The following is a 115,343-nucleotide window of genomic DNA, read 5'->3' as shown; positions in this document are numbered from 1 at the left end:
GAAGGAGACCACATCCTTATATTCGGTACTGAAATAACCCGCGGTAATCGCCTCGGTGATACCCAGCAGCAAGCCACCAAGCACGGCCCCGGGGATTGAGCCAATCCCGCCCAATACCGCTGCGGTAAAGGCCTTCAGGCCAGCCATAAAGCCGATGTAAGGATTAATCACGCCGTAGTACATGCCCAGTAGTACACCGGCCACTGCAGCCAGCGCGGCACCGATGATGAAGGTCAGTGAGATCACCCGGTTGGTGTCGATGCCCAGCAGGTTGGCCATCGAGATATCTTCGCTACAGGCGCGACAAGCGCGGCCCATCCGAGAGCGGGAGATAAACAGGGTCAGCGCGGTCATCGCCGCGAAGGTGACCACGAAGATCACCAGCTGCATATAGGAGATGCTCCACTGGAAACCGGCTTCCGAGCCGAAGGTCCAGCCACCTTTAATCATGCGCGGCATGGCAATATCACGACTGCCCTGTGCCAAGCGCACTAAATTCTGTAGAAAGATCGACATACCGATTGCCGAGATAAGGGCAATCAGACGGTTACCGCCACGCACCGGGCGGTAGGCGATCTTTTCGATGCTCCAGCCATACACGCTGGTGACAATCATACTAATAATAAAGGCGCCTGCGATTAGCACCGGTAAGGCGTCAATCCCCAGCATCGCCAGACCGGCCAATACGATAAACGAGACGTAGGAGCCAATCATGTAGACCTCGCCGTGGGCGAAGTTAATCATGCCGATAATCCCGTAGACCATGGTATAGCCAATCGCGATCAAGGCGTAGGTGCTACCAATGGTCAGGCCATTAGTTAGCTGCTGTAGAAAATAAAAAAGTTGCTCAGACATGGTTCATCCAAACTGCAAGGTAGCCGTACGGTAGCGGATACTGTTGCATATAGAACAGGACAGCGCCCGCGTTAAGCGGGCGCTGCTTGGAGGTTACTCAGCCACCGAAGAGGTGCCATCGGCGTGCCAGCTGAACACGCCAAAGTCGAACCCTTTCAGGTCGCCTTTATCGTCCCACTGCAGAGGGCCCATGACGGTATCCACAGTGTTAGCGCGTAGGTATTCAGCCACGGCTTCTGGGTCATCCCCCGCCGCAGTTACACCCGCTTGAATCGCCTGCATTGCGGCATAGGCGGTCCATACGAATGGGCCAGTTGGGTCTTCGCCTTTAGTTTTCAGCGCATCGACGATTGGGGCGTTCGCTGGAACCAAGTCGTATTTCTTAGGCAGGGTAACCAGCAGGCCTTCAGAGGCTTCTTGGGCAATCGCCGAGATATCTTTGTTACCTACGCCTTCGGGGCCCATGTAACGCGCTTCCAAACCTTGCTCATAAGACTGACGCAACAGCAGGCCCAGCTCAGGGTGGTAGCCACCGTAGTAAACGAAATCAACGTTCAAGCGCTTAAGCTTGGCGATAAGGGCTGAAAAGTCTTTGTCACCGGCAGTCACACCTTCAAAGGCCACAACCTCGGTGCCAGCCGCTTCCAGCTCTTGCTTCACAGAGGTGGCGATACCTTCACCGTATTGTTGCTTATCGTGGATAACCGCTACTTTTGATGGCTTAACGCTGGTCAGAATGTAGCGTGCTGCGGTTGGGCCTTGGTCACTATCCAGGCCGATGGTGCGGAACACCAGCTCGTGGCCACGGGCAGTAATGTCAGGGCTGGTTGCTGCTGGAGTAATCATCAGCACACCTTCGTCTTCGTATACGTCAGAAGCTGGCTGGGTGGCACCTGAACACAGGTGGCCGATTACATATTGAATGCCGTCATTGATGATCTTGTTGGCTACCGCGACCGCTTGCTTAGGCTCACAGGCATCATCGTAAACCACGACTTCCAGCTTGGTTTCGCCATCAAGTAAGTCTTGAGCGATGCCAGCACCGGCGAATTGCATATCACCATACTGAGCAACAGGGCCGGTTACCGGGCCTGCAACCGCCACTTTAACGGTAGCGGCGTTCGCAGCGCCCGCTCCAAGTAAAGCAGCCGATACCGCCGAGGCTAAGACACAGGTCTTCCATTTATTCATCGTTCGCTCCATGTAACGTAGATTGTGTTTGCGATACGGCGAGTCGCTGGCTATCAAAAGGGCACAGCGCTAGCCATTGTGTCGTTGTTATTACAGCTCTGTTTTACCTCAATAGCGGATAACGACACAAGCTGGCGGGGCCGGGCAGGCAGTGGATGTGACTATTCACGCCCGGTTAATCACTGTGATTTGAAGGATATTCAGAGGGGTTTTAGAACGATGTCATGCTTTAGCAGCACATTACACTGCGATTTGCGCAGCATTGAAAAATCTTGTCGTTATTTTATACATTCATCCAATTTGCTGGGTTTAGTCCCCCGAATTTAAGGGATTCTCATCCAAACCCAGCATAATGCTCTTACATGGCCAAAGAATCGCCAGAACATTCACTAATGCATCATAAACATACGCAAGTAAAACGAATAGTTATTCACCTACACTGCTTAGTGGCGAGTTAAGGCTTTGTTCTGCACCCTCCGCTACCACATGCAAGGTGCGCGTTGGGAAGGCAAACTCAGCGCCATGGCCTTCAACGATTGCGACAATTTTATTCAGCACGTCCTGTTTCACCTGATGGTACTTCACCCAGTTGGTGGTTTTGGTGAAGGTATAGATAAAGAAATCCAGCGAGGACGGACCGAAGGCATCGAAGTTGACCATCAGGGTTTGCGTAGTGTCTATCTCCGGATGCTGCTCCAGCATCTGTTTGACCTGCTCAACAATCACCTGCATCTTGGCGGCATCGCCGTAGCGGATACCGATGGTCTCTTTGATTCGGCGGTGGCTCATCCGGCTCGGATTCTCCACCACAATGCTGGAGAAGATCGCATTGGGGATATACAGCGGACGCTTGTCGAAGGTACGAATGCGAGTGACCCGCCAACCGATATTCTCGACGGTGCCTTCGATGCTGCGATCCGGCGAGCGTACCCAGTCGCCCACCTTGAAGGGTTTGTCCAGATAGATGATCAGCGCGCCAAAGAAGTTCGACAGCAGATCTTTTGCCGCCATACCGACAATCAGACCGCCCATACCACCGAAGGCCAGCACCCCTGAGATGCTAAAGCCAAGGATCTGCATCACCGCCAGCAGCATCAGTATGACCACCGATGCCCGCAACAGCTTGCCTACGGCCAATACCGTGGTTTGGTCACGATGCTGCTCTTTTACCAGTACCTGTTCTGCCTTGCGAATAAAGCGCAACGCGGCCCAAGTTAGCATCATCACCACCGCAATCTTGCGGCTAATCGGTATTAACTGGGCGACGTCTGGGTCTAACTGCTTGGCGAACACCGTCGCCACCAGCGACAGGCCCACCACTGCAATCAACCAGTTGATCGGCTTCCACAAGGCGAACCATACTGCTTCATCCCATCGGTAGCGGGTGCCTGCAGCCAAACGCTCCAAGCGTGACGCAAGCATACGCCAAGCCACAAACGCCACCACGGTAATGGTTAGCACCACTGAGACATCAAACAGCCAATTACTGGTTTCCAGTTGTGAGGTTTGTTGCTCCAACCACTGATAGAGCTCTTCCATTATGCGGGTCCTTCTTCCCTGTAATACATCCGCTGCACAGAGCCTGCGCAGCGGCAAAGCTGTTACCTAGGCGCTAATTCCGCTGTGACGCAGCAACGCATCAACCTCGGGTTCACGACCACGGAAGGCCTTAAACAAGGCCATCGGCTTCTCTGAGCCACCTTTCTCCAAGATATTCTGCATAAACGAGCGGCCGGTGTCTGGGTTGAAGATCCCTTCTTCCTCAAAGAGTGAGAAGGCATCCGCCGACAGCACTTCAGCCCACTTGTAGCTGTAGTAACCCGCGCTATAGCCACCGGCAAAGATGTGGCTAAAGCTGTTCTGGAAGCGGTTAAAGGCCGGTGGGATGATTACCGCAACGCGCTCACGCACCTTGTCCAGATACTCCTGCACCGAGCCTTGCAGCGCGCTCTGAGCATGCAGCTCGAAATCGAAAATAGCGAACTCTAGCTGGCGCACCATCATCATCGCCGACTGGAAGTTCTTGGCTGCCAGCATCTTCTCTAGCAGCTCGTGAGGCAGTGGCTCGCCGCTTTGATAGTGGCCAGAGATAAACGCCAGCGCTTGCTCCTCCCAGCACCAGTTCTCGAGGAACTGGCTTGGCAGCTCAACTGCATCCCAGGCCACACCATTGATGCCCGACACGGCAGCCACATCGACTTGGGTGAGCATATGGTGGATGCCATGGCCAAACTCGTGGAACAAGGTGACCACTTCATCGTGGGTAAACAGCGCAGGCTTATCGCCCACTGGCTTATTGAAGTTACAAGTCAGGTAGGCCACTGGCAGGATCACTTGCCCTTGTGCGTCGACCCGACGGCCAATGCACTCATCCATCCAAGCGCCGCCGCGCTTATGCTCGCGGGCATACAGGTCAAGGTAAAAGCTGCCGCGCAGTGCACCAGACTCGTCAAACAGCTCGAAGAAGCGCACATCGTCATGCCAGCTATCCACGCCTTGACGCTCTTTCACTTCAACCTTGAACAGGCGCTTAACTACTTCGAACAGACCGCTTAGCACCCGATCTTCTGGGAAGTAAGGGCGTAGCAGCTCATCGGAGATTGAGTAGGTATGCTGCTTAAGCTTCTCGCCGTAGTAAGCGATATCCCAGGCGGCCAACTCCTCCACACCATGTTCTTGTTTGGCAAAGGCCTGCAGCTCGCCCAGCTCTCGCTCGGCTTGAGGCTTGGAGCGTTTGCCAAGATCTTCTAGAAAGCCCAGTACTTGCTCGGGGGACTCTGCCATTTTGGTGGCCAGAGATTTGTGCGCGTAGCTTTCAAAGCCAAGTAGCGCAGCCAGCTCTTGGCGCAGGGCCAGCTCTTCTTCAATGATGGCGGTGTTGTCGTACTGACCTTGATGCGGGCCGTTTTCCGATGCGCGGGTACAAAAGGCGCGGTACACCTCTTCGCGCAGCTCGCGTTTATCGGCGTAGGTCATCACCGCCAGATAGCTGGGGAACTCCAGCGTCAGCAGGTAACCGTCGAGCTCTTTAAGCTCTGCGGCTTGCTTGGCGGCCGCCAGCGCTGATTCTGGCAGCCCTGCTAACTCGGCTTCATCAGTAACCTGCTTTTGCCAGGCAACGGTAGCATCGAGCACATTGTTAGAGAAACTGGAGCTGAGCTCCGATAGACGCGCCACAATCTCGCCATAGCGCTGCTGCTTGTCGCTCTCTAACGCAATCCCCGACAGTTTAAAGTCGCGTAGGGCATCATCGATGGATTTCTGCTGGGCTGGCGAGTAAGCGGCAAAGGCTTCACTGGCCGCCAGCTTCTCGTATGCCTGATACAGGCCGCTATGCTGGCCGACAAAGGTGGAGTACTCGGACAGCATGCCCAAGCAAGACTCATAGGCCTCACGTAGCTCCTTGCTGTTGACCACCGCATTCATATGGCTGACCGGCGACCACAAGCGACTTAGCTTGTCGTTCACTTCGTCCAGCGGCAGGATCAGATTCTCCCAGCTAGGCTCAGCCTCTGCCACTACCTGCTCGATCACCTCACGGCAGTCTGCAATCGCTTGCTCTACAGCAGGTTTAACATGCTCAGGTTTAATCTCGCTAAAAGGCGGTAATCCGGTAATACAGAGTAATGGGTTGCTCATTTGAATTCCTTGGGCTGGCCAACTTGGCGGACAAACTAAAAAGATGCGGGTTTACACCAAGAAATTCAAGTCGGCTAATCACTTAGCCAGTTTACATAGTGAGCGTTTGGACTATGATTGCGATAAGCATAACTACAACTCCACAGCACGAAGCAAGGACGGGTGAATGGAGCACACCGAGCATGATCTGGTTCCGGAAGACCAAACCAGCCTCATCAAAAAACTGGCCCTGAACAAGGGAACCAACAGCCTCTCACTACGGATGCTTTCCTATATCTTGATCTGCTCCACCCTGCTGGCGCTGGTCATTACCCTTATCCAGCTCCGCTATGATTACCGCCAAGATGTAAAAGTGATTAAGGACAGCATCGCCCAGATCGAGGTGAGCTTTCTGCAACCCATCGCCGCCAGCTTGTGGAACCTCGATGAAGAGCAGGTACAGGTGCAGATTGAAGGGATTATGAATCTGCCGAATATGCAGTACGTGCTGGTTAAAGAGATCCTCGGTAGCTCGGAAGTACCTTTATTAGCGCGCGGCCGCTCCTCCGAGCGCTACGACCTGCAGCAGGAGTTTGAGCTGAGTTATCAAGGCGAGTTGGTTGGTAAGCTGTTTGTGGCTGCCTCCTTGGATCAGGTTTATAAGCGGCTGTGGGAAAAGGCCATGCTGATCCTGATCAGCCAGACCATCAAGACCCTGGTGGTCTCGATTGTGATCCTGTTTATCATCTACTACGTGATTGTGCGCCATCTCAACACCATCGTGGAATACACCCGCAACCTAGACCTAGATAATTTGGGCGCGCCACTGGAACTCGGTCACGGCCGTACCCGCAACGATGAGCTCAGTGAACTGGTTAATACCCTCAACCAGATGACCTTTAAGATCAATCACGAGTTCGAACAACGACTCAAGGCCACCGAGCAGCTAGAAAAAGAGCGTGACTTCTCTGCCACCATTATTAATGCCAGTAACGCGATTATCGTGACGCTGGACAACCACCTCGACATCATCAACGTCAACCCAGCCGGGGTGATGCTTACTGGCTTCCATCAGGCCGAGCTGGTCGGCCAGAGCTGGCTGAGCGTGTTTGTCGATGCCAATAAGCGCGACTTTATCGAGGACGAGCTGCGCCAGCTGAGGGTGATTGAAGACCAAGAGCTAACCCTTAGCGATCAAAACGATACCCAATACACCCTGATCTGGACCTTTGTGCCCTTCTACGAGGGTAACGAAGTCGCCCGGATGATCGCCTTTGGCTACGACGTCACGCCGCTCAAACAGGTGGAGAACGAGATCAAGCAGCTCAATGACGAGCTGGAGCACAAGGTAGAAGTGCGCACCGAAAAACTGGAAGAGAGTAACCGCCAGCTAGCCAGCGCCTTCGACAAGCTCAAGAACGCCCAGCAAAGCCTGGTGGAGGCAGAGAAGATGGCCTCGCTGGGTAGCCTAGTGGCGGGGGTGGCCCATGAGATCAACACCCCTATCGGTATCAGCGTAACCGCCGCTTCCTACCTGCAAGAGCAGAGCAAGCAGCTGGAAGAGAATGTCAGCAGCGGTAAACTCAGTCGCAGCTTTATGGAGGATCTCATCGAGAACCTTAACCAAAGCTCTGAGCTGCTGCTAAGCAACCTGCGACGCGCCTCTGATTTAATCAGCAGCTTTAAGCAGGTGGCGGTCGATCAAAGCTCAGAGGCCTGCTACACCTTTAATCTCAGCGAGAATGTTCATCAGGTTATCACCTCGCTAGGTCATAAGCTCAAACGTGCCAATACCGAGGTGGTGGTAGATTGCGACCGCCAACTCGAGCTCTATAGCTACCCCGGCAGCTTTACCCAGATATACTCCAACCTGATCATCAACTCGGTCACCCATGCCTTTAACAACTGGGAGGGTGAGCGCAAGATCTCCATCTCCATCGTGCGCGAGAATGAGCAGCTACTGATCGACTACCGCGATAGCGGCTGCGGAGTGCCACCCGAGCTGGCTAACCGGATCTTCGACCCCTTCGTGACGACCAAGCGTGGCCAAGGCGGCAGTGGGCTGGGTACCCATATCGTCTACAACTTGGTGGTGCAGCTACTCAAAGGCTATATCGCCTTCGAAAGTGAACCCGACAAAGGGGTGCACTTCTCCATCCGCCTGCCTTATCAGGCAGAAAAACCCGAGCCTGAACCAAAGTCGGATATCGACCCCGAGGAGTTTCGCATCTAAGCGGCTCAATTCGGGCCGCTGTTGATGCCGAAATCATCATCAAGGATTGATGGGGATCAATTCCTCGCGCATCTCGCCACGACTTGCGTTTATACTAGTGCCACAAATTAAGGAGCAGCTAGATGACTGAATTCGATTATCTCTGTATTGGTGCTGGAAGCGGCGGTATTGCCTCTGCAAACCGCGCTGCGATGCACGGCCAAAAAGTCGGCCTGATTGAGGCTCGCCACGTGGGCGGCACCTGCGTTAACGTCGGTTGTGTGCCGAAAAAAGCCATGTGGTTTGGCGCCCAAGTGGCCGAGGCCATCCACCTCTATGCCGAAGACTATGGCTTCGATGTGTCGGTAAACAAGTTTGACTGGGCCACCTTGGTGAAAAGCCGTGAAGCCTACATCGAACGGATTCATGGCTCTTACGACCGCGTGTTGACCAACAACGGCATCACTCTGATCAACGGCTTTGCCCGCTTTGTGGACAGCAACACCGTGGAAGTGGATGGCGAGCTCTACCGCGCCAAACATATCCTGATTGCCACCGGCGGCCGCCCGAGCATTCCCTCCATTCCAGGCGCTGAGCTGGGTATCGACTCAGATGGCTTCTTTGCCCTTCAACAGCAACCCAAGAGCGCCTTGGTTATCGGCGCGGGTTACATCGCCGTAGAACTGGCTGGGGTGCTACACGCACTCGGCACAGATACCCATCTGGCGGTACGCAAACACAGCCCGCTACGCAACTTCGACCCGATGCTCAGCGAGACCTTAGTGGAGCTAATGGCCGAACACGGCCCTACGCTGCACACCAACCATGTACCCAAGTCTGTAGAGCAACTATCCGATGGCGACCTACTTGTCACCTTCGAAAACGGCAACAGCCTGACCGTGGACTGCTTGATCTGGGCGATTGGCCGCGAGCCCGCCACCGATGCGATCAACTTAGACAACGCAGGGGTGAAAACCAATCAATGGGGCTATATCGAAGTCGACGAGTACTCCAACACCAGCGCCCCAGGCGTGTATGCGGTGGGCGACAACATCGGCAAGATTGAGCTGACCCCGGTGGCAGTTAAAGCCGGCCGCTTGCTCTCCGAGCGCCTGTTCAACGGCCAGAGCAACGCCAAGATGGACTACTCGCTAGTACCCACCGTGGTATTCAGCCACCCCGCCATCGGCACCATCGGCCTGACCGAGCCAGAAGCGATTGCCGAGTACGGTGAGCAGAACGTGAAAGTATACAACTCTAGCTTCGGCGCCATGTACACCGCGGTGACCCGTCACCGCCAAGTCACCAAGATGAAGCTGATCTGCGCCGGACCAAACGAGAAAGTCGTGGGCCTACATGGTATTGGCTTGGGAATGGATGAGATCCTGCAAGGCTTCGGCGTAGCCATGAAGATGGGCGCCACCAAGGCCGACTTCGACGCCTGTGTGGCAATCCACCCAACCAGTGCTGAAGAGTTTGTGACGCTTCGCTAGATTCGAACTTATCACAACATACTCGAGTGGCCCTTTGTCCAAAGGGCCACCCTCAAAAGAAACAAAAAGCCACCCAACTCAATATCACCAGTATAATATGCTGCATAATTAATTTACAACAAAATTACAAACCACCATTTATTGCATAACCCAGTTACATACATTAGTCTCACGCCCAAATTTCAGCTAGGGGTAAAAAATGAGCTTTGTTAACAAAACGGCAGTAGCATTAGTTGGCGTATTAGGTTTAATTGGTTGTAGCAGTGACGACGACGTTCAAGAGCAGACCAGCTATTACTTGGGGAGTAACAGCAAGCATGTGTCTCCAGCAGCTTGCCCAAGCGCTAGTCAAGAGATTCACCTGTTCGATCAAAATGGTATGAGAGTACACCTCGACCTGCGCTTCTCCTTGGTTGAAGCACCTGAAGGGTCAAACTCGTACGTTGATGAAGGGACTCAACGACTGATGTTAGATATGCCAGGTAACTATGTCGTTGATGCGTGGATCATCGAAGACCATGAGTTGGTTTTTGACGAGCGTGTAGCATTTGAAGCCTTGCCGGGCCTTGAGTATTCCCTAGCGCAATCCGATAAAGTTGAAGACCAAACGATCTCTTTGGTCTGCCAAGAAAGAATCGCAGCTAGCCCTGACGCCTTTGAGATTACCGAAACTGTCAACTTCGAGAATCTTACCCCATTCCAACCTACCGCTGACTACGGTTCTTTTCGGACCAGCCGCAGCTTAAAACTGGCGAGAGGTCCCGAGAATCACGCAGAGGTACCATGGATTAGCAGCTTCGAGGAAGATGGAATTGTTGATCTAGAGTTGGTAAAAGCTCGAGGCCTGATTTCTGCTCGCAGCTTCAACCAGGTAACGCTGAACAATGTAATTCTTGATCCACATTACTTTAACAACATTAAAGCTGACACCATTGTAGTTAAGAACAGTCACCTTGAAGGTAATGAGAATCCTACACTCGTAGCTGACTTTGTAGAAATCACTAACTCTGTTCTAACAAATGTGGAAATTGAAGCTGAGTATGTGTCGATCGAAACCACCGATCTGTACAACCCGCGCCTGACGTTGTCAGGTTACGAAGTCTCTCAGCTGAGCAACAACTACTGGGGCACCGATGACGGCCGTATCGTTGAGAGCTATATCAACGCCGAAGTAACGCCAGATCTATACCCTCTAGCTGAAGAAGCCTTCTACCCTCTGGGACAATAGGCCTTCCAATCGGCATCTAAGTTGGGCAAGTGATAACACGGCCCAACTTACTGCTCTTCCGATTCGCTATGAAAGCGAAAATAGCGAACCGTCTCCCCCTCAGTACTCAAACGCAACTTCCCCTGCAACAACATAGGATTGTCTTCGTCGTGCTTGCTTACATCGATGGCAAAACGTTGGATCACCTGCACATCATCACCTAACAGCACCAGGTTGAGATTCCCCTCAAGCGGCTCTTCAAGTAACAGTTGGTAATTCAAGTAGATGGAGCTTAGCCCACTGTTTTCATTGCTAAACATCACCGAGGTGATCCCGGCGTAATCGACCGCTAATAGTTGATTGTGCTCGAGCAAGCGCAGCTGCGGATAACGCTCCTTGGTCAGCAGATAGTTTTGCACCCGCGACTCACTGAGCTGCTGGGATAACAGCGCCATTTGTTGGTCGGTCTTCTCCAAGTTTCTCAGCACCGCCTGTAGCTGCTGTTGTTCAGCTTTGACTTTGCTGTAGAGGATCGCCACCGACACTAGCATCACCAACAGTAGAATCAGTGCCCCGATAAAGTACCAGAAGAAGCGCCGCGCATGACGGTAGCGCTTTTTATAGTGGAAGTGTCGAGATTTGTGATATTCCTTGCGATGCTTGAGATCGAGGTCTTCTCTTTCCAGGTCTTCGGCCACACTATTTGACATGTCCTTGTCCATAAGTCCTTGAGCCACTGGGTTATTCATCTATAACTCTAATCAGGGATTGGGGATGTGGCAATAAACTCTGCAGATTGTTCGCCCTTCAAGTACAATGGCGCGTTTTCAAACACACTCGCACTCAGTCGGCACGCAGGCCAGATGCCGAGATTTTTCACTGCCGCCTATGATAGCTGCAGTGAGTCGGCGCTTAATTAGGGTGATATCTCCTTGCTATTGTCTTTAGCTGTCACCCGTGGTTATCTGCAGGCAATACCACATACTGAGATGATGAGTCTTACTCGAATCGGGGGAACAGATGGCAATTCAATGGTATCCGGGCCATATGCACAAGGCTCAGAAACAGATCAAAGAGGTGATGCCCAAGATCGATCTGGTTATCGAAGTGCTGGATGCGCGTATCCCCTTCAGCAGTGAGAACCCGCTGATCCACAAGCTGCGGGGCGATACCCCTTGTATCAAGGTGCTGAACAAGAGCGATCTAGCGGACCCTGAGCTCACCGAGCGCTGGCGCCAGCACTTGGAGCAAGAGAAAGGCGTGCGCGCCATTCCGCTCTGCACCATCAAAGGTAACCAGACTCAACAACTGTTAGATCTGTGCCGCAGCATGCTGCCTAACAAGGGCACCGTGGATAAGCCGATCCACACCATGATTTGCGGCATCCCCAATGTCGGCAAGTCGACCCTGATCAACACCTTGGCGGGACGCATCATCGCAAAAACCGGTAATGAGCCCGCGGTCACCAAAGCGCAGCAGCGCATCAAGCTGGAAGGTAATATCATCCTGTCGGACACCCCCGGGATCCTTTGGCCCAAGTTCGACAATGAATCCAGTGGCTACCGTCTGGCTACCACCGGAGCGGTGAAAGACACCGCCATGGACTACGACGACGTGGCAGCCTTCGCCTGTGAGTACCTGATTGGGGCCTACCCGGAGCTACTTAAAGCCCGCTACCAGCTCGATGAGCTGCCTGAATATGAAGTGGAGCTGATGGAAGTGATCGGCGCGAAACGCGGCTGTTTAGTACGCGGTGGCCATGTCGACTTTGTTAAGGTTGCAACCATTATCCTCAACGAGTTGCGCGACGGCACTATCGGCGAGATCACCTTGGAGACCCCAGAGATGGCGGTGACCGAGCAAGCTGCGGTGGATGAAATGCTGGCCCGCAAAGCCGAGGAAGAAGAGCAAAACGGTAAGAAAAAAAAGAAAAGGCGCCGCCGTTAGGCTGCGCCCTCGTATCTACTACGCCCTAAAGCGCGCAGAGAACTAGCGGCTCAGTTGCTGCAGCACAAAGCCTTGCTCGCTCACTTCGATCGCCGCAAGCTCAAGGGATGACAGATAAGCATCCGCCTCAGGCAGTTCTTGCTGGCTGCTGTACGCGGTGAGTGCAGCAACCTTAGCCCCCGCCGCCTTACCGGCGGTCACGCCCGCTGCAGAATCTTCAAACACCAGGCAATCTTGCGCTGCCAAACCCAGCTTTTCTGCACCAAGCAAGAACGGCTCGGGCTCAGGTTTGCCTTTCTCCACCTGATTGGCGGTGACCAATACGCTAGGCTCTGGCAAGCCCGCCGCCTTAATTCGCGCTCGTGCCACCTTGTCAGTGCCAGAGGTTACGATCGCCCATGGCAGGCCCAGCTCAGCTAGCTTGTCCAGCAATGCTAACGCGCCCGGTTCAGCCACCACATCGTCGGTGTCAGTGGCTTCCATCATCTCCAGCCACATTGCCTCGCCCTTCACTTCCATCTCATGGGAGTCTTTGAGCAGCATCGCTACCGATTCACACGCAGGGCGGCCATGAATGTTCTCCATTACAAAGTCGGCTTCCAGGCCATTACGTCCGGCCCAGGCACGCCACGCGCGCTCAACAGAGGCCATGGAGTTGACCAAGGTGCCATCTAAATCAAACAAGATGCCTTTGAACTTCATTTCTTACTCACTCGGGTTCTAGTTACTACGAAGATTATACCTTGCACGGCCTTGAGTAACAGCAATCAAGCTATTGCTAAAGCGTCTCAGTCGGCGCTAGAAACAACAAAGGCTCCGAAAGGAGCCTTTAACAGATTCGCGGTATCAGCGACTACTGAGTCAGGTAGGCAATCGCTGCCTTAATTTCATCTTCGCTACAATCACCGCAGGTACCTTTGGCGGGCATCGCGTTGATACCATTCCAGGCGTTCGCAAATACCGTATCTTCGCCTTTGCCCACACGCGCCGCCCACTCATCAGCATCGCCGCGCTTAGGCGCGCCTGCGACACCAGTGCTATGACACGCAGTACAGAAGGTGTTGTAGATGGTTGCGCCATCGCGGGGACCCGCACTGGCTTCTGGGGCTTTGGCAATATCCAGCTCGCCATCGAGATAGACGTTACCCACGGGTTTGATACGCTCGCTAATGGCTTCGTCAGACATATCGACAGCCATTGCATTTAGGCTGATTGCTGCGCCAGCCAATACGCTCAGTACAAATTGAAGTGGCCTGAACAACTGCGTCACCTTGTCTCTCCTTATACATCCACGGCTAGGCCGTGCGTCCCTGTTATTTGGGGCCAAGTATAACACCAACCCTCATGGTTAAACCATTGTATTTGCATATGTTAAACCCAGGTAGCAAAAACCCGCACTAATGATTGCGCTTAAGGATCTCGTGCCACGGCAGTGAGGCATCACCCAAGGAGATAAAGTTGGGGTTCTCCAAGGACTCACGCTGGTTATAGCTAAGGGCTTGTAGCTGCAAGTCAAACAAGTCGCCGCCGGCTTCTTGCAAGATAATCTGCGGCGCGCCGGTATCCCATTCACCGGTTGGACCGATACGAATGTAGCAATCAGCCAGCCCTTCCGCCACCAAACAGCTCTTTAAACTGGCACTGCCCAAGGGCTGGAGATGATAACGAAAATCACCACTGAGGATGGCTTGCAGCAAGGCCGGATTCTGTACCCGGCTAGTCGCTACTCGAATACGCTCAGGCGGTGTGGCGTAATGCGTACTGTGAATCGACTGCTCTTTGCCTTGAAAACGCAAGCTAGCGCCATGGCCCTTGACTGCGCTGTAGCGCTTGCCCACCACCGGTCCGTAGACCACGCCCAGCACTGGCTGGTTGTTCTCGACCAAGGCCAGCTCAGTGGCAAAATCACCGCTGCCCGAAACAAACTCTTGGGTACCATCGAGCGGGTCAACCAGCCAATAACGCGACCAATGAGCGCGCTTTTCTAAGGGGATCGCGGCGTGTTCTTCTGACAGAATCGGAATGTCGGGAGTAAGCTTTTCTAGTTGCTCAAGAAGGAAATGATGCGCTGCATAGTCGGCGCTGGTTACCGGGGTCGAGTCGGACTTCCACTCGCTCTGGTAATCACCTTGCTGATAGATGCTGTTAATCAGGTCTCCGGCCTGCTCGGCTATCTCACAGGCGCTGCTCAGCAGCGACTGAGCCAAATCATGTTGCTGGTTGTTCAAGACTATTCTCTGTGCCATTGCTCGTATAAAAACAGCGCGGCTACACTGCGCGCCTCGTTAAAATCATCTCGCTGCAGCAGGCTAAACGCCTGATCTAACGGAACCCGCACCAGCTCTAGCGGCTCGGGTTCATCGCCTTTTAACCGGCTGGCCGTTAGGCCACTGGCGGCAAATACCTTCATCTGCGCCGACATAAAGCCGGGCGCTACCGATAGTTCACTGAGCTCGACCAGCTGCTCAGCCGAAAAGCCTATCTCTTCTTGTAGCTCACGATTAGCCGCATCGATGGGCAACTCGCCCGGGTCGACCAAGCCTTTGGGAAAGCCTAGCTCATAACGCTCGGTTGCAGCAGCATATTCTTTCACCAGTAATAAATATCCGTCATCGGTGACCGGCACTACCATTACTGCGCCACGCCCGGAGCCCGCAAGGCGCTCGTAAACACGCTGTTCGCCATTAGCAAACTCCAGATGCAGCTCTTCTACTTGAAAGTATCGGCTGCGAGCGGTGATCGCTGAGTGTAAAAGTTTCGGCCCAACTCGCTTTGTCATTGTTATCCTTTTCTGATCCCGACAGTCAGGGTGGCGGTATTCATTTTCATTGTTACACTGCTGTGGCAAAGCCTCAAGGAGAAGCCGGTTTTATGCTCGATTGGACCACTATCGACACAGTGCTATTGGATATGGATGGCACCCTGCTCGATCTACATTACGACGATTACTTCTGGCAGAAACACCTGCCACGCCGCTATGCCGAGCTCAACCAAATCAACGAGCAACAGGCGCAACAAGCGCTGTATGCCGATTACCAGCAAAACCTTGGAAAACTGACCTGGTACTGCCTTGATCACTGGCGTGAACACACCGGCTTAGACATCATGCAGCTAAAACGCGAAGTACAAGAGAAGATAGCCTGGCGCGAGCATGCCGAGGCGTTTTTAGTGGCCTTGAAACAAGCCGGAAAACAGCGAGTGCTGGTGACCAACTGCCACCCTGATGGGCTAGCCCTTAAGCTGGAGCGCACCAACCTTGGCGAGCATCTCGACGCCATCTACAGCACCCATCAGTTCCAGCAGCCCAAAGAGGAACTGGAGCTGTGGCAGCAGTTGCAGCACCACCATCACTTCGAGCCAGCGCGCAGCCTGTTTATCGATGACAACCAAGCACTGCTCGACGTGGCCGCCCAGTTCGGCATTGCCCATCGGGTGGCCATCCTCAACCCCGATTCCAAACGCCCAGCGCTCCCGGCAAACACCGCGAGCCGCCACATCGGGATCGACGATTATCGCGAGTTGATGGTGGGGCTATACCAATCCGGATAAGTAAGTGGCCAGGTATGGCGAAGGAAAAATCATTGAGGACGAGGAAGCGCTTGCCGTAACTAGTGGGCTAATTACAAAAGCGTTGACGCTGTCATCAATGATTTGAACCAGCAAGGGCGGTCAGTTACTCATGTGGATTGGTATTACAACCGTCCTCGTTGGTTGAAGCGGTAGTAACCTTGCGAGTCACTGTTACCGATGAAGTGCATATTGCCGGCTAGCATCTCCGGCAGCTCAGCTCCTGCTTTGAGCTTGCCTGAGCTGCGCCAGTTACCCGCTCCCACCAATACCTCGGATTCAAGATCGATCATCGGGTCTTGATGGTTGAGCGCCAGACGCAATTGCCCCTCAACACAGTCGAGGCGAGCAAACATATCGTCAAAGCCGAGTTCGGCGATAGGCGTTTGCAGCACCGGCTCAACCCACTCTAAGGTGCCTTGTAAGGCGTCGCAGCGCAGGCTGTCTGGCTGCACTAAGGCTTCACTTAGCTCAAGATACAAACGCCCTTCGGCCGAGGCTGGCACTGGCAGAGCGATCTGTGAGATCAGCCATTCAGCATCCACATTGGCTTGCCAGCCCTTGGCCGCAAGCCCGGCGCTGCCATACTCCACCACACCGTTGGCGCGTAACGAAGGGTGCTCCGCCTCCAGTTCAAGCGCAAGCTTACCGGTAAGCAGGGCAAACGGCCTGAAATCCCATTTGAGCTTATCAAGCTCAATCCCCTCAACGCGCACCTGTTTGGCGCTGCCTTGCCAGATGCGGCCATCTACCTGGCCGATGGTCAGCCCCTTCGGTAGGGGCACAAACTGCATCACTACATGGGCCGGCAAGGTATAGAGCAGGCTACCCAGATACACCAGTATCAGTAGCAGCGCACTCAGGAAAAACTTTTTCATTGGCGTTTACTCAACTTCAAACGACGTACATTCACCACGCCCGGGGTTTGCTGGGCTTCGATATCCAAGGTATCGATGACGATGCCATAACGGCTATCGAGCAGGCGCAGCCAGTTCACCAGCCGATCAAATACCACGTCCTCGATCCACACCTCCACCTCATCGCCACGCGGCTGAATACGCGCCAGCTTAATCGCTTGTTGACGTGCACTTGAGCTCACCGCTTGGTTCACATTCACCGAACCCGGGCGGGCTTGGCGATTTCCTTGAGACAACAGCAACTCACCTTGTTGGCGCACCCAGCTCAGAGTCTGCTGTTGGCTAGTGACGCGCTGTTGCTGCTGCTCTTTGGCCTCCACCACTGGGCGCCATACGCCCCAGAATAAGACGGCAATCAGCACTAGCACGGCCATTATGCCGACCAGTTGCTGTTCACGTAGATTCAGACCTTGCCACCACTGCTTCATGGCTGCCTCCTAATTACCAGCGAACCGTTAACGCCCTGATCGGTACTGTTCAAGGTGCCCTGCTCGGTCTCTAGCGGCGCCAGCGCCTGTCGCAGCTGCTCAAAATGTTGGAACTCTTTGGCTTGAGCCTGTAGGCGGATCTCTTGCTTGTTTTGCTCAAAACGCATACTGCGCGGCGAGAAATCATCGATCTTAGCGATCTCGCTACCCACTTGATTCATCATGGCGAAGAAGGCCTGCTCATCGCCCTGCTCCAGCTGCGCCAAGGCGCGGCGGAAATCGCCTCGAATACGGCCATCGCGCACCCGTTGTACATCTGGGAATACCCGCTGATAGACCTCGCGGATTTGCTCCTGCAGCTGATCCGCCTGTTGCTTGGCGACATACCACTGGGCGCCTTGCTGGCCCAAAGCCATCACAAAGCAAACACCGGCAGCCACCGTGACCTTGCGCCATTGACGCCACAGTTTGGTCAGCGCGCCTTCGCTGCGATAGATGCCTTGCAGCAGGTTGTGGCTATAGGCTCTCGCGCCCTCAGCCAGTAACTGCATCGCTAGCTCGGGGGTTTCTGCCTGCCACTGCACGCCAGCGGGTTTGCTTGCGGGTGCGCTGCTGTAATGGCGCACCACCAGCGTGTCGCTGCCCGCATCGGCTTGCTGTTGGTCAGATTCGTCTTCTTCGCCTTCTAATGGCTCGGACTCTGCAACCGGTTGTTGGGTCTGCTCTTCTGCCAGCGCGGTAATGGCGCTATCTAGCCAGCTCTGATCGACGGCGAGTGCGCGCCCGCGGGCATCTCGCAGTAGCCATTGCTGACCTAGCTGCAGAGCGCTCAACTGTCCGGAGTCAGGCTGTGGCAAACACAGCGCATCCACCTGCCAGCTGCTGCTTTCCAGCCCAGCATCCTCTAGCCAGCCTTGCCAGCGGGTCATCAGTTGATGGTCAAGTACTGCAAACATCATCTGATTGCCAGTCTTACCGAGCAGTGCAACATGCAGATCTTCCGGCGCTTGGGCCAGCTGCTCTTCCAGCATAAACACCGCCACTTGCTGCCAAGAGCGTTGGGCGGAGCGTGGCAGCTCAAGCGGAGTAATCAGCAGATCGGCGGCACTGACCAAGATCTGCAACGGTCGCTGCTGTTGCTTGTCTTGCAAGCTCACCAACTGGCTGGCATCACTTAACTCACCGGAGGCGATGACCTCTTTCTCGCTCGAGGACCACACTAGCCACGGAATGGCGGCTAACGGGTCGGCGCTTAGGCGAACGAATAACTGCTCACTCACAGACCACCCCCTGTTTTCCGGCGCAGTACCACAAACTGGTCGTTCCCGCTGCGCTTGATCAAGCTTCTCATGTGCGCTTGTCCTTGTTCATTTTCTACTTTCACGTCGGCTTCAAAATAACTGGAGCTCAGTGACATGGCATTGGAAAGATTACTCTGAGTCAGTGAGATACCGGTCAGCATCGGATGAGTCATATACTCCTCCACGCTGTTGTAACCCTCGCGTGGCCGATCGGCCAACACCTGTTGTGCGCCATACAGATCCAACTGCGGCTGAAACAAGGCCACCAACAACTCCGGCTGCTCCTCACTGATAGTGTTCACATTAAAAACTTGGGTGCCTTCTGGCAAGGCACAAACATAGGGCTCGACCTTTTGATACACCGCAGCAGTCACCCCATTAATCGCCCGCAACTCAGAGCGGTCGGCCAGCGGCCCATTGGCTGGCAAATACGGCGGGGTCATCGCTTCATAGGTGCTATCTTCTGCGCCCAGCGGATGGGGAATGGTATCGGCATCGATCCAGTCCCGCAGCGAGTCGGCAATCTGCTCAGCCAGATAGCCCTCGACCTCCAGCGCCACCAGCAAGGCGATAAACTGATCGACCACCCGCGGCGGTTGACCATCGGCCCTGTTTGGCTGGCCCAGCGCATTCAGGTTAAAGCAGGCCTGCATATCGCGAATGCGGCCGCTTAGCATCGAATCCTCTACTGGCAGCACCAGCCCCTCGGTAGCCCAGTACTGCTCGAGGTGAACATTGTCGTCGTCCTTCACATCCTGCTTAAGCACCGACACAGCGAAGGCTTCTCCACCGGATGCCAGCCACTGCAAGTGGGTGTATTGCTGTAAGTTGGTGGCGCGAGCAATGTCTAGCTGCAAGCGCTGGCTAAACTGGGAGGCGATCAGCACCATCACCGCCAGTATCAACATGATGGTGAGCAGTGCGACCCCACGCTGGCGCTTCAGTCCACTCACTGCTGACCTCCACCTTGATTATTCCCGCCTTGGTTGTTCCCACCTTGGCTGTTACCACCCTGATTATTGTTGCCTTGGTTGCTGTTGGTCGGCTGATCCTGTGCCTGTTGCAACACTACGCCGCGCTCACCTTGCGGTACCAAAAACACCCGGCGCAGCTCACCGTAGTCGGCGGTTAGGATGGTGACTTCCACCCCTTCTGGCAAAGCGTCGGTCTCGCCGAAATTTTCGCGCCAGCTACCGTTTTGATAAACCCGAAAGTTGAGGTCTTCAACCTGGTCCAGCAGCACCTGTTCGCGTGGCTCTTGCCCCACCACCGCATCGGGATAGTTGTAAAAGGCCTTAATCAACTGCTGGTCTCTAAGCAGGTAACTACTACGCTGCAGCTCCGAGCGTGGCAACATCGCCTGTGGGTTTCGCCAACCGAGGCTGACCATCTCCACCGCACCGGCATCGCTGCCATGGAGAAACTTTTCCATCTTAAACAGTGGGCGCTGTTCTTGGCTCTCATCGCGAAACGGCCGCGCGGCCATCTGACTAAAATCGCGCTGCATCACCGTCATGGCCCGTTGTACTTGGCGCAAGCGAGCACCATGGCGCTCGGAGAGCTCATCCGATTGCTGTACGCCCGCCAAAAGCTGATACGCGGCTATAGCCAAAAAGGCAAAGATGGCGATGGCCATCAGCATCTCTAGAAAGGTAAAGCCGCGTTGCTGGCGCTTGGTGTTCGCCCTCATCAGCGACTCACATAGGAGGTCAGCTCAGCCATCACCTGCTTGCCCTCCTTGTCCTTACTCACGGTCACGCGCACCGCTAGAAAATCATTGCTGGCGGTCTCAACGCCCTGGCTTTGCCAATACCAGGTGCGATCGGCGAACTCTTCCTCGCCTTTTCGCAGGGCGGTTCCCGGCCATGCACCGGAGAGTTTAATCTCCGACAAGCGGTTATCTGCCACCCATAGGGCAAAGCTCTTTTCGCGTAAAAAGCTGATACTATTGAGGTTTTCTGCAGCAGCCTTGACCACCGCCGCACCGGCTGTGGCCAGAATCGCCATCGCCACCATTACCTCTAGCAGGGTCATCCCGCGCTGGCGCTTCATTGCTCAGGCTCCCCGGGATAGACCTCAATCTGACCCAAGTCATCGCTACGTACGCTCCAGATAAGGTCCAGATCTTCGTGTTCAACGGTCAAACTAAAGGGCGTCACTTCGCCGCTACTGAGGATCATCACCTGTGGCTGAATCTTCTTCTCGTCATCAGCGGTAATAAAGTCTTGCTCCAACAGGCCGCCTTCGAACAGGCCCAAACTTTGGCTAACGTAGCCATCGCTATCTTGTTGCCAGTCGCCGAGCGATAGCTCCAAGGTATAGGGCTCTTGTAGCTCACGGCGGCGGAACATCTCATCGGTGGCGGGTTGCCAGTTATCGCCTTCCAGCTCCAGAAACTGGTAGCTGATCTCATCGCTAATCAGGCCGTAGTCACGGCCGGTCATCAACGCCTGCTCTTGCGCAAACTGCAGCAATGCGGCCAGGCGCTTAACCTGGATCTCCATGTCTTTGCTGTCATTGGAAGTGGAGATGTTCATCACGGCGACGCTTACCGCCACCGCCATCATCACACACACCAAAATGATCTCCAGCAGGGTGAAGCCCTGCTGGCGTTTGGGCAGGCGAGTTCGCATGGTTACTGGTCTAGATTCCAGTTACCGATATCGTCGTTGGTGCCTTCCTCGCCATCAGGGCCGGCAGTGAATACATCAACGCGACCGCGCTCTCCCGGGCTAATCAGGATGTAGTCGTTGCCCCATGGGTCTTTTGGCAAACGGCGCAGGTAGCCACCATCGGGGTAGTTACGCGGCTCAGGGCCAGAGGTTGGTTGGCTTACCAACGCTTCCAGACCTTGGTCGGTGGTTGGGTAGCGGCTGTGGTTGAGACGGTACATATCGAGGGCGTTTTCTAATGCCACGATATCGGCGATCGCTTTCTGGCGATCCGCTTGTTCTTTGTTACCCATCAAGTTGGGCACCACCAGGCTGGCCAAGATCCCCAGAATCACGATGACCACCATTACTTCCAACAAGGTAAAACCCTGCTGACCCTGGCGCTTTTGCTTGTTCATAGTTACTCCCCCTGAACTGTCGGCCTTAGCCGACCATATTGTTTAATTCTAATAAGGGCAGCATGATGGCCATTACGATAAATAGCACCACACCTGCCATAGTGATGATTAGCGCTGGCTCAAATATCCCTAAGGCCAGGGTAACCTGATTGGCAAATTGCCGTTCTTGGTTATCAGCTGCCCGCTCCAGCATCGAGTCCAACTCGCCAGAGCGCTCACCGGAGGCGATCATATGCAGCATCATGGGCGGGAACAAGCCGGTTGCATCCAAGGATTGATGCAGGCTGGTCCCTTCACGAACCTTGCCGGCGGCTTCTAGTACCTGCCCCCGCGCGTAGTCGTTGGTCAGTACGTCACCGGCGATGTTCATCCCTTCGAGTAGCGGTACCGCCGATGAGTTCAAAATACTTAGGGTACGGGCAAAGCGGGCAGTGTTCAGGCCTTTGGCCACCTTGCCCAGCACCGGCAATTTAAGATACTGGCGATGCCAACCAAGGCGCAGACTATCGCGCATCAACAAGCGTTGGCCCAGCACCATCAGCAGCAAGATCGTTACCAGCACATAGAGACCGTAGGCGGCCACAAAATCACTCATGGCAATCAATGCCACGGTCATACCGGGCAAGTCCTGTCCCATATGCTCAAACTGCTGCACCACCTTCGGCACCACCGCTACTAGCAAGATGGCGATAATGCCGATGGAGACTAAGGTCAGCACGGTAGGGTAAATCAGTGCCTGCATGGTCTTCATGCGCATCGCTTGGCGCTGTTCGGTGTAGTCGGCCAAGCGCTCGAGCACTTCGTCTAAGTGGCCCGATTTCTCACCCGCCGCCACCATCGAGCAATAGAGTTTTTCAAAGGCTTGCGGATAATCCGCCAGACTTTCGGCCAAGGAGTAACCCTCAACGACCTTGCCGCGCACCCCCAGCATAATGCTTTTGATGCGCGATTTTTCGCTCTGCTGGGCCACCGCTCTTAGCGCTTCTTCCACCGGCATGGCCGCTGCTACCAGCGTCGCCAGCTGGCGAGTGACCAAGGCCAAATCGGAGGCACTGATGCCTCTGCGGAAGCTGGTTTTACCCTTGCTTGCTTGTTGCTTGTCGGCAATCGGCTCGATAGATAAGGGGGTCAGACGCTGCTCACGCAGGTTGCTGCGCACTTGGCGGGCGTTGTCCGCCTCCATCACGCCTTTGCGTTTTTTGCCCTTACCATCAAAGGCCTGATACTCAAATGCTGGCACGCTATCCTTCCCTCGTTACCCGCAATACTTCTTCAAGGCTGGTAATGCCGGCCAATACTTTGTTCAAGCCATCCTGACGAATACTTGGGCAGTGGTCGCGCACGGCAGCTTCGATCTCTTGCTCGCTGCCACCACCGTGGATCATCTCGCGTACTTCATCGGTCACCAGCAGCAGCTCGTGGATACCGGTACGACCACGGTAGCCGGTGTGGTTACAGCTCTCACAGCCCACAGGTCGATACACTTGAGCATCGATCTCAATGCCCAGCATCTTCTGCTCACGGGCGGTAGCGTGGTGGGGTTCGCGGCAATCCGGGCATAGGGTACGCACCAAGCGTTGGGCCAGCACCGCCAGCAAGCTAGACGACAGCAGGAAGGGCTCAACCCCCATATCCCGCAGACGGGTCACCGAGCCAATCGCGGTGTTGGTGTGTAGGGTCGACAGTACAAGGTGACCGGTCAAACTGGCTTGTACCGCAATCTGGGCGGTTTCCAAATCCCGGATCTCACCGATCATCACCACATCCGGGTCTTGACGCAAAATCGCGCGCAGGCCACGGGCAAAGGTCATATCTACCTTGGTGTTCACCTGGGTTTGGCCGATCCCCTCGATGTTGTACTCGATGGGGTCTTCAACGGTCAGGATATTGCGGTCTTTGCTGTTGATTTCATTGAGGCCAGCATACAGCGTGGTGGACTTACCGGAACCAGTCGGGCCGGTAACCAGGATAATCCCGTGCGGCTTACGCAGCAGCTCACTGATATGCTCTTGGTACTCTTTCGCCAGGCCTAGGTTGGCCAGCATCAGACGGGCGTTATTCTTATCGAGAAGACGCAGCACCACCCGTTCGCCATGGCTCGATGGCATGGTTGATACCCGTACATCCACCGCACGGCCGGCCACTCGCAGTGAGATACGGCCATCTTGCGGTACCCGCTTCTCGGCGATGTCGAGACGCGCCATTACCTTGATCCGCGATACCAGCAGCGCCGCCAGTTTACGGTTGGGGCGTAGGATCTCGCGTAGCACCCCATCGATACGGAAGCGGATCACCAAGGTGGCTTCGAAGGTCTCGATATGGATATCACTGGCGCCTTCTTTGATCGCCTCGCCCAGCATGGCGTTGATCAGCTTAATAATCGGCGCATCATCTTCCGATTCGAGCAGGTCTTCGTTCTCGGGTAGTTCTTCAGCCAAGGTGTAGAAGTCCATATCGTTACCGATATCTTCCATCAACTGGCGAGCCTCTGAGGAGTCGCGCTGATAGGCCTCGGCCATACGCGCTTCAAAGGCTTCATCATCCAGCGGCTGGCAGCTAAAGGCCTTTCCGACAACCCGGCGTACTTCACACAGCACCGCCAAGCTTGGCTGAGCTTTGTGCTGCAACACCAAGCCTTGCTCGGCGGCTTCGAGCAGCACACCGTGCTGCTTGGCGAACATGTAAGGCAGTTGCAGGCTTCCCTCTTCGCTTAGATGAGGGGTGTCGCTAACCAGTGCCTTTTCATCTTCAAACTTGGCTAAATCGCTCACCGCTTACTCCCCAGCAGCTTCGGCGGCGGCTTTTTCTTTCAGGTAGTCCAGATAGGCTTGCTCTTCCGGCGAGATCTCCTGATCGATGCCGTACTCAGGCAGCACCGGCATTTGCAGGTCTGGCATCAGGTTGACGCCCTCTTCCTGACGCAGTAGCTGTTGAGCCCGGATCTGGCTGTACTTGCGCGAACTCACGTTACGCATGGTGGCCGAGTCACGGATAATGGTTGGACGGATAAACACCATGAGATTGCGCTTGGACTGAGAGGTACCGGTGGAGCGGAACAGATGGCCCAGTACCGGGATATCGCCCAGCAGCGGCACCTTGGAGTTACTCTCTTCCACTTGATCATCCAACAGGCCGCCCAAGATGATCATATCGCCGCTGTCCACCAGCACCGTGGTCGTCAGCTGACGAGTCGCGAACACCACATCGATATTGGTTTGGCCCTGAACGCTGGAGACTTCCTGCTCGATGGTGAGCTGTACCGCATCGCCTTCGTTGATCTGAGGGGTTACTTTTAGCTTGATACCCACTTCACGGCGATCCACCGTGGTAAATGGGTTTTCGTTGTTCGAACCCGCTGAAGAGCCGGTCACAACCGGGACTTCCTGACCGACGATAAAGAAGGCTTCTTGGTTATCCAGAGTGGTAATCGAAGGGGTTGCCAGCAGGTTTGAACGGGTGTCGTTGGCAGCCGCTTGAATCAAGGCCGCCCAGTTAGAGCCATAGAAACCAAAGGCTGCACCGCTAATCCGGCTCAGGGTGTTAGCCAGCGGTACGATGTTGCCAAGCTGATCAGGGTTACTGGTACAGTTTTGGTTGTCTCCTGCACCAGAACAGGTAGTGGTACCTTCGGTGGGCTGAGCTTGCCATACGCCCGCGCCAATCTCGGTAATCGGCACCGTCAGGCCATCGTTAAACTGGGTACCACCAGCTTCGGTGGCCCACTGCACGCCTAGGCTGATACCATCGCCATCAGAGACTTCCACGATCATCGCTTCCACGTGTACTTGAGCGCGGCGGATATCCAGCTGCTTAATCACGGTTTCAAGGGTACGCATGGTGTCAGGCTGGGCGGTGATCACCAAGGCATTGGTCTCTTCGTGGGCCTCGATGGAGAACTGGCCACGGGAAGAACTACGGCTTGAGCGGTTGCCACCTGTATTGCTGCTGCCACCGGCGGCTTCTGCCGCGACGGTTTCGCTTACGCCTTTAAGTACGTCTACCAGATCGCCGGCTTTGGCGTAACGGATATAGAAAACACGGGTATTACCAAAGGTTTCCAGCTCACTATCCAGTTTCTCGACCAAGCGAACAATCCGCTCACGGGCGCTTGGCTCACCTGAAATTACGATGCTGTTGGTGCGCTCATCGGCGACCACCTTCGGGGTTAGCAGATTGGTTGCCGCTGCACCACCGCCACCGCCGCCTTTGGCTGCAGTTGCGGTTAGCGAGGAGATAATCCGCACCATTTCGTCGGCCGATGCATACTTCAGCTTCACGATGTCTACTTCTTGGTCGCCGGCCTTGTCCACCCGGCGGATGATCTCCACCAAACGGTTCACCACAGCGGCGCGGCCAGTCAGCATGATCACATTCGAGGGGTCGTAGTGCACCACGTTACCGCCACCGGCGTTGTCGTTGAGCTGGCGCAGCAGCGGGGCCAGTTCACGTACCGATACGTTCTTTACCGGCACCACACGGGTGACCATCTCATCGCCGATCGCATCGCTATCGGAGTCAACCACCGGGATGGCGGCACCTTTGGCATCTTTGGCGCGAATAACCTTCACAAAGCCGTTGGGCATATCCACAACCGCAAAGCCATAGACATCGAGGATGCTCAAGAAGAATTGGTAGTATTGCTCTTCAGTCAGCTCATCGTAGCTACGTACGTTAACCTTACCGCGCACTGAGGGGTCGACAATGATGGTCTTGTCTAAATTGCGGCCCACCGTGGTAATCATCTCACTGATGTCGGTATCAGTGAAATCAGGTGTAAAGCTCAGTTCGTCGCCAACCGCAGACAAGCTTAAACTAAAACCACACAGCGCAAGACATGCAGCCCGAGCCAGTTTCCCCAATTGAAATTTCATTTACTTCCCAATCTCCAATTCTACTTATTCTGGCAGGCTCAGGTAGAGCTCTTCTAGCTGCCCTTCACGCTCAACCGTCAAACTAACTTCGGTGAGCTCGCTGAGTTCCTGCATTATCTGCATGGCTTGTGCATTGTCGGTCAAATCGTAACCATTGATGGCCACCGCCAAATCATTTGGCCGTAGCCCAAATTCGTTAAAAATCTGTGGACTCTTGCCCGGGTTGACCCGATAGCCGCGCAACTGCCCGTCCTCGCGGTGCGGGTTGATGCGGACAAAGTCGGTAATCTTTGAGGGATCACGCAGCGCTTCGCGTACCTCTGCAGCACTTGATCCCGCGTTTGACGCAGTATTCTGCGCAGCTGGTCGGGTGGTACGTTGTGGACGCGAGGCCGCACCCCGCGGTGATGACTTACCATCAGGGTCTAACAGCAGGCTTTCCAGCTTGCCTTGGTTATCCAAAATCACCCGGTCGGCGTAGATCTCAACCACCGTCGCCTTAGTGCCATCGATCTGTTCTTCCAAGGCATAGGTTTGCTGTTTATTACGATGTTCAATAATTGCGATAGAACGGCTTGGATCGCTACTGGCGACCAGCCCGGCTAGTTTGACCCGCAGTTGGGTCTTCGGCGCATCGGCACTGGAAGGCGCTTCCTCCACCGGCTTCTGCTGACTGGCCAACTCGGGCGAAACATATTTACCAAAAAGATTGGCACTAAGCAGCGGCGCCAAGTCGATGCCACGGCTGCTCGATTGGTTGGCACGAATGTTCGGCTGCCAAGCGCTGGCGCTCTGCTGCTGAGGAAATGCTAGCCACGTCAATGCCGCCAGTTGATAGGCAACAACGCAGAGTAGTGCAGCGAAGCAGATGCGTGCGGTGGCAGGGGCTAAAGCGAGGCGCTCACCGGCTTTAGTAACAGATAGAAATGCGTTCATCCTTTGGTCTTTTAGGGCTGAGTATTCATGCTTTGTATTCGCGGCCCAAGTGCTGTCCTAATGAGCTATTTGTTTGCCCATTCTAAAGAGACTGCTATTAAGGACAAGGGCTCATAAGAGAAAAAGTGCGGGCTGTAACAATATACCTTTTATAAGGATTGCCTATAGATCTGACGCAAATTAGTTAACCTTTTGTAGTAGGTCGACCAAAACCATAGCGCTGTGCTGGTTTTCAGCGCGTCTGCAGAGCGTTACACCAGAGTATCGTGGTCAACCAACGCTCACTCATGCACCATGTGGCGGTTTGGGTATATAATCGCGTGCCAATATGAAACAAACATGACGATGTAACTAAATGAGCGATAATTCTCAGCAGATCCGTCTCGATAAATGGCTTTGGGCGGCGCGTTTTTACAAGACTCGCAGCCTGGCCCGGGAGATGATTCAAGGCGGAAAAGTGCATTACAACCAACAGCGCTGCAAACCCAGCCGATCTGTTGAGATTGGCGCTACTATTAACCTTTGGCAGGGTCACCAGCCTTTGGAAGTGGTAGTGCAAGCCTTGAGTGATAAGCGCGGCCCGGCGCCCCAGGCCCAGCAGCTCTATCAGGAGACAGCGGACAGCATCGCTAAGCGCGAACAGCAAGCCAGCCAACGCAAGCTACTCGCGCAAAATCAAGCGCCTGAACGTCGCCCGGACAAAAAGCAACGCCGTCAAATCATCCAGTTTAAACAACAGTAGGTATATAAGATGAAGCAAGATTTGCTCACCCGTTTCACCTTCGACAACTACCACCTGCGTGGCGAGCTGGTACAGCTTCAGCAAAGCTATCAGTCGATCCTCGAACAACGCAGCTACCCAGCTTCGGTTCAGAAGCTGCTCGGTGAACTGCTCAGCGCCACCAGCCTGCTAACCGCCACCTTAAAGTTTGAAGGCGACATTACCGTGCAGCTGCAAGGCGATGGCCCGCTTAACTTCGTGGCAATCAGCGGTAACCACCGCCAAGAGCTACGCGGTATTGCCCGCTGGGAAGGCGAACAGGTACAAGATCTGCCATTTGCCGAGCTAGTCGGCAAAGGCCACATTGTTATCACCATCACCCCAGAGAAAGGCGAGCGCTATCAGGGCATCGTCGAGTTGGATAGCGCTGGCGTTGCCAAGAGCCTGGAAAACTACTTCGCCCAAAGCGAACAGTTGCCGACTCGTTTATGGCTGCACACCGGACAAGTAGACGGCCAGTTCCACTGCGCTGGTTTGTTCCTGCAGGCACTGCCGGGCAATGATGAAAAAAATGAGGAAAATTTCAGCCACGTTTCTCAGCTCAACGAAACCATGACCGCCGACGAGTTGTTCACCCTAGACGCCGAGCAAGTACTGTTCCGCCTCTATCATCAGGAAGACGTTCGCACGTATGAACCACAAAACGTGCAATTCAAATGCACCTGCTCCCAAGAGCGTTGCGAGTCAGCACTATTAACTATGGATCTGCAAGAGCTTAGAGATATCTGCGAGGAGCGAGGCGAAATCGCCATGCATTGTGACTACTGTGGGCACAATTATCGATTTAATGCGGCTGACGTAGAAAACATTTTCAGCAATCAAACCGCGACAAAGCAGGATCAAGTTCACTAATATATCCGGGGAAGTGGGAGCTGCTTCTCACTTCCCAATTAGATCAAACAATAACCATATTAAAATTACGGTAATTTGAACTAACTCTATCTTTTGCTTAAGTCTTAAGCGATAGAATGTGAACAAACTTAATAAATAAAATAATGAAAATATTAGATAACAAAACTACCTCTCTACATTACAAATCAGGAGACTGCCATGCTAGACGTTGCAGAAAAAAGCCAGACCGTAGACTTAGAACAATACGGCATTAAAGGTGTAACTGAAATTGTACGAAACCCCTCCTATGAGCAACTCTTCCAAGAAGAGACCCGCGATGACCTTGAAGGATATGAACGCGGGGTAGTCACCGAAAGTGGTGCTGTTGCCGTAGACACCGGTATCTTCACCGGCCGCTCTCCCAAAGATAAATACATCGTCCTCGACGATACCACCGCGAAAGACTTCTGGTGGACCAGCGAATTCGCTCCCAACGATAACAAACCCATCACCACTGAAGTGTGGAACGATCTTAAACAAACCGTTGTTGAACAGTTATCTGGCAAACGCTTGTTCGTGGTTGATACCTTCTGTGGTGCTAACCCAGATACCCGTCTTAAAGTGCGCTTTATCGTAGAAGTTGCATGGCAAGCCCACTTCGTAACTAACATGTTCATTCGCCCCACCGAAGAAGAGCTGAAAGACTACGAGCCAGACTTCGTGGTAATGAATGGCTCGAAAACCACTAATAAGAAGTGGGAAGAGCACGGTTTAAACTCCGAGAACTTCACCGTGTTCAACATGAGCGAAAAGATGCAGGTCATCGGTGGTACCTGGTATGGCGGCGAGATGAAGAAAGGTATGTTCGCGATGATGAACTACTACCTGCCGCTGCAAGGCATCGCGTCCATGCACTGCTCGGCCAACGTCGGCGAAAAAGACGATGTGGCCATCTTCTTCGGCCTGTCAGGCACCGGTAAGACGACTCTATCTACCGATCCAAAACGTCGCCTGATTGGTGATGACGAGCATGGCTGGGATGACGACGGCGTATTCAACTACGAAGGTGGCTGTTATGCCAAGACCATTAAGTTGAGTAAAGAAGCCGAGCCTGATATCTACAACGCGATCAAACGCGACGCACTACTGGAAAACGTCACCGTGTTTAACGATGGCAGCGTCGATTACGATGATGGATCAAAAACCGAAAACACTCGTGTTACCTATCCTATCGGTCACATCGAGAACATCGTTAAGCCGGTGTCTAAAGCAGGCCACGCTAAGAAGGTTATCTTCCTAACCGCTGACGCCTTCGGCGTACTACCACCGGTTGCCAAGCTCACTCCAGAGCAAACCAAGTATCACTTCCTGTCTGGCTTCACCGCCAAGCTGGCTGGTACTGAGCGTGGTATCACCGAGCCGACTCCAACCTTCTCCGCGTGTTTCGGCGCAGCCTTCTTGACCCTGCACCCAACCAAGTATGCAGAAGTACTGGTTAAGCGTATGGAAGCGGCTGGCGCAGAAGCCTACTTGGTGAACACCGGTTGGAACGGCACTGGCAAACGTATCTCGATTCAGGATACCCGCGCGATTATCGATGCGATCCTCGACGGCTCGATTGAGAAGCAGGAAACTAAGCAACTGCCTATCTTTAACTTGGAAGTGCCTACCTCACTACCAGGTGCCGACCCAGAGATCCTCGACCCACGCGATACCTATCAGGATCCACTGCAGTGGCAAAGCAAGGCAGAAGACTTGGGCCAACGCTTTATCAATAACTTCAAACGTTATACCGATAATGCAGAAGGTCAGGCTCTGGTTGCAGCAGGACCGCAACTGGAAGACTAATACTCTGCCAATACCGACACCGCCAGCCCCGCTGGCGGCATAAAAAAAGCCACTCGACTGAGTGGCTTTTTACGTTTAGCGCGAACTAGCGGCCAGACTTGAAACGGGTCCAGGCGCGGGTGCGGGCACGCTCGGCGCGCGGCGGAATACTCTCAAAGCTGTACAAGCTCTCACGCACTTCATCGCTTGGGTATAGGCCTGGGTGTTCCAGGATCTCTGGGTCAATCAGCTCATCGGCCTTCGGATTCGGATTGGCGTACCACACGTAGTCGGTGATATCGGCAATCACTTCTGGACGCAGAATGTAGTTGATGAACTTATGCGCCGCATCGGGGTTTGGCGCATCCGCTGGGATGGCAAACATATCAAACCACAGGCCAGCCCCCTCTTTCGGGATGATGTAATCAATCTCGATACCGTTGTCGGCTTCGTCGGCGCGATCAGCAGCAATCAGGGCATCGCCAGACCAAGAGATCGCCACACAGATATCGCCACTAGCCAGGTCATTGATGTACTGAGAGCTGTGGAAGTAGCGAATGTGTGGGCGCAGTGCGTCCAGGCGCTCTTCCAGCTCGCCTTGGTAATCGGCAGGCTTGGCGGTATGCGGGTCTTTACCCATGTAATCCAGTAGCGAGGGGATAACCTCGGCCGGGGTGTCTAGGTAGGTCACGCCACAGTCAGCCAGCTTGGCCACCACTTCTGGGTCGAATACCAGATCCCAGCTATCGATAGGAAAATCTTCGCCCAAGCGCGCTTTCACCGCTTCAACGTTATAGCCAATACCGGTGGTACCCCACATGTAAGGAATGCCGTATAGGTTGCCCGGATCGTAGGTTTCCAGTGCCTCCATCAGGCCTTCATCCAGATTTTCCCAGTTGCTTAGCTTGCTGCGATCCAGCGGCTGGTAAACACCGGCCAGGATCTGGCGCGCATAAAAATCGTGGGAAGGAGAAACAATGTCGAAGCCGGTGCTGCCTGAAAGCAGTTTAGCTTCTAGTACTTCGTTGGTATCGAACACGTCGTACACCACTTTGATGCCGGTTTCGGCTTCAAAATTGGCCAAGGTGTCTTCTGCAATGTAATCCGTCCAGTTGTAGATATGCAGAACCTGTTCTTGCGCGTTGGCAACCGAGCTGGCCAACAGACCCATTGATAGGGCCAGTGAAGCACGTAGTGGAGTTTTCACCTCAGTATCCTCGTATAGATGAAGGGATTTTTGCCGCCGATTCTAGCCCATAACCCCAATCACTGTGAATATGTAGATGTCGAGAATTTGTGCAATAGCTTAAATAATCTAGTTTAAAATCTGGGCATTAGTTAACCACTTGGCTACAATGTTCGTTTGTTTAAATTCAGCCAGGCAGCACAAGCATCTGGCCAGTAAAGATTGGAGCCGTTTTCACACTAATGATCACTCACGAACAAATCGAACAATTCCGCCAGCAGTTGGAGTCCCAGCTAGCAGAGATCCAAGCGCGTCTTGAGGATGACAGCGCGATTAAACGGGAAAATGAGCAAGGTGACGAGGCCGATCGCGCCAGCCAGGAAGAGAACCAACAGATGCTGCTGAATCGTCGTCAGCACGACCTGGCCCATGTGAAAAGCATTCGTGATGCGCTCAAGCGGATCAGTGAGGAAGATTACGGCTTTTGCGAAAGCTGCGGTGATGATATCAGCCTGCAACGCCTGAAAGCGCGCCCTGAGTCGCGCTACTGCATCGAGTGTCAGGACCTGCGCGAGCGCAAGCAAACCCACTACGCGTAAGCCCTTCATCTAGTTCTAAAAACTTGGCGCTGACGCTATTTGATAGCTTTATGCGCCAAGATCATATTCTCCAACGCCACTCGCTGATATACTTTCCACCCGATTTCATATCGGATTAGGATCTGCGAGCATGACCAACCCGCTCTATCAGAAGCACATCGTTTCCATCGCCGACCTCTCTCGCGCAGAACTGGAACTTATCGTCGAAACCGCTGGCAAAATCAAAGACCAGCCAAGACCCGAGCTTCTCAAAAACAAAGTTGTCGCCAGCTGTTTTTTCGAAGCCTCAACCCGTACCCGCCTGTCATTTGAGACCGCAGTACAACGCCTTGGTGGCAGCGTCATCGGCTTCCCCGATGGCGGCAACACCTCACTGGGGCAAAAAGGCGAAACCCTCGCCGACTCGGTGAAGATTATCTCTTCGTACAGCGACGCATTCTTCATGCGCCACCCCCAAGAAGGCGCCGCCCGACTGGCTAGCGAATTCTCCAGCGTCCCGGTCATCAACGGTGGCGATGGCTCCAACCAACACCCAACCCAAACCCTGCTGGACTTATTCAGCATCTACGAGACCCAAGGGTCATTGGAAGGCCTACAGGTGGCGTTTGTCGGTGACCTCAAATACGGCCGCACCGTGCACTCACTCACCCAAGCGCTGTCGCTGTTTGGCTGTGAGTTTCACTTTATCGCACCGAAAGCCTTGGCGATGCCAGACTACCTGCTGGAAGAGCTACGCGAGAAAGGTGTCAAGTACACCGAGCACGACGGCTTCGATGGGGTGATCGACAAGGTCGACATCCTGTACATGACCCGCGTACAGAAAGAGCGCTTCGACGAAACCGAATACCAGCACATTAAATCGAGCTTTATCCTAAGCGCCGATCTGCTGGAGGGCGTGAAATCGAACCTGAAGGTACTCCACCCACTGCCACGGGTCGACGAGATCACCACCGACGTAGATGCCACCCCCTACGCCTACTATTTTGAGCAGGCTCGCAATGGGGTATTTGCCCGCCAAGCCTTGTTAGCCCTGGTGATGACCAACGAATTCGGAGCGGCCTAATGAAAAAGCAACTACAAGTCGAAGCCATTCAACACGGCACCGTGATCGACCATATTCCAGCTGGCCAAGGCATTAAGATCCTCAAGTTCTTCCACCTGGCCGATGACAATAAGCGCATCACCGTGGGGTTGAACCTGCCCAGCGGCAATCGCCCGAATAAAGATCTGATAAAGATCGAAGACACCACCTTCAGTGAAGAGCAAGCCAACCAGCTAGCCCTGTTTGCGCCCAACGCCACGGTTAATTTGATCAACGAATTTGATGTGGTGAAAAAGTTTCAGGTGGCCCTGCCCGAGCAGATCACCCGTGTGTTTGCCTGCCCTAACAGCAACTGCATCAGCCACAACGAGCCGGTGGATAGCCGCTTCCATGTGCGCAGCAACGACGGCGATACCAAGCTCAAGTGTCACTACTGTGAGAAGTCTTACAGTACCAACCTGTTCTCCGAGCTCGATTAATCGTAAGCCAAAAACTGGATAACTCGATAAAAAGACAACCGCTTTTAGGTTGTCTTTTTTTTGTCAGCTATCTATATGTAATATAATGATAAATAAGTGATCTACGAGTCGGTTACAGGTGTAACCTAAGACATACAGTTAACTTGATAAGGATATCCCCATGCGCAAGTTGTTGGTCTGTACCGCTATCGGCACGCTACTGGCAAGTCATGCAAGCGCGGCGGCGCCACTCGCCAAAGAGCCGGGCTGGTCGACCACCCTTAACCTCAACGTCGGCTTTGCCTCCAGCGAAAGCCAGTTCAATACCGATAGCGACAACGCCATTACCGATGACCTGAACAACTCCGGCAAGAAGCAGGACAGCTTTCTCGGTTATCCCTTACTACGGGTGGAGTACACGACTGAGAACCTTAAAAACCAATGGTTCTTGGGTAACAGCCCGGAGAACGTCGGTCGTGGCCAGCTGCAATACGAGCTCGGCTATACCCGTGCCATGGGTGAGCGCAGCCAACTAACCGCCGCCTACTTCCCGCGCCTCAAGCTGTTTAGCGAAACCTGGCAAGACCCCTTTGTTGTCGGCGAAAAACGCCATAAAACCGATGAGTCAGTTCAAGGACTGCGGGTCGAGTGGAAGGCCATCGCCGAGAGCCCATTCAGCGCCGAATATGTATTTGCCCAGCGTAAAATCGATGACGAACACTCGGGCGAGTCGCGGGCAGGCATCAATACTGCGCTGCTGCGCCGGGAAGCGGATATCCACCGTTTGGATCTGGGTGTGAGCTTTCCTCTAAGCCAACGGCTGTTTATGTCTCCCTCGTTTGTCTACACCCGGGTTAACGCCGACGGCGATGCCATGAGTAACGATGATTACATGCTGCGGATCAACACCGTCTACCGCCAACAGCAGCACCTGTTAAACCTCAACCTGGAATGGGGACAACGCAAGTTCGATGAGGCGAATCCGGTGTTTAATCGCACCCAAAAGGATGATCACTACTCGCTGTTCGCGCTCTACGTCTACCAAGAGCCCTTTGGCTGGAGCAACAGCATGTTCAACGTGACCGCTGGCTTTAGTCGCAACAACGCCAACATCACCTTCTACGACAGCAGCGGTACCTTTGCAGCATTGGGTATGGGATATCGCTTCTAAGCGTGATTAGAAGCCACATCATGGAAGTGGCTTAAAGAAATGAACGCAACGCACCCACAGTGCGTTGCGTTTTGGTTTGGAAACTACAGCCCGGCTTTATCCAGCCGCGCAGTCAGCTCGGCGACTTTCTCGGCTAGTAGCTCAAGCTCTGTGCGCATCCGCGCCACCTCACCTGCATCTTCCAACGATGATGGCTGAGAGCTTGCCTCCGCGGCAGCTGGTGCATCGCCACTACCTTCGGTAAACAGCTCCGCATAGCGGCTCTCACGCTTGCCCGCTTGGCGCTCTAAACGCTCCACCAGCGGGCCTGACTCAAACTGCTGTAGGCTGCTCAAGCACGACTCCAGCTCGGCCACCGATGCAAACTCGGCCAGACGCCCAGAGCGCGAGCGCAGCTCGCCCGGGGTTTGTGGGCCGCGCAGTAGCAACAAGGTGATCACAGCGCGCTGCTGCTCACTAAGCTGAAGGCCACCGAAGGTGCTGTTGCAAAAACGCTGCTGATAGCGCACCACCCGGCCGCTTTGTGGCGCTTCTTGTACTAAGCGCTTTTCCAGCAGGCCATGCAGGGTGTCTAGTACCTCGGCCTCACTCAGCTCAAGTACCGGCTCACGGTTACTTTTCTGGTTGCAGCCCACGGTTAGAGCATTCACCGACAGCGGATACTGATCCGGCGTGGTGGTCTCTTTTTCAAGTAGCACGCCAATCACTCGTGCCTCTAATGCGCTTAATTGCTTGTTCATGTGTTACCTAATCGTGGTGTTCTTGATCGAACTGTTTGTACAGCACCGATGTATCGCTGCGGCCAAAGCCACGCTGTTGCAGCTCGGCGTAACGTTGGTCGACTTGCTCGGCCAATGGCAGACTCAGTCCAAGCTGGCTGGCTTGCTCAAGACAGATACCGAGGTCTTTTCTCATCCAATCGATGGCAAAGCCGTAATCAAAATGTCCCTTGGCGACATTCTCAGCGCGGTTTTCCAACTGCCAACTGCCTGCTGCGCCGTGCTTGAGTACCTCCACCAAAGTGGTGACATCGAGGCCGGTCTTGCTGGCTAGCTGTAGCCCTTCAGACAGGCCCTGCAAAATGCCAGCGATACACAGCTGATTGACCATCTTGCACAACTGCCCCTTGCCATGCTCGCCCACCAAGGTGATCGCTTGGGCGTAGCTATCCATCACTGCTTCAACCTTGGCTAAGGTTGCCTGCTCGCCACCGACCATCACGGTTAAGCAGCCATTTTCGGCGCCCGCTTGGCCGCCGGACACCGGCGCATCTAAGAACTGTAAGCCGGCATCCGCCGCGGCTTGTGCCAGCTCAACCGCCAGCTCCGCCGATGCGGTGGTGTGATCCACCAGCACCGCGCCCGCTTTCGCGCCAGCGATAATGCCCTGTTCGCCGTAATAGACACTGCGCACATCTTGGTCGTTTCCGACACAGCTGAACACGATGTCCGCATCCTTGGCCGCACCGGCAGGGGTAGCCGCGCAGCTGCCGCCATATTGCTCGCACCACGCCTCAGCTTTGCTGCCTGTGCGGTTATACACGCAGACTTGATAACCCGCCTGCTGCAAGTGGCCGGCCATGGGATAGCCCATGGTGCCCAAGCCGATAAATGCTAACTTCTTGCCCAACTGAATACTCCTTTAAAACAGTAAAGACTAATAAGGTTTGAAACCAAACTTCTGGCCGCTGATCGCTGCCTCGTACATCAGACCGCCCTTAGCCATGGTGAATACCGCATAGCCACTCACGTAGTTGGCCTTGCTCTGGGTATCCGCCGCTTGCGCGCCAGTTCCGGTGCTGCCCGCTTGCGCCGATGCGCCAAGAGTCAGCGCCACCGCACTGGCCTGAGCGCCAAACTCGAAGCTACCGCTGGTGAAGGCGTCGTAGGCACGCTTGTCTTGCAAGAACACGATCTGGCTAAAAGCCTGGCCGCCCAGCTGCAGACCAAAACTCACCTGCGCCAGACTGGCCTCACCGGTTGGGCTGCCGCCTTGGTAGACCTTACCCTTACCGTAGGCACCGCCTAGACCGATACCGCCTTTACCCACAGTGGGGAACACAGCGTAGCCATAGGCAGTGTTAAAAAATGAGTGGGTACGTGGGGATTCGCGAAACTGCTCGATGGTAGCTGAGTATTCATCAGCAAAGCTGCTTGGCAGCGCGAAGACCAATAAAAATGCGAGTGAAAACAGGCGTTTCATTGTGAGCACTCCTTATCAGGTGTCCCTTGACGAATGTCTTTGCAGGATAACCGATAAAGAGTGCTTTGAGCCAGTTTTCTAGGCGGGCTGGTAGAGCTTGTAGATAGTTTTGTGCTGATAGCTTTGACCAGGCTCCAGCCAGCAGCTCTGATGTGGGTAGTCAGGGCGGTTAGGCGCATCCGGCAGATACTGAGTTTCCAAACACAGGCCAGCTTGCTTGCCGTACTCGCCACCTTCACGACGCGGGTTACCATCGACAAAGTTGCCGGTGTATAGCTGTACCGCAGGCTTGGTGGTCAATACTTCAAGCGCCAGCTTGCCGTCATCAGCAATCACTCGGGCGATCGGCTGCTCACAGCCTACCAATTCAGGCTTAATCAGATAGCTATGGTCGTAGCCGCCCACCAATTCTTGATCGTGCTCGGTCAGAAAGTCTTGGCCAATGGTCTTGCTCTGGCGAAAATCGAAGCTAGTGCCGCTAACCTCACGCAGGCCCGCTGGCGGGATCCCATCTGCGCCAACCGGTAAATATTGGTCGGCACCAATCCATACGCTGTGCTGCTTGATATCGGCGGCCGCGGGATTGAGGTTGAAGTAGGAGTGATCGGTAAGGTTGATAGGGCAAGCCTTGTCGACCTTGGCGCGATAATCCAGATGCAGCTGGTTGTCATCATCCAACAGGTAGCGCAGCTCAACGCTCAGATTGCCCGGGTAACCGAGCGCGCCGTCGGCTGATTCGATGGTGCACAGCAGCTCATTGTCGGCCACCTGCTGTAGCTGCCAATCGCGATGGCTAAGATCGCAGGCGCCATGCAGCTGGTGCTCGTCTTGGTTGGCGGTCACTTTGTATTCCACGCCATCACGCTCAAAGCGCGCGCCTTTGATGCGGTTGGCAAAACGCCCTACCGTCATCCCCAAAAAACCTTGCTGACGTTGGTAGTCTTCCAAGCTGGCGCAGCCCAGAACAGCATCGCGCACTTCGCCATCGCTCAGGCGGATAGTAAAGCTGGTCAGGGTAGCCCCTAGCGCAATAACCTGAGCCTCACTTCCCTGCTTGTTGCGCAGCACTACCGCACCCGGCATCGATTGATTCGTCACAATCCAACTCCATTAAATGATAAAAACAAAACTGCGCCCATTGTGTTGGCTGCCCCTATGGCTGACAAGGGATCTAAGTCCATTGAAGCGTTAACCAGCTCACAGTTTTCACTGCAAGTGTAAACGATTAACCCCATCCACCATAATTCACACCAACGTTGTCAGTTTTAGTAAGGCCAAGGTGAAATCTAGCCACGCTTTACAAGGAAGCCGCTGCTCTCTATATTCCCGCACAGTCACTTCCGCCAAACCGCCGCTCAACGGGTCAGGAGATACCGATGCAAGATCAGAACTTCGATGCCATCGCCAACAAGTTCACCCGCAACATCTACGGCACCATCAAGGGTAAGATCCGGCTGGCGGTTCTGCGGCGCGACCTAGAGCGAGTGCTCAGCATCGAGAACAGCCCTGCGCTGCGGATCCTCGATGCCGGTGGCGGTTATGGCCACCTTAGCCAGCAGCTTGCGGCCATGGGCCATCAGGTGGTGTTGTGCGATATCTCCGAGCAGCTGTTGGCCCAAGCCCGCGAACAAATTGCCGCCGCGCCCACCTCCTTAGATATGCAACTGCTACATTGCCCCATCCAGCAGCTCGATGTTGAACAGTTTGGCCAGTTCGACCTGATCCTGTGTCATGCCGTGGTGGAGTGGTTGAGCGACGCCAAGGCTACGGTGGCGGGGCTACTGCCCTTACTCAAACCCGGCGGCCACCTGTCACTGATGTTCTACAACCGCGAAGCCCAGCGCTTTCACTCACTGGTGAGCGGCAACTTCGATTACATCAACAAGGGCTTAAAGGTGAAAAAGCCGGTCCGGCTTACCCCGCAACACCCACTCACGCTGGACGAAGTAGAGCAATGGATGCAACAGTGGCTGTTAACCAGCAAGCAGGTCAGCGGCGTGCGGATTATTAACGACTACTTTAAAGCCGGTGCGCGTGAGCAAGTCGATGAGCAACAGATCATCGATATGGAGCTGCGCTATTCGCAACACCGCCCCTTTATCGAGCTAGGACGCTACATTCACCTGCTTGCGCAGCGCTAGCAGAACTCACCAATCGCTTGCCTTTTAACCGTGTTCTGGTTGGCATTTACACAACTTTACAGAACTAAACACCAATAAACGCGATCTATACCACTGTATGGCACTAACAGCTGCCGTAAACTCAATGCACTTGTGTTGTTGTATAGGAGCAATATGTCGAATCTGTTTAAAGCCCTGGTTCTCTCTACTGCGGTATTTTTGGTTCCCAGCCAGGCCTCTCAATCAGCTACACCCAGCCGTAGTCTTTGCAACCCTTCAGCCTTTCAACACAGCGGTAATCATCGCAGCAACCTTCGTCTCAACGATATCCGCAATCGCCGCCGTGACAGCCAGCAACCCTATGACTCGCTGGACAAGCTCTATCAGCTCGCTCCACAGGCCCAACAAGAACTGGCCTTGATTCTGGAACGCTCTGCCGGGCACAGCCACTGCGAAAGTGTCATCGCCGACGTAAAATCCCCGGCACGCGCCGAAACCAAAATCGCCACCGAGCTCAACCATCAAGCCGCCGAGCTGACCGATCTGGTTCGCGCCAGCATCATCGCCGACAGCCCTGAGCAATTGGTACAAGCCTATGAGCAGCTAGAGCAGCAGGCCGAGTTAGTCGCGGTGAAAAACCGCTTCGCCGAGCCCGGCCCTTCTGGCTATCGCGATTTGAAGGTACTGGTGACCCTGCCACAATCAGGTTTGATTGCCGAGGTGCAGCTACACCTGCGCTCAATCTATGAGTTGAAAAATGGCCCCGACCACCAGCGTTATCAGCAAATCCAGCAGATCGAACGATTGGCTCAGGGGGAAAGCCGCCCGCTTAACCAACACGAATCTGCCACCATCGCCCAGCTTCGCGAGCAATCCCAGCAAGACTACCACTTCGCGTGGTTGCCTTATCACGACCCGCTGTTAGCTGCGTGAGCTAATAGCGTAAGTCTGACTTTCTAAGCCCGCATTTTGCGGGCTTTTTTAATGGATATATTGGGCATAAACGAAAAAAGCCCCGCTCGATTGAGCGGGGCCTTCGAAAGGTGGTCGGTGAAGAGGGATTCGGGCCTTCGGCCTCCTCTGGTCCGCTCTTTATTGGCTTCGCGACGATGCGCTGGCACTTTCATTGGGCTTAAACGAAAAAAGCCCCGCTCAACTGAGCGGGGCTTTCGAAAAGTGGTCGGTGAAGAGGGATTCGGGCCTTCGGCCCCTCTGGTCCGCTCTTTATTAGCTTCGCGACGATGCGCTGGCACTTTCATTGAGCATAAACGAAAAAGCCCCGCTCAATTGAGCAGGGCTTCGAAAGGTGGTCGGTGAAGAGGGATTCGAACCCCCGACCCTCTGGTCCCAAACCAGATGCGCTACCAAACTGCGCTATTCACCGACAAGTTTTACTTTGGTACTCGCTGAGGTTTGTGACCTCAGGTCCCGCTCTTTATGAGCTTCGCGACGATGCGCTACCAAACTGCGCTATTCACCGACAAATCTTGCTGTTACCTGCCACTGACAGGTCATAATCTTCGAGAAGATTATGGTGCGAAGGGGGGGACTTGAACCCCCACGACCGTTAAGTCACTAGCACCTGAAGCTAGCGTGTCTACCAATTTCACCACCTTCGCAAATGGGGTGAGTAATGGGTTAAAACCCATCTATAGAAAAACCCGCTCAACGAGCGGGTCTTCAAAATAGTGGTCGGTGAAGAGGGATTCGAACCCCCGACCCTCTGGTCCCAAACCAGATGCGCTACCAAACTGCGCTATTCACCGACAGGTCATAATCTTCAAGAAGATTATGGTGCGAAGGGGGGGACTTGAACCCCCACGGCCGTTAAGCCACTAGCACCTGAAGCTAGCGTGTCTACCAATTTCACCACCTTCGCAAGTGGGGTGAGTAATGGGATTTGAACCCACGACAACCGGAATCACAATCCGGGGCTCTACCAACTGAGCTATACCCACCATTGTTTTTTAGAGCTTGTTGCCACATGGCGCACCCGACAGGAGTCGAACCTGTGACCTTCGCCTCCGGAGGGCGACGCTCTATCCAGCTGAGCTACGGGTGCTCAACGCTGGCGGAGGCGTATATTAGGGAAGTCGCCCCCCCTTGTAAAGCCGTTTCTTCGAAAAAATTTCCTGTTTGCTCAGGAAATCAACAAACGGCTTAAAACACGCCAACGCTTGCGCGGCAAAGCCTCTAAGGTAATGGATTACCTCGAGAACTCACATACAGTTGATACCATTGCTCGCGGCTCAGTTCAAGCTGATCTGCACCGGCGCAGGCCTTAATTCGATCCACGTTGGCAGAGCCGATAACCGGCTGAATCCCAACAGGATGGCGCATCAGCCACGCCAGTACCACCGCCTCTCGGCTAGCCCCTAGTTCATCGGCATAACGCGCTACCAACTCGGCGGTGCGGCGCTCAGCGTCCGAGGCATCATCGAAGTGGCGACCGGAGAAGCGCCCCTGCGACAGGCTGCCCCATGCTTGGATCTGTACCTTATGCTGAGCACAGTACTCCAAGGTGCCCGGGGTGAACGCCAGATTCTTGCCAAAGCCATTGTTCTCGCCAATGCCCTGCTCCAACCAATCGAGGTGGGACAGACTCAACTCCAGTTGGTTCGCCACCAGCGGCTCAGGCAGCACACTTTGCAGATAGGCCATCTGCGCCGCCTGCATATTTGACACACCAAAGTGCTTCACCACACCTTGGCTGCGCAGCTGCTCGAATACCTCGGCCACTTCGTGTACGTCTGCCAGCGGATCCGGGCGGTGCAGCAACAAGATATCCAGATAGTCGGTCTTCAGGTTATTCAGGCTTTGCTCCACCGAGCGCAGGATATGCTCACGCGACCAGTCGTAGCGACCGCAGCCGTATTGGTCTTCGAAACGAATACCGCATTTAGATTGAATAATCAGCTTCTCACGCAGGCCAGCGCGCTGTGCCAGCACCTCGCCGAACACTTGCTCGGCCTTGCCACGGGTGTAGATATCGGCATGGTCAAAGAAGTTGATGCCGATTTCCATGGCCGCATCGATGGCTGCAGCCGCTTGCTCGACATGCCCGCCGTTATAGGGATTCTCAGTCCAGTCGCCGCCTAGCCCCATGCAGCCGTATACCATTCGGCTTGCCTGTGGATAGAGCGAAGAGATAGCAGTTTTGTGCATTGTTCACTTTCCCAGTACTTTTGTTGTGTAATTGTTAGAGCTTGACGCCCACCCGCAGTATAAAACCCACGCAGAAAATGAAAAGAGCCTCTAACAACAGAGGCTCTTTGGTGGGATAACACATCGTGTTAAAGCAGATCCCGAATCCGGTAGTAGGCCATTGCCAACACTAGCGCAGGCGTGCGCAGTAAACGCCCGCCGGGGAAGGGATAGTGGGGGATCTTCTCGAATACATCCAATCGCTCGGCGGTGCCGGCGACCGCTTCGGCCATCAAAGAGCCGGCCAGCGCCGTCGCTGCGATACCGTGGCCGGAAAAGCCTTGGGCAAAGTAGATGTTATCCTCCAGTCGGCCAAAGTGGGGCGCGCGATTCATGGTAATTGCCACATTGCCGCCCCAGGCAAACTCCACCTCGTCATGACTTAGCTGCGGGAACACCCAGCGCATCCGCTTGGCCATGGTGGCGGCTAGATCGCGCGGCGCCACACCGGAATAGCTAACCCGCCCGCCAAACAGCATGCGATGGTCGGCCGAGCGGCGGTAGTAATCCAGTACGAAGTTGATATCGCACACCGCCATATTGTTGCGAATTAGCTGCTCGGCGCGCTCTTGCCCCAATGGCTTGGTGGCGCAGATATAGGTGCCCACCGGCATCACCTTTGACTCCAGCTTCGACTCCAGCCCCTGCATATAGGCATTGCACGCCAATACCACATGCTGGCAACGCACTTGCCCTTGCGCAGTGTGTAGGCAAGTCGATGCGCCTCGTTCAAGCTTGCTTACCGGCGAGTGCTCAAAGATGCTCACGCCAGCGTCGAGCGCCGCCTTGGCCAAGCCAAGGGTGTAATTTAAGGGGTGCAGATGGCCACTGTTGGGATCGAAAATCGCGCTGTTGTAGCGAGTACTGCCGAGCTGCTGCTCGAGCTGTTGCTTGTCCCACAGCTCGAGCCCTTGATAGCCATAGTCTTCGGTCAGGCTGTGAAACCACTCCTCCAGATCCAGCGCATGCCGCGGCTTGATCCCCAGATGCGCCATGCCGTCTTGCCAGTCGCAGTCGATATGGTACTTGGCGATGTTCTGCTTGGTCAGCGCCAGTCCTTCCAACGCTAACTCCCACAGTGTGCGGGCATCTTGCTTGCCCACCAGTTTTTCCAAAGTATCTTGCTCGGCCGCCCAACCAAAAATCGCTTGTCCGCCACTGCGCCCCGATGCGCCAAAGCCCACCGTTTGGCCTTCCAATACACACACCTTGTAGCCACGCTCGGCCAGCGCTAAGGCGCTAGTCAGGCCGGTGATACCGGCACCCACCACCGCCACATCGAACTGCTGTTCGCCGCGCAGAGGGTCTAAATCAAACTGTTGATTGGCCGAAGCCCAATAGTACGAAGCGTTGTCATCGCGCGCCATAAGGCCTCCTACACCTGTTGTTGGTACCAGCGTTGTTCCAGCGGAGAGACACTGGCCTCAAAACGCTGCAGTTCATGCTGCTTGTTCGCTAAATACACGTGGCTGAAGTCCTCACCCAGCGCACGGTAGAGTACACTGTTTTGGAACTGCTCCAAGGCCTGCGGCCAATGCAACGGCAAGGTCGGCCCAACACCGCCGGCATCCCCTTCGCAAGGAGCGGGGCAGCTTAGCTTTTCGCTGATCCCTCGTTGCAGCCCGGCCAGCATACTGGCCATGGCGATGTAGGGATTACAGTCAGCGCCGGCAACGCGATTCTCGATACGGGTGTTTTCCTCGGTACCCGAGGGGATGCGCAGCGCCACCGTGCGATTATCCCAGCCCCAGTTGGCATGCAAGGGCACAAACATATCCGGCTGGAAACGGCGGTAGGAGTTGGCATTGGGGGCCAGCAGGGCGATGGCATCGGGCAGGGTGTCCAACACCCCCGCCACCGCCTGTTCGAGCAAAGCAGGCTGAGTGGCGAACAGGTTCTCTCCCTGCCCATCGAGTAAACTCATGTGCATATGGCAGCCATTACCGCTGTGCTCGGCGTAAGGCTTGGCCATAAAGGTTGCCACGTAGCCGTGCTGCTTGGCGATCGCCTTGATGGTACGTTTCAGCAATATCGCCTGATCACAGGCCAACACCGGGTCATGCTGATGGCGCAGATTCACCTCAAACTGACCGGGCGCATACTCGGCAATCACATTGTCGCTGGGAATACCTTGGGCATGGCAGGCCAGATGTACGTCATGGATAAACGCTTCGAACTCGTCCAGCTCATCCAAGGAATACACCTGAGTTTGCTGCATGCGCTGCTTGGCTTTGGGCAGGATCGGCGGGCGCGGCTGGCCTTCGTTATCGGCTTTGGGGTCGAGTAGGTAGAACTCCCACTCAATGGCGACGCAAGGAAATAAGCTTTGATCATGTAAACGGGCTAACTGGGCTTCGAGTAAATGACGCGGGTCGGCATAGAAGGGACGATGATCAAGCTCGAACATGCTGACCAACACCTGGGCGGCCTGCGGCTTCCAGGGGATCAAGCAAAGGCTACCCGGCACCATAAAGCACAGCCGGTCGGCATCGCCTTGGGCAAAACCCAGCCCGGTCTCCTCGACGGTTTCGCCACAGATATCCAGCGCAAACACCGAGGCTGGCAGGCACATGCCCTCTTTGGCAATCTTACTCAAGCTGTCGGGCTCAATCCGTTTTCCGCGAATCACCCCGTTGATATCGCTGAGCATCAGGTCGATGCTCTCTAACTGCGGATTAGCAGCCAGAAAATCTGCAACTTCCTGCTCCAAGGCCGATAGGCTGGAGCCTTTAACTAGCGTTTGCGTGGATTTCAGCTGGAACACGGTATCCCTCCCATGTCGTCGATAGCGTTCAGTATAACGCAAATTCAGCATGCCACTTTGGCAGTAGAGACTGTTTTTGTTTCGAAATATTTAACAGCTGATTGACTTTTTGTCATCAGCTGACAATGCTTAATGTGCAAATAATGTTCAAAGAACGGCCCACATCAAGCTGTGGACCCTGTGAAAAAGGTGACTATGGAAAGTATCGCCAAGTGGTTTGCACAACACCAGATTACCGAGGTTGAATGTCTGATCCCCGACCTCACCGGTAACGCCCGGGGTAAGATTATCCCGGCCAAGAAATACCTGCGCGAAGGCGGCATGCGCCTGCCCGAGTCCATCTTCTTCCAAACCGTCACCGGTGAGTGGCCGGAAGACGAGGGCCTATTCGACTGGACCGAGAAAGATATGCAGCTGGAGCCCGATGAATCCAGCCTGCGCTTAGTACCCTGGGCCAAGGAGCCCACCGCCCAACTGATCCACGACTGCTTCGACAGCAGCGGCGAGCTGATCGGCTTTGCCCCTCGCTCGGTGCTAAAGCGGGTACTGAAACTCTATGAAGATGAAGGTTGGCGACCCATCGTAGCTCCCGAGCTGGAGTTCTTCTTAGTGAAGAAAAACCTCGACTGGGATTACCCGCTGCAGCCACCGGAAGGGCGCAACGGCCGCCCGGAAACCGCCCGCCAGTCCTTTAGCATCGACGCGGTCAACGAGTTTGATCCGGTGTTCGAGGACATGTACGACTACTGCGATATCCAGCAGCTGGAGGTGGACACGCTGGTACATGAGTCCGGCGCGGCGCAGATGGAGATCAACTTCGACCACGGCGAAGCACTCAATCTGTGTGACCAAGTGTTCCTGTTTAAACGCACCATGCGCGAGGCAGCCTTGGCCCACGATATCTACGCCACCTTTATGGCCAAGCCGATGGAGCACGAACCCGGCAGTGCCATGCACATCCACCAAAGCCTGTTAGATGGCAACGGCAACAACCTGTTTAGCCAGCCCGATGGCCAAGCCAGTGCCATGTTCTCCAGCTATCTCGCTGGCTTACAACACTTTACCCCGGCCGCGATTTCCTTCTATGCCCCCAATGTGAATAGCTATCGGCGGCTGATGTTTGGCGACTCCGCCCCCATCAACCTGCAATGGGGCGTGGACAACCGTAGCGTTGGCTTACGCGTCCCCCGGGCCGATCCCGCCAATCGCCGGGTGGAAAACCGTTTTGCCGGCGCCGATGCCAACCCCTATCTGGCCATGGCTGTCACCCTGGCTTGCGGCTACTTGGGCATGAAGCGCGGGCTAAAACCCAATGCCCAAGAGACCCGCGATGTCAGCGAACACCGCTATGCCCTGCCCGGCACCTTGGAAGAGGCACTGTTCAAACTAGAGCGAAGTGACGAGCTTAAAGAGCTGTTGGGCGAGCACTTCGTGAACTGCTACGTGGCAGTAAAACGCAAGGAGTATCAGACCTACTTCAAGGTCATCAGCTCCTGGGAACGCGAGCACCTGCTGCTCAACGTCTAGCCCTTGTTAACGATAATTTTGAGGTGAATATGCAACAGCTCAGCGCCGACTATTGTCTACCGCCATTTTCCAACTACAAACAGCTCAACCAGACAGGGCCGCGGATTATCGAGCGCGCCGAAGGGGTGTTTGTATTCGACAACAAGGGTAATCGCCTGCTCGATGGCATGGCCGGCCTATGGTGCGTAAATCTCGGCTACGGCCGCGACGAGCTAGTCGAAGCCGCCGCCGCGCAGATGCGCCAGCTACCCTATTACAACCTGTTCTTTCAAAGCACCCACCCGCCGGCGATGGCGCTCAGCCAGAAGCTGGCAGAGCTGTGCCCCGGCGATCTGAATCGCGCCTTTTTTACTGGCTCCGGCTCGGAGTGTAACGACACCGTGGTGCGGATGGCGCGCCATTACTGGACCAGCAAAGGCCACCCTGACAAGCAGGTGATCATCAGCCGCCACAATGCCTACCATGGCTCTACCATGGCCGGTGCCAGCCTCGGCGGTATGGACTTTATGCATGCCCAAGGCGGCCTGCCTCTGCCCAATATCGAGCATATAGACCAGCCTTATTGGTTTGGTGAAGGCCAAGGCCAAGACCCACACAGCTTCGGTTTAGAGCGCGCCGCTCAGCTTGAGCAGAAGATCTTAGAGCTGGGTGAGGACAAAGTCGCCGCCTTTATCGCCGAACCGATCCAAGGCGCGGGCGGGGTAATCATTCCACCGGATAGCTACTGGCCGGAGATCCAGCGGATCTGCGACAAGTACCAAATCCTGTTGGTGGCCGATGAGGTGATCTGTGGCTTTGGCCGCACCGGCAACTGGTTCGCCAGCCAAACCTTTAATATCAACCCCGATTTGATGTGTCTGGCCAAGGGCATTACCTCGGGCTACCTGCCGCTGGGCGCGGTAATGGTCAGCGACGAAGTGGCGCAGGTGTTGATTGACGCCGATACCGAGTTCGCCCACGGCTTTACCTACAGCGGCCACCCAGCGGCCTGTGCGGTTGCACTCAAAAACATTGAGCTGCTGGAGAGCGAGGGCCATGTGGCCCGCGTCGGCGAGCAATTAGCTCCCTACCTTGCCGAGCAATGGGCCAAGCTGGCCGAGCACCCGCTGGTTGGTGAGGCACGAAGCTGCGGCTTTGTGGCCGCACTCGAGCTGGTCGCCAACAAACAAACCATGGGGCGTTTTGCCAAGTCGCGTCAGGCGGGCGTTGTCTGCCGGGATATCTGTATCGGAAACGGCATCATCATGCGTGCCTGTGGCGACACCATGATTATCTCGCCGCCGCTGGTGATGACCATTGAAGAGATTGATTTAATGCTGACGCTGATCCACCGTAGTTTGGATCAAACCGCGTCGGCATTGGGAGTTAAATAGAAGAGTAAGCTGTAACGATTAGTTGTAACGATTAATGGTGGGCACCCGCCCAATTATCAGGAGATTCAAGGATGAAACACTCAACAACCTTCGCTACCAGCGCGTTAACCGCGAGCCTACTGCTCAGCGCCCCGGCGCTCTCTGCCGAGAACAAAGTACTGCATGTTTACAATTGGTCGGACTATATCGCCGAAGAGACCATTGAGCAGTTCGAGCAAGAAACCGGCATCGGTGTGGTCTACGACGTATTCGACTCCAACGAAGTGCTGGAAGCCAAGATCCTGGCCGGCTCCACTGGCTTCGATTTAGTGGTTCCTACCTCAGATTTTCTGGCGCGTCAGGCGATGGCGGGGGCGTTTATGCCTCTGGATAAGTCCAAGCTAAGCAACTACGGCAATCTCGACCCCAAGATCATGAGCATGCTCGAGGAGACCTCCGATCCGGATAATACCTATGCAGTGCCGTACTTGTGGGGAACCACCGGTCTCGGTTATAACGTGGCCAAGGTGACCGAAGTGCTTGGCGAAGATGCCCCCATCGGCAGCTGGGATTTAGTATTTAAACCCGAGAACCTGGCGAAGCTCGAACAATGTGGGGTGGCCTTTCTTAATGCGCCCACCGAGATCTACGCCGCCATCTTGCATTATTTAGGCAAAGATCCGAACAGTCGCGAGCTTAGCGATTACAAAGAAGACGCCGAAGCCTTTCTTTTGATGGAAAAATTGCGTCCATACGTGACTTACTTCCACTCTTCCCAGTATATTAACGACCTCGCGAACGGCGACATCTGTGTTGCCATTGGTTGGTCAGGCGATGTACTGCAAGCAGCAGACCGCGCAGCCGAAGCGGATAACGGTGTGGAAGTGGCCTATGTGATCCCCGAAGAGGGCGCGCTGGCTTGGTTCGACTTGATGGCCATCCCTGCAGATGCCCCCCATCCGGACAACGCCCATGCCTTTATTAACTTCCTGCTACGCCCCGAAGTGATCGCGGAGATCTCCAACTACGTTTGGTACGCCAACCCTACCCCGAGTTCGCGGGAATTTATCGACCAGGAAATCTTGGAACACCCCGGCATCTACCCGAGTGAAGAAACCTTGGCTAAGCTTTATGGCGCTAAAATCATGCCCGCTAAAGTTAGCCGGGAGATGACCCGTTCCTGGACCCGGTTCTTGAAGAACTAGAGATTAGCTAGGCATTGGGACTGAACTGTCCTAAGGGGCGCACTGCGCCCCGCGACTGTCGAAGGAGATAGCCCTATGGCGGTGGTGTCAAAACCCGCAACCAAAGTAGCCAGCCAGGAAGCGCTGCTACAGATAAACAGCTTAAGTAAGGATTTCGACGGTGTCGTGGCCGTCGATCAGGTCTCCCTGACCATCAATAAGGGAGAGATTTTTGCCTTGTTAGGTGCCTCCGGTTGTGGCAAGTCCACACTACTGCGAATGCTGGCCGGCTTTGAGCGCCCCTCAAGTGGCCAGATCCTACTAGATGGCCAAGAGCTGATTAATGTGCCGCCGCACCAGCGCCCGGTCAATATGATGTTCCAGTCCTATGCCTTGTTCCCGCATATGTCGGTGGAGCAGAACATCGCCTTCGGCCTCAAGCAAGACAAGCTGCCTAGGGGCGAGATCGCCGATATGGTCAGCTACATGCTCTCCTTGGTGCACATGCAAGACTACGCCAAGCGCAAACCCCACCAGCTCTCCGGCGGGCAAAAACAGCGGGTGGCACTGGCGCGCAGCCTGGCCAAACGGCCCAAGTTGCTGTTACTCGACGAGCCGATGGGCGCTTTGGATAAAAAACTGCGCGAGCGCATGCAGCTCGAGGTGGTAGACATCCTTGAGAAAGTGGGCGCCACTTGTGTGATGGTGACCCATGACCAAGAAGAGGCCATGACCATGGCCGACCGCGTAGCCATTATGAACCGTGGTCAGTTTGTCCAGATCGGTGAGCCGGAAGAGATTTACGAGTACCCTAACTCGCGCTTTAGTGCCGAGTTTATCGGCTCGGTGAACGTGTTCGATGGCCTGCTGCAGGAAACTGACTACACCGGTGCGGTGATCGAGAGTGAGCAGCTGGGCCGCCCGCTGCGGCTGACCCACGGCGTATCAGCCGCCCCTGGCGTACCGTTGATGGTGGCGGTGCGCCCCGAAAAGATTCGAGTGGTCAAAGCCGATCACTGTGATGACTACAACGCCTGCCTCGGCAAGGTGGAAGATATCGCCTATCTGGGCGATCAAAGTATCTATTACGTGCGCCTGCCCAGCGGCACCCGTATCACCGCCACCATGCCCAACACGGCGCGCCATCGTAACAACATGCCCACCTGGGAAGACCAAGTGAGTCTCTCTTGGGATGCAGAAAGCTGCGTGGTACTGAAGATATGAGTGAGTCACGCCAAAACAAACGCCGCCGCAAGCTGCCATCGAGTAAGTATCTGGTTCTCAGCGTGCCTTACTTGTGGCTACTGCTGTTCTTTTTGGCGCCGTTTTTTATCGTGTTCAAGATCAGCTTTGCCGAAGCGCAGATCGCCATTCCACCGTTTAGCGAGCTGCTTAGCTACGCCGATGAGCAATTGCAGATCCTGCTTAACGTCGGCAACTACTTTTACCTGATCGACGACGACCTGTACGCCTCGGCCTACTTGCTGTCGTTAAAAATCGCCGCCATCTCAACCTTTCTGTGTCTGCTGATTGGCTTTCCGATGGCCTGGGCGATTGTTCACTCCAGCCCGTCGTCGCGCAACATCTTGCTGATGCTGATTATCCTGCCCTCCTGGACCAGTTTTCTGATTCGGGTTTACGCCTGGATCGGCATCCTGCGCAACAACGGTTTCTTGAATAATTTCCTGATGAGCATCGGGGTTATCGACAAGCCGCTGCAGATCCTGCACACCGATACTGCGGTATATATCGGCATCGTCTATACCTACCTGCCGTTTATGATTCTGCCCATCTACACCGCCCTGATGCGCATCGACTACTCACTAATCGAAGCGGCTCGAGACCTCGGCGCGTCCACCTTAACGGTGCTGTTCAAGGTGCTGTTGCCGCTGGCCAAAGGCGGCATTATCGCCGGCTCAATGCTGGTGTTTATCCCCTCGGTGGGCGAGTTTGTGATCCCTGAGCTGCTCGGAGGCCCCGACTCGATATTGATCGGTAAGGTGCTGTGGCAAGAGTTCTTCAACAACCGCGACTGGCCGGTGGCCTCGGCGGTTGCCACCATTATGTTGCTGTTGTTGGTTGCGCCGATTATGTACTTCCACCGCTATCAAAAACGTGAAATGGGGGCCAGCTGATGTCATCGATCCCGGTCTATAAAACCCGCTGGAAATGGCTGATCCTCGGTCTCGGTTTCTCGTTTCTCTACCTGCCGATCTTGTCCTTGGTAGTGTACTCGTTTAACGCCAACCGCTTGGTAACCGTGTGGAGCGGCTTCTCCACCAAATGGTACGGCGAGCTATTCCGCGATGACCTGCTGATGAATGGCATCATTCTCAGCCTGACCATCGCCTTTATGGCGGCCACCGCCGCAGTCGTGCTCGGCACTCTGGCGGCATTTGCCATGACCCGCTTGGGTAAGCTGCGCGGTGAAACCAGCTTCGCCTTTATGATTACCGCGCCCTTAGTAATGCCCGAGGTAATTACCGGCTTGAGCATGCTGCTACTGTTTATCTCGCTCGGTCAGGTGTTCGACCTGTTCAGCCAGCGGGGCATGTTAACCATCTGGATTGCCCACACCACCTTCTGTACCGCCTATGTAGCGGTGGTGGTCAGCTCGCGCTTGCGTGAGCTGGATTTGAGCGTCGAAGAGGCGGCGCAAGACTTGGGCGCTCACCCCTTCAAGGTGTTCTTTCTGGTGACCCTGCCCAGCATTATGCCGGCGATCGTGTCCGGCTGGCTGCTGGCCTTTACCCTGTCGCTGGACGATGTTGTGATTGCCAGCTTTGTCTCCGGCCCCAGCGCTACCACCTTGCCGATGGTGGTATTCTCCAGCGTGCGTTTGGGGGTGAGTCCGAAGATCAACGCCCTGGCAACCATTATCATCTCGGTTGTGGCCTTAGCCAGCTTCCTGGCGTGGTGGTTTATGGCCAAGGCAGAGAAGCGCCGGATACTGGAAGCGCGTATGGCCGGCGGCACCTAGTCGGCCGCACCTAGCCAGCCGTTCAAAAGTCCCGTGTTAGCTTGGTCTAACACGGGAACATCAAGGAGTACAACGCCATGGATTTGGGCAAACGACTTAAGGGTGTACGAAGCATGCGCGGTTTGAGCCAACGCGAGTTGGCCAAGCTTAGCGGTGTCACCAACAGCATGATCTCGCAAATTGAGCAGAATCAGGTGAACCCCTCGGTAGGCTCGCTAAAGAAGATCCTCGATGCGATTCCTATCTCCATGGGTGAGTTTTTTAGCCTCGAACTAGAGCCGCAAGAAAAGCTGGTGTATCGCGCCGATGAGCTGGTTGATTTAGGCGACGGCATTATCAAGATGCTGTTGGTTGGCCCCAGCTCCAGTAGTCGCAAGCTCACCATACTACGTGAGATCTACCCACCGGGCAGCGATACCGGTCCTGACTTTATCCAGCACGAGGGTGAGGAAGGCGGGATAGTATTACGCGGTGAGATCGAGATTACCGTGGGCGAGCGTACCGAGCGACTCAAAGCGGGCGACGCCTATTACTTTGAAACCCGCCAAGCCCACCGCTTTCGTAACCCCGGCAAGGAAGAGTGCGAGCTAATCAGCGCCGCAACCCCTCCAACCTTCTAAGCTTCCCTCGAATCCCATCTATGGTTTAGTGAGCCACCGTCGGCTCATCGCCCGATGGCTCCACCCCGCGCTTACCTTTGGCCAATAGCGAGAACGCCGTCGGTACAAAGAAGAACGACAGCATGGTGGTCAGCACCGTACCACCGGCAATCGCCACCGCAAACGGCGGCCAGAAACCACCACCGGCCAGAATTAGCGGCATAAAGCCACCCACCGTGGTGATAGTGGTAGAGGTGATATGACGGGTACACGAGAGTACCCCAAACTGGATCGCCTCGGGGTCGCCGTTACAGGCCTTCACATCCGAGCGCAGCTCCGCGAGGATCACGATGGCCGCGTTGATCGCCAAGCCAATCAGACCGAGCAGGCCGATAATCACGGTAAAGCCAAAGGGGTATTGGCCGAGGAACACACTCAGCAGGCCCAGACCGGCCGCCTGAATCGCCGTCAGGCCAATCAGCGCACTCAAGCGGAAGGAGTTAAACGACAGCACTATCACCGTCACCAGCATCACCGCAATTAGACCAACGCTAGCCAGTAAGTTGCCCACCGCTTCGTTGCGCTCAGCGCCTTCGCCGCCAAATTCTAGGGTGTAACCAGCCGGTAGCACCATCTCATCATTGGCAATACGCTCGCGGAATACCGCCAGCACCTGATCGGGCAACACGTCGGTCGCCAGATAGCCTTCGACGGTGTTAACCCGCTTGCCATCGCGACGGGGGATCTCTCCCCGGCTAGGGCGAATTTCCACCTCAGCCAGCGAGGCCAGAGGAATACTGCCTGCAACCATACTGGTTAACGTTAGGCTGCCGAGGTTTTCCACCCGCGCCCGCTGCTCATCTTCGATGCGCACCCGCACCGGCAGCGACTCGCTACTCTCCAGCACGCTACCGTTAAGGCGACCTTGCAGCTGGGCCTGCAGTTGGCTGGCCATCTCGGTGAGCGCCAAGCCGCTGATCCGCGAGGCCTCTTCGTTAACGTTGAGCCACACCTTGGGCGTTCCCGCCAGCAAGGTTGCCCGGGTGTGCAATACGTGGGGCACCTCCGAGAGCAGACTACGGTAGTGCTCGCCTAAGCGTTTTAGCTCATCTAGGCTCGGCCCATAGATGCGTAGCTCGATGGGCGCATTAAATGGTGGGCCTTGCTCAAGCTTGCGCACTAGGATCTGCGCCTCGGGGAAGTCGCGGTCGAACTCAGCCTGAAGCTCGGGGATCAAGCGGTTGGCCGCGCGGAAGTCTTCGGTCTTGATCATCGCCTGCGCGTAGTTCTTGGCGCCCTGTTGACGCAGCATCAGGTTGTAGTAAAACGACGGCGCATTGTTACCGACGAACCAACTCACCGAGGTGATGCCTGCTTTAGCATACAGGTGCTCGGTCAGGTCTTCGGTCAGCGCTTGGGTGGCCATGACGCTCGATTGCGGCGCCATATACACTTCTATCTGAAACATATCCCGGTCCGAGGGCGGGAAGAACTGCTCGGTCAGACTGCCGGCACTGTAAAAGCCAAACATCGGCACCGCGCTCACCAGCAAGATGGTCAGCTTGGGAAAGCGCAGGCTAAGGGCCAGTATGGCCTTAAACACCCGGCTCAGCCAGTTGATCTGAATGCCGCGCTCATACCAGTGATCGGCCACCTTGGATTCGGGCAGGAAGCGCCCTGACAAAGTCGATACCAGCACGTGGGAGATAAAGTAGGAGCCAATCAGCGAGAAGATCACGCTAAGCGCGATCCCGCCAACGAACTCACCTGCCGGACCGGGCATCAGCACAATCGGCAGGAAGGCCAGAATGGTGGTCAGGGTGGAACCGAGCAAGGGTAGCCACAGGTGCTTAATCGACGAGCTGACCGCGTCTTTGCCCGAATAACCTTGTTGGCGTTTTTGCGCCACGGTATCGGCCATCACGATGGCATTGTCCACCATGATCCCTAGCGCCACCACCAAGCCAGTCACCGACATTTGGTGAATTGGCAGACCATAGAAATTCATACAGGCTAGGGTGAACATCACCGTCAGCGGCAGAGAGAAGCCGACGATCAGTGCCGAGCGCCAGCCCAGAGTTAACAGCAGCACCACCAAGATAATCGCCAGACCCAGCAGCACGTTGCCCACCAGCTCAGCTAGCCGCTTGGTGGTATAGCCGTCTTGCTCGAAGATCACCTCAACGCTGACGTTGGCCGGCAAGATCTCACGAAACTCATCCAGCTCCTCGTTCACCCACGAGGTCCAACGATCGACCCGGAATTCCGAGAGCATACGAATGCCAATCACAATCGCCCGCTGGCGCTCAACCGTGGCCAGCTGCTCAGGCGGCGATTTTAGCTGGCGCGTCACCGAGGCCAGATCGCCAAGGCGATAAACAAAGCCATTTTCCGCGCTCACCAGTGGAATGCGTTTGATGCGCTCGACCGAGTCCAGCTCACCCACCAGCTCCAGCTGCATGCGGTTAAAATCATTGGTTAGCTCACCGGCGGCCACCTTGGCATCGGCGGCGGCAATCAGCTGTGAGACTTGCTCGATGCTGAGGTTCAGTCGGCCAGACACTTCCGGCTCCAGCTCCACCAGAATCTCTTCTTCACCCTGCCCCTGCATATCGACAAACTCGGTACCGGTGATCCCTCGCAGGCGGTTTTGCAGCTCCTTGGCGTAGCGACCAAGGATCGCCAGATTCTCTTCACCGGGTCCTTCCCAGCGCAGTGCCACCAAGGTGGTAAAGGCGTAGCCCCGGTCATCATCAACCACCGGATCAAAGGCGCCGGGGGGCAGCTGCGGGCTTAACTCGCCCACTAAATCACGTACCCGCGACCATACCGGGTCCACCTCGATCACCTCATCTTTGAGCTCCACCTGCAGCACCGAGAAACCAGGTCGGGAGGAGGATTGCACCAGATTAATCTCTGGCTGGGTGCGGATCTTGTTCTCAATCAGCTCGGTCACCAGCGCTTCTACCCGCTCCGCCGAGGCACCGGGATATTGGGTCACGATACTGGCAAAGCGCGAGGTAATCTTGGGGTCTTCACTGCGCGGCAGGTTGGAGATGGCACCCAAGCCCGCCACGATAATCAGAGCCACCAGCAGCAACTGAAAGCGACTGTTGGCGTAGATAGAGGAAATCATGGCCGCCCCCTAGTTTTGCAAGGCATTGGGGTTGGAGACTTCCACCGTCTGCCCCGGCACATAGCGGTGCATGCCCGTGGCGACAATGGCCTCATTCTCATCCAGCGCCCCCTGCACGAATGCCTCGGTCTCGGTGGCGTAGCGCACCAGCACATCGCGCCGCTCCAGTACCGAGTAGCCATCTTCGGCGGGGATGATCGCATACAGATTCCACAGGCCGCGAATGCCGTCGGTAATCGCGGTTAACGGTACCCAGTAGCCCGGCTCGGGTACATCCTCCACCACGTTGAGGTAGGCTAGCTGGCCGCTAACTAACTGGTTGTTTTGGTCTTGGATCGCAAAGCGCAGCTGCACCGTGCGGGTAGTGGGGTCGACCTGGCCACCTTTGGTGAGCAGCGACACCGCAAAGTTTTGCTCGCCCACACTGACGCTCAACTTCTGCCGTGGGTCGAGATAGCGAATCAGCCGGACCGGGATCCCCACTTTCACCTCGTTACCACCCTGTTGCAGTACCTGCAGCACCGGCTGAGACGCGCCGACCACGGTGCCTTCGGCCACGCTGCGGCGGTCGATGATGCCGTCGTAAGGAGCGAGCAGGGTCGATTTTTCAACCCGAGTGCGATTGGCCTGAATCGAAGATTCAACCCGGGCACGGTTAGCACGTAAGGATTTTTGTTGGGCGGTAAGCTCATCAAGGCTCTGCTCAGAGGCGTAGCCGCTTTTCTTCAAGGAGCGGATCCGTTGCAGGTTGGCCCGCACCAGCGCGCTGTCGGCATCAATCACCTGGAGCTGGGCCTGCAGGTCTTTAAATTCAATCTCCAGCAGCTCGGTATCCAGCTGCATCAAGATATCACCTTCGCTAACCCGGTCCCCTTCATCGACGTATATCTGGGAGATTTTACCGGCCAACTCAAAGCCGATGTCGGCGGTTTGCTTCGCCACCACTTGGCCAACGAACTGTCGCTGCACCGAGTAGCTGGGGATGCGTTCAGGGACGAAGGCGCGAACACTGGCAATATTGACCGCATCGTCTGCGATACTCTCTTCCGCCGATAGCGGAGCTGCTCGCCCCCCCATCAGTAATAACAGAGCAAGCATGATCGAAGTCTGCTTATTAAGAGCCCGAGCCACCGCCGAAATCACCATCGTTTCATCCTTGTTCTGTCTGCCAGCTCTATGCTGTCGTCCTTGCTAAGTTATTGAGTCTAAATAGCCGATTCGCTACTGTCCAGACTACGCGCCTACCCTGAGTTTAGATGACTCGTAGCGCGATGACGGAGGGACTGATCGAAGCAACAATTTTAGCCGTAATTTACATAGTGTTCACAAAAACCGCACACAAGCTGTGGTTAAATATTAGTCAGCCCAGCCGACCGAGGACCGACTATGATTAGCTCAGAGTTTTTCTCCCCGGGATCCCAGTTGTGTAAGGCGATCCGCTACATCAGCGACCATCACTGCGACGACATCCGCTCGCTCAATGACGTGGCCTTTCGTTTTGATTTAAACCCACGTGATCAGCAGTTTATTATCGAGAAGTTTTGTAAAAAGCGGGCAACCCGGCCCGCCATTGACGACCCGGACCTTAAGTAAGCTCGATCCAAGTGGATTTGAGCTCGGTGTATTTTTCCAGCGCGTGCAAGGACTTATCGCGCCCGTTGCCGCTTTGCTTGAAGCCACCAAAAGGCATAGTCATATCGCCACCATCCCAGTTGTTGACGAACACGGTACCCGCCCGCAGCTGCCGCGAGCACTGAATCGCCGTGTTTACATTGCTCGACCACACCCCTGCAGCCAGCCCATAAACGCTGTCGTTAGCTAGCGCGATGGCCTCGTCGGCAGTGTCGAAACACACCACACTAAGCACCGGCCCGAAGATCTCCTCCTGCCAGACCTGCATCTCAGGGCTCACCCCATCGAAGATAGTGGGTTGTAGGAAGTAGCCCTTGCTATCGATCTGTACCGCTTCACCGCCGCATACGAGCTTAGCGCCTTGTTGTTTGCCACTCTCGATATACTCAAGCACCCGCTCCAGTTGGGCTTTGTCCACCATCGCTCCCATGCGGGTAGCGAGCGACTGCGGATCGCCCGGCTGCCACCCATCCAACTGCGCCAGCATCTTGTCTAGCAAGGCTTGATGAACCGAGCGCTCCACCAGCAGACGTGAGCCAGCAGTGCACACCTCTCCCTGGTTGTAGAAGATCGCCCCCACTGCCGAGGCTGCTGCTTTGTCCAGATCGGCATCAGCAAACACGATATTCGGGCTCTTGCCGCCACATTCACTGAATACCCGTTTAAGGTTGGATTGCCCGGCGTAGACCATCAACTGCTTGCCGGTCGCGGTGGAGCCGGTGAAGGTTAAGCAGTCCACATCTGGATGTAGCGCCAGCGCTTTACCCACTTCATGGCCAAAGCCTGGCAGCACATTAAACACCCCAGCGGGCAGTTCACACTGCTGCCACAACTTGGCCAGATAGAGCGCAGTGAGCGGGGATTTTTCTGAGGGTTTGAGAATCACCGAGTTACCGGTGGCTAGGGCCGGGGCCAGCTTCCAAGCCGCCATCACCGAGGGAAAGTTCCATGGCACAATCGCCGCAACCACGCCCAAGGCTTCGCGGGTGACCAGCGCCAACGCGCCATCACCCACCGGGGCGACCTCGTCGTAGACCTTATCGATGGCCTCGGCGTTCCAACGCACACAGCGGGCGGTAGCAGGCGCATCGTAGCCCAGCGCATCGGCCAGTGGCTTGCCCATATCCAGACATTCCAACAAGGCAAGCTGGTCACGCTGCTGCTCGATGGCGTCGGCAAACTTGAGCAGCGCAGCTTTACGCTCAGCAGGAGCCAGTCCGGCCCACACGCGCTGCTCAAAGGCGGCGCGGGCAGCGCTCACCGCCAGCTCTACATCGGCTGCATCACATTGAGCCACCTCGGCCAGCAAGGCCTCGGTGGCCGGGTTGATTGAGGCAAAACGGCGCCCGTCGATGGCGTCAACAAATTCGCCGTTGATAAAGGCTTGGGTGGGGAATTCCAATTGCTGGCTATGCGAACTGTCGGTCATGGGCCCTCCTTGGCTTGCTGTTATAAAATACTGAACAAATGTTCCAGTATTCAGCGAAAACTGTTGCTATCGAACCAGTATAGTGAACATTTTTCAACTTGGCCGTATTGCTGATAGGGCCGAAAACCGTTAGCTAGTGCCCCTCGTCACTCAGCTTGCCGTGACGTTTAACCAGTCCAAAGTCGCCCAAGATCGCGTAGGCGGCGGGGATCATAAACAGTACCAGCAAGGTCGAGGCAAAGATGCCGAACACAATCGAGATCACCAAGGGCTTAATCACCTGCGCCTGCAGGCTGGTTTCCAGCATCAACGGCAGCAGACCGGCAGCGGTGGTAATCGAGGTCAGGAATACCGCCCGGAAGCGCTCGCGGCTAGCCTGCACCACCGAGGAGTAGATATCCTCACCCTCATCGAGGTGGTAGCGAATGTATTGCACCAGCAAGATCGAGTCATTAACCACCACCCCGGCCAGCGACACAAAGCCCATCATACTCGGCATGCTCATCGGGTAGCCAAGCAGGAAGTGGCCCCACAGCACACCGATAAAGGCCAGCGGTATCGCCAGCAACACCACAAACGGCTCCAGGTAGCTGCGGAACTGGTAGCTAAGAATCACGAACACCCCAAAAATCCCCAGCAAGAAGCCACTGGCCATGGACGAGCCGGTCTCCGAGGTGTCTTTGGCTGCGCCTTCAAAGTTAAAACGCAGCCCCGGATACTGCTTATGCAGCTCAGGCATTAGCTCTGCTCGGAACTGGCTAAGCAGCTCATTGGAGCTGATCACGCTCTGCTTAAGGTCGGCCGATACCGTTAAGGTACGCAGCCCGTTAATCCGCTGGATCCGCACGTAGTTACGCTGATGCTCCAGCTGCGCCACCGTGCCCAAGGGCAGCTGACTGCCATCGGCGAGGATAATCGGAAAGCTGGCCAGATTGGCCAAGTCGCCGGATTGGCGCTTATCCAGCATCACCTGGATTTTTATGTTCTCCGGCCCCAGCTGGATCTCATCGGCAGTTTGCCCGTAATAGGCGGCGCGCAGCTGGGCTGCCACCATCTGGCCGCTCACTCCAAAGCTCTCCGCCCCCGGGCGCAGGCTGATGCTGATCTCCGGCTTGCCCAAGCGCATATCGTCGAGCACCCCACTGACCCCATCGAAGCCCGCCAAGAATTGCTGGGTCTGCACTGACGCCTGTTTGAGGATGTCCAGATCGTCATGCTGCATGCGGATCTCGATATCCTTGCCACCCGGCCCCATCGCTGGCTGCTTAAACACCACCGACACCGGCGCGGCCAGCTCACCGGTTTGTTGCTGCCAAGCCTCAATCAAATCGTCTAGCCGGGTAGAGCGCTGCTCGGCACTGCGCAAGTCCAGACGCACCGTGGCCACATGCGGGCCAGACTCATCGGCATCGGCGTTAAAGTTATACTGCTCGGTGATATTGAGCACCAAGGGCTCGCCACCCTCTTTGGCTTCGCTCCACTCGGCATCGATCACTTGCGCAGCCGCGACAATCTGGGCTGCCACCGCTTCGGTCTGCGACAGGCTAGATCCCGGTGGCATGATAATCCGCGCCTCCAAAATATCGCCATCCAGCTCTGGGAAGCCCACAAACTTAAGCGCGCCGCCGGCTAGCAGCGCCACCGAGGCCAACATCAGCCCCAGTACAGCGCCAACGAACAGATAGCGCCAGCGCACCGCCCAGCTCACCGCAGCAACCAGCTGATTGTTACGAAAGCCTTCAAAGCGCGCTAGAAAGGCCCGCTTCCAGGCCTGCGCCTGCTTGTCTTCACGGTGCTTCTCCAGGCTATGGCGCAGGTGGTTGGGCAGAATCAAAAAGGCTTCCACCAGACTCAGGCTGAGCACCAAGATCAGCACCATCGGCACCACTTTCAGCACTGCCCCCATCTCCCCTTCCAGGAAGATCAGGCTGCCAAAGATGCACACCGTGGTCAGGTAGGAAGAGATAACCCCGGGCAATACCTTCTTCACCCCGTTGTAGACCGCCTGTTTAACCTCTTGCCCCCGGTCGATATGTGAGGCGATGGATTCGGAGATAACAATCGCATCATCCATCATGATGCCGATGGCCATCAGCAGCGCCACCAGCGACATGATGTTGATCGACAGCCCAAAAGCCGACATCAGATACATGCTGCCCAAAAAGGCCACCGGCAGACCCGCCGCCACCCAAAACGAGTAGCGGAAGGAGAAGAACAGCCACATCACCGCGAACACCAGCAGGATGCCCTGCCAGCCGTTGCGCACCATCATGGTCAGACGATCCCACAGCAACGACGACATATCGTTGGTCATGCTCAAGGTGACGCCCGCTGGCGCGGCCTCATTGGTGGCATAGACAAAATCGGCGACCCGCTCTTTAATCCGCAGCGCATCGTCGGCCTTGTTCTTGCTGATCCGCAGCATCGCCGCTGGCTCGCCATCAAATATGAGCTTTTGCTCGTCCAGCTCGAAGCGATCGGTAATCCGCGCGATGTCGCCCAATCGCAGCACCGCGCCATCGCTATCGGCGCCGATAATGGTCTGTGCTAGCGTTTCCGGGGTGACCTTTTGGCCATCCACCCTTAACAAGAAGTTACGCTCAGGGGTTTCCAAGTTGCCACTGGGCAGGCGGATATTCTGATTGGCCAGCTGATTGGCCACGTCGGCAACACTCAGCCCGAGCTGGCGCAAGCCGGCCATATCCAGCTCAACCCGCAGTTGATGGTCGGAGAAGCCGCTGACTTCGACCAGTGACACCCCATAATCGATCTTAAGCTCGCGCTTGAGCGATTCGGCATAGGCTTTGAGCTGCGGCAGCGGCATATCGGCGCGGATGGCCACGTCTACCACCGGCTCGTTCCAGTCCAGCTCGCGCACAATCGGTGATTCGATCTCAGCGGGGAAGTCGTTGATCGCGTTAATCTGGGTTTGCACATCCACCAGCATCCGCTGCACCACGTCCTCATTGGTTAACTTGAGAATCAGCGAGGCGCTGCCTTCCACCGCTTCACAGCGGGTCTCGACGATATTTGCCAAGCCATCAACCGCATCTTCCATGCGCAGGCAGATGCTCTCTTCCACTTCTTGCGGCGACGCCCCCGGATAGACCACCGACGCAATCACATAGGGCGGAGCAAACTCAGGAAAGGTTTCCCGTTTTAGCTTGGGCAGGGCGACTAGCCCCACCAAGATCAACGCCAACATCATCAGGTTGGCCGCAGTGGGGTGGCGTGAGAAGTAGCGGATCACAGGGCTTGCTCCTCTGCTGGCACAGCGCGGTCTGACTCTGTGCTATCGGTATCAAGAGCGCGCAGCGCCATCCCTTCCACCGCTGGAAGCAGGTCGGTCAGTACCAGTAAGGCACCCTCGTACAACTCGGCGGGCTCGACGCTGGCGACAGCCGCCATGCCATCACGGCGGAACAGTACCTCAACAGCGACCACCTTGAGCAGGCCCTGTTCCATCAGATAGATCCGCTCACCGTGCAATGCGGACTCGGGCACCAACCAATGCGGCTGAGCCATCCCTTCAAACTGCACTTCCACAAACATGCCATTCACCAGCGTCGGCTGGCGCTCTGGGTTGAGCTGCTGCGTGGGCAGCTCCACATCCACGATAATACCGGTAGTTGCCTGATTGAGGCTCACGCTATCGCTGATCCTAGACACGCTGGCTGGCCAGTTATAGCGCCGCTCGCCGCTATTCAAAAACACTGTCGCACCCAGCTCCAGGCGATCGGGGTCAGTTAATTGCTCGGGGCTGAAGCTGGCAACCAAGTTGCTGTAATCGTGCAAGGCAATCTGGGCGTCGATCTCCACCACATCCAGTCCATGGGCGCGCAACATCACCTGCTGGAGGTTCACCACCTGATCCTGCTCCACATCCACCTCGGCGATTCGAGCATCGAAGGGTAGGTAGATCTCGGTGCGGGCGAGCGAGCGCTGCGCCTCGTTCACCCGCGATTCATTGACGTTGACCTGCGCCTCGGACACCTTGCGCTCATCCGGCAGTACAAACAGCTCATTTTCTAAATCTTCAACGGAGCGCTGGCTGGCTAAGGCAGCTTGCTGCTCGATATCGACCTCCGATTGAGAGATCAGTCCACGCTCGCGCAGGTCTTGCTTACGCGCCAACTCCTGACGACTGATGTTCAAACGCTGCTGCTCGATCTGTAGTTGACTACGCAGGCTGCTCTCTTGCTGATCCAGCTTATTCAGCTGAGCCTGCGCTGAGCGCAGATCCGCCTCGGCTTGCGCCAATACCAATTGATAATCAAGTGGGTCAATTCTCACCAGCAAACTGCCCGCTGGCACCACTCGGCCCCGTTCCAGTAATGAGGATTTGTATACAACCCGGCCGCTCACCTCGGCAATACTCTGCCACTCTAGCTTGGGGGTGACCCGGCCAAAGCCCGTGGCCAGCGGGGCCATTGGCTGGCGGCTGAGCGCAAGCACCTCCACCACCCGCTCTTGACTGGCGGCGGGATTCAGCTCAGGAGATGGCCGGGTCTTGATGGCCAGCACCAAGATAGCGACACCGAGCAGACAGGCGGGAATAAATAGTAGGCGTTTTCGCAGGCTCATCATGAATTCTCTTGTAAAGGGGTTAGCATGCCGTGCTCGAGTAAGCGCAGATTGTGCTCGAGAAGTTGCATCAGGAACTGTTCATTACGTTCGATGCCATTTTTTTTATAGGCCGTAGTTGGCATCAAAAATGGGAAGATCATTAGGCTCATGCAGCTGAACTTGGCTAATTGCGGATCGACGCCATCACGCAGATTAGGAATATGACGCATGGCCATCTGCTTCATCGGGACCAAGAACTGGTCCATATGCTTGAACAACATCTGCCGCGCCGGGTCATCCTCTGGGCTATCCATCAAGCGCGCAATCATCCGGGGAAACTCCGGCTGCGGGATCATGGTGTGATAATAGGTGCGCATCATATCGGTGAAGTTGAAGGCTTGTTGCTGGTTCAGCACCCGGCGCATGCCTTCCTGCATGGGCGCCAGGGTGTCTTCCAACATCGCCTCAAACAAGCCGGCTTTGTTGCCAAAGTAGTAGCGGATCATCGCCACGTTGACCCCGGCTCGCTCGGCAATCATGCGGGTCGACACCTTATCGTAAGGCAGCCGTACCATCAGCCGCCGCGCACTATCAATCAGCGTCTGCCGTGCGTCGCTGTCACCGCCAGCAGGCCTTCCGGCGCGCCTGCTACTCCCCATCGCATCGGCCATAACCAAGCAATCACTCAAGTAAATTAATCACATGTTTAATATCTTACGTCAGGCTCTGGGTAAAAGTTGAGCGGAGAAATTCATGCAGAATTAAACAATTGATTAATTTCTTGCGCAACTCGACGCGAGTTTTCCCATTAAAAGTCGGTGAATACTTAACAATGAAGCCGGAAATTGCCAATAATTGGCTATAGGTGACATAGTATAATTAACACCCTAGTAAGCTGCTCAACCAAGGATAGTAACACCATGCGCACTCTGGCAATCCTCAACTGCGATTACGTCGACCCGGCACTGGCTGCGGAATATGGCGAGTATTATGAAATGTTTATCGAGCATCTACGCGCGCAAAACTCTACTCTCACCTTTGAGGTGTTTCAGGCCATCGACGGCCAGCTACCGCCACTAACGGGCTACGCTGGCTACTTGATTACCGGCAGCCGCCACAATGCCCACGACGACGAGCCGTGGATTGTGGAGTTAGTCGCATGGTGCCAACAAGCCTACCAACAGGGTCAGAAACTGGCCGGGATCTGCTTTGGCCACCAACTGCTGGCGCGAGCACTGGGCGGCGTCACGGCAAACTCAGACAAAGGCTGGGGCTTGGGCTGCGCCACCACCGAGCTGATACAAGCGCCCAGCTGGGCCAGCAAGGCCGAGTCGACTCGGCCCTTTCATCTGTTGGTGAGCCATCAAGACCAAGTCCAGCAACTGCCTAATGAGGCCACCTTATTAGCGCGCAGCGAGTTTTGTCCGCTGTTTATGTATCAGGTTGGCGAGCAGGTGTTCTGCGTACAAGGCCACCCGGAGTTTGCCAAGGGCTATGCCAAGGCCCTGATCGATAAACGCGAGGATATCCTCAGCGCAACCCACTTCCAGCAGGCGCAGCACAGCTTGGCTCTGGAGCTGGATGATGCCTTGGTATTTCGCTGGATACTGGAGCTGTTTGTTCTCGCAGAAAACCACTAAGCCAGTACTTGCGTATTAGCTATTAACACAACGCTTAGGTGACATATCTATCTGAGCGGGTTAGATTTTAATACTCAAGGACTCGACCAAGGTGAAGGCAAACCGGTGACAAAGCAGTGGCGTTGTTTTGCTCTAACACTCACAAGCTCCCTGGCGCTACTCGCTTGTAGCGCTCAAGCGCCGCTTCCCAGCCAACCTAACCCTCCACTGCAAGAAAACTGGAGCAGCGAGCATCAGCTAGGCAACTTCGTCGAACAGCGCTTTGAGAGCCAACTCAGTGTACAGCTGCAGCAGCTGGTCACCGAGGCGCTAGTCAACAACCCCAGTGTCACAGAACAGGCCCTACTGCTGGACCGCCAGCTCTACCTAATCCAGCAGCAACATGCCCAGCGTTGGCCACAGATCGATGCCTATCTCTCCGCCGCCAGCAGTGGCGATCGTGACAGCAGTACTGAACAGTTCCGTTTGGGGCTGGATGTAAGCTGGGAGCTCGATTGGCTCGGTAAGCTCGAAGCACGCACCTAAGCCGCGGTGTTCGATGCTCGAGTGCAATTGGAGCTGTGGCAGCAAAGCCAACTGGAACTCGCGGTTACGGTGATAGCCCAGTGGTTCGAGCTGCTGGAAGCCCAGCTTCAGTATCAGTTAATCGAGCAGCGTATTACTAACCAACAGGGCAATCTGGAGATTATCGAGGCTGGTTATCGCAGCGGCCTACGCGAAGCGCTCGATGTTTATCTGGCGCGGGCCGACCTTAATGCGGTGCGCAGCCAACTCAATCAACGCCAAGAACAGCAGCTACAGGCTCAGCTTAATTTAGAGCTAAGCTTGGGCCGCTACCCGTCTGGTAAGATCCTGGCAGAAGGCGAGCTAGGGGTTCCGCTGGCCCCACTCCCCGCCGGGATCCCCTCTGAGCTACTGCAGCGCCGCCACGACCTGCGGGCTGCCAGTTTTCGCCTGGCCGCCGCCGATAAACGGGTATTTGCCGCCTACCGCGAGCGCTTCCCCAGCCTGCGACTAACAGCTAGCGGCGGCAGCCAAAGCGAGCAGCTCGGCGAGCTGTTAGATGGCGAGTCGCTGCTTTGGAGCCTGTTCGCCGGTATTACCGCACCGCTATTCGATGCTGGAGCCCTACAAAGCCAGCAGCAGGCTGAGCAAGCCTTGGCCGCCAGCCTTGATCAAGCCTATCAGCAGGCTGTACTCAATAGCTTTGCCGAGGTGGAGCAGGCGCTGAGCAAGGAGCCGTTGTTGCAAAGCAGTGGCCAGCTGCTGGATGCCGCCGCCCGCGATTCGGAGTTGGCTGCCGGTTTGGCCTTTGAAAACTACCAGCTAGGTTTGGTCAACTACATCACGGTGTTGGAGTCACAGCGCCGCGCCTTTGATGCGCGCAGTGCCGCCTTAAGCGCGCTCAACCAGCAAGTGCAGAACCGCTTGCAGCTCTATCAAGCGCTGGGCGGTGGCCTCGAGACATCGCTGCCGCTTCGCCCCGATTCATTACCAGATGGGGCATTACCTGATTTAGAGACTCCATTCCCTGCCACAGAGGAGACAAACAATGGCTAAGCTGTGGCGCATTGCCCTGCCGATACTGATACTGCTGGCGGCCTATTGGATAAGCCAATACCTACAGCAGCAAAGCCCACAAGCCCAACGCCGCAGTGAGCCAGAGAAACCCAGCCTACTGGTGGATGTGCAAACCCTCGAGTCGCAGAGCTACCAGCTGATGCTCACCAGCTATGGTAATGTTCAGGCTCATACCCAACTCACCCTAACCGCCGAAGTGGCCGGGACCATCACCTACTTGTCGGAAAACTTCCGCGAGGGCAGTTACTTTGAGCAAGGCGAGTTACTGGCACGCATCGACCCGGCGGATTATCAAAACGCGGTCACCATCGCCCGCTCCGAGCTAAGCCAACAGCAGCTGGCTCTGGCCGAAGAGCAGGCCCGCGCCGCCCAAGCCGAGCGAGATTGGCAACGGCTGGGCGATCAGCAGCCAGCCAACGCGCTGGTGTTAAGAAAACCCCAACAAGCCGCGCAACAAGCGGCAGTGGCCTCCGCCAAGGCGCGTCTGGCACAGGCAGAACGCGACCTGCAGCGCACCGAGATCCGCGCCCCCTTTGCTGGCCGAGTTCTCGACAAGCAGGTCGAGCTCAATCAATACGTGAACCGCGGCGAAGCGCTAGCCAGCAGCTTTGCGGTGGACTACCTCGAGGTGCGCTTGCCGCTAAGCCTCGAACAACAGCAACAGGTTACCATCCCCGAGCAGTTCCGCGCGCAGACGCATGCCAGCGAGCCGGCCAAGGTGGAGATTATCGCCCGCCTAGGTGAGCAGCAATTTCAGTGGCCAGCCACGCTGGTACGCAGCGAAGCCGTATTAGACAGCCGTTCACGCCAGCTGTATGTGCTGGCGCAGATCGATGATCCCTATGGCCCCGCGTTTAGTCAGCAGCCCAGCTTGAAGCTGGGCCAGTTTGTCGAAGCGCAGATATACGGCAAGCAACTCGAGGAGGTGTATATCATCCCCCACACCAGCCTCTATCCCAATCAGCAGGTGTTGGTATTCCACGATGGCCAGGTCAGTTACCGCAAAGTAGCATTGCTCTGGCAAGACCCCGAGCACTATGTGGTACGCGGCGAACTGCAAGCCGGCGATCAGCTGGTAACCACCCCATTGGGACAAGTGCTTGAGGGCAGCCGCGCCCAGTTGAGGGCTAACTAATGCATGGCCTGATCGCATGGTTCACCCGCAACCCGGTTGCCGCTAACCTGCTGATGGTATTGATCCTGATTGGTGGTTGGTTCTCGGTGCAAACCCGCCTGCCACTGGAGGTGTTCCCGGAGTTTGAGCTCGATCAGGTCAACGTGAGTATTGCCCTACCGGGTGCCAGCCCAGAAGAAGCCGAGAAAGGCCTAGCGATCCGCATCGAAGAGGCGATCAGCGATTTAGAAGGCATCAAGCAGCTCAGCTCGGTATCCCGCGAGGGCGCCGCCCGAGTCAGCGCCGAGATCTACCCAAGCTACGATACCCGCGACCTGATGGCCGATATTAAGTCTCGGGTCGATGCCATCTCTACCTTCCCCGGTGACGCCGAGCGCCCGGTGGTGAGCCTGACCCAGCGACAACGGGAAACCATCAGCCTGGCCATCTACGGCGCATTGGAAGACTGGCAGCTACGCCAACTGGCCGAGCAGGTGCGCGACGAACTGCAACAGCTTCCGCAGATCACTCAAGTGGAACTCGATGGCGTCGCCGACTATGAGATCTCCATTGAGGTCGACGAGGCGACCCTGCGCGAGTACGGCCTGCAGATGGAGCAGCTGGCTAATCAATTGCAACAAGGCTCATTGGAGCTTTCCGCGGGCTCGCTGCGCACCCGCGAAGGCGAGATCATGCTGCGCACCAAAGGACAGGCCTATACCGGCGAAGACTTCGCGCAGTTATTGGTAGTCAGCGACCAAGGCGGCAGCCGGGTGCGCTTGGGCGATATCGCCACCATCAAGGATGGCTTTGAGGAAGACCCCATCAACACCCGCTTTAATGGCGAGCCAGCGATCTTATTGGAGGTGTATCGGGTCGGCCAGCAAAGTGCCATCGAGGTGGCCAATGCGGTCAAAGACTACATCGTAGTCAAGCAAGGCCAGCTACCACAAGGCATTGAGCTGGCCTACTGGCGGGATCGTTCCAAGATTGTGAAGGCCCGCCTCAACACCCTAAAAAACTCGGCAATACAAGGCTGCCTGCTGGTGATTCTGCTGCTGGCACTGTTTCTGCGCCCGGCGGTTGCGCTATGGGTCTGCCTAGGGATCCCGCTGAGCTTTATGGGTGGCCTTATCCTAATGCCCCAGCTTGGCGTCACCCTCAACATCATCTCGCTATTTGCCTTTATTATGGTGCTGGGTATCGTTGTGGATGATGCCATCGTCACCGGCGAGAACGTCTACTCACGGCTAAATCGCGGCGAGCCGCCACTTGAAGCCGCGATTAAAGGCACCCAAGAGGTGGCCGTGCCAGTGACCTTTGGGGTGCTCACCACCATCGCGGCATTTATTCCGCTGATGATGATTGAAGGGGTCAGGGGCAAGATTTTCTCGCAGATCCCATTGGTGGTGATCCCGGTACTGCTGTTCTCCTTGGTCGAATCCAAGTTGATCCTGCCCGCCCACCTACGCCATGTGCGGATTAACCCCCAGCCCGGTCGCCTTGCCCGTATCCAACAAGGCATCGCCAACGGCTTGGAGCGATTTATCTCGAAGGTGTATCGGCCTAGCTTGGATTTCTGCCTTCATCGCCGCTACCTGACGCTATCAATGGCGCTGGCAATCCTGTTGATTGTCACCACCTTGGCTACCTCTGGTTGGGTGCGCTTTGTGTTCTTCCCGCGTATCCCCAGCGAGACCGCGCGCGCCTCCTTGGTGATGCCCGCAGGCACCAGCTTTGAACTGACCGATGACTACGTGCAGCGGATCTTACACGCTGCCCAACAGCTGCAGCAGCGCCATCAAGACCCCGACACGGGCGAGAGCGTAATCCTGAATATTTTGGCCACCACCGGCTCAGGGGGCGGTAGCGGCAGTGCGGAAACCCATCGGGGCCGCGTGGTGTTTGAGATTGAGCCGCCGGAGACCCGCGCTAACCCGATCACCAGCCAGCAACTGGTACAGCAATGGCGTGAGCTGATCGGCCCGTTGCCGGGGGTGGAGAGTCTGAGTTTTCGGGCTGAGATCGGCCGCGGCGGATCGCCCTTGGATGTGCAGCTAGCCAGCAATGATTTTGCCGCCATGGCGCGCTTTGCCGAGCAGGTCAAACTTAAGCTGGCGGAGTTCCCAACGGTATTCGACATCGAAGACAGCCTGAGCAAGGGCAAGCGAGAGCTGCAGCTCACCCTAACACCAATGGGCGAAGCGCTCGGCTTAAGCCTGAGCAGCCTCACCTCGCAGGTGCGCAGTGCCTTTTATGGCTATCAGGTACAGCGTATCCAACGCGGCCGCGAGGACTTGCGGGTCTACCTGCGTTACCCCGCCGAGCAGCGCCGCTCGCTGGCAAATCTGAACAGCTTACTGATCCGCACCAGCGAGGGCGGCGACGTACCGTTTAGCCAGGTTGCCGCACTGATTCCCTCGCAAAGCCCGCTCACCATTAATCGCTTGGATCGCCAACGCACCCAAAATATCCGTGCCGATCTGGACAAGCAAAGCGCCAATATCGAATCGATTAAGCAAGAGCTGGTTACTTGGCTAGGCCAACAACAGCAGGCGTTTCCACAAGTAAGTTTCTCACTGGAAGGGGAAGCCAAGGAGCAGCGCGAGTCTTTCGGTAGCCTGCAACTGGGGCTGATCTTCGTGCTATTTGTGGTCTATAGCCTGCTGGCGATACCCTTTCGCAGCTATTGGCAGCCGCTGATCGTTATGTCAGTGATCCCCTTTGGCTGCATCGGTGCGATTCTCGGCCATATGTTGATGGGGATGTCGCTCAGCATTATGAGCATGATGGGTATGCTGGCCTTAGTGGGTGTGGTGGTGAACGACAGCTTGGTGTTGGTGGACTACGTGAATCGGCAGCGTGCGCAAGGTGTAGCCCTGCAACAAGCAGTGAGCCAAGCAGGCAGCGCTCGTTTTCGGGCGGTGATGCTCACCTCGCTGACCACCTTTGCCGGATTGATGCCGCTGATCTTTGAAAAAAGCACCCAAGCACAGTTCTTGATACCGATGGCGGTATCTTTGGGCTTTGGCATCTTGTTCGCCACCTTGATTACCTTGTTGCTGGTACCGGTCAACTACCTATTGCTGGAAGATGCCAAGGCTTTGTTTGCTAAGCTAAAGCCCGCTTAGGCTGGTGTGCCACTGAGGCTCTCTTTCACCTTTTCGCCGACACTGGCTAAGGCATCACTCAAGCCATCGGTTTGCAGCTCGATCTGATTGCACAAACTCGCAGGTAGGTTATTCACCAGCAAGTTCGGTGCTACCCCGGCAACCAAGGCGTGGTGTACGAAGATCGCTAAGCGGATCAGCACTGCGTAGGTCGATACCGGCTTGTGGCCCAGAGGGTTTAATTGCTGCTCGATGGCCGAGACAATCACTGGCGCAAACTGCCAGCGCTTCGCCAGCTCTCCGCCAATCTCCGAGTAATCCAACCCCAGCACTTGCCGTTGGGCGACCACCCGGGTCTCGCCCTGCTCCATACTCAGCTCAATCAAGCCCGCTTGTTCGGGCGCTGCGCTGACGATCATCAACTCGCCAATGCTATGCAACATACCGCAGGTAAAGGCGACATCTGGGCTGGCATCGCAGAACTCCGCCAAGGTCTGGCTCAGCAGTGCAACGTACATTGCCTGCTCCCAGTACTGTTGGTGATTGAAGTGTTGGCCGGGGTTCACGGTACTCAGGCTGGCGGCCACTACCAGAGATCGCACTCGGCTTAGACCTAAGCGGATCACGGCAGCATCGATGGAGTCTAGTTGGCTCTGGCCACGGAAGGCCGCGGAGTTGGCCATCTTCAGGACATTAGCACTAAGCACCTGATCTTTAGCAAGTTTGCTAGCAAGTTCCGGTAACTCGAGGAGGTCACTATCGAGCGACGATAGCAGTTCCTGCATGATGGCAGGCATTACCGGCAAGGCCTTAGCGCGGGTGAATAAAATTTGCAGATCCACAAGGGTATCCTTCTTCCGTGAAGAACTCCCTTACAGTAAATGCGATCTAGGCAATCAGTGCAACGTTGCGAGGAGCATCCTGATGAATGATGTGATCCAGCTGCTGCATCATCAATTCATGCCAGGCAAACGAACGTTGATGTTCACTGGCGGTCTTGCTCAGCGAACTCACCAAGAAGGCGCGCATGAAGTCGTAGATGTAGCGAGCCCCTTCGTGCAGCTTGCTGGTATCCCAGTCGCAGCCACTGTCGCGCATCACTTTCTCGATGATCTCTTCAAGGCGCTCACGGTGCCACGCTTCCAGATCGGCGAAATCTGCGTCTTTAGAGAACAGTTCAGTCATCTGCACCAGCAATACGTAAGTATCGGGGAGCGCCCGTACCTCGTGGTGGATAACCCGGTTGAAACTGACAATGCTAAACGCTTGCTCGGCTACCACCGCTTCTTCCACCGACATCTGTACTTTGTCGTACCAACGGCGGGCGACAGCAAAGAAGATCGACTCTTTGTTTTTAAAGAAACGGTAGAGCGACGCGATATCGATATCGGCGCGCTCAGCAATCAGATTGGTGTTCACCGCCGACAGGCCCTTCTCTTCGATCAGGACTGCGGTGGTATCTAAAATTTTGTCCAATAACCTGCGGGTACGGGCTTGGCTCGGCTCCTTCCGCAAGGCTAAGTGCGGCGGAACAGGAAATGCCGTCATACTTTACCTCAAATATTTATCACAGCGACAACATAGCCACTTCGACCAACTACAGCAACAACTGGTTCCTTAAAATTTTATATATTGGTGAGGTTTTCGCAAATTGTATAAATTTCACTCAGCAGGCAACGATCTTTTTTACTCGACAAGTTCGCTACTTCGCGCAACAATGCAGCCAAATAAGTGCATAATTACGCAAAACAACAACACAACGATTCAGGAAGATGAGCTCTAGAAGTCAAACAGACGATCTGGTGAGCTGGTTTCGCCAGTCAGCACCCTATATTAACGCTCACCGCGGTAAGACCTTTGTGTTGATGCTCAGCGGCGAAGCGATAAATTCTAGTAATTTCACTAATATCATTCAAGATATCGCGCTTTTAAAAACCTTGGGAGTGAAATTGATCTTGGTTTGCGGAGCAAGACCGCAGATTTCACAGAAACTGGAAGAACAGAACCTTCACTGCGAGTTCTATCAGCAGCAGCGCATCACCGATATCCACACCCTCAAGCTGATCAAACAGGCGGTTGGTGAGATCCAGATCGATATCGAAGCCCAGCTTTCCATGGGCCTGGTTAACTCGCCGCTTCATCAAGCCGATATCAGCGTTATCCGTGGCAACTTCGTGGTGTCGCAGCCGATCGGTGTCGACAACGGAGTGGACTTTCAACACACTGGCAAGGTACGCCGGATTAACCACCAAGCCTTGCAGGCCCAGCTTGAACAGGGCCAGATCGTGATGCTATCGCCGCTAGCAGTATCCGTCACTGGCGAGCTGTTTAACATCTCCACCGAGGACATTGCCAGCGAAGTCGCGGTCGCACTCAAAGCCGACAAGGTCATCTACTTCGGCCCTCACAGCGGCTTATACGATGAGCAAGGCAAGCTACTCAGTGAGCTGCTGCCAGAGCAAGCCCGCCAACTGGCCCATTGTGAGAAAAACGGCGAAGATTCCCAGCGCTTTTTGCGCTCGGCCTTAGACTGCTGTGAGCGAGGAGTCGATCGCTGCCACTTGGTTAGCTACGAGCGTGATGGCGCGCTGCTACAAGAGCTCTATACCCGCGACGGTAGCGGCACCCAGTTGGTGCAGCATAGCTACGAGCGGGTACGCGACGCCAACCTGGAAGATATCAATGGCATTATCGAGTTGATCCGCCCCTTGGAAGAACAAGGCGTGTTGGTCAGGCGCTCCCGCGACCAGCTGGAGATGGAGATCGATCGCTTCACCATCGTCGAGCGGGATGGGATGATCATCGGCTGTGCGGCGCTATATAGCTTTCGCGAAGACAATATTGGCGAGCTGGCATGTTTGGTCTCTCACCCCCACTATCGTCAGGCAAGCCGTGGTGATGTGTTGTTGAGAACGATTATTCGTAAAGCCAAAGTACAAGGGCTACAGCGGCTGTTTGTGCTAACCACCAAGAGCATTCACTGGTTCCGCGAGCGAGGCTTTGCCCCGGCTGAACTGGATCAGCTGCCACAAGAGAAGCAAGCGATGTATAACCTGCAGCGCCGCTCTAAGATCTTGTTGATGGACATTTAGCTCGTTGGTAATAATGCGAGCATAAAAAAGGTCGCCGATGGCGACCTTTTTTCTAGGCAGTGGTTTGCAACAACTTAGAAGTTGTAGCGAGCACCCAGTACTAGTTGATCTTCGCCGCCATCGATTTGCTCGAATACGTAAGAACCAACTACACGGAAGGCTTTGTTGAAGTCGTAACGTAGTTCAAGAGCGAACTGGTCGGTCTCGTCGTACTTAGCAGCGCCAGTTGGGTCGTTTTGCTGGTAAGCATAAACACCAACTACGCGAGCTTTACCGAACTTGTATTGAGCAGAGATTTCGTATGCATCGAAATCAGTGTCTTTGTCGCCGTCTGCACCTTCACCAGTTACGTATACGCCGCCGATGTAGAAGTTCTCGATTGAGTAACCCGCACCGAAAGTGAACGCGTCAGCAGAGCCAGCACCGCGGCCCAGGTCGTTACCCATGTAACCCAGACCCAGGTCAAGACCGAAGTCGAAACCGTAAACAGCAGACAGACCGTAGCCGTCAGTGTCTTTGTCAGAGTTCATGGTGTAGTGAGCAGTTACAGCCAGCGCGTCGAAATCACCAGCGTAAGTCAGGGTGTTTTGGATCTCGTCACCGTTACCGTCGATGATACCGATGTGGTTACCAGAGTGGTAAGACGCGATATCAGAGATGTCAGCGATAGGAGTGAACGCACCATCTTGTTGACCGTAGGTGAAAGAACCGATAGCGGTACCCAGACCAGCGTACAGCTCTTTAGTCTTAACAGTCTGATCGCTGCCGTCTTTGATTTCCATTTGGTAGTGACCGATACCAGTCAGGCTGTCGGTGATTTGAGTCTTACCAGAGAAAGCAACACGGAAACGGCTCTCATCAGAGAAGTTAGACTTGTCTTCGTCGTTACGGTCTTGGAACTTCATGCGAGGCTCAACACGACCACCGATTTTCAGGCTAGTAGTGCCATCATCGTATACAGAAGCTGCATTTACGCCGCCAGTAGTAGCAGCTGCGATTGCCAGAGCAATAACACTTAACTTTTTCATTATGTTTGTCCTTAACACTGTTTCAGTCAATTGGAATGTGACGCAAGTCATGCTATTCGCGCCATGTGACATTTACATGTCATCAACATGAAATCTAGGTGACAGGGGAACTTTTACGTCAAACGCTAAACAACTAATAATTAAGCACTATAAAGAAATCTTTACGCTTTTGACTTGAAGCTAAATAGGAAGGAATGTTGCAAAGATGTGCCAAAACATAGCCCGAGACTATGACAAAATGATGACAGAAGATATTTCAGTAACAATATGAAGGGGATAGAGAAAGGTAGGTGACACTGCGCAGCACGCCGAACAGTCCAACGTCAGTAAAATGATACAGCGAATACCAAGGCAGGCATTAGTTAACTAAGCCTGCCTTAGTCCTAAATAGGTAGCAGGTTAAGATCTTAGATCGCCTTAAACTGATTGGAAATCACATCATAGTGATAGCCAATGGTTTCCAGCCGGCGTGATAACAGGCTCTGTTCCACCCCAAAGGTCAAAGCCAAGTCTTCCAGACTATGACACTCCAAACGCAGCTTCTCGTTGACGATCCCAAGCAAGATGCTTGCTTCAAGGTTCAGCACATAACTCGCGTCCATAAGGCCCCCTTAGCTAGCTCGGCACAATTATTAATAGCGATTGAGACGATCAGCTTAGCCAAGATTATTGGGTATCAAGGAAAAGCTGCTTTGAGACTACTCGCTAAACTGTAGACCTAGCTTTACTGCTTTATCTGTGCCCAAGTTCACTGTTTGACTCTGAAGCCTAGTATTTCGCGCTCAGCGCGCACAAAAAAGCCCGATTGATACCGGGCTTATAAATGGAGGATGGTTTTGACTAAGGAGTCTTAGAAGTCGAACTTCTCACGCATCAGCGCTTCAAACTCGGTGCAGCCGCCCACGTGCTTCTCATCAACAAAGATCTGAGGAACAGTTTCTACTGGCTTGCCTACGGTTTTTTCTAGATCAGCCTTGCTGATACCTTCGGCGTGGATATCCACATAGCGGAACTTGTAGTCTTCGTTGGCTTCAGAAAGCTGCTCGGCGATCTGCTTAGCGCGTACACAATAAGGACAACCTGGACGACCAAAAATAACTGCAAACATGATGTAACTCCTTGGATAACGTTGCTAGTACTTTACTTGCTAAGCCCCACTTCCCCAAATTGTTATTTTCATTAGCTTCGATAGCCATCAGCTATCAGTCGGTGCCGCCACTAAGAACTGGCCCCGCTTGCAGCTTGGCTGCCATGGATATAACAGCGAATACCGCCAGACCCATCAAGCCAAATACCAAGGTCATACCGTGCACGGACGGCTCTATCATTCGGTGCACGCCACCAATCACCGACGCGGTGATCGACATCTGCAGACAGCCCATTAAAGCCGACGCGGTGCCGGCCTGACGATGATAATGGCTAAACAAGCCGGTCTGGGAGATGGGGTAGATCATGCCAACACTCAAGCTAATCGCAATCATTGCAATCAGTACCCACGCCAGTAAATCCCCGGCCAAAAGCAGGATCAGCGCAGCACTCACCGGCACGCTTGCTGCCAGTAATAAGGTTTTCAGCTCGCCCAATGGCCCCAGTAAGCGCCGGTTCACAGCCCCGCCCAATGCCAGACCCACCGCCGGAATCATCATCAGCGCGCCCGACAGCTCCACCCCCAAGCCAAAGTCATGCTGAAGCACGAAGGGCACCGAGGTAATCATGTACATCAATCCCACGCTGGATATCCAGGCGAAACTGGAATAGCGGATAAAGGGAGCCTCACTCAGTAGCTTCTGATACTGGCTAAGTACCGGCCTTAATTTGAGCTGGCCATCGGCTGCGGTGTGGGTTTCTGGAAGCCACAAGCCGGCAATCACCAGCAAGCTAAAGCAGCTCAGCCCCACCACGGCAAACAGCGCCTGCCAGCCGAAATGTGCGGTGATAAAGCCACCGGCAAGCGGCGCAATCACCGGCACTACTGAGGCGGCCATGCCCAATAAGGCAAAACTGTTGCTTAATCGGCTTCCCCGATAGCTATCGCTCAACAGACAGCGCGCTAGGATCTGATTACTGCCCGCACCCAGTCCTTGAACAAATACCCCTAAGCTCAACAGTTGCAGCGAACCGATACCGAGTAAGCCGATAAGGTTTCCCAGTAAAAAGATAGACTGCCCCAACCAGAATGCGCGACGACGGCCATAGGCATCCGCCAGCGGCCCATAAATTAGTTGGGAGAAGCCCAAGCCAAGCATGAAATTGACCACCAGCTGCTGCACTTGGTGTTCAGCAACCGCATAAAATTCAGCCATCACCGGCAGCGCCGGCCCCAATAAACTATTGGTCAGCTGTGAGCCCGCAATAAACGCGATGGAAAAGACGAGAGGCAACAGATTCTTATTCATACCCCATTCTATCGCTTTGCGGTATTCTGATAATCAGGCACTAAAGAAAATTATTATTTCTTAAGGGGAAACATGGATTGGTATAACGCGGTCGATACCTATATCGAGCTGGTTGAGCAGCAGAGCTTTGTGAAAACAGCGGAGCGGCTCGGCCTGACCACTTCCGCCTGCAGCAAACGCATCAACTGGCTGGAACAGCAGCTCGGTTGCCAGCTACTGATCCGCAGTACCCGCCGGATCCGCGTAACCGAACGCGGCGAGCATTTCTACAAACACAGTAAACAGTGGCTACAGCAGTTTCGCCAACTCAAGGACAGCTTGAATGACCAAAGCCAAGGCTTGAAAGGCTTACTGACTATCGGTGCCACTTCGGTCACCACCAAGCTGATATTGGTTCCGGCACTGCGGGGATTTCTCGAGCAACACCCACAGGTTCAGGTCAAACTGCTGGATGTGGAGCCCAACGATGCGCCCGACTTATCGGTCGATCTGACCGTGATTAAGGAGTTGGAAGATTGGCAAAGCGCCAGCTTTAAGGCCGCCCGATTGTTTGATTACTCAGTGAGGCTCTATGCCAGTCCCGAGTTTATTCAGCGCCACGGGCCGATAGAGGACGTGAATCAACTGCAACAGCTTCCGATATTGCTGGCCAAAGGGCAGCTCGACAACGGCGGTGTCATGCTCAGTGATGGTACCTTGCTTAATCAGCAGCCTCAGGTGGTGTGCGAATCACCCGCAGGGATTATTGAAGCCGCCATCCAGGGCATGGGGATCATCCTCATCTCCGAAGAGGCTATCCAACGCGATCTGCAGCAGGCACGCTTACAAGCGATTATGCCCCAGTTGCGCTCTGAAACACGGGCATTGATGGCCTATTACCCCAACCATCATCTAGAAAACCCCTTGGTGAAGAGCTTTTTGCTGGCGCTGCGCCAACATTGTGACGGGATGTTTAAGCCTATATAAACAAAACCGCCTGCGATTGCAGGCGGTACTCTGAGCAAAAACAGTGAGCTTCAAGTAGTAACTGAGGGGGCTACTCGCAAGCTTCAGCTTCGTTGTCTTTCTCTTCTACGTCTAACTCGTCATTGGTGATGGGTAGGCGAACAAAAAAGCCCTTACCAGTTGCGTAACAACGCATTGTCGGCTGTTCTTCTTGACTCATAATAATCTCCTTATCTGTGCAGCAGGAAGCAATCTCTGCTTGTTATCCGCTGCCAATTTCAGGCTAGAACTTGAATAAAAATTCCGCAAGCCTGAGTCCGTGACTTCGCTTAGATTTATCTAATCAGTTTGATCTTGCTCAGTTTCGAGTCAGATAAGTTACGTTTTTTTCGGTGAAATGTGAAGTGAAAAGTATATCTTCTGTCTTTTAGGTCACAAACAAAACAACATAACCTTTATTTATCAATAACTTACACCTTCCAGAGATCAACTGAAAATCAGCTATTTTTCGTAAAAGATCAGTCTTAATTCACCTGCGTTACAGCTCAACAAGCCCCGAAAAAACAAGCGCTTAGAAATAGTTTTGGAGAAAAAACAAAAGAGGCAATGAATATTTATTCACTGCCTCTTTTAAACCGCCAACCTTATCGGCGGCGTCGTACCATCTGCTTTATGTCTCGCACCACCCACATTAGAATCGCAGCGCCCGAGATACTAGGACCAAAGCGAAGGTAGGCATCCATATAACCTGTAAAGAAACTTGCGATAGGAAGTGCGACAACCAATAGCAGGGCCAACAGCACATAGCCCAGCATGAAACACCTTAATTCACTTATCTAGTTATCGAAACAAACAGCCCGAAAGCCAACGGCAACAGTATATACTGAAACCCTAAGCAAAGAAGACTCACCGCGCGCATTTTACCTTCCGTAAGGCTCGATGCAATCTACTCAAAGTAGGTGCGAAGCTGCAGCTTCACATCGCCATTACGTCTTAACGAGGTTTCCACTTGGGTAAAACAGTAACTGCATAGTTGTTTCATCGGCATATATAGCCGCGACTTGATACCGGAACTACGCGCTTTAAAGCTGAGGTTTGGATTGACCTGCCAGCTAAGGCTGCCTCTAAAGTTGCGCTTCCACGACGAGCTCTGTTGATATTCGATGGCAATGCCCGAGCGTTGCACTACATTTCTCTGGCCCTCGCTTGAGATGCTGGAACGAAAAGCCAACACCGCAGGGCCTGGGCTCTGACTAACGCCGCGGGCCAAGGCTTTCGGCGACACCTTTACATCAAACAACAGGCTGGCACCGGCCGAACAACTCACAAAACTCAATATCAAAACTAATGTTCTAAGGATCATAGACACCTCCAAAAAATTGCACTTAGACAGGGTCGTTCTATGTCTTCCTTAATCCGTGTTGATTGCAGTTTGCAATTAACACTTCCTTAACATGAGTATAAGCAATCCTGGGGCCAATTCTTCAAACAGCGCCATTTCTGCGAGCCTGCGCCCAGTTGGCGCGGGCTAAGCGCCCAAGCAACAATGTAACCCATTGTTAACATAAGAGGTTTTACCATTGCGATAAAGCGGCTAAATGTCACTTTTGCTATTGACCTTTAGCTCTGAGTTCTCTTACATAGCCATCACAGGGTTAAAAAACCAGCAACTTGAGCAGTAATCGCACTATGGAACGCCGTTAAGACAAATACCTACAACTAGCAGGAACAGACTATGCAAATTGGAATACCCAAGGAGAGCGTCACTAACGAGGCCCGGGTAGCTGCAACTCCCGCAACCGTGGCGCAGTTACAAAAGCTTGGCTTTGACGTAATGGTAGAAACAGGCGCAGGCAGCGCCGCCAATTTTCTGGACGAGGCATATCAAGAGGCCGGTGCAAGCCTTGGTAGCCAGGCACAAACCTTTGCCTCCGACGTTGTTTTTAAGATCAACGCGCCAAGCAGCGAAGAGCTGGAGCTCACCAGCAGCGGCACCACCATCGCCAGCTTTGCCTGGCCCGCACAAAACCCCGAGCTGCTCGAGCAGTGTAAGGATAAAGGCATCAACCTACTCGCCATGGACATGGTCCCGCGGATCTCGCGCGCCCAGTCGCTGGATGCCCGCTCCTCACTATCGAACGTGGATGGCTATCGCGCGGTTATCGAAGCAGCCAACCACTTTGGGCGCTTCTTTACCGGACAGATCACCGCAGCCGGTAAGGTTCCCCCGGCGAAGGTTTTGATTATCGGTGCCGGTGTTGCCGGCTTGGCCGCCATCGGCGCAGCAGGTAGCTTGGGCGCGATTGTCCGCGCCTTCGATACCCGCCCCGAGGTAAAAGAGCAGATCAACTCCATGGGCGCTGAGTTCTTAGAGCTGGACTACGAAGAGGAAGATACCGGACCCGGTGACGGCTACGCCAAAGAGATGAGCCAGGCCTTTATCGATGCCGAGATGGCCTTGTTCCGCGAGCAGGCCAAAGATGTCGATATCATCATCACCACAGCGCTTATTCCCGGTAAGCCGGCACCGAAGCTGATTCTGGCCGATATGGTGGAGCTGATGAAGCCGGGCAGCGTGATTGTCGACCTAGCGGCAGCCACTGGTGGCAACTGCGAGCTCACCGATCCTGGCGAGATCGTGGTGAAGCATGATGTCACCTTGATCGGCCTTACCGATCTGTCTAACCGCCTGCCCGCCCAAGCCAGTCAACTTTATGGCACTAACTTGGTCAACTTGTTCAAGTTGCTGACCCCTAACAAAGATGGCCAAGTCGATATCGATTTCGAGGACGAGGTTATCCGCGGCGTAACGGCGGTTAAAGATGGCGAAATCACCTTTCCGCCGCCGCCGATTCAAGTCAGCGCCCAGCCACAAGCAGCACCCGCTCCCGAGCCCGCCCCCGTGGAAGAGCCGAAACCGGTCAAGCCATGGCTCAAACCGGCCTTGGCTGCCGGTGGTGCGCTGCTGTTTGGTTGGATCGCCCACAACGCCCCCACCGAGTTTTTGCAGTTGTTCAGCATCTTCGTGCTGGCCTGTGTGGTCGGTTACTACGTGGTGTGGAACGTCACCCATGCGCTACACACCCCGCTAATGAGTGTAACCAATGCCATCAGTGGCATCATCGTACTCGGCGCACTGGTACAGATGACCACCCAAGCCTCAGGCATCGTGCTGTTCCTTTCGGGAATCGCGATTTTGATTGCCACCATTAACATTGTCGGTGGCTTCACGGTTACCCAACGGATGCTGAAAATGTTCCGTAAAGACGAGCAGTAAGGAGAGCGAACATGTCACAGGGAATTGTAACTGCAGCCTACTTGATCGCTGCTCTGCTATTTATCCTTAGTCTGGCGGGCCTAAGCCGCCAAGACACCGCACAACGCGGCAATATCTTCGGCATCGTGGGTATGGCACTGGCGATCATCGCCACCCTCGCCAGCTCCCAAGTCAGCGGCGGTAGCTGGATCATCACTCTGGCGATGGCCGTCGGTGCCGCCATCGGGGTACGAGTCGCGCTGCGCGTAGAGATGACCGAGATGCCTGAGCTGGTCGCCATGCTGCACAGCTTTGTGGGGATGGCCGCAGTACTAGTAGGCTTCTCCAGCGCCATCGAGCACGCACCCATGTTTGGCGCCGCCAAAACCATCCACGACGTGGAAGTGTACTTGGGTATCTTTATTGGTGCGGTGACCTTCACCGGCTCGATTGTGGCGTTCGGTAAGCTACGCGGCGTGATTAAATCGGCGGCGAAAGGCCTGCCCGGTGGCCACCAGCTCAATCTGGCGATGATTATCGTCTCGCTGCTGCTCGGCGCGATCTATATGTCGACGGGCGGAGTTTGGGCGCTAGTGCTGATGGCCTTGATTGCCTTTGTGTTTGGCTACAACCTGGTGGCTGCCATTGGTGGTGCCGATATGCCAGTGGTGGTATCGATGCTCAACTCCTACTCCGGTTGGGCGGCTGCGGCTTCGGGCTTTATGCTGAGCAACGAGCTGCTGATTATCACCGGTGCGCTAGTGGGTAGCTCAGGTGCCATCCTTTCCTACATTATGTGTAAGGCGATGAACCGCTCGTTTATCAGCGTGATCCTCGGTGGCTTTGGCGCCGAAGGCGGCACGGTGGTGAGCGATGGCGAACAAGGCGAGCACACCGAGGTACAAACAGAAGACGTAGCCGAGATGCTCAAAGCCGCTAATGAAGTGATTATCGCCCCGGGCTACGGTATGGCAGTTGCCCAAGCCCAGTATCCGGTGGCCGATATTACCAAGAAGCTGCGCGAGAAAGGCGTGAATGTGCGCTTCGCTATTCACCCGGTGGCAGGGCGTTTGCCCGGCCATATGAACGTGCTGCTCGCCGAAGCCAAGGTGCCCTACGACATCGTGTTCGAGATGGACGAGATCAATGACGATTTCAGCGATGCCGACGTGGTGCTGGTTATCGGCGCTAACGACACGGTGAACCCAGCTGCCAAAGAGCCCGGAAGCCCAATTGCAGGTATGCCCGTGCTGGAGGTGTGGAATGCCAAGAATGTAGTAGTGTTTAAACGCTCCATGGCCACCGGCTATGCCGGGGTGCAAAATCCGCTGTTCTTCAAAGAGAACACCGACATGCTGTTTGGCGATGCCAAGGCCTCGGTGGATAACATCCTCAAAGCCATCTAGTTCGATAGTTTTAGGCAGTAAAAAGCCGGCGTCAGCCGGCTTTCTTTTGCATGGCCAACCCGCTACTGCAGTGGCAACTCAACCCGGTTACGTCCCTTTGCTTTGGCCTTGTACAGTAGGTCGTCCGCGCGGTTAATCGTGTCTTCCCAGCCATCATCCTCAAGCCGCGAGAAATCGCCACCGATACTGGTAGTAAAACGAATAAGCTGCCCTTGATGGCGCACCGCCATCCCTTCCGCCACCGCGCGTAACTTCTCTGCCAAGATGCTCAAGCCAGCGTCATCGATATTGGTGGCCAGCAAGATAAACTCTTCCCCGCCCCAGCGGGCAAACACATCGCTTTTACGTATCGAGTGGTCGACTTCTTCTACAAAGCCCTTAAGGATCGCATCGCCCGCACTGTGGCCATAGGTATCATTGATCGACTTGAAGTTATCCAGATCGAGCAGCAGTACAGCAAACGGCATACCGCCACGTTTCATCTTGTGAAACTCCAAACTAACCGCCTCAGAAAACGCCCGTCGCGACAGTGCTCCGGTCATTGAATCGGTGGTGGCCAACAGCTTAAGTTTTTCTTTTTGCAGGTTATTGCTGCGGATCCATAAGCGAATACCGAACAGCAGCACCACAAAACCGATGACTTGGAACAGGTCTTCAAACAGCGAAGTGACAAAGCCCGGCTGTTGGTAGACCTCATCGAGCACGTCCACGCTGAGTGAAATCAGCAATAACAAGAACGCAATCCGTAGCAAATTGAGGGTACCGCGGGTGAGATTGAGCTGAGACAGGTTCAACAAGATAAACAACACCACCAAGCTGATACAGCCTTCCGCCAGGATGCTGGCAACATCGAACTCCAGATGAACAGGAAACAGGGAGTAATGAAGCACACCGATGGTAACCAGTACCAACAAATAGAATGCGCTGTATTTATTCAGTAACACTAGAGCTCCGGTTATTTCGCGTAAAACTTGCTTTCATTCTGGCACAAAAAAGCCGACCCAAGGTCGGCTCAGTGAATTACCACATCAAATCATCTGGGATCTGATAATCTGCGTAAGGGTCATCTTCATCCACCTGCTCGCTGGCAGGGTCGTACAGCACCACAATCGCTTCTGGCGCGCGCTGGGCAACCTTCTCGGCCACCACTTTGGCCAACACGAAATACTTGCCTTCTGATACTGCAATGGCCAAGCGGCCATCGATCACATCTTGGCGATGCTTGGCGTTAAGATCGAGGTTTTTCACCACGCTATCGTGGGTGAAGTTGTAGGTGATGTCACCGCCACTGATATCGATGGCATTAGTGGTGATCAATTGTTTCACCTGCGCGGCAATGGCCTTGTCTTGGGCTTCCTGGTTACGCTGCTGGTTGAGGGCCTGATCGCGCTGCAACTGTTCTTCGCGCTGAGCCTGAGTGGCTGCTTGCACTTCACGGCGCATAGTGCGGCCCTTTTTCGCTTGCTTCTTGGCCTTTTGCGCCTTCTTCTGGCTAACCAGGCCAGCCTTCATCATTTGTTCTTGCAGTGACAACTTTGCCATGTGATCCCCCTAAATCGAATGGGCTAATGATACGTGAAGCCAACAGCGGGGTGAATAGTTGTCATTGACCTTCCGCTTCGCCGAAGCGTAACGAAACCGCGCTATCTTGGGGGTAGCCACTTAGGTCGATGGCCTCACCCGCCACAGTTAGTTCAATCTCGTTGAGCTCAGAGAAAAACAGCTGCACCGGATGGCGCACCTGCCATTGACGCAAATCGCCCATGCCCAGCCAGCCGTCAAACACCACCTCTTGCTTGGCGTCAATAATCATCAGCTTGGCGCGGTCATCCGCTGCTACTTCAATATTGGTCAACTCACCGGGTAGCGGGGCCTGCTCTTTTGCCACCTGATAAAAGGTGATGGTGGAGCCTTGCCAGTCTACCGGCAGGTTAATGCTAGGGGGATACACCACCACCGGCGGGTAGGGCCGCCCACCAGGGCGATTGGGCCGACCCGGACGCTCGATCGGCTGTTCAGGCCTTGGGATCTCGATGGGATGTTCAGGTTTTGGGCGCTCAATGGGCTGTTCAATCTGCGGCCCCGAGGAGGCCATTGCTACACAACTCAGTAATGCGCTACTGAACAGGCCAAGGCGGATAAAACACTGTGATTTCATAGATCCTCCACATCGTCGATCTTCGCTGATCCTAGCAAAATCCATGCACTATACCCGAACAATCTCAAGATGCAGGATTCAGAGGTTGTGCGGGTATAAAGAGCCAAAATTCTGACGATGAATCGCGCAACCACGCTATAAATTGCTGAAAACTCATATATACTGCCGATACCTGTGTAAATTTACAGTGGCTATTAGCAGCAAGCGACGTGGACCCGAATAAGCTCGACATCACCACCTTAAAAGGCGTGGGCGCAAAACTGGCGGAGCGCCTGCACAAACTCGACATCCATAGCGTCGGGGACCTGCTGCTACACCTGCCACTACGCTACGAGGATCGCACTCGGCTCTGGCCGATTGGCGACCTACTCAATGGCCTGCATGTCAGCGTGCAGGGCGAGATCAGCAAGGTCGATGTGCTACAAGGGCGCAAGCGCATGCTAGTCTGCCGGATTAGCGATGCCAGCGGTGCCATTACCCTGCGTTTCTTCCACTTCAGTAATGCCCAGCGCCAGGCCATGCAAAACGGCCTGATGATGCGCTGTTTTGGCGAGGTCAAACGCGGCAACCACGGCTGGGAGATGATCCACCCGGAATACCAGATCAGCCAAGCGGGCCAAGCGGTGCAGGTGGAAGAGCAACTAACCCCGGTCTATCCCACCACCGAAGGGTTAAAGCAGTTGAGCCTGCGTAAACTCAGCGAGCAGGCTCTGGATATGCTGCGCCGCTACCCAATGAAAGAGCTGCTCCCAGAGGCGCTTCGCCCCCACCGCCTTGAGCTCAGTGAAGCTATTGGTGAACTACATCGCCCAAATGCAGCCACCGAACACGCCAGTTTTGAGCTGGGCCAACACCCGGCTCAGCAGCGACTGGCCATCGAAGAGTTGGCCGCCCATCAGCTAAGTATGCTCAAGCTGCGGCAAAGCCAGCATCAGCTGCCCGCGCAAGCGCTGCCACCCTGCCCCAAGCTCACCCAAGCCTTACTGGCCAGCCTACCGTTTGAGCCCACCAAGGCACAGCAGCGAGTGGTGGCAGAGATAGAACAAGACCTGCAACAGCCCCACGCGATGATGCGACTGGTGCAGGGCGATGTGGGCAGCGGAAAAACATTAGTGGCGGTATTGGCGGCCCTGCAAGCGCTGGGTAACCAGCTACAGGTGGCGTTAATGGCCCCCACCGAGATCTTAGCCGAGCAACATGCCGCAAACTTCCGCCAATGGCTGGAGCCCTTAGGCATCGGCGTTGAGTGGCTGGCGGGCAAGCAAAAGGCCAGCGAGCGAAAACTGGCGCTGGAGCGGATTGCCAGTGGTGAAGCCCAGATGGTAGTCGGCACCCATGCCATCTTCCAAGACCAAGTGAGCTTTGCCAGGCTGGCACTGGTAATCATCGATGAGCAGCACCGCTTTGGCGTCCACCAAAGGATGGCCTTGCGCGATAAAGGGGTCGACCACAGCCTGCCGCATCAACTGATCATGACTGCCACGCCCATCCCGCGCACCTTGGCAATGACTGCCTACGCCGACTTATCGCTGTCGATAATCGATGAACTGCCGCCCGGGCGTACACCTATCACCACCGTTGCCCTGCCCGATACCCGTCGCGATCAAGTTGTTGAGCGAGTCCGCCAGGCCTGCGTCAACGACAAGCGCCAGGTCTACTGGGTCTGTACCCTGATTGAAGAATCAGAGGTACTGCAATGCCAAGCCGCCGAGGATACCGCCGACGAGCTGCAAAAACGCCTGCCAGAGCTACGCATCGGCTTAGTACACGGGCGAATGAAAGCCCAAGAAAAGCAATGGGTGATGGAGCAGTTCAAACAAGGCGAACTAGACCTGCTGGTGGCTACCACGGTGATCGAAGTTGGGGTGGATGTCCCTAATGCCAGCCTGATGATTATCGAAAACCCCGAGCGGCTGGGGCTGGCGCAGCTGCATCAGCTACGCGGACGAGTCGGCCGGGGCAAGGTCGAAAGCCATTGCGTATTGCTCTACCACAGCCCACTCAGCAAAACTGCCCAGCAGCGACTGGCAGTGCTGCGTGAGAGCACTGATGGCTTTGTGATTGCCCAGCGCGACTTGGAGATCCGCGGCCCCGGCGAGGTATTAGGCACCAAACAAACCGGTGTTGCGGAGTTTAAAGTGGCCGATCTGCTACGCGACCAACAGCTACTGCCAGAGGCGCAGAATCTGGCTCGCCAGCTCCTGCAGCAGCATCCTGAAACCGTCGAACCACTGATCCAACGTTGGCTGGGCAACAAGCAACAGTTCGCTCAGGCCTAAGTTGCCGGTTGATAACTTCACGCTCAATAACCGTGCGTAGCCGCACAGTTACTGCGCAGGCCGCTGCCCTGCGCTAGCCAGCCCACCCCGTAACAGCATCGCTACATTGTGCTCACGCCCGCACCACAAGGCGTTTTCGAGTATTTCACAGACAGAACCTGAACAATTGGTCAGGTTTTTGCTTACCCCTACTAGATTGAGGCGGGGATACCTTCCCTGCCGCCTTGCCGAGCGAGGCCAGCAGTCTAAACAAGGAGGTTACATTGAGCGAGCACCCACACGGCGACACAGAGCTGGTGTACCAGCTAGAGGATCGTCCCCAACCGGCAGTTGCCCTTTATGCGGGTCTACAGCATGTACTCGCCAGCTTCGTTGGCATTATCACGCCGACCTTGATAATCGGCGGTGTGCTAGGTCTGGGCGACTACCTACCTTACCTGATCAGCATGGCGCTAATGGTCTCTGGCGTTGGCACCTTTATTCAGGCGCGCAGGTTTGGCCCAGTTGGCGCTGGCATGATCTGCGTGCAGGGCACCAGCTTTGCGTTCTTAAGTACCATCTTGGCCGCGGGCTTGCTGGTGAAAGGTAACGGCGGCACTCCTGAGCAGATGATGGCGATGCTGTTTGGCCTGTGTCTGGTTGGCGCGTTGGTAGAGATCGTCATCTCCCAGTTTATTGGCAAGCTACGCCGGGTGATCACCCCGCTGGTAACCGGTGTGGTCGTGACCACCATCGGCGTGTCGCTGATCAAGGTCGGCATGACCGACCTCGCGGGCGGCTTCAACTCGCCTACCTTGGGCCATTGGCAAAACCTGCTGGTCGGCGGCACCGTGTTAATCACCGTTATCGCCTTTAACCGCTCCAAGCACCCGATGCTACGCATCTCGTCCATTTTAATTGGCATCCTGACCGGCTACCTACTGGCCAGCGCCATGGGCATGGTCAGCCTTGAAGGCAAGCTGAACCAGCCGCTGATCAGCGTGCCTATTCCCTTTCGCTTCGGCTTTGATTTCGATTGGGGGCTATTTGTACCGGTGGCACTGATTTACGCCATCACCGCCATCGAGACTGCTGGCGACATTACTGCGAACTGCATGGTCACCAAACAGCCCGTTGAAGGGGAGAGCTATCTGCAGCGGGTTAAGCGCGGCATCTTGGGTGATGGCATCAACTCGATGCTGGCTGCGGTGTTTACCACCTTTCCCAACACCACCTTTAGTCAGAACAACAGCGTGATTCAGATAACCGGCATCGCCAGTCGCTATATCGGCTACTACATTGCGCTGATTCTGGTGTTGCTGGGGCTGTTTCCCATCGTTGGTGCGCTGCTATCGACCATTCCCAAGCCAGTGATTGGCGGCGCTACACTGGTCATGTTCGGTACCGTCGCGGCGGCGGGGATCAAGATTATTGCTCAGGAACGTTTGGACAGGCACAAACTGATGATTATGGCGGTGTCGTTTGGTACGGGCTTGGGGGTCATGATGGTACCGGAAGTGCTCAAACAGGCGCCCTCCATTGTGCAAAGTATCTTCAGCTCGCCAGTAACCACCAGTGGGATCACCGCCGTGGTGATGACGCTACTGTTTACGCCAGCACCATCGCCAGCCAAGCAAGAACGCGCGGCGATGGCTCAGGCGGAAGCCAACTAAGTTAAAAGCTTTGATGAACGCGAGGGCGGGCCAAGGCTCGCCTTAGTCGCGGCGCCAGATATCACGCAACACCATGTGGGTGCGTACCATCACCATCTTTTCCATCTGCTCGAGAATGACCCGGATTTCATCGAGCCGGGCCATGCTCTCAACTTCTACATAGAGGATCATATCCACCTGCCCGCTAATTGCGCAGCAGCGTTTGACCTCGGGAATGGCGCGGATCTGCTCGGCGTAAGCATCGCAGTTATGCTCGCGGTAGTGCAGCTCCAGATAGGCACATAAGGTGGCTGCAGTACTGCCAAGGCGCGCATGGTAGCCTTGGATAATGCCTTGCTCTTCCAAGTGCTTAAGTCGATCGGCAGTGGCCGAGCGCGATAGATTGATCTGACGGGCAAGCTCGCTCACCGACTGGCGCGCGTCTTCAACCAGTAAGCTAATGATTTGCCGATCAAATTTGTCCATCTCAAGTCCTTCCTTCACACTCTATGCACGAGTGTACTGGTTATTTGCGATTAGGCAAAATCGCTACACTCGCTGCAAAATCTCAATGGGCGCGCAGCCAAAGCCAACCCGCCGTCAATTCGTCGCTGGCTTCCGTGAATTTCACGGGGAAATCCGCCACTCTCACTCGTGCTTAGTCCCCAGCATTAGCAGTAGACTGTGGACCTAACTCCCGCCTTTAGCTGTTATTAAGGACGATCAGCATGGACCGACTCAACCGCCAACTCGGCATCCCACAAGGGATTGCCTTGCTCACCACCTCCCTGTTGGGGACCGGGGTGTTCATTATTCCGGCCATCGTCGCCAGCATCGCTGGTGAATACTCACTTACCTCATGGCTATTGTTGGTGCTGTGTGTGCTACCTATCGCGTTTAGCTTTGCTGCGCTGGGCAAGCGCTACCCCCATGCGGGCGGGCCTGCACACTTGGCGGCGAAGGCCTTTGGTAAGAAGGCGGAACGCTTAACCGCGATCTTGTTTCTCACAGTACTACCGGTTGGCCTGCCTGCGGCGCTGGGTATCGCCAGTGGCTTCTGGCAGTCGCTGTTCGAGCTGCAATCCTGGCAGGTTCTACTAATTCAATTAGGTTCACTAGCACTGATGCTGCTGTTGGGCCTATCCGGCGCCAAAAAAGTTGGCCAGATCCAAGCGGTGATCGCGATTGCGATTGTCTCCGCCGTGGTGCTGCTTATCGGCCTTGAACCGCCCAGCCTGGCCCTGTGGTCGCCACCGGCCAATAGCGCGATTCTCGACGGCCAAGTGGCCTCGGCGCTGGGTGTGATGTTTTGGTGCTTTGTCGGGATTGAGGCCTTCACTCACCTAGGTGAAGAGTTCAAACGCCCAGAACGCGACTTCCCCATCGCCCTGATTTGCGGCGTGTTGTTGGCAGGAGGCGTGTACTACGCGGCGTCAGTCTTGGTGCTGCACCATCACAGCTATGGCGATGAGTTGGCCAACAGCCAATCTCTGCCGACCATCTTTGCAGCGCTGCTCGGCGACAAGGGCCTTTGGGTAGCCGCCGTAATTGGCTATCTGGCTTGCTTTGCCAGTATCAACATCTACGTGCAAGGCTTTGCCCGCTTGATTTGGAGCCTCAGCGATGAGCATAGCCACAGTCATCCATTGGCCAAGCTTACCAGCAACAAAGTGCCCGGCCGGGCCTTGTTGGTCGTGGTAGGCGCATCGATGCTCAGTGTTACTGTCACTCAATGGTGGTCACTACCGATTGAGCAGCTGATCCGCTATGCCAACGGCAACTTTGTGGTGGTGTATCTAATAAGTATGGCGGCGGGCGTAGTGCTACTAAACGGCCTGTGGCGGGTAGTTGCGGCGATCAGCACCGCGCTATGTGCACTGGTGCTGCTGGCGCTGGGGATGGATGCTAGCTATGCCCTTAGCCTTAGTGTGCTGGTGCTACTGGCGCAAAAGCTAGGCGCACGTCGACTTAGCCTGCAGCATTAATACGAACACTGGCAAAAGCCCTAGCCACAACAGCTGCGTCGCTTACTCTCCGGCGCATGCTGCCACTCCGGTTCTGGGAAGACCGGCCAATCAATCCCAAGCAAGGTTTGACCGTGCAGGGTCATAGTGGCTTGCAGCCGGTTAACCCCATCGGTGCTGAACTCAAACAGGTAGTTACCGCGCCAGCTCAAGCCGCTGTTGCCACCAAAGGCGGGGCGAGCACGCTGCAGTGCAACCGCGAGTAGCTGCAGGTTTTGGCTGTTGCAGGCACGCTTGGCGTGGCGCTCACTCGCCTCGGCCATCTGCCGCAGCTGCCAAAACCACAGCCCGACAAACACCAACACCATTAACAGCACTACATCACCCAACATCGCCTATTCCTTTCTAACTGTCTCAACAAAGCCGGCTCGCAAAAAAGCCGGACTCAGTCCGGCTTTTAAGCATACCTTGCATGCTCTTCCCATGCGAGTAACCACGCGAGGCTGCGCTACTCTTCCCAGGCAAGACTGCGCTCAACGGCGCGTTTCCAGCCCTTATACAGCTGTTCGCGTTGCGACTCTTCGATCTTTGGCAGATAACTGCGATCGATGGCCGCCTTGTCGGCCAGCTCGGCGGTATCTTTCCAATAACCCACCGCCAGACCTGCTAGGAAAGCAGCGCCCTGAGCGGTGGACTCAATCAGGCTTGGTCGCACCACCTCATCGCCGGTGATGTCCGCTTGGAACTGCAACAGGAAGTCATTGGCGACTGCGCCACCATCCACTCGCAACGTTTTAAGCGGAATACCGGCATCGGCCTGCATCGCGTCCAGTAGGTCACGGCTTTGATAGGCGATCGACTCCAGTGCAGCGCGAATAATGTGATTACGGTTAGCACCACGGGTTAGACCGACCATGGTGCCACGCGCATAGGGATCCCAATATGGCGCGCCTAAGCCGACAAAGGCCGGCACCAGATACACCCCATTGGTGTCGCTGACCTTCTCAGCAAAATATTGGGTATCACTGGCATCGCGGATCAGCCCCAGCTCATCGCGCAGCCATTGAATGGTCGCGCCGCCCATAAACACCGCGCCCTCCAAGGCGTAGTTCACCTTGCCATTCAGGCCGAAGGCAATGGTAGTGAGCAGGCCGTGTTGCGAGCGTACTGGCTTGTCACCAGTGTTCATCAACAAAAAGCAGCCGGTACCGTAGGTATTCTTGGCCATGCCTTGATTGAAACACTGCTGACCGAATAGCGCCGCTTGCTGGTCACCGGCGATCCCGGCAATTGGGATCCGAGTACCGCCTTTACCGCCGATGTTGGTTTGGCCATAGACTTCGCTACACTCACGCACCTCCGGCAGCATGCTGCGCGGCACGCCAAACAAGTCCAGTAGCTTGTCATCCCACTCCAGGGTATTGATGTTAAACAGCATGGTACGCGAGGCATTGCTCATATCGGTGACATGCACCCGCCCATTAGTGAGCTTCCAAACCAGCCAGCTATCAACCGTGCCGAACAGCAGCTCCCCGGCATCGGCTTTCTCCCGCGCTCCCGGTACGTTTTCCAGGATCCATTTTAGTTTCGAGCCCGAGAAGTAGGCATCCAGCACCAGGCCGGTGCTGTCGCGGATATAGTCTTCCCAGCCTTGCTCGCGCAATTGCTCACAGATCTCGGTGGTACGTCGACACTGCCAGACGATAGCGTTGCATACCGGCATACCGGTGTTCTTGTCCCACACAATGGTGGTTTCGCGTTGGTTGGTAATACCAATCGCGGCAATCTGATCGCTACGAATACCGCTCTTTGCCAACACAGCAGTCAAGGATGCGCTTTGACTGGCCCAGATCTCCATCGCGTCGTGTTCCACCCAGCCCGGTTTGGGATAGTACTGGGGAAATTCTTGCTGAGAACTGGCAACAATTTCGGCTTGATGGTTGAATATGATGGCACGCGAGCTAGTTGTGCCTTGATCGAGCGCGACTACATACTGTTCGTGACTCATTGATGTTCCTTGCATAACGTCTTGAGCGCATTATGCTCGATTTCGCTCAAAGCACGCAGTTCGCTTTCGAAATAGTTGATCATGATCAAACTTTACTGGCTCAAGATTATTAAAGTAGTCACACCAACAAGGCCTATTCGCCGCAGAGACAGGATGCCACTTTGAAACAAGCGCTACGCCACCAGCAGATTATTGAGCAACTTCGCCAGCATGGCTTTCGCAGCACCGAAGATTTGGTCGCCCAGCTCCAGGTCAGCCCGCAAACCATCCGCCGCGATCTCAATCAGCTGGCCGACCAGCAGCAGATCCTGCGCCACCACGGCGGGGCATCCTTGCGCAGCAGCAGCGTGACCAACGACAGCTATCAAGCCCGCAAAAACTTCGCGGCCGATGCCAAACAGCAAATCGCCAGCCTGATCGCCGAGCAGATCCCCGATGGTGCCTCGCTATTCCTCGATATCGGCACCACCAGCGAGGCAATCGCCCAGGCATTGCTGGAACACAACGACCTGCGCGTGGTCACCAACAACTTGCATGTTGCTGCGTTAATGATGGGCAAAGCGGACTGTCAGGTGATTGTGGCCGGTGGCGAGGTGCGCAATAAAGATGGCGGGATCGTCGGCGAAGCCACCATCGATCTGATTAAACAGTTCCGCCTCGACTATGGGATTATCACCGTTAGTGGCGTGGATAACGATGGCTCACTGCTGGATTTTGACTACCACGAGGTACGGGTAACGCAGGCAATCATCGACAGCTCGCGCGAGGTGTGGCTAGCCGCCGATCATCATAAGTTTGGCCGCAATGCGATGGTCAATATTGGCTCGATCAGCCAAGTAGACCGGCTGTTCACCGACCAAGCCCCGCAATCCGAGTTACGCGAATGCTTAACACTCAACGAGGTACGCCTGCATTGCGCCGGGGAAGCGCAACTTGAACGCTAAGCGCTAAACTGACGCCGCAGCATCTGCTTGGCCAATCGATAGTACGATGACGGCCGCTCAGGGCTGTTGATGATCAACTCGCTCAGTTGCGCCCGACTGAGCGCCCCACCCTCGCCGTGCGCCAGTAAAAACTCCTTAACCTCTAACTGCATCAGGCGTGTCAGGCTTTGCCGATAGCGGGCGGGATAGTGCACCGGAAACGGCGCAACCAGCTTATCCTTGACGCGAATAATGCTGTCCGCCACATAGATAGCGCGCGATTGCAGGTGATAGACGCTCAGATCCCGATCGGTGTGACCGGGGGTATGCAGGGCCTGCCAGTCTTCGAACCCGGGAATCGGCTGGCCATCGTCCAAATGGCCATCGGCTTTAAGATAGGGCGAGTAAAACAGGTTCTTCCAGCGTTTGCCCTGACGGCGCGCCACAAAGTAAGCAAGCACCATATCGCACAGATAACGCCCCAGCCCCCACGCCCCTCGATACCAAGCGTGCCTGTGCTGCCAGGTGAGTATTTGGCAGCCATAACGTCGCCGCAACAGCGCCGCACCGCCAGCGTGGTCGGGGTGCATATGGGTGACCACCACCGCTTTGATATCTTGTGGCCGCATCGCCAACTGCTCACGCACATAGGCTTCCACCACCGCCACATCGGCGCGGCATAGGCCATCTAACAACAGCAGTTTATCTGGGTACTGAGCCAGATAGATATTTTGAATATGCCCCACTATGCGATGAACCTGCATCTCCACCCCTTATGTTAATGCCTTGTTACAGCCTAGAGCCTGAGCTCTAGTTAAACAAGTGTTTCATTTCAAACCGCGTAAATGTGAACTTTTCTATGGATCATGCGCGTAATACGATCTATATTCTTCGCAAACGAACATAAACGCGCATTTGCACTCAAGGAGAAGGGCGTGAGCAAGCAGTTATTTGATTTGTTGATCATCGGTGGTGGGATCAACGGCGCGGGTATCGCCGCCGACGCGGCCGGTCGCGGACTAAAGGTTGCCCTATTCGAGCAAAACGATTTCGCCAGCGCTACCTCATCGGCCAGCTCCAAGCTTATCCATGGCGGGCTGCGTTACCTTGAGCACTACGAATTTCGTTTGGTGCGAGAGGCGCTGCAAGAGCGCGAAACCCTGCTAAGCAAGGCTCCGCACTTGGTCGAGCCGATGCGCTTTCGCCTACCCCATCGCCCTCACCTACGCCCGTGGTGGATGATTCGCAGTGGCTTGTTCCTCTACGACAACCTTGCCAAGCGCGGCCAGCTGGAGGGCTGTCAGGGCCTGCGCTTTGGCCCAAGCAGCCCACTCAAGCCGAACATTACCCGTGGTTTTGAATACTCAGACTGTTGGGTGGATGATGCGCGGATGGTGGTGGCTAATATTCAGCAAGCAGCCGAAAAAGGTGCGTTGGTGGGCAACTACCAGCAAGTGATCAGTGCGCGTCGCGAGAGCGGCGTGTGGCAAGTAGAGGTCAAAGACCGTCGCAATGGCAAGAGCACCTACTACCAAAGCAAGGCCTTGGTCAATGCAGCAGGCCCTTGGGTGCAGAGCTTTATCGAATCGACTATTCGCGAAGTACCACCACGCACCATTCGCTTGGTGAAGGGCAGCCACATTGTGGTTCCGAAGATCCACGATGAGAGCCAAGCCTATATCCTACAAAATGCCGATAAGCGGATCGTGTTCGCCATTCCTTATCAGCAGGATTACACCCTGATTGGCACCACTGACGTGGAATATCAGGGCGACCCATCTAAAGTCGCGATCAGCGACGATGAAGTGCGCTACCTGTGTGACATCGTCAACCAGCACTTTAAGCAATCCGTTAGCCCTAGCGACGTGGTGCATAGCTTCTCTGGGGTGCGCCCACTTTGTCAGGATGAAAGTAACGATCCTTCCGCAGTCACTCGCGACTACACTCTGGAGCTGTCACCCGAAGTTGATGGCGCCCCGCTGTTGTCGGTATTCGGCGGCAAACTGACCACCTATCGCAAGCTGGCAGAAGCCGCGCTAAAAATGCTGCAAGCCAGTTTTCCCGACATGGGCCCGGAGTGGACCGCCAGCCATACCCTGCCAGGCGGCGATATCACGGGCACCCGCGATGAGTACATACGCGCGAGTGCCCAACATCATAACCAGCAACCTTCAGACATACTGGAACGCTGGATTAAACACTATGGCAGTCGCGCTGAGTTGCTACTTAGCCAAGCAAAAGGCCAGTACTTTGGTGGCAGCTTGTACCAAAGCGAGGTGGATTACCTGATCGATAACGAGTGGGCAGTCAGTGCCGAGGACATTCTGTGGCGGCGCACCAAGCAAGGTTTGTACTTGAGCAAGCAACAGGTTTCGCAACTGGAAGCCTATCTACAGGTCAAGCTGGGAGAGGCTTCGTTGCTCGAGCGAGCAAGCTAACAAAAAATTGCTGAGTGTTTACTCCTTGTGTGCGCTAAATCTATGATAATAAAATGGATGTTAATTAGTGCTCAGTGACAAGGATAAGCGGTGCTCCGACGCCTGATAGACCTACTCGCAATCTTGCTGCTATTGGTATTGGCCGGGTTAACCTTCCTGGCCTTCTCGTTTCATCCCGACCAATATCGTTCGCAGATCCTCCAGTGGGTCAACCAACAAAGTGACTGGCAGGTCGACTATCGCAGCGCCGACTGGCAGCTCACCGCGCCACTGGTGTTGCGCCTCAACCACGTCCGGGTTGGCAAAACCGATACCGCTTCGCTACTGGTAGACGAGCTCGAACTGCAGCTCTCTGCCAGTGCACTACTCAACAAGCACCTACGGATCGACACCTTAGAAGTTCGCCAGCCTCAACTGGCGCTGCGCCCGCGTATCCTGACAACCTCAAACACTGAATCGCAGTCCTCCACCAGCGAACTGCCGTGGTTCGAGCAAGCCAGTATCGGCAAGCTGCTACTCAGTGATGCCGATGTGCACTACCAAGACGGCCTCGATAGCTTCCGCCTACTCAAAGGCGAGCTGATCGTTGAGGATTGGCAGCTCTATCAGCAGCAGAGCTTTGCCCCAGAGAACTGGCGACTTAAGCTGCTGTTAAATGCCGGGCAGCTTCACACCCCGTGGGTCAACCTCGGCGCGCCTCAGCTAGCGCTCGACTGGGATGGCAGCACCTTGCAGCTAAATCACCTGAGTGCCGATCTCTATCAAGGCAGTGTTTATGCACAAGCCAACTGGCGCGATAAGCACCTGCGGATCGACGACTTAGTCATCGATACCCTGCGCTTTGAATACTTTGACGAGCAAGCGCCATCGCCAGCCACAGCGGAAAGCCCATTGCCCGAGCTAGCGTGGCTGGAGCAGCTTTCGCTGCGCCGCGCCCTGATTATCGACTCCAGCACCATGCTCAGCCGCGCCGCCGGAGAAGGGCAAGCTCCCCATTCGCTAACCCTCAACCAAGTGAATGCCGAACTAAGCCAGCTGCACCTACCTTGGCCGTTTGCTATCGAGCGGTTATCCGGCGAGCTAAGTGGGCAGGCTAGCGAGTTTTCCTACAATCAGTACCATTTCCAGCAGCTAACCGCTCAAGCCAAGCTGGCACCAGAGCTTTGGCAGCTAGGCTATCTCAGCGCGCAAGCCTTTGAAGGCGAGTTTGATGTGAGCGGCGAGTACACGCTTGCCGATAAGTCACTGCACATCCGCCGCTTTGCCGCCAATGATATTGAACTGGCTATTGAGGAGAGCTGGTTCAATCCCCAGCAGGAACCAACAGCCAGCACCGAGCTACCGCTAAACAGCCTGTATCTTGAGCAAGCCCGGGTACACAAGTTAAAACTACTTTCCTATGTGGATAGCTTCCCATTTGCCGCCGAAGGGATCAGTCTGGACCTGCGCGACCTATCGCTTATCGAAGATGGTCAGTGGCAACCGATGGAGCAATTATGGCAGCCTTCCAGCGCACTGTTTTTAGAGGCGCCAGAGCTGGCCTACCGCGGCTTGGTGGTGCAACGCTTTAATGTAGATGCCAGCTCGCAGGCCGAACTCGGTCATTTGAGCGTGTACGCCGAGCTCCCCCTCGGGCAGCTGGAACTGAGCGCGCAAACCCAGCTTGATCAGCCGCATCGCCCATGGGAGGCCGAGTTGCAGGCCTTGCTGCTGGATATCAGCCCCTTGGCTCGCTTGGCGGATAATCGACAGTTTCGCTTGGTAGGCGATCTGGAGCTTAGTGGCCGCTGGCAGGGCCAGCTGCAAGAGTTCGTGGCCAACTTAGAGGGTGAGCTGCAACTGAACAGCCGACTACTGCAGCTACCCGGTGGCGACCTGGAGCTAGGGCTCGATCAAGTCATTGACCACCCCGAGCAGCACTTTGAGTCGCCTTCTGCGTTGGTGGAGCAAGGCTTTGCATTGGTTTGGACCGAGCCACAGGCGCTCCCACGTGGCGTCACCCAACTCAGCGAGCTAAGCCTAAACGCCAACTTTCGCGAGGGTAAGCTGCATATTCCGCCGCAGCAGCTACCGGGCATGCGCTATCAACTGCAGCTTGCGGGTGAGTTCGATTTAGCCCAGCACAGCCGTAACTTGGAGCTGCAGGTGCAAGAGCAAGATTGCTGGCAACTGACCCAACGCTGGCGGGGAACCAGCGATTCACCACAGACCTATCTGTTTCATCAAGATAGCCCGTGGGCGTATGCCCTCGAGCTAGCCAGCCATGTCGAGCCGGTTAACCGCCCCGAGGCTTGCCAAACGCGCTAGTCGGATGCCTCAGGCGCATTAGGTAGCAACATAAACACCCCTCGGAACTCGGCGCAGCATTGTTGGCTGTCGCCGATCTCGACCACCACGCGCATCTTGGCTTTTTTACCGTCGATAAGAGGCAGCAAGCTACCCTTCATTTTGCGTTTGTTCACGGCAGCTTGAGCGTCTTCGGTCACCGCATGGCGATGGCGGATCTCCGATTTGGCCAGCACGATGTCGGCGTCGATGCCGTGCTCTTTAAGCATCAGCCAGATCATACCCCAAGCAGACAAGGTCGCCAGGCTATACAGGCTGCCGGCAAACATGGTTTGGTGAGGATTGTGATTACCTGCCAAAGGCAAGGTGGTGGTGAGGCGGTTGCCAGTGTACTGCTTAAGCCGCACCCCCATCTTTTCACTGAGAGGGATCTGCTCGTTAAACATCTGCTGTAGCGCAGTACACAGCTTGGGTTGGCGTACAAAGCGGTGGGTGTCGGAGAGCTCCTTCACCATCTGTTGCTGTTTCACCTTCACCTTGTCGAAGGTGGCACTACCGTTAGGTTCAAAGCCGCAGCTTTGGAAGAAACGCACCGAATCGCCACGGGCATTTACCACCACCCGTTTCACCCCTTCGCTGTGGGCCGCCTTCTCCAGCGCCATCATCAGCAGCGTGCCCATCCCTTGATTACGTTTGATCGGGTCAACCGCCACATGGCGGATCAGCGCCTCTTGGTTATCGCTGACAAACAGCCGCCCGGCGGCAATGGCTTCGCCTTGCTCATCGCAGATCATCCGGTGAATGCTGTGGGCATCGTAGGCATCGCGTTCGCTTCCCAAGGGGAGCTGCAAAGGCTTGTTCAGCACCTCCCAACGAAACTGATAGTACTTCTCCATTTCCCCTGCGGAGTCGGGGCAGACCACTGCGACCATGGCAAACATCCATTGTTGACATAAGTAATAACTATAAGCCTTCACCGCTAGCGTGACCACGCTTTTCAGCTGATTCAGTGATAAGCTAGGGCGCTATAGCGCAGCCCGATACGCAGGCAATGGTGCGCCATAAACTTAGGAAAGAGATAGATGAAAAAGTTCCTTGTGCCGGCAATTCTCCTAGTGATTGTCTCGCTTCAGTACTTTACTCACCATAGTTACCAGCAGCACAGTGAAAGCCTGCTTAGTGAGTTAGCCCAGCAAGATGACCTCACCGTTACCCTGCTTGATCGCCAGCGCAGCCCCGTCAGCTATCAAGAGCGTTGGCAACTTGAGCTTGCGCTAGACGAGAAGCAGAGCTGGACGTTTTACATCGATCAGAAGGTTCAGCTACTGCCGCTGTGGGCCAGTAGCAACTGGCAGCTGGACATGACCCAAGGCAGCATTCAAACCTGGTTACATCGCCATGGGCTAACCCAGATCCCCCACCAAGGAAAATGGCAGGCCAATCTTTGGCTCGACCAACTAAATAGCCAGCTAGAAGTTAGAACCTTTAGTGGCACGCTCGACACCCTTCCCTTCACTGTGCAACCTCTTAGTGCGCGATTTAGTAGCGACTTAGCGGGCACTAAGGGGGCGCTGGAAATGACTTGGCAAGGCGGCAGTATCCTCGGGCTGAATAACAGTAACCATATCACGATCATAGGGCTTAGCCTGAGTGAGCGCTTCACCCGGCTCGACCAACAGTGGCTGGCAGAGCGCAGCCATTGGTCGCTGAAGCAGCTGAACTGGGTTAGTGAAGGCTTTAAGCTGGCAGCCAACGATCTTGATACGCAAAACCAGTACCTTGTCGAGAATGGCTTGAGCTACCTCGACCTACAAACCCGTGTAGCCAAAATCACCAGCCGCAGCAAAGGCCAGCGGCTCGAGCTTGCCAACCTGCAGCTAGATGCTCAGCTAGGCGGCGTGGAAGAACAGCTGTTGCTCGAGCTTATCGCCCAGCAAAGTCAGTCCCCCAGCGCCGAAGAGCAACAACAACTGCTCCAAGCCTTGCTCAACAAGCCGCTGCTATGGGAGCTGCGTAAGTTTGCCTTCGACATCGATGTCCAGCGAATCGGTGCAAAGATGCAAGGTGACGTCGATGCCAAGGCCAAGTTCATTGTTCAACCCTTCCGCCTGGAAGACATCAGCTATGCGCAACAGCTACTGCGCTACCTAGATGTGAACGCCCATATGAGCGTCAATGAGGAGTTTTTTGATAACAGCCCTTACCGCTTGTATGTCGAAGGGCTAAGGCAGGTCGGCTATCTGGATAATATCGATGGGCGCGATCAGGTTAACCTAATCTTCAATGACAGTGAGTTTTCTCTGAATCGCCTACCGATGCCCTTGCTCTAACCACGGGCACATTCAATAGAACTAAAAAGCCGCCTATTGCAGGCGGCTTTTCTATTTTAGATTTTTAAGAAGCGGGGCTTACCACCATGCTTCCCACATTGCACCCAGAGTCAGGGTGTCTAGATCAGTGCTGTTGCTCTCGTTGTCTGCGTTACCCACAGTTGCGTAGAAGCGCAGCATTGGACGAGACCAAGTGTGAGGACCTACTGCCATGTTTTGTGACAGGGTCAGTTTCCAAGCGGTGTTCGTCGCATCCACATTGTCGTAGTCGACGACACTGTAACCCGCTTCAACCCAGGTCGAATGGGTGTCATTCCACGAGATATGTGGGCGAACCACTACGTTGTAGTTAACGCGATCATTGCTGTCATCGGCTTCTTCAAGAGACTGATAAGCAATACCGTAGTCCATACCAGCACGCTCAGAGAACCCGAAGCCACCTTCCAGGTGCACCAACAAAGCAGTCTTATCTTCAGTCAGCTCAAACACTGTATCTTTGGTGTTGTCAGAGTAGCGAACCACCAATGAGTGACCAGCCATCTTCACGTTGGCAGCTACTTGATAAGAGTTGGTATCGTTGTCTGGCTTCGCTTCTGAGGTAAAGCCGTAGTTGGCATAGATATCTAAGGTTGCACTACCCAAGCCGATGCCGTGCAGCTTACTGGTTAAGGCGTAGTTACCATTGTCATTACCATGACAACCAATGCCATCAGCGCCGCCAGGGTGCGAGCCACAATCAACCTGGCCAACAATACCTAAGTTCAGCTTAGCGCCGCCCAAATCAAGATTATCAAAGCCACCACCCTGGCCATCGTGGGTCATCCAGAAGTAGTCCATCAGGTTGGTCTGTGGGCGTTGATGGAAGCGGCGACCGGCCCAAACAGTCATATCAGGTTGAGAAGCGAAGATACCCGTACCGGCGGCAAAAGCTTTTTTAAGAGCAACATCACCCGAGCTCCACCAATCGTAGGCAGTCCAGTGGTCAAACATCACACCCACTTGCCACTTAGCGCCACTTGCTGCTTCAGTGAGATAGTTGAACTGGAATTCACCACCATTGTATTCATTACCCAAACGACCAGCACTACGACCGTTTAGATCGCCAGCAGGCGCTACGTATAGAGAGTCCTCATCAGCTTGGTAGGTTGCACCATAGCGGGCATAGCCACCAAAGCTAAACTCACCAGCAGTTGCAATACCACTGCAGAGTACGCCGCTCGAGACCAGTGCAATTGTAAGCGCTTTCAATTTCATAATGTCAATTCCTTGTGATTTGTTTTTTATTTGATAGCTGCAGGAAACTAAGCCACTGAGCTAACGTCACAAATTATATGGAGTCAAAAAAAGATGAAATGAGATCAAACTCACGAGCATTCGCTAGCTTGAAACCGCTTGATCACACTGGCAATAGAAAGAGATATATTTCAGCATCCCAGCAAAAACATCATTTAAGATTCAAACAAGCATACCGGTGACTATAGATTGACCTAGGGATGACGTTTACCTCAGGATAAGCGCTCTTTTATAGACCTTGCTGTCATGAAATTCATGATAACGATTTCATGTAAATTTTATGCACCTGATGCAACTGTCCGGCTTTTGTGATTCGACCCTCCATTTGTGGCGTTATTTTGCAACAGGATTCATGGCTAATTTGCACTGCTTACTAGACCGTGTTTGCCGCTAGTTTGGATGTGCTCGGCAGGGCGGAAAGGCCGGAAAACAAAGAGAGAAGTAGATGGTGGTATCACGTAAGCAAAGAGTTAAGTTAAGGGGATGAAAAAGCCGCCCATTCAGGCGGCTTCACTAAGCTATGCGTCGGTTGCAGGGCTTACCACCAAGCTTCCCACATTGCACCCAGAGTAAACACATCTTGTTTATCACCGGCGTTGTCGTTTTCACCCACAGTTGCGTAGAAACGCAGCATTGGACGAGACCAAGTGTGAGGACCCACAGCCATGTTTTGCGACAGAGTCAGCTTCCAGGCTTCGTTGTCTTTGCTTTGGCCTTCTACGTCAACCACACTGTAACCCGCTTCTAGCCAAGTTGAGTGGGTGTCGTTCCAAGAGATATGTGGACGAACAACTACGTTGTAGTTAGTCGCTTCTTTATCCATATCTTGGTAACCGATACCGTAGTCCATACCCGCAGTATCAGAGAAGCTAAAGCCACCTTCTAGGTGAACGAATAGCGCTTCGCGATCTTCAGCTAGGTCAAACACGCTATCTTTGGCGTTGTCTGAGTAACGAACAACCAAAGAGTGGCCGAACATCTTCAGATTTGCAGCCAACTGATAGGCATTGGTGCTGTTATCAGGCTGAGCTTCTGAGGCAAAGCCATAGTTAGCATACAGGTCTAACGTCGCAGAGCCCATGGTGATGCCGTGCAGCTTACTGGTTAGCGCGTAAACACCACTGTCGTTGCCATGGCAGCCAACACCGTTCACATCAGGATCTGGGTGAGAACCACAGTCAACTTGACCAACAACGCCAATGTTTAGTTTGGCACCGCCCAAGTCGAGGTTATCAAAACCACCGCCTTGGCCATCGTGGCTCATCCAGAAGTAGTCCATCAAGTTAGTCTGAGGACGTTGATGGAAGCGACGGCCAGCCCAAACAGTCATATCAGGTTGAGAGGCGAAGATACCAGTACCTGCAGCAAAGGCTTTTTTCAAAGCAACGTCACCTGAGCTCCACCAATCGTAAGCTGTCCAGTGGTCCAGCATTACACCAACTTGCCATTTAGCACCGCTTGCCGCTTCAGTGTGGTAGTTGAACTGGAATTCGCCACCGTTATATTCGTTACCCAAACGACCGGCACTGCGACCATTCAGTTCACCAGCAGGACCCACGTATAGTGCATCTTCGCTACCTTGGTAGGTAGCGCCGTAGCGAGCGTAACCACCAAAGCTAAACTCGCCAGCCGCTGCAGTGCCACTGAACAGCATGCCGCTTGAGACTAGTGCAATTGTAAGCGCTTTCAATTTCATGATTTCAATTCCTTGTGATTTGTTATTTTTAAACCGCCCAAAGCTAACTTCTTCGACGGCTGGAAAAATTATAAGAAGGCAACTACGCTGGGAATGAGATCAAACTCACGGGACAAATCTCTGCAAAAGCCTCAATGTCACACTGCAAAAACATAGATAATACAGCCACATAAGAACTTAAACACAGTCATAACTTTTATTATGGCCAGCTATATCAATAGATACATCCATACAGTGCCCCTTTCGCCACATATTGCGCAACCTAAAGCGCCAACTTGAGTGAAAGTAATAACTGTAGTTTCATGGCGAAAATTTGAACCGGGGAAAACGTTACCATTTGCGTGATCGTCCGCACGAAATCTAAGGGTATTTTGAGTTGGGTTTCAAGCCGTGCATTCCATTGATACGACCGACAAAAAATGGGCGATAGCTCTTTGTGTGCAAGTAACTGTTAGAGTGAGCAGCAGCCTTAACACTAAGCCCAAAGAACTTTTCCAAGCAGCTTTGAAGACACTACTGGGCAATAAGCAAAGGAGGTAAAAAAAGCCCCCCGATTGGGAGGCCTAACAAGTAAAGCAATGGTCAGCGGCTTAAGCCAGGGCTTACCACCAAGCTTCCCACATTGCGCCAAGAGTCAGGGTATCTAGATCAGTACCGTCGTTCTTGTTGTCTGCATTACCCACGGTTGCGTAGAAACGCAGCATTGGGCGAGACCAGGTGTGAGGACCTACCGCCATGTTTTGAGACAGCGTCAGTTTCCATGCAGAGTTCTTAGAACCTTCATCGTAATCAACCACACTGTAGCCCGCTTCTAACCACGTAGAGTGGGTGTCATCCCAAGAGATATGTGGACGTACTACCACGTTGTAGTTAACGCGATCTTCTGCGTCATTATTAGCATCTACCGATTGATAGCCGATGCCGTAGTCCATACCAGAGCGCTCAGAGAAACCAAAGCCACCTTCCATGTGTACGAACAAGGCGCTGTAGTCTTCTTTCAGGTCAAAAACGCTATCTTGAGCATTGTCAGAGTAGCGAACCACCAACGAGTGGCCAGCCATCTTAACGTTTGCTGCCAATTGGTAAGCGCTTGAAGCCATACCTTCATCTTCGTTGGTATCGATCGCTTTAGAGGTGAAACCGTAGTTAGCGTAGAAATCAACGGTAGCCGCACCAACTTCAATTGAGTGCAGTTTACTAGTGATTGCGTAAACGCCGCTGTCGTTGCCGTGACAACCAACGCCATTCACGTCTTCATCAGGGTGTGAGCCACAATCCACTTGGCCCACAAAGCCCAGGTTCATCTTAGCGCCGCCTAGATCTAAGTTGTCAAAACCACCACCTTGACCATCGTGGGTCATCCAGAAGTAGTCCATCAGGTTGGTTTGCGGACGTTGATGGAAGTCGCGACCAGCCCAAACCGTCATATCAGGTTGTGAGGCAAAGATACCAGTACCTGAAGCAAAGGCTTTTTTCAGGTTCACGTCGCCCGAGCTCCACCAATCATAGGCAGCCCAGTGATCCAGCATCACACCAATCTTCCACTGAGCACCACTTGCTGCAGTGGTGTTGTAGTCAAACTGGAATTCACCACCGTTGTATTCGTTACCCAAACGACCCGCGCTACGGCCGTTCAGCTCGCCCGCAGGGCCTACATACAGAGAATCTTCGTTTGCTTGGTAGGTTGCACCGTAACGGGCATAACCGCTAAAGCTGAAACCATCTTGTGCAATCGCGTTTCCGCTCATTGCCATCGCTGCTGCCATTGCAACTGTAAGCGCTTTCATTTTCATAACTGATTTCCTTATAGGTTTAATAGTTTGTGCCCAATCTTTGCGGACATCGGAAACCAGTTTAATAAACTGCCTAATGAAGTTTGGGCGACATATCACATGGCAACGGTCAAAAATATGCACAGATCAAATCAAGTCATGAAATCATGTGAAAGGCAGCATATAGAGCTATCGATGCACCTTTCTACAGATCATATATCCGCACTATTCAGCTTGACGACATTTTAATCTACTTTCAGAAATCAACGTGACAGAGTATTCGTTCACGAATAAAGCAGTAACTCAGTGATATACGTATTTTCAGTCAGTTCAGCAAGCGAACAAGTAAGCAAACCCGCCTTATCTCTCGGCCTAAACAGTTCGTTGATAAGTGGTTCAGCTAGAGCAGGGTAGGAAAGAAACAGGATGCAGCTATTCAGCGGATACAAAAAAGGCCAGCGCGATGGCTGGCCTTGTTAAGGGAATACAGAACTAGATTAGCGACAGTTCGCTGTTCTTATCGAACAAGTGGAACGACTTGGTATCGATAAATAGCTCTTGGTCTTCGTGCAACTCAGCGTCTTCGTTTGGCACTTCCGCCACGATAGCTTGGCCACCCATTTCGGCATTCAGCAACACAGTTGCACCCAGAAGCTCGTGGTTCTTCAGCTTACAGTGGGCTTTCAGGGCTGAGCCTTCTGCCACTTGCTTCTCACGTAGGTGGATATCGGTTGGGCGAATACCCACAGTCACTTCCTGACCTGCTTGTGCCTTACCTTCAAACTGCGCTGGCAATGGCAGCTCTTGGTCTGACATCGACAGTACCAGCTTCGAGTCTTTCTGCTGCACTTTGGCTGGGATCATGTTCATGGTTGGGCTACCAATAAAGCCACCCACAAATTTGTTGGCAGGCTTGCTGAACACTTCGTGCGGCGTACCAATCTGGGTGATAACGCCTTTCTCCATAATCACTACGCGATCAGCCAAGGTCATCGCTTCTACCTGATCGTGGGTAACGTAAAGAGTGGTAGTGCCCAGTTTGCGGTGCAGCGCTTTAATCTCAGAGCGCATCAAGCCACGCAGTTTGGCATCTAGGTTAGACAGCGGCTCATCGAACAAGAACAGTTGTGGGGTACGAACCATCGCACGGCCCATAGCCACACGCTGACGCTGACCACCAGAAAGCTGCTTAGGCTTACGTTGCAGCAGCGGAGTTAGCTGCAGCATCTCGGCGGCCCAGTTTACTTTCTTCTGGATTTCTTCTTTTTTCATGCCCGCCAATTTTAGGGCGAAGCAGATGTTCTCTTCCACGGTCATATGTGGGTAGAGTGCATAGCTTTGGAATACCATCGCCAGGTCGCGGTCGATCGGCTCAACATCGTTAATGCAACGATCGCCAATCAGGATCTGACCAGAGGTAATGCTTTCAAGACCAGCCACCATTCGAAGGGTTGTCGACTTACCACAGCCAGAACCACCCAACAGAACAACGAACTCGCCGTCTTTAATTTCCAGGTCAAAGCCCTTTACTACTTCGGTCTTACCAAAGCTCTTCTTTACGTTTTTAAAGGTTAACGAAGCCACGTTAAATTCTCCAAGCTGCACAACAGCGCATTAAACTTAAGGGCTCGATGGCCCCCTCAATTCTTTTAGTCATTTTCCTTCAGCAGCGACGATTAGCAGAGGAGTCTCGGGCCATCAAAGAGGGCTCCAGACGAAGATTGCTATTTCGCTGTCGGGTACTGTCTTTATCCAGAGCATACTCAGCAGCGAGTTTGCCCATGGTTATAATCGGGAAATCGATGGAGCTTAAGCGCGGGCGCAGGTGCCGGGCGAAAGCCATGTCATCGAACCCAATCACCGAGTATTGATCTCCCGGTATGTAGTTGTTTTGTGAGAGCCAGTCATACACCTGCAACGCCAGGTTATCGTTGCCGCAGAACACGGCACTGAACTCTACATCGCGCTTAAATAGCTTTTCGATAACCGGCATGCTGCGGTCTTCCATAAAGCTACCTTCGACGATCAGCCGCGGATCGAACTCGACCCCATGCTCATCCAGCGCTTTGCGATAGCCATTAAAGCGATCGCGGGCATCTTCGTAGAGCAGCGGCCCTGAGATATGAGCAACTTTTTTATGGCCCAAATCCAGCAGGTGCTTAGTCGCTAAGTAACCACCTAGCTCATTGTCCAAGCGGATGCAATCTTCAGCCAGTTCAGGAATAAAGCGGTTGATAACAACCACTCGGGTTCCTTGCTGCTTAAGCTCGATGATCTCATCATCGGGCAAGGCATTGGTATGCAAGATCAGCGCATCAACCTGACGGGATAATAGAAAGCGTACCGCATCGCGCTCTTTCTCGAGGTCGTCGTAGCCACTCGCGGCAATCAGGTGGACACCTTGCGCGCGCAGCGTCTCTTCAACGGTATGTAGCATCGGGCCAAAGAAGTTACCCGAGATATGGGTGACCACCATGCCAACGCTGTTTGAGCGGTTTGACGCCAATGCTTGGGCAAATGAGTTAGGGCGATAACCCAACTCTTTCATTGCCTTGTGCACTCGCTCTCGATTAGCCTCAGAAACTCGTTTGTGACCATTGATAACCCGCGACACTGTCGCCTGAGATACCTGTGCAAGTTCTGAAACTTCCTTAATCGTTGCCACCGCTCAACTTCCCCTGACCTACTCTTGGTTTTGAACCACTCTAGTTATTAACGCCACATTGGCATATTGAAAGCGCTTACACTGACTATCACTGATCCCTCGAACTAAAGTCAATTGAGTATCAAAGCTGACCGTCGATTCTGTGAACAGCAGCAACTTTTCTCCGCAAGCTGATGTAATTTCATCGAAAAAAAATCACCTTACGCCAAGTTCATGTGAATAAGCGCTTATTTTACAATAACTTGCTAAGATTCAGCGGTGTGACATCGGTCCACTCTTGGCACCGAGCTAAACAGTGCCAGGCCTTGTGTGACAAGGCCTGGCGTCGGACTAACCGACAACAGTAAACCGCTTACACAATAGTGAATCAGGTTTGCTCGATCCGCCAACCATGACCTCAAAATCGCCATTTTCAACGCGCTTTTCAAGCTCCGGGGTAATCACGTAAAGTTCATCCACCGCTAAGCTGAGGCTCACCCGCTTCGATTCGCCGGCTTTGAGCGACACGTTCTGGTAGGCGCACAGGTTTTGGATTGGCGTGGTGACCGAGCTGTAAATGTCGTTAAAATACAACTGCACAATCTCTTCACCGTCGCGCTCGCCGGTGTTGCTTACCTCGACGCTCACGGTTAGTACCTCACCAGTGCGCAACTCGCTAGCACTAAGCTGCATATCCTGATAGCGGTAAGCGGTGTACTGCAGGCCTTCACCAAAGGCGAACAATGGTTCCATTGGCAGGTCGATGTAGCGCTCCTGGCCATCCAGATATTGCGAGTTTTGCGCATGCCAACCTTGGAACTTGTTGTAGTAAACCGGTAGCTGCCCCACATGATGCGGGAAGCTGATAGTCAGTTTGCCGCTTGGGTTAATCTCGCCGAACAGGGTCTCAACGATCGCTTGACCGCCTTTACAGCCCGGGTTGAAGGCGCACAGCAGTGCGTTGGCATGCTCCTTAATCCACGGAATCGTCAGCGGTTTAGAGGCGATGTAGTTCACCACCAGCGGCGTACCAGTTTGCTGTACCGCTTCCAGCAAGGCTTGCTGCTGTCCGGTGAGATCGAGCATCGCACGGTCATGAAACTCCCCATTCAAACGCAGGGTATCGCCCACACACGCCACCACCAGATCGGCTTGTTTAGCCAGCTCAACTGCTTCGCTGATTTCGTTAAACTCGGCATCGACACAATCTGCGCCTTTGAGGTAGTCCAGCTCGAAGCCATAGCGCTCAGCCGCCAGTTTGAAGGCGTCCAGCACTGTGGTGGTATCTTCACGGTGGAAGCTGTCATCGGCCGCGCCGGCTTGCATGGAGCCGAACGACCAGTCGCCCAGCTGCGCCACCACGTCATCACAGTTTGGCCCCACCAGCAGCACCCGTTGCAGACGCTCGCTCTCTAGCGGCAGGATGCCATCATTTTTCAGCAGCACCATCGATTTACGGCTGGCTTGTAGCGACAGATCCCAGTGGGCGTCGTTGCCGATCACCTGAGCTTTCTTGCTAACATCAGCGAAGCGCTGCTCATCGAACAGGCCTAGCTTGAACTTCATACGCAGGATACGGGCAACCGCATCATCCACCAGCGCGATATCGAGCTGGCCTTCATTGACTAACTCAACACAGTCTTGATAGAAGTGCGGGCTCGACATCATCATGTCATTACCTGCTGCCAAGGCGAGATAGCTGGCGTGTTTGCGGCTCTCGGCAACGCCCTGCTTGGTATGCAGCGAGGTGACGTTCTCCCAGTCGGTCACGATAAACCCTTCCAGGCCCCAGTCGTCTTTGGCCACATCACGCAACAGCCAGCTATTATTGGTAGCCGGCACGCCATCCATCGAGTGGTAGCCGGTCATCAGGCTGGCACAGTTGGCCTGCTTCACCGCTTTTTCAAAGGGTGGCAAGAAGGTCGACAGCAGCTTGCGCTTGGAGGTATCGCCCTCATAAGAGTCACGACCACCTAAGGTATCGCCGTAGCCAACATAGTGTTTAGCACAGGCCAAGATACTCTCAGCGCCACCAATCTGCTCGCCTTGATAGCCTTCAATGGTCGCCGCAGCCAGCTCACCAATCAGCCAAGGATCTTCACCGTAGGTTTCGCTCACCCGGCCCCAACGCGCATCGCGCGCCACACACAATACCGGCGAGAAGGTCCAGTGGTGGCCACAGGCCCGTACTTCTTTTGCCGTCGCTTCAGCCATGTCGCGATGCAACTGCGCATCCCACGAGCACGAGGTTGCCAACTGGGTGGGGAATACAGTGGTGTCGTTCTCCAGACAATGGCCATGGATTGCATCGATTCCAAAAATCAGTGGGATACCCAAGCGGGTATTGGCAGCGCGCTGCTGCAGCTGATGCATCTGCTGATCGGTACAATGCAGGTAGGAACCGATGTGCATCTCTTCGAGCTGTTCGAAGTATTCTGGATTGTGGGCGGGTAGCTGCAATAGCTGACCAGCCTTCTCTTCAAGGGTCATGCGCGCCAACAGATCGGCGATTCGCTGTTCGGTATCGAGTTGGGAATTTTGATAGGGAAACATAGCCTTACCTCTTAGCCTTAGCTCTATTGGACGAGCTTAATTGGACGCGCTCCCAAATTAATCGAAGATAAACGAAATACTCGTTACCAAGGGGAACGCCAAGTAAGGCGATACTACTTAGGGGCTAGTGGCTTTGCATGTGACAAAGCCACAGATTGAGAAAAAAACGACAAAAATTGTGGGCTTTTGCCATGAGTTTCATGTGGCTGCGCGCAACACTCTCTAGACCTGCAGCCAGAAGGTCATCGGCCCATCATTGACCAAACTGACCTGCATATCGGCGGCAAACTGACCATTTTCGGTGGGCACCCCACGTTCTTTGCAAGCCTCGCTAAAGTACTGATAAAGGTGCTTAGCCTGCTCCGGAGAGGCACCACGCGAGAAGCCGGGGCGCAGCCCCTTGTCGGTATCGGCTACCAAGGTGAACTGTGATACCACCAACAGCGAGCCATTCACTTGCTGCACGTTTAAGTTGGTTTTGCCCTGCTCATCGGCAAACAGGCGGTACTTGATGACCTTGTCGCACAGCTTATTGGCTTTTTGCTCGTCGTCGCCCTGCTCCACGCCCAGCAGAACCAGCAGCCCTTGTTGGATTTCCCCTACCGTCTCACCAGCCACGGTCACACTGGCCTGAGACACTCGTTGAATTAATGCAATCATGCTTGTTCCTGTTGTTGTTCTTCTTGTTGCTTTTGCTGCGCTTGTTGCTCATGCTGAGGCGCGCTGGCTTGCTCCAGCGCTTGTGGCCCCGATGATAACTGATCCTGCCGCTGCGCTTGCTGGTACTCGTCCAGTGCCGCGGTAAATTCGGCGCCAAACAGCACCACCACCCAGCTGAGGTAGATCCACACCAGCAAGATCGGGATGCTGGCAAGGGCGCCATAGATCAGCTGATAGGTCGGGAAGGATGCAATATAGATAGCGAAGCCGCGCTTCCCTAACTCAAACAGTAAGGCCGCCACCACCGCGCCAGCCAGGCCATGGATAAAGGGCACTCGTCGGTTGGGAACCACCAAATACAGCAAACAAAACATGCCCACCGAAAAGATAAACGGCAGCCCGCGCAATAGCTCGCTAAGAAGCGAGGTGACGGCCGTTTCACGAAATAGCTGCAGCGACAGCAGATAGGAGCTTACCGCCAGACTGCCGCCCATTAACAGCGGGCCGAGCGTCAGTACCGTCCAATACATGGGAAAGGCACGGGTCCAACGCCGGTGCGCTTGCACCCGAAAGATCTTGTTCAAGCTATTGTCGATGGCGGAGATCAACAGCAAGGCCACCACCATCAGCGCCAACACCCCCACGGTGGTCATGCGCGAAGCATTCTCAACAAAACCGCGCAGGTTTTGCTTCACCACCGCCCCGGCCGCCGGCACAAAGTTGTTAAAAACAAAGTCTTCGATTAGCCCCTGAAAGTCGGCAAACATCGGAAAGGCGCTAATAATAGAGAAGGTAACGGCCACCAATGGCACCAGTGACAGCAGGGTGACGTAGGCCAAGGAGCCCGCCATCATGGTCAAGCGGTCGTGTTGCAGGCGGCGCACCAAGGCGATGCTAAAGTGCCAAAGATGATGCAAAGCCCGGCGCATTGTAGTGTTGGCAGCTTGAATGTTCACAGTTCCATACCCTTGGTCACGAGCAATATACCCGAACCACCTCAGGATGCTTGTTCAGCGAGATTTTCCAGGCCCGCTAGCAAGGCACTGTTCCGTAGGTTTAGTAGTCTAAATCAAGGAGCAGTAACGCAGCTTGCGGGCTTGGAAAACTCGCCCGACGGGAGGAACTCTGAATCCTGTATCTTGAGGTGGTTCGGGTATAAGTATGTCTGATTCAAGCACTTATCTCCAGTTCTTGCGGAGATCTAAGGGATTGCATCAGAAGATTAAAGCATCAGCTTTTTTTGATGATGATCACATAAGATGCTAGACTCGCGGCGATTTCGTATTACGAAGCCAACCACAGTCATGATAGGGATATAACCATGTTCGAGTTCCCCCAGTTTAAGGGTGTCAGTGTCAAAAACGATCTGCTTTCCGGCCTAACGGTCGCGTTGGCCCTTGTGCCAGAAGCGGTCGCCTTCGCCTTTGTTGCTGGAGTAGAACCCTTGGTGGGCCTGTATGCAGCATTTATGGTGGGCCTGATTACCTCCATCATGGGCGGTCGTCCGGGCATGATCTCTGGCGCAACCGGCGCACTGGCGGTGGTAATGGTGGCACTGGTTGCCGAACACGGCGTGCAGTACCTATTTGCCACGGTGGTGCTGATGGGGATACTGCAGATCCTCGCCGGGGTATTCCACCTCGGTAAGTTTATCCGCATGGTGCCTTATCCAGTGATGCTCGGCTTTGTGAATGGCTTGGCGATCGTGATTTTCTTGGCCCAGCTTGGGCAGTTTAAGATCCCGGATTTAGACGGCCAACTACAGTGGATGCAAGGCACTCAGCTCTACACCATGCTCGCCTTGGTTGCGCTGACCATGGCGGTGATTCACTTCCTGCCCAAACTGACCACCGCGGTACCCGCTTCCCTAGTGGCGATTGTTGGCGTGACGGCGCTGGTTCAGCTCGCCGCGTTGGACACGCGCACCGTGGTGGATTTTGTCCGCTCCATGACTGGCGATCCGGCGAGCTCAATTGCCGGCGGCCTACCAAGTTTTGCCATCCCCAGCGTGCCGTTTAATCTAGAAACGCTAAAGATTATCCTCCCCTATGCACTGATCTTGGCGGCGATTGGTTTGATTGAATCGCTGCTCACCCTGACCGTGGTCGATGAGATGACCAACACCCGTGGCCGCGGTAACCGCGAGTGCATCGGCCAAGGTACTGCCAACGTGGTAACCGGTTTGTTTGGTGGCATGGGCGGCTGTGCGATGATCGGCCAAAGCATGATTAATATTCGCTCCGGTGGCCGTGGTCGCCTGTCGGGCATTACCGCCGCTCTCGCGCTGCTGTGTTTTATCCTGTTTGGCTCCAGCCTTATCGAGCAGATCCCGCTGGCCGCCTTGGTCGGCGTGATGTTTATGGTGGTGTTGGGCACCTTCGAGTGGGCCAGCCTGAACATGTTCCGCAAGGTGCCAAGGGCTGATTTTATCGTGATCGTACTGGTGACCGTGGTGACCATCTTCACCGATCTGGCCATTGCGGTATTCGTTGGGGTGATTGTCTCTGCGCTGGTGTTCGCTTACAAACACGCCAAGCAGATCCATGCGATTTCCACCATCGACGGCGAAAGCAAAACCTACCAACTCAACGGCCCGCTGTTCTTCGCCTCCACCGCTAACTTCTTAGAGCTGTTCGATGCCAAGAACGACCCTCAAGATGTGGTGATCGACTTTGCTCGCTCGCGAGTGGTGGACCATAGCGCCATCGATGCCATCGACACTTTGGCAGAGCGCTACTTAGCGGAAGGCAAGCAACTGCACCTCAAACACCTAAGCCCCGACTGCAAGCGCCTACTGCGCAAGGCCGGCGATCTTATCGAGGTGAACTACATCGAAGATCCCAGCTACAAAGTGGCCGACGATCTGCTGGGCTAAGGCAGATCTGCAACACAATACTTGTCAGCCTCAAAGCCTAGCCAGTAGACTCGAGCTATTAA

Annotated in this window: 97 protein-coding genes, 6 tRNA genes and 1 pseudogene (1 of these 104 running past the window's edge); 39 read left to right on the top strand and 65 right to left on the bottom strand. The window is 54.7% G+C overall.

Features of this window, described 5'->3' with window-relative positions; all coding sequences use genetic code 11:
• From livH to prlC, 4 genes are all read right to left on the bottom strand, one after another.
• Window positions 1–855, bottom strand: the 5' portion of a protein-coding gene (gene livH, locus G461_RS0102910) for a high-affinity branched-chain amino acid ABC transporter permease LivH (RefSeq protein WP_026970711.1). Its footprint begins 72 nt before the window's first position; the window shows 855 of its 927 coding nt (coding positions 1–855); it begins with the start codon at window positions 853–855; its stop codon lies beyond the left edge, outside the window.
• Window positions 856–948: 93 nt separating this feature from the next.
• Window positions 949–2,046, bottom strand: coding sequence for a branched-chain amino acid ABC transporter substrate-binding protein (locus tag G461_RS0102905; RefSeq protein ID WP_026970710.1), 1,098 nt, complete (start codon window positions 2,044–2,046; stop codon window positions 949–951).
• A gap of 426 nt (window positions 2,047–2,472) precedes the next feature.
• Window positions 2,473–3,585 (bottom strand): mechanosensitive ion channel family protein, encoded by a 1,113-nt coding sequence (locus G461_RS23095; protein ID WP_035479055.1) that lies wholly within the window; start codon window positions 3,583–3,585, stop codon window positions 2,473–2,475.
• 66 nt (window positions 3,586–3,651) lie between these two features.
• Window positions 3,652–5,685: an oligopeptidase A gene (prlC, locus tag G461_RS0102895; RefSeq protein ID WP_026970709.1), complete on the bottom strand. Its 2,034-nt coding sequence runs from the start codon at window positions 5,683–5,685 to the stop codon at window positions 3,652–3,654.
• Window positions 5,686–5,851: 166 nt separating this feature from the next.
• Here prlC and G461_RS23090 point away from each other — a divergent pair, with 166 nt between their 5' ends.
• The 3 genes from G461_RS23090 (at window position 5,852) to G461_RS0102880 (ending at window position 10,597) form a co-directional block, all read left to right on the top strand.
• Complete coding sequence (locus G461_RS23090; protein ID WP_051326476.1) at window positions 5,852–7,897, top strand: ATP-binding protein; 2,046 nt, start codon at window positions 5,852–5,854, stop codon at window positions 7,895–7,897.
• Window positions 7,898–8,019: 122 nt separating this feature from the next.
• Window positions 8,020–9,369 carry a glutathione-disulfide reductase gene (gene gorA / locus G461_RS0102885; protein ID WP_026970708.1) on the top strand — a complete coding sequence of 450 codons (1,350 nt, stop codon included), beginning with the start codon at window positions 8,020–8,022 and terminating at the stop codon, window positions 9,367–9,369.
• A gap of 199 nt (window positions 9,370–9,568) precedes the next feature.
• Window positions 9,569–10,597, top strand: a complete 1,029-nt coding sequence (locus tag G461_RS0102880; RefSeq protein ID WP_026970707.1) for a hypothetical protein — start codon at window positions 9,569–9,571, stop codon at window positions 10,595–10,597.
• A gap of 47 nt (window positions 10,598–10,644) precedes the next feature.
• On the opposite strand, the gene G461_RS0102875 is transcribed toward G461_RS0102880, so the two are convergent.
• On the bottom strand, window positions 10,645–11,286 hold the full coding sequence (locus tag G461_RS0102875) for a hypothetical protein (protein ID WP_157360218.1): 642 nt from the start codon (window positions 11,284–11,286) through the stop codon (window positions 10,645–10,647).
• A 310-nt stretch (window positions 11,287–11,596) separates the two neighbouring features.
• Here G461_RS0102875 and ylqF point away from each other — a divergent pair, with 310 nt between their 5' ends.
• Window positions 11,597–12,523 carry a ribosome biogenesis GTPase YlqF gene (ylqF, locus tag G461_RS0102870; RefSeq protein WP_026970705.1) on the top strand — a complete coding sequence of 309 codons (927 nt, stop codon included), beginning with the start codon at window positions 11,597–11,599 and terminating at the stop codon, window positions 12,521–12,523.
• Window positions 12,524–12,565: 42 nt separating this feature from the next.
• On the opposite strand, the gene G461_RS0102865 is transcribed toward ylqF, so the two are convergent.
• The 4 genes from G461_RS0102865 to nudE all read right to left on the bottom strand — a co-directional run bounded on the left by G461_RS0102865 (window position 12,566) and on the right by nudE (window position 15,302).
• Window positions 12,566–13,225, bottom strand: coding sequence for an HAD-IA family hydrolase (locus tag G461_RS0102865; RefSeq protein ID WP_026970704.1), 660 nt, complete (start codon window positions 13,223–13,225; stop codon window positions 12,566–12,568).
• A gap of 151 nt (window positions 13,226–13,376) precedes the next feature.
• Complete coding sequence (locus G461_RS0102860) at window positions 13,377–13,793, bottom strand: c-type cytochrome (RefSeq protein WP_026970703.1); 417 nt, start codon at window positions 13,791–13,793, stop codon at window positions 13,377–13,379.
• Window positions 13,794–13,920: 127 nt separating this feature from the next.
• A complete protein-coding gene (gene cysQ / locus G461_RS0102855) occupies window positions 13,921–14,751 on the bottom strand; it encodes a 3'(2'),5'-bisphosphate nucleotidase CysQ (protein ID WP_245587137.1) in 831 nt (276 codons plus the stop codon).
• A gap of 2 nt (window positions 14,752–14,753) precedes the next feature.
• The gene (gene nudE, locus G461_RS0102850) at window positions 14,754–15,302 is read right to left on the bottom strand and encodes an ADP compounds hydrolase NudE (protein WP_026970701.1); all 549 of its coding nucleotides are present in this window, start codon (window positions 15,300–15,302) and stop codon (window positions 14,754–14,756) included.
• 92 nt (window positions 15,303–15,394) lie between these two features.
• Between nudE and yrfG the strand changes: the two genes are divergently transcribed.
• Window positions 15,395–16,072 (top strand): GMP/IMP nucleotidase, encoded by a 678-nt coding sequence (yrfG, locus tag G461_RS0102845; RefSeq protein WP_026970700.1) that lies wholly within the window; start codon window positions 15,395–15,397, stop codon window positions 16,070–16,072.
• A 143-nt stretch (window positions 16,073–16,215) separates the two neighbouring features.
• Here the strand turns inward: yrfG and G461_RS0102840 are convergent, their stop codons facing one another.
• From G461_RS0102840 to gspC, 12 genes are all read right to left on the bottom strand, one after another.
• A complete protein-coding gene (locus tag G461_RS0102840) occupies window positions 16,216–16,968 on the bottom strand; it encodes a type II secretion system protein N (RefSeq protein ID WP_026970699.1) in 753 nt (250 codons plus the stop codon).
• Window positions 16,965–17,435 carry a type II secretion system protein GspM gene (gspM, locus tag G461_RS0102835; protein WP_026970698.1) on the bottom strand — a complete coding sequence of 157 codons (471 nt, stop codon included), beginning with the start codon at window positions 17,433–17,435 and terminating at the stop codon, window positions 16,965–16,967. The genes G461_RS0102840 and gspM overlap by 4 nt, the downstream gene beginning before the upstream one ends.
• Window positions 17,432–18,715, bottom strand: a complete 1,284-nt coding sequence (gene gspL, locus G461_RS0102830; protein WP_026970697.1) for a type II secretion system protein GspL — start codon at window positions 18,713–18,715, stop codon at window positions 17,432–17,434. The genes gspM and gspL overlap by 4 nt, the downstream gene beginning before the upstream one ends.
• Window positions 18,712–19,689: a type II secretion system minor pseudopilin GspK gene (gene gspK / locus G461_RS0102825; RefSeq protein WP_026970696.1), complete on the bottom strand. Its 978-nt coding sequence runs from the start codon at window positions 19,687–19,689 to the stop codon at window positions 18,712–18,714. Before gspK ends, gspL begins: the two co-directional genes overlap by 4 nt.
• Complete coding sequence (gene gspJ, locus G461_RS0102820; RefSeq protein ID WP_051333309.1) at window positions 19,686–20,426, bottom strand: type II secretion system minor pseudopilin GspJ; 741 nt, start codon at window positions 20,424–20,426, stop codon at window positions 19,686–19,688. The genes gspK and gspJ overlap by 4 nt, the downstream gene beginning before the upstream one ends.
• Window positions 20,426–20,788 carry a type II secretion system minor pseudopilin GspI gene (gspI, locus tag G461_RS0102815; RefSeq protein WP_026957580.1) on the bottom strand — a complete coding sequence of 121 codons (363 nt, stop codon included), beginning with the start codon at window positions 20,786–20,788 and terminating at the stop codon, window positions 20,426–20,428. The genes gspJ and gspI overlap by 1 nt, the downstream gene beginning before the upstream one ends.
• The gene (gene gspH, locus G461_RS0102810) at window positions 20,785–21,369 is read right to left on the bottom strand and encodes a type II secretion system minor pseudopilin GspH (protein ID WP_026970694.1); all 585 of its coding nucleotides are present in this window, start codon (window positions 21,367–21,369) and stop codon (window positions 20,785–20,787) included. The genes gspI and gspH overlap by 4 nt, the downstream gene beginning before the upstream one ends.
• 2 nt (window positions 21,370–21,371) lie before the next feature.
• Entirely contained in the window at window positions 21,372–21,806 is a 435-nt protein-coding gene (gene gspG / locus G461_RS0102805) for a type II secretion system major pseudopilin GspG (RefSeq protein ID WP_026970693.1), read from the bottom strand.
• A gap of 25 nt (window positions 21,807–21,831) precedes the next feature.
• Window positions 21,832–23,046, bottom strand: coding sequence for a type II secretion system inner membrane protein GspF (gspF, locus tag G461_RS0102800; RefSeq protein ID WP_026970692.1), 1,215 nt, complete (start codon window positions 23,044–23,046; stop codon window positions 21,832–21,834).
• 1 nt (window position 23,047) lies between these two features.
• Window positions 23,048–24,487: a type II secretion system ATPase GspE gene (gene gspE, locus G461_RS0102795; protein WP_051333320.1), complete on the bottom strand. Its 1,440-nt coding sequence runs from the start codon at window positions 24,485–24,487 to the stop codon at window positions 23,048–23,050.
• 93 nt (window positions 24,488–24,580) lie between these two features.
• Window positions 24,581–26,677, bottom strand: coding sequence for a type II secretion system secretin GspD (gene gspD / locus G461_RS0102790; protein ID WP_026970690.1), 2,097 nt, complete (start codon window positions 26,675–26,677; stop codon window positions 24,581–24,583).
• Window positions 26,678–26,701: 24 nt separating this feature from the next.
• Window positions 26,702–27,613 (bottom strand): type II secretion system protein GspC, encoded by a 912-nt coding sequence (gspC, locus tag G461_RS0102785; protein ID WP_026970689.1) that lies wholly within the window; start codon window positions 27,611–27,613, stop codon window positions 26,702–26,704.
• A gap of 355 nt (window positions 27,614–27,968) precedes the next feature.
• Here gspC and hslR point away from each other — a divergent pair, with 355 nt between their 5' ends.
• The 3 genes from hslR (at window position 27,969) to pckA (ending at window position 31,073) form a co-directional block, all read left to right on the top strand.
• Window positions 27,969–28,355, top strand: a complete 387-nt coding sequence (hslR, locus tag G461_RS0102780) for a ribosome-associated heat shock protein Hsp15 (RefSeq protein WP_026970688.1) — start codon at window positions 27,969–27,971, stop codon at window positions 28,353–28,355.
• Window positions 28,356–28,364: 9 nt separating this feature from the next.
• A complete protein-coding gene (gene hslO / locus G461_RS0102775; protein WP_026970687.1) occupies window positions 28,365–29,246 on the top strand; it encodes an Hsp33 family molecular chaperone HslO in 882 nt (293 codons plus the stop codon).
• A 198-nt stretch (window positions 29,247–29,444) separates the two neighbouring features.
• Complete coding sequence (pckA, locus tag G461_RS0102770) at window positions 29,445–31,073, top strand: phosphoenolpyruvate carboxykinase (ATP) (protein WP_026970686.1); 1,629 nt, start codon at window positions 29,445–29,447, stop codon at window positions 31,071–31,073.
• Window positions 31,074–31,158: 85 nt separating this feature from the next.
• Here the strand turns inward: pckA and G461_RS0102765 are convergent, their stop codons facing one another.
• Complete coding sequence (locus G461_RS0102765; protein ID WP_051333308.1) at window positions 31,159–32,223, bottom strand: extracellular solute-binding protein; 1,065 nt, start codon at window positions 32,221–32,223, stop codon at window positions 31,159–31,161.
• A gap of 257 nt (window positions 32,224–32,480) precedes the next feature.
• Here G461_RS0102765 and G461_RS0102760 point away from each other — a divergent pair, with 257 nt between their 5' ends.
• The 4 genes from G461_RS0102760 (at window position 32,481) to G461_RS25345 (ending at window position 35,508) form a co-directional block, all read left to right on the top strand.
• Window positions 32,481–32,837 carry a TraR/DksA family transcriptional regulator gene (locus G461_RS0102760; RefSeq protein WP_035479047.1) on the top strand — a complete coding sequence of 119 codons (357 nt, stop codon included), beginning with the start codon at window positions 32,481–32,483 and terminating at the stop codon, window positions 32,835–32,837.
• Window positions 32,838–32,967: 130 nt separating this feature from the next.
• Entirely contained in the window at window positions 32,968–33,900 is a 933-nt protein-coding gene (pyrB, locus tag G461_RS0102755; RefSeq protein ID WP_026970683.1) for an aspartate carbamoyltransferase, read from the top strand.
• On the top strand, window positions 33,900–34,358 hold the full coding sequence (pyrI, locus tag G461_RS0102750) for an aspartate carbamoyltransferase regulatory subunit (protein WP_026970682.1): 459 nt from the start codon (window positions 33,900–33,902) through the stop codon (window positions 34,356–34,358). The genes pyrB and pyrI overlap by 1 nt, the downstream gene beginning before the upstream one ends.
• Before the next feature lie 160 nt (window positions 34,359–34,518).
• Window positions 34,519–35,508 carry a DUF2860 domain-containing protein gene (locus G461_RS25345; RefSeq protein WP_051333307.1) on the top strand — a complete coding sequence of 330 codons (990 nt, stop codon included), beginning with the start codon at window positions 34,519–34,521 and terminating at the stop codon, window positions 35,506–35,508.
• An 83-nt stretch (window positions 35,509–35,591) separates the two neighbouring features.
• Here G461_RS25345 and G461_RS0102740 read toward each other — a convergent pair whose 3' ends face one another.
• The 4 genes from G461_RS0102740 to G461_RS0102725 form a co-directional block, all read right to left on the bottom strand.
• Window positions 35,592–36,248, bottom strand: a complete 657-nt coding sequence (locus G461_RS0102740; protein ID WP_026970681.1) for a YceH family protein — start codon at window positions 36,246–36,248, stop codon at window positions 35,592–35,594.
• A gap of 7 nt (window positions 36,249–36,255) precedes the next feature.
• Entirely contained in the window at window positions 36,256–37,137 is an 882-nt protein-coding gene (locus G461_RS0102735; protein ID WP_026970680.1) for an NAD(P)-dependent oxidoreductase, read from the bottom strand.
• A gap of 27 nt (window positions 37,138–37,164) precedes the next feature.
• Complete coding sequence (locus G461_RS0102730; protein ID WP_026970679.1) at window positions 37,165–37,710, bottom strand: lipid-binding SYLF domain-containing protein; 546 nt, start codon at window positions 37,708–37,710, stop codon at window positions 37,165–37,167.
• Window positions 37,711–37,788: 78 nt separating this feature from the next.
• Window positions 37,789–38,808 (bottom strand): galactose-1-epimerase, encoded by a 1,020-nt coding sequence (locus G461_RS0102725; RefSeq protein ID WP_026970678.1) that lies wholly within the window; start codon window positions 38,806–38,808, stop codon window positions 37,789–37,791.
• Window positions 38,809–39,086: 278 nt separating this feature from the next.
• Here G461_RS0102725 and G461_RS0102720 point away from each other — a divergent pair, with 278 nt between their 5' ends.
• The gene (locus G461_RS0102720; protein WP_026970677.1) at window positions 39,087–39,851 is read left to right on the top strand and encodes a methyltransferase domain-containing protein; all 765 of its coding nucleotides are present in this window, start codon (window positions 39,087–39,089) and stop codon (window positions 39,849–39,851) included.
• Between the two features lie 153 nt (window positions 39,852–40,004).
• The gene (locus tag G461_RS0102715) at window positions 40,005–40,763 is read left to right on the top strand and encodes a RelA/SpoT domain-containing protein (protein ID WP_051333305.1); all 759 of its coding nucleotides are present in this window, start codon (window positions 40,005–40,007) and stop codon (window positions 40,761–40,763) included.
• Window positions 40,764–41,137: 374 nt separating this feature from the next.
• Here the strand turns inward: G461_RS0102715 and G461_RS0102710 are convergent.
• The 9 genes from G461_RS0102710 to G461_RS0102670 form a co-directional block, all read right to left on the bottom strand.
• Window positions 41,138–41,214 (bottom strand) — tRNA-Pro (locus G461_RS0102710).
• Window positions 41,215–41,362: 148 nt separating this feature from the next.
• A tRNA-Leu gene (locus G461_RS0102705) sits at window positions 41,363–41,449 on the bottom strand.
• A gap of 70 nt (window positions 41,450–41,519) precedes the next feature.
• Window positions 41,520–41,596: transfer RNA gene (locus G461_RS0102700), tRNA-Pro, on the bottom strand.
• A gap of 26 nt (window positions 41,597–41,622) precedes the next feature.
• Window positions 41,623–41,709, bottom strand: a tRNA-Leu gene (locus tag G461_RS0102695).
• 3 nt (window positions 41,710–41,712) lie between these two features.
• Window positions 41,713–41,788: transfer RNA gene (locus G461_RS0102690), tRNA-His, on the bottom strand.
• A 27-nt stretch (window positions 41,789–41,815) separates the two neighbouring features.
• Window positions 41,816–41,892: transfer RNA gene (locus G461_RS0102685), tRNA-Arg, on the bottom strand.
• Window positions 41,893–42,023: 131 nt separating this feature from the next.
• Complete coding sequence (locus tag G461_RS0102680; protein WP_026970675.1) at window positions 42,024–42,995, bottom strand: aldo/keto reductase; 972 nt, start codon at window positions 42,993–42,995, stop codon at window positions 42,024–42,026.
• A 128-nt stretch (window positions 42,996–43,123) separates the two neighbouring features.
• The gene (locus G461_RS0102675) at window positions 43,124–44,401 is read right to left on the bottom strand and encodes an NAD(P)/FAD-dependent oxidoreductase (protein ID WP_026970674.1); all 1,278 of its coding nucleotides are present in this window, start codon (window positions 44,399–44,401) and stop codon (window positions 43,124–43,126) included.
• 8 nt (window positions 44,402–44,409) lie between these two features.
• Complete coding sequence (locus G461_RS0102670) at window positions 44,410–45,798, bottom strand: glutamine synthetase family protein (protein ID WP_245587136.1); 1,389 nt, start codon at window positions 45,796–45,798, stop codon at window positions 44,410–44,412.
• A 195-nt stretch (window positions 45,799–45,993) separates the two neighbouring features.
• On the opposite strand from G461_RS0102670, the gene G461_RS0102665 reads away from it, so the two are divergent.
• From G461_RS0102665 to G461_RS0102635, 7 genes are all read left to right on the top strand, one after another.
• Window positions 45,994–47,325: a glutamine synthetase family protein gene (locus G461_RS0102665; protein ID WP_026970672.1), complete on the top strand. Its 1,332-nt coding sequence runs from the start codon at window positions 45,994–45,996 to the stop codon at window positions 47,323–47,325.
• 29 nt (window positions 47,326–47,354) lie between these two features.
• Window positions 47,355–48,698 carry an aspartate aminotransferase family protein gene (locus G461_RS0102660; RefSeq protein ID WP_035479038.1) on the top strand — a complete coding sequence of 448 codons (1,344 nt, stop codon included), beginning with the start codon at window positions 47,355–47,357 and terminating at the stop codon, window positions 48,696–48,698.
• Window positions 48,699–48,769: 71 nt separating this feature from the next.
• Window positions 48,770–49,882 (top strand): extracellular solute-binding protein, encoded by a 1,113-nt coding sequence (locus G461_RS0102655; protein WP_026970670.1) that lies wholly within the window; start codon window positions 48,770–48,772, stop codon window positions 49,880–49,882.
• 75 nt (window positions 49,883–49,957) lie between these two features.
• Window positions 49,958–51,085 carry a putrescine ABC transporter ATP-binding subunit PotG gene (potG, locus tag G461_RS0102650; RefSeq protein WP_026970669.1) on the top strand — a complete coding sequence of 376 codons (1,128 nt, stop codon included), beginning with the start codon at window positions 49,958–49,960 and terminating at the stop codon, window positions 51,083–51,085.
• Window positions 51,082–51,996 carry a putrescine ABC transporter permease PotH gene (gene potH / locus G461_RS0102645; protein ID WP_026970668.1) on the top strand — a complete coding sequence of 305 codons (915 nt, stop codon included), beginning with the start codon at window positions 51,082–51,084 and terminating at the stop codon, window positions 51,994–51,996. The genes potG and potH overlap by 4 nt, the downstream gene beginning before the upstream one ends.
• Entirely contained in the window at window positions 51,996–52,841 is an 846-nt protein-coding gene (locus tag G461_RS0102640; RefSeq protein ID WP_026970667.1) for an ABC transporter permease subunit, read from the top strand. Before potH ends, G461_RS0102640 begins: the two co-directional genes overlap by 1 nt.
• Window positions 52,842–52,918: 77 nt before the next feature.
• On the top strand, window positions 52,919–53,461 hold the full coding sequence (locus tag G461_RS0102635) for a cupin domain-containing protein (RefSeq protein ID WP_026957548.1): 543 nt from the start codon (window positions 52,919–52,921) through the stop codon (window positions 53,459–53,461).
• A 25-nt stretch (window positions 53,462–53,486) separates the two neighbouring features.
• Here the strand turns inward: G461_RS0102635 and G461_RS0102630 are convergent, their stop codons facing one another.
• Both G461_RS0102630 and G461_RS0102625 read right to left on the bottom strand, forming a co-directional pair.
• Window positions 53,487–56,576, bottom strand: coding sequence for an efflux RND transporter permease subunit (locus tag G461_RS0102630; protein WP_026970666.1), 3,090 nt, complete (start codon window positions 56,574–56,576; stop codon window positions 53,487–53,489).
• 9 nt (window positions 56,577–56,585) lie between these two features.
• On the bottom strand, window positions 56,586–57,674 hold the full coding sequence (locus G461_RS0102625; protein WP_026970665.1) for an efflux RND transporter periplasmic adaptor subunit: 1,089 nt from the start codon (window positions 57,672–57,674) through the stop codon (window positions 56,586–56,588).
• 288 nt (window positions 57,675–57,962) lie between these two features.
• Between G461_RS0102625 and G461_RS23080 the strand changes: the two genes are divergently transcribed.
• On the top strand, window positions 57,963–58,169 hold the full coding sequence (locus tag G461_RS23080; protein ID WP_035476479.1) for a hypothetical protein: 207 nt from the start codon (window positions 57,963–57,965) through the stop codon (window positions 58,167–58,169).
• On the opposite strand, the gene G461_RS0102615 is transcribed toward G461_RS23080, so the two are convergent.
• From G461_RS0102615 to G461_RS0102600, 4 genes are all read right to left on the bottom strand, one after another.
• Complete coding sequence (locus G461_RS0102615; RefSeq protein WP_026970664.1) at window positions 58,162–59,637, bottom strand: aldehyde dehydrogenase; 1,476 nt, start codon at window positions 59,635–59,637, stop codon at window positions 58,162–58,164. The genes G461_RS23080 and G461_RS0102615 overlap by 8 nt on opposite strands.
• Window positions 59,638–59,770: 133 nt before the next feature.
• Entirely contained in the window at window positions 59,771–62,887 is a 3,117-nt protein-coding gene (locus tag G461_RS0102610) for an efflux RND transporter permease subunit (RefSeq protein WP_026970663.1), read from the bottom strand.
• Complete coding sequence (locus G461_RS0102605; RefSeq protein ID WP_211236237.1) at window positions 62,884–64,224, bottom strand: efflux RND transporter periplasmic adaptor subunit; 1,341 nt, start codon at window positions 64,222–64,224, stop codon at window positions 62,884–62,886. Before G461_RS0102605 ends, G461_RS0102610 begins: the two co-directional genes overlap by 4 nt.
• Entirely contained in the window at window positions 64,221–64,862 is a 642-nt protein-coding gene (locus G461_RS0102600) for a TetR/AcrR family transcriptional regulator (protein WP_051333317.1), read from the bottom strand. Before G461_RS0102600 ends, G461_RS0102605 begins: the two co-directional genes overlap by 4 nt.
• A 261-nt stretch (window positions 64,863–65,123) precedes the next feature.
• On the opposite strand from G461_RS0102600, the gene G461_RS0102595 reads away from it, so the two are divergent.
• The 5 genes and pseudogenes from G461_RS0102595 to G461_RS0102575 all read left to right on the top strand — a co-directional run bounded on the left by G461_RS0102595 (window position 65,124) and on the right by G461_RS0102575 (window position 71,669).
• The gene (locus G461_RS0102595; RefSeq protein ID WP_026970660.1) at window positions 65,124–65,843 is read left to right on the top strand and encodes a glutamine amidotransferase-related protein; all 720 of its coding nucleotides are present in this window, start codon (window positions 65,124–65,126) and stop codon (window positions 65,841–65,843) included.
• 105 nt (window positions 65,844–65,948) lie between these two features.
• Window positions 65,949–66,665: pseudogene (locus tag G461_RS26330) on the top strand (TolC family protein); the annotation flags it as partial.
• Between the two features lie 3 nt (window positions 66,666–66,668).
• Window positions 66,669–67,403, top strand: coding sequence for a TolC family protein (locus tag G461_RS26590; RefSeq protein WP_281171992.1), 735 nt, complete (start codon window positions 66,669–66,671; stop codon window positions 67,401–67,403).
• Window positions 67,396–68,559 (top strand): efflux RND transporter periplasmic adaptor subunit, encoded by a 1,164-nt coding sequence (locus G461_RS23070; RefSeq protein WP_035479029.1) that lies wholly within the window; start codon window positions 67,396–67,398, stop codon window positions 68,557–68,559. The genes G461_RS26590 and G461_RS23070 overlap by 8 nt, the downstream gene beginning before the upstream one ends.
• Entirely contained in the window at window positions 68,559–71,669 is a 3,111-nt protein-coding gene (locus tag G461_RS0102575; RefSeq protein ID WP_035479026.1) for an efflux RND transporter permease subunit, read from the top strand. The genes G461_RS23070 and G461_RS0102575 overlap by 1 nt, the downstream gene beginning before the upstream one ends.
• On the opposite strand, the gene G461_RS0102570 is transcribed toward G461_RS0102575, so the two are convergent.
• Window positions 71,666–72,490 (bottom strand): HDOD domain-containing protein, encoded by an 825-nt coding sequence (locus G461_RS0102570; RefSeq protein ID WP_026970656.1) that lies wholly within the window; start codon window positions 72,488–72,490, stop codon window positions 71,666–71,668. The two genes, G461_RS0102575 and G461_RS0102570, sit on opposite strands and share 4 nt — an antisense overlap.
• A gap of 46 nt (window positions 72,491–72,536) precedes the next feature.
• Window positions 72,537–73,124, bottom strand: a complete 588-nt coding sequence (locus tag G461_RS25335) for a TetR/AcrR family transcriptional regulator (protein WP_026970655.1) — start codon at window positions 73,122–73,124, stop codon at window positions 72,537–72,539.
• 296 nt (window positions 73,125–73,420) lie between these two features.
• Here G461_RS25335 and argA point away from each other — a divergent pair, with 296 nt between their 5' ends.
• Window positions 73,421–74,740, top strand: a complete 1,320-nt coding sequence (gene argA / locus G461_RS0102560; protein WP_035479024.1) for an amino-acid N-acetyltransferase — start codon at window positions 73,421–73,423, stop codon at window positions 74,738–74,740.
• A gap of 74 nt (window positions 74,741–74,814) precedes the next feature.
• Here argA and G461_RS0102555 read toward each other — a convergent pair whose 3' ends face one another.
• The 4 genes from G461_RS0102555 to G461_RS0102540 all read right to left on the bottom strand — a co-directional run bounded on the left by G461_RS0102555 (window position 74,815) and on the right by G461_RS0102540 (window position 78,164).
• Window positions 74,815–75,768, bottom strand: a complete 954-nt coding sequence (locus tag G461_RS0102555; RefSeq protein ID WP_026970653.1) for a porin — start codon at window positions 75,766–75,768, stop codon at window positions 74,815–74,817.
• 407 nt (window positions 75,769–76,175) lie between these two features.
• Window positions 76,176–76,370: a DUF4250 domain-containing protein gene (locus G461_RS0102550; RefSeq protein ID WP_026957535.1), complete on the bottom strand. Its 195-nt coding sequence runs from the start codon at window positions 76,368–76,370 to the stop codon at window positions 76,176–76,178.
• A gap of 248 nt (window positions 76,371–76,618) precedes the next feature.
• A complete protein-coding gene (locus G461_RS0102545; protein ID WP_026957534.1) occupies window positions 76,619–76,876 on the bottom strand; it encodes a GrxA family glutaredoxin in 258 nt (85 codons plus the stop codon).
• A gap of 94 nt (window positions 76,877–76,970) precedes the next feature.
• On the bottom strand, window positions 76,971–78,164 hold the full coding sequence (locus G461_RS0102540; RefSeq protein WP_026970652.1) for an MFS transporter: 1,194 nt from the start codon (window positions 78,162–78,164) through the stop codon (window positions 76,971–76,973).
• 72 nt (window positions 78,165–78,236) lie between these two features.
• Between G461_RS0102540 and G461_RS0102535 the strand changes: the two genes are divergently transcribed.
• Entirely contained in the window at window positions 78,237–79,130 is an 894-nt protein-coding gene (locus G461_RS0102535; RefSeq protein ID WP_026970651.1) for a LysR family transcriptional regulator, read from the top strand.
• Between the two features lie 70 nt (window positions 79,131–79,200).
• Here the strand turns inward: G461_RS0102535 and G461_RS26475 are convergent, their stop codons facing one another.
• Together G461_RS26475 and G461_RS0102520 are read right to left on the bottom strand one after the other, a co-directional pair.
• Window positions 79,201–79,329 carry a hypothetical protein gene (locus G461_RS26475; RefSeq protein ID WP_281171845.1) on the bottom strand — a complete coding sequence of 43 codons (129 nt, stop codon included), beginning with the start codon at window positions 79,327–79,329 and terminating at the stop codon, window positions 79,201–79,203.
• A gap of 726 nt (window positions 79,330–80,055) precedes the next feature.
• Window positions 80,056–80,436, bottom strand: coding sequence for a hypothetical protein (locus G461_RS0102520; protein ID WP_157360217.1), 381 nt, complete (start codon window positions 80,434–80,436; stop codon window positions 80,056–80,058).
• A 408-nt stretch (window positions 80,437–80,844) separates the two neighbouring features.
• Between G461_RS0102520 and G461_RS0102515 the strand changes: the two genes are divergently transcribed.
• Both G461_RS0102515 and pntB read left to right on the top strand, forming a co-directional pair.
• Window positions 80,845–82,386 (top strand): Re/Si-specific NAD(P)(+) transhydrogenase subunit alpha, encoded by a 1,542-nt coding sequence (locus G461_RS0102515; RefSeq protein ID WP_026970649.1) that lies wholly within the window; start codon window positions 80,845–80,847, stop codon window positions 82,384–82,386.
• Window positions 82,387–82,397: 11 nt separating this feature from the next.
• Window positions 82,398–83,771, top strand: a complete 1,374-nt coding sequence (gene pntB, locus G461_RS0102510; RefSeq protein WP_026970648.1) for a Re/Si-specific NAD(P)(+) transhydrogenase subunit beta — start codon at window positions 82,398–82,400, stop codon at window positions 83,769–83,771.
• A 62-nt stretch (window positions 83,772–83,833) separates the two neighbouring features.
• Here pntB and G461_RS23060 read toward each other — a convergent pair whose 3' ends face one another.
• The 3 genes from G461_RS23060 to G461_RS0102495 form a co-directional block, all read right to left on the bottom strand.
• A complete protein-coding gene (locus tag G461_RS23060; RefSeq protein ID WP_051333304.1) occupies window positions 83,834–84,715 on the bottom strand; it encodes a GGDEF domain-containing protein in 882 nt (293 codons plus the stop codon).
• Between the two features lie 76 nt (window positions 84,716–84,791).
• Window positions 84,792–85,313 carry a DUF2058 domain-containing protein gene (locus G461_RS0102500; RefSeq protein WP_026970647.1) on the bottom strand — a complete coding sequence of 174 codons (522 nt, stop codon included), beginning with the start codon at window positions 85,311–85,313 and terminating at the stop codon, window positions 84,792–84,794.
• Window positions 85,314–85,374: 61 nt separating this feature from the next.
• Window positions 85,375–85,929 carry a RodZ domain-containing protein gene (locus tag G461_RS0102495; protein ID WP_026970646.1) on the bottom strand — a complete coding sequence of 185 codons (555 nt, stop codon included), beginning with the start codon at window positions 85,927–85,929 and terminating at the stop codon, window positions 85,375–85,377.
• 209 nt (window positions 85,930–86,138) lie between these two features.
• Here G461_RS0102495 and recG point away from each other — a divergent pair, with 209 nt between their 5' ends.
• Together recG and G461_RS0102485 are read left to right on the top strand one after the other, a co-directional pair.
• Window positions 86,139–88,208, top strand: a complete 2,070-nt coding sequence (gene recG / locus G461_RS0102490; RefSeq protein WP_026970645.1) for an ATP-dependent DNA helicase RecG — start codon at window positions 86,139–86,141, stop codon at window positions 88,206–88,208.
• Window positions 88,209–88,471: 263 nt separating this feature from the next.
• A complete protein-coding gene (locus G461_RS0102485; protein ID WP_026970644.1) occupies window positions 88,472–89,860 on the top strand; it encodes a nucleobase:cation symporter-2 family protein in 1,389 nt (462 codons plus the stop codon).
• A 42-nt stretch (window positions 89,861–89,902) separates the two neighbouring features.
• On the opposite strand, the gene G461_RS0102480 is transcribed toward G461_RS0102485, so the two are convergent.
• The gene (locus tag G461_RS0102480; RefSeq protein ID WP_026970643.1) at window positions 89,903–90,325 is read right to left on the bottom strand and encodes an Lrp/AsnC family transcriptional regulator; all 423 of its coding nucleotides are present in this window, start codon (window positions 90,323–90,325) and stop codon (window positions 89,903–89,905) included.
• 242 nt (window positions 90,326–90,567) lie between these two features.
• Here G461_RS0102480 and yjeH point away from each other — a divergent pair, with 242 nt between their 5' ends.
• A complete protein-coding gene (gene yjeH / locus G461_RS0102475; protein WP_026970642.1) occupies window positions 90,568–91,824 on the top strand; it encodes an L-methionine/branched-chain amino acid transporter in 1,257 nt (418 codons plus the stop codon).
• A 20-nt stretch (window positions 91,825–91,844) separates the two neighbouring features.
• Here yjeH and G461_RS0102470 read toward each other — a convergent pair whose 3' ends face one another.
• Together G461_RS0102470 and glpK are read right to left on the bottom strand one after the other, a co-directional pair.
• Window positions 91,845–92,195: a DUF3301 domain-containing protein gene (locus tag G461_RS0102470; RefSeq protein WP_026970641.1), complete on the bottom strand. Its 351-nt coding sequence runs from the start codon at window positions 92,193–92,195 to the stop codon at window positions 91,845–91,847.
• A 116-nt stretch (window positions 92,196–92,311) separates the two neighbouring features.
• Entirely contained in the window at window positions 92,312–93,811 is a 1,500-nt protein-coding gene (gene glpK / locus G461_RS0102465; protein WP_026970640.1) for a glycerol kinase GlpK, read from the bottom strand.
• Between the two features lie 161 nt (window positions 93,812–93,972).
• On the opposite strand from glpK, the gene G461_RS0102460 reads away from it, so the two are divergent.
• Complete coding sequence (locus G461_RS0102460) at window positions 93,973–94,755, top strand: DeoR/GlpR family transcriptional regulator (RefSeq protein ID WP_026957520.1); 783 nt, start codon at window positions 93,973–93,975, stop codon at window positions 94,753–94,755.
• Here G461_RS0102460 and G461_RS0102455 read toward each other — a convergent pair.
• On the bottom strand, window positions 94,752–95,498 hold the full coding sequence (locus tag G461_RS0102455) for an MBL fold metallo-hydrolase (RefSeq protein ID WP_026970639.1): 747 nt from the start codon (window positions 95,496–95,498) through the stop codon (window positions 94,752–94,754). The two genes, G461_RS0102460 and G461_RS0102455, sit on opposite strands and share 4 nt — an antisense overlap.
• Window positions 95,499–95,669: 171 nt before the next feature.
• On the opposite strand from G461_RS0102455, the gene glpD reads away from it, so the two are divergent.
• Together glpD and G461_RS0102445 are read left to right on the top strand one after the other, a co-directional pair.
• Window positions 95,670–97,172, top strand: coding sequence for a glycerol-3-phosphate dehydrogenase (gene glpD, locus G461_RS23055; protein WP_035479022.1), 1,503 nt, complete (start codon window positions 95,670–95,672; stop codon window positions 97,170–97,172).
• Between the two features lie 90 nt (window positions 97,173–97,262).
• Window positions 97,263–99,479 (top strand): AsmA family protein, encoded by a 2,217-nt coding sequence (locus G461_RS0102445; RefSeq protein WP_026970638.1) that lies wholly within the window; start codon window positions 97,263–97,265, stop codon window positions 99,477–99,479.
• Here the strand turns inward: G461_RS0102445 and G461_RS0102440 are convergent.
• The gene (locus G461_RS0102440; protein ID WP_026970637.1) at window positions 99,476–100,390 is read right to left on the bottom strand and encodes a bifunctional GNAT family N-acetyltransferase/hotdog fold thioesterase; all 915 of its coding nucleotides are present in this window, start codon (window positions 100,388–100,390) and stop codon (window positions 99,476–99,478) included. The genes G461_RS0102445 and G461_RS0102440 overlap by 4 nt on opposite strands.
• A 150-nt stretch (window positions 100,391–100,540) precedes the next feature.
• Between G461_RS0102440 and G461_RS0102435 the strand changes: the two genes are divergently transcribed.
• Window positions 100,541–101,788 carry a hypothetical protein gene (locus tag G461_RS0102435; RefSeq protein WP_026970636.1) on the top strand — a complete coding sequence of 416 codons (1,248 nt, stop codon included), beginning with the start codon at window positions 100,541–100,543 and terminating at the stop codon, window positions 101,786–101,788.
• A 78-nt stretch (window positions 101,789–101,866) separates the two neighbouring features.
• Here G461_RS0102435 and G461_RS0102430 read toward each other — a convergent pair whose 3' ends face one another.
• The 8 genes from G461_RS0102430 to G461_RS23045 all read right to left on the bottom strand — a co-directional run bounded on the left by G461_RS0102430 (window position 101,867) and on the right by G461_RS23045 (window position 113,362).
• Window positions 101,867–103,042: a carbohydrate porin gene (locus G461_RS0102430; protein WP_026970635.1), complete on the bottom strand. Its 1,176-nt coding sequence runs from the start codon at window positions 103,040–103,042 to the stop codon at window positions 101,867–101,869.
• Window positions 103,043–103,619: 577 nt separating this feature from the next.
• Window positions 103,620–104,777 carry a carbohydrate porin gene (locus G461_RS0102425; RefSeq protein WP_026970634.1) on the bottom strand — a complete coding sequence of 386 codons (1,158 nt, stop codon included), beginning with the start codon at window positions 104,775–104,777 and terminating at the stop codon, window positions 103,620–103,622.
• Between the two features lie 602 nt (window positions 104,778–105,379).
• A complete protein-coding gene (locus G461_RS23050) occupies window positions 105,380–106,570 on the bottom strand; it encodes a carbohydrate porin (RefSeq protein ID WP_051333302.1) in 1,191 nt (396 codons plus the stop codon).
• A 471-nt stretch (window positions 106,571–107,041) separates the two neighbouring features.
• On the bottom strand, window positions 107,042–108,133 hold the full coding sequence (locus G461_RS0102415; RefSeq protein ID WP_026957513.1) for an ABC transporter ATP-binding protein: 1,092 nt from the start codon (window positions 108,131–108,133) through the stop codon (window positions 107,042–107,044).
• Window positions 108,134–108,212: 79 nt separating this feature from the next.
• Window positions 108,213–109,214, bottom strand: a complete 1,002-nt coding sequence (locus G461_RS0102410; protein ID WP_026970633.1) for a LacI family DNA-binding transcriptional regulator — start codon at window positions 109,212–109,214, stop codon at window positions 108,213–108,215.
• 330 nt (window positions 109,215–109,544) lie between these two features.
• Window positions 109,545–111,746, bottom strand: a complete 2,202-nt coding sequence (locus G461_RS0102405) for a glycoside hydrolase family 3 N-terminal domain-containing protein (protein WP_026970632.1) — start codon at window positions 111,744–111,746, stop codon at window positions 109,545–109,547.
• Window positions 111,747–111,968: 222 nt separating this feature from the next.
• Window positions 111,969–112,406 carry a D-aminoacyl-tRNA deacylase gene (gene dtd, locus G461_RS0102400; protein ID WP_026970631.1) on the bottom strand — a complete coding sequence of 146 codons (438 nt, stop codon included), beginning with the start codon at window positions 112,404–112,406 and terminating at the stop codon, window positions 111,969–111,971.
• Complete coding sequence (locus G461_RS23045) at window positions 112,403–113,362, bottom strand: virulence factor BrkB family protein (RefSeq protein WP_245587135.1); 960 nt, start codon at window positions 113,360–113,362, stop codon at window positions 112,403–112,405. The genes dtd and G461_RS23045 overlap by 4 nt, the downstream gene beginning before the upstream one ends.
• 365 nt (window positions 113,363–113,727) lie before the next feature.
• Here G461_RS23045 and G461_RS0102390 point away from each other — a divergent pair, with 365 nt between their 5' ends.
• Window positions 113,728–115,281 carry a SulP family inorganic anion transporter gene (locus G461_RS0102390; protein WP_026970630.1) on the top strand — a complete coding sequence of 518 codons (1,554 nt, stop codon included), beginning with the start codon at window positions 113,728–113,730 and terminating at the stop codon, window positions 115,279–115,281.
• Window positions 115,282–115,343 lie beyond the last annotated feature (62 nt).

The organism is Aliagarivorans marinus DSM 23064 (assembly GCF_000429485.1).
GTDB lineage: Bacteria > Pseudomonadota > Gammaproteobacteria > Enterobacterales > Celerinatantimonadaceae > Aliagarivorans > Aliagarivorans marinus.
Note: the sequence above shows the minus strand (reverse complement) of the source record. Positions and strands in the feature narration are given on the sequence as shown.

What these genes read in the sequence shown, in the direction of transcription:
- G461_RS0102575 (WP_035479026.1), top strand. Translation starts at nt 68,559, where the DNA reads ATGCATGGCCTGATCGCATGGTTCACCCGCAACCCGGTTGCCGCTAAC.
- G461_RS0102550 (WP_026957535.1), bottom strand. Translation starts at nt 76,370, where the DNA reads ATGGACGCGAGTTATGTGCTGAACCTTGAAGCAAGCATCTTGCTTGGG.
- G461_RS0102765 (WP_051333308.1), bottom strand. Translation starts at nt 32,223, where the DNA reads ATGGGTCTGTTGGCCAGCTCGGTTGCCAACGCGCAAGAACAGGTTCTG.
- gspH (WP_026970694.1), bottom strand. Translation starts at nt 21,369, where the DNA reads ATGCGAACTCGCCTGCCCAAACGCCAGCAGGGCTTCACCCTGCTGGAG.
- ylqF (WP_026970705.1), top strand. Translation starts at nt 11,597, where the DNA reads ATGGCAATTCAATGGTATCCGGGCCATATGCACAAGGCTCAGAAACAG.
- hslO (WP_026970687.1), top strand. Translation starts at nt 28,365, where the DNA reads ATGAAGCAAGATTTGCTCACCCGTTTCACCTTCGACAACTACCACCTG.
- G461_RS0102625 (WP_026970665.1), bottom strand. Translation starts at nt 57,674, where the DNA reads ATGCTTGCTCTGTTATTACTGATGGGGGGGCGAGCAGCTCCGCTATCG.
- G461_RS0102480 (WP_026970643.1), bottom strand. Translation starts at nt 90,325, where the DNA reads ATGGACAAATTTGATCGGCAAATCATTAGCTTACTGGTTGAAGACGCG.
- G461_RS0102720 (WP_026970677.1), top strand. Translation starts at nt 39,087, where the DNA reads ATGCAAGATCAGAACTTCGATGCCATCGCCAACAAGTTCACCCGCAAC.
- G461_RS0102495 (WP_026970646.1), bottom strand. Translation starts at nt 85,929, where the DNA reads ATGAAATCACAGTGTTTTATCCGCCTTGGCCTGTTCAGTAGCGCATTA.
- gorA (WP_026970708.1), top strand. Translation starts at nt 8,020, where the DNA reads ATGACTGAATTCGATTATCTCTGTATTGGTGCTGGAAGCGGCGGTATT.
- G461_RS0102440 (WP_026970637.1), bottom strand. Translation starts at nt 100,390, where the DNA reads ATGGTCGCAGTGGTCTGCCCCGACTCCGCAGGGGAAATGGAGAAGTAC.
- argA (WP_035479024.1), top strand. Translation starts at nt 73,421, where the DNA reads ATGAGCTCTAGAAGTCAAACAGACGATCTGGTGAGCTGGTTTCGCCAG.
- prlC (WP_026970709.1), bottom strand. Translation starts at nt 5,685, where the DNA reads ATGAGCAACCCATTACTCTGTATTACCGGATTACCGCCTTTTAGCGAG.
- G461_RS0102675 (WP_026970674.1), bottom strand. Translation starts at nt 44,401, where the DNA reads ATGGCGCGCGATGACAACGCTTCGTACTATTGGGCTTCGGCCAATCAA.
- potH (WP_026970668.1), top strand. Translation starts at nt 51,082, where the DNA reads ATGAGTGAGTCACGCCAAAACAAACGCCGCCGCAAGCTGCCATCGAGT.
- G461_RS0102605 (WP_211236237.1), bottom strand. Translation starts at nt 64,224, where the DNA reads ATGATGAGCCTGCGAAAACGCCTACTATTTATTCCCGCCTGTCTGCTC.
- gspD (WP_026970690.1), bottom strand. Translation starts at nt 26,677, where the DNA reads ATGAAATTTCAATTGGGGAAACTGGCTCGGGCTGCATGTCTTGCGCTG.
- pyrB (WP_026970683.1), top strand. Translation starts at nt 32,968, where the DNA reads ATGACCAACCCGCTCTATCAGAAGCACATCGTTTCCATCGCCGACCTC.
- G461_RS0102405 (WP_026970632.1), bottom strand. Translation starts at nt 111,746, where the DNA reads ATGTTTCCCTATCAAAATTCCCAACTCGATACCGAACAGCGAATCGCC.
- G461_RS0102635 (WP_026957548.1), top strand. Translation starts at nt 52,919, where the DNA reads ATGGATTTGGGCAAACGACTTAAGGGTGTACGAAGCATGCGCGGTTTG.
- G461_RS0102905 (WP_026970710.1), bottom strand. Translation starts at nt 2,046, where the DNA reads ATGAATAAATGGAAGACCTGTGTCTTAGCCTCGGCGGTATCGGCTGCT.
- G461_RS0102595 (WP_026970660.1), top strand. Translation starts at nt 65,124, where the DNA reads ATGCGCACTCTGGCAATCCTCAACTGCGATTACGTCGACCCGGCACTG.
- gspJ (WP_051333309.1), bottom strand. Translation starts at nt 20,426, where the DNA reads ATGAGGGCGAACACCAAGCGCCAGCAACGCGGCTTTACCTTTCTAGAG.
- G461_RS0102600 (WP_051333317.1), bottom strand. Translation starts at nt 64,862, where the DNA reads ATGGGGAGTAGCAGGCGCGCCGGAAGGCCTGCTGGCGGTGACAGCGAC.
- yjeH (WP_026970642.1), top strand. Translation starts at nt 90,568, where the DNA reads ATGGACCGACTCAACCGCCAACTCGGCATCCCACAAGGGATTGCCTTG.
- pckA (WP_026970686.1), top strand. Translation starts at nt 29,445, where the DNA reads ATGCTAGACGTTGCAGAAAAAAGCCAGACCGTAGACTTAGAACAATAC.
- gspM (WP_026970698.1), bottom strand. Translation starts at nt 17,435, where the DNA reads ATGAAGCAGTGGTGGCAAGGTCTGAATCTACGTGAACAGCAACTGGTC.
- G461_RS0102640 (WP_026970667.1), top strand. Translation starts at nt 51,996, where the DNA reads ATGTCATCGATCCCGGTCTATAAAACCCGCTGGAAATGGCTGATCCTC.
- G461_RS25345 (WP_051333307.1), top strand. Translation starts at nt 34,519, where the DNA reads ATGCGCAAGTTGTTGGTCTGTACCGCTATCGGCACGCTACTGGCAAGT.
- G461_RS0102655 (WP_026970670.1), top strand. Translation starts at nt 48,770, where the DNA reads ATGAAACACTCAACAACCTTCGCTACCAGCGCGTTAACCGCGAGCCTA.
- G461_RS0102760 (WP_035479047.1), top strand. Translation starts at nt 32,481, where the DNA reads ATGATCACTCACGAACAAATCGAACAATTCCGCCAGCAGTTGGAGTCC.
- G461_RS23050 (WP_051333302.1), bottom strand. Translation starts at nt 106,570, where the DNA reads ATGAAAATGAAAGCGCTTACAGTTGCAATGGCAGCAGCGATGGCAATG.
- G461_RS0102425 (WP_026970634.1), bottom strand. Translation starts at nt 104,777, where the DNA reads ATGAAATTGAAAGCGCTTACAATTGCACTAGTCTCAAGCGGCATGCTG.
- G461_RS0102865 (WP_026970704.1), bottom strand. Translation starts at nt 13,225, where the DNA reads ATGAAGTTCAAAGGCATCTTGTTTGATTTAGATGGCACCTTGGTCAAC.
- G461_RS0102470 (WP_026970641.1), bottom strand. Translation starts at nt 92,195, where the DNA reads ATGTTGGGTGATGTAGTGCTGTTAATGGTGTTGGTGTTTGTCGGGCTG.
- G461_RS0102680 (WP_026970675.1), bottom strand. Translation starts at nt 42,995, where the DNA reads ATGCACAAAACTGCTATCTCTTCGCTCTATCCACAGGCAAGCCGAATG.
- G461_RS0102840 (WP_026970699.1), bottom strand. Translation starts at nt 16,968, where the DNA reads ATGAAAAAGTTTTTCCTGAGTGCGCTGCTACTGATACTGGTGTATCTG.
- gspE (WP_051333320.1), bottom strand. Translation starts at nt 24,487, where the DNA reads ATGTTCGCCAAGCAGCACGGTGTGCTGCTCGAAGCCGCCGAGCAAGGC.
- G461_RS23090 (WP_051326476.1), top strand. Translation starts at nt 5,852, where the DNA reads ATGGAGCACACCGAGCATGATCTGGTTCCGGAAGACCAAACCAGCCTC.
- G461_RS0102740 (WP_026970681.1), bottom strand. Translation starts at nt 36,248, where the DNA reads ATGAACAAGCAATTAAGCGCATTAGAGGCACGAGTGATTGGCGTGCTA.
- G461_RS23070 (WP_035479029.1), top strand. Translation starts at nt 67,396, where the DNA reads ATGGCTAAGCTGTGGCGCATTGCCCTGCCGATACTGATACTGCTGGCG.
- G461_RS0102880 (WP_026970707.1), top strand. Translation starts at nt 9,569, where the DNA reads ATGAGCTTTGTTAACAAAACGGCAGTAGCATTAGTTGGCGTATTAGGT.
- G461_RS0102545 (WP_026957534.1), bottom strand. Translation starts at nt 76,876, where the DNA reads ATGTTTGCAGTTATTTTTGGTCGTCCAGGTTGTCCTTATTGTGTACGC.
- G461_RS0102390 (WP_026970630.1), top strand. Translation starts at nt 113,728, where the DNA reads ATGTTCGAGTTCCCCCAGTTTAAGGGTGTCAGTGTCAAAAACGATCTG.
- G461_RS0102615 (WP_026970664.1), bottom strand. Translation starts at nt 59,637, where the DNA reads ATGACCGACAGTTCGCATAGCCAGCAATTGGAATTCCCCACCCAAGCC.
- G461_RS0102875 (WP_157360218.1), bottom strand. Translation starts at nt 11,286, where the DNA reads ATGTCAAATAGTGTGGCCGAAGACCTGGAAAGAGAAGACCTCGATCTC.
- glpK (WP_026970640.1), bottom strand. Translation starts at nt 93,811, where the DNA reads ATGAGTCACGAACAGTATGTAGTCGCGCTCGATCAAGGCACAACTAGC.
- G461_RS23095 (WP_035479055.1), bottom strand. Translation starts at nt 3,585, where the DNA reads ATGGAAGAGCTCTATCAGTGGTTGGAGCAACAAACCTCACAACTGGAA.
- G461_RS0102660 (WP_035479038.1), top strand. Translation starts at nt 47,355, where the DNA reads ATGCAACAGCTCAGCGCCGACTATTGTCTACCGCCATTTTCCAACTAC.
- G461_RS0102455 (WP_026970639.1), bottom strand. Translation starts at nt 95,498, where the DNA reads ATGCAGGTTCATCGCATAGTGGGGCATATTCAAAATATCTATCTGGCT.
- G461_RS0102665 (WP_026970672.1), top strand. Translation starts at nt 45,994, where the DNA reads ATGGAAAGTATCGCCAAGTGGTTTGCACAACACCAGATTACCGAGGTT.
- gspI (WP_026957580.1), bottom strand. Translation starts at nt 20,788, where the DNA reads ATGAAGCGCCAGCGCGGGATGACCCTGCTAGAGGTAATGGTGGCGATG.
- G461_RS0102630 (WP_026970666.1), bottom strand. Translation starts at nt 56,576, where the DNA reads ATGATTTCCTCTATCTACGCCAACAGTCGCTTTCAGTTGCTGCTGGTG.
- G461_RS0102715 (WP_051333305.1), top strand. Translation starts at nt 40,005, where the DNA reads ATGTCGAATCTGTTTAAAGCCCTGGTTCTCTCTACTGCGGTATTTTTG.
- gspC (WP_026970689.1), bottom strand. Translation starts at nt 27,613, where the DNA reads ATGAACGCATTTCTATCTGTTACTAAAGCCGGTGAGCGCCTCGCTTTA.
- dtd (WP_026970631.1), bottom strand. Translation starts at nt 112,406, where the DNA reads ATGATTGCATTAATTCAACGAGTGTCTCAGGCCAGTGTGACCGTGGCT.
- G461_RS0102435 (WP_026970636.1), top strand. Translation starts at nt 100,541, where the DNA reads ATGAAAAAGTTCCTTGTGCCGGCAATTCTCCTAGTGATTGTCTCGCTT.
- hslR (WP_026970688.1), top strand. Translation starts at nt 27,969, where the DNA reads ATGAGCGATAATTCTCAGCAGATCCGTCTCGATAAATGGCTTTGGGCG.
- G461_RS0102540 (WP_026970652.1), bottom strand. Translation starts at nt 78,164, where the DNA reads ATGAATAAGAATCTGTTGCCTCTCGTCTTTTCCATCGCGTTTATTGCG.
- potG (WP_026970669.1), top strand. Translation starts at nt 49,958, where the DNA reads ATGGCGGTGGTGTCAAAACCCGCAACCAAAGTAGCCAGCCAGGAAGCG.
- G461_RS0102730 (WP_026970679.1), bottom strand. Translation starts at nt 37,710, where the DNA reads ATGAAACGCCTGTTTTCACTCGCATTTTTATTGGTCTTCGCGCTGCCA.
- G461_RS0102515 (WP_026970649.1), top strand. Translation starts at nt 80,845, where the DNA reads ATGCAAATTGGAATACCCAAGGAGAGCGTCACTAACGAGGCCCGGGTA.
- G461_RS0102430 (WP_026970635.1), bottom strand. Translation starts at nt 103,042, where the DNA reads ATGAAATTGAAAGCGCTTACAATTGCACTGGTCTCGAGCGGCGTACTC.
- G461_RS23080 (WP_035476479.1), top strand. Translation starts at nt 57,963, where the DNA reads ATGATTAGCTCAGAGTTTTTCTCCCCGGGATCCCAGTTGTGTAAGGCG.
- G461_RS0102500 (WP_026970647.1), bottom strand. Translation starts at nt 85,313, where the DNA reads ATGGCAAAGTTGTCACTGCAAGAACAAATGATGAAGGCTGGCCTGGTT.
- yrfG (WP_026970700.1), top strand. Translation starts at nt 15,395, where the DNA reads ATGCTCGATTGGACCACTATCGACACAGTGCTATTGGATATGGATGGC.
- G461_RS26475 (WP_281171845.1), bottom strand. Translation starts at nt 79,329, where the DNA reads ATGAGTCAAGAAGAACAGCCGACAATGCGTTGTTACGCAACTGGTAAG.
- pntB (WP_026970648.1), top strand. Translation starts at nt 82,398, where the DNA reads ATGTCACAGGGAATTGTAACTGCAGCCTACTTGATCGCTGCTCTGCTA.
- G461_RS0102535 (WP_026970651.1), top strand. Translation starts at nt 78,237, where the DNA reads ATGGATTGGTATAACGCGGTCGATACCTATATCGAGCTGGTTGAGCAG.
- G461_RS0102555 (WP_026970653.1), bottom strand. Translation starts at nt 75,768, where the DNA reads ATGAAAAAGTTAAGTGTTATTGCTCTGGCAATCGCAGCTGCTACTACT.
- gspG (WP_026970693.1), bottom strand. Translation starts at nt 21,806, where the DNA reads ATGAACAAGCAAAAGCGCCAGGGTCAGCAGGGTTTTACCTTGTTGGAA.
- nudE (WP_026970701.1), bottom strand. Translation starts at nt 15,302, where the DNA reads ATGACAAAGCGAGTTGGGCCGAAACTTTTACACTCAGCGATCACCGCT.
- pyrI (WP_026970682.1), top strand. Translation starts at nt 33,900, where the DNA reads ATGAAAAAGCAACTACAAGTCGAAGCCATTCAACACGGCACCGTGATC.